The 96480-nt window shown below is 44.7% G+C and carries 82 protein-coding genes and 1 pseudogene (1 of these 83 cut by a window edge); 56 read left to right on the forward strand and 27 right to left on the reverse strand.

Going from position 1 to position 96480, the window contains the following annotated elements; translation table 11 throughout:
* Window positions 1-143, reverse strand: partial view of a FliM/FliN family flagellar motor switch protein gene (locus R7Q11_RS04090; protein WP_005375039.1) — the 5' end (the start) only. It extends 676 nt beyond the left edge of the window; 143 of the gene's 819 nt are visible here — the first part of the coding sequence; its start codon is at window positions 141-143; the stop codon falls past the left edge of the window.
* Window positions 144-522: 379 nt separating this feature from the next.
* Between R7Q11_RS04090 and R7Q11_RS04095 the strand changes: the two genes are divergently transcribed.
* The 8 genes from R7Q11_RS04095 to fliJ are packed head-to-tail and all read left to right on the forward strand — an operon-like array spanning window position 523 to window position 8546.
* Window positions 523-1542, forward strand: coding sequence for an OmpA family protein (locus R7Q11_RS04095; RefSeq protein ID WP_033906697.1), 1020 nt, complete (start codon window positions 523-525; stop codon window positions 1540-1542).
* Entirely contained in the window at window positions 1542-2873 is a 1332-nt protein-coding gene (locus R7Q11_RS04100) for a sigma-54 interaction domain-containing protein (RefSeq protein WP_017820535.1), read from the forward strand. The genes R7Q11_RS04095 and R7Q11_RS04100 overlap by 1 nt, the downstream gene beginning before the upstream one ends.
* Window positions 2874-2888: 15 nt before the next feature.
* Entirely contained in the window at window positions 2889-3245 is a 357-nt protein-coding gene (gene fliE, locus R7Q11_RS04105) for a flagellar hook-basal body complex protein FliE (RefSeq protein WP_005375045.1), read from the forward strand.
* Window positions 3246-3248: 3 nt separating this feature from the next.
* Complete coding sequence (fliF, locus tag R7Q11_RS04110) at window positions 3249-5000, forward strand: flagellar basal-body MS-ring/collar protein FliF (protein ID WP_005384024.1); 1752 nt, start codon at window positions 3249-3251, stop codon at window positions 4998-5000.
* Window positions 4969-5982 (forward strand): flagellar motor switch protein FliG, encoded by a 1014-nt coding sequence (locus R7Q11_RS04115; protein WP_005375048.1) that lies wholly within the window; start codon window positions 4969-4971, stop codon window positions 5980-5982. Before fliF ends, R7Q11_RS04115 begins: the two co-directional genes overlap by 32 nt.
* Window positions 5983-5986: 4 nt before the next feature.
* A complete protein-coding gene (gene fliH / locus R7Q11_RS04120; RefSeq protein ID WP_005375050.1) occupies window positions 5987-6742 on the forward strand; it encodes a flagellar assembly protein FliH in 756 nt (251 codons plus the stop codon).
* Window positions 6735-8081, forward strand: a complete 1347-nt coding sequence (gene fliI / locus R7Q11_RS04125) for a flagellar protein export ATPase FliI (RefSeq protein ID WP_005375057.1) — start codon at window positions 6735-6737, stop codon at window positions 8079-8081. The genes fliH and fliI overlap by 8 nt, the downstream gene beginning before the upstream one ends.
* 24 nt (window positions 8082-8105) lie before the next feature.
* On the forward strand, window positions 8106-8546 hold the full coding sequence (fliJ, locus tag R7Q11_RS04130; RefSeq protein WP_005384016.1) for a flagellar export protein FliJ: 441 nt from the start codon (window positions 8106-8108) through the stop codon (window positions 8544-8546).
* Between the two features lie 16 nt (window positions 8547-8562).
* On the opposite strand, the gene R7Q11_RS04135 is transcribed toward fliJ, so the two are convergent.
* Window positions 8563-9621: a S1 family peptidase gene (locus tag R7Q11_RS04135; RefSeq protein WP_017634716.1), complete on the reverse strand. Its 1059-nt coding sequence runs from the start codon at window positions 9619-9621 to the stop codon at window positions 8563-8565.
* Window positions 9622-9694: 73 nt separating this feature from the next.
* Entirely contained in the window at window positions 9695-10588 is an 894-nt protein-coding gene (locus R7Q11_RS04140) for a LysR substrate-binding domain-containing protein (RefSeq protein WP_033906699.1), read from the reverse strand.
* A 128-nt stretch (window positions 10589-10716) separates the two neighbouring features.
* Here R7Q11_RS04140 and R7Q11_RS04145 point away from each other — a divergent pair, with 128 nt between their 5' ends.
* The 6 genes from R7Q11_RS04145 (at window position 10717) to R7Q11_RS04170 (ending at window position 16001) form a co-directional block, all read left to right on the forward strand.
* Window positions 10717-11640, forward strand: a complete 924-nt coding sequence (locus R7Q11_RS04145) for a DMT family transporter (RefSeq protein WP_033906700.1) — start codon at window positions 10717-10719, stop codon at window positions 11638-11640.
* A gap of 99 nt (window positions 11641-11739) precedes the next feature.
* Window positions 11740-12186, forward strand: a complete 447-nt coding sequence (locus R7Q11_RS04150; protein ID WP_005375065.1) for an SRPBCC family protein — start codon at window positions 11740-11742, stop codon at window positions 12184-12186.
* A gap of 83 nt (window positions 12187-12269) precedes the next feature.
* Window positions 12270-13022 carry a phosphatase gene (locus R7Q11_RS04155; protein WP_225466241.1) on the forward strand — a complete coding sequence of 251 codons (753 nt, stop codon included), beginning with the start codon at window positions 12270-12272 and terminating at the stop codon, window positions 13020-13022.
* Window positions 13023-13178: 156 nt separating this feature from the next.
* On the forward strand, window positions 13179-13568 hold the full coding sequence (locus R7Q11_RS04160; protein WP_021035869.1) for a cytochrome b562: 390 nt from the start codon (window positions 13179-13181) through the stop codon (window positions 13566-13568).
* Between the two features lie 218 nt (window positions 13569-13786).
* Entirely contained in the window at window positions 13787-14146 is a 360-nt protein-coding gene (locus R7Q11_RS04165) for a hypothetical protein (RefSeq protein ID WP_080276971.1), read from the forward strand.
* Between the two features lie 415 nt (window positions 14147-14561).
* Window positions 14562-16001, forward strand: a complete 1440-nt coding sequence (locus R7Q11_RS04170) for a PepSY-associated TM helix domain-containing protein (RefSeq protein ID WP_225466213.1) — start codon at window positions 14562-14564, stop codon at window positions 15999-16001.
* Between the two features lie 51 nt (window positions 16002-16052).
* Here R7Q11_RS04170 and R7Q11_RS04175 read toward each other — a convergent pair whose 3' ends face one another.
* From R7Q11_RS04175 to R7Q11_RS04185, 3 genes are all read right to left on the reverse strand, one after another.
* A complete protein-coding gene (locus tag R7Q11_RS04175) occupies window positions 16053-16436 on the reverse strand; it encodes a VOC family protein (RefSeq protein ID WP_225466214.1) in 384 nt (127 codons plus the stop codon).
* 30 nt (window positions 16437-16466) lie between these two features.
* Entirely contained in the window at window positions 16467-17396 is a 930-nt protein-coding gene (locus R7Q11_RS04180; protein WP_042601221.1) for a LysR family transcriptional regulator, read from the reverse strand.
* 77 nt (window positions 17397-17473) lie between these two features.
* Window positions 17474-17947, reverse strand: a complete 474-nt coding sequence (locus tag R7Q11_RS04185; protein ID WP_225466215.1) for a hypothetical protein — start codon at window positions 17945-17947, stop codon at window positions 17474-17476.
* 288 nt (window positions 17948-18235) lie between these two features.
* On the opposite strand from R7Q11_RS04185, the gene R7Q11_RS04190 reads away from it, so the two are divergent.
* The 4 genes from R7Q11_RS04190 (at window position 18236) to R7Q11_RS04205 (ending at window position 21992) form a co-directional block, all read left to right on the forward strand.
* The gene (locus R7Q11_RS04190) at window positions 18236-18919 is read left to right on the forward strand and encodes a spondin domain-containing protein (protein ID WP_225466216.1); all 684 of its coding nucleotides are present in this window, start codon (window positions 18236-18238) and stop codon (window positions 18917-18919) included.
* A 9-nt stretch (window positions 18920-18928) separates the two neighbouring features.
* Entirely contained in the window at window positions 18929-19624 is a 696-nt protein-coding gene (locus R7Q11_RS04195) for a spondin domain-containing protein (RefSeq protein ID WP_005383999.1), read from the forward strand.
* Window positions 19625-19770: 146 nt separating this feature from the next.
* Entirely contained in the window at window positions 19771-20502 is a 732-nt protein-coding gene (locus R7Q11_RS04200; protein WP_054574909.1) for a response regulator transcription factor, read from the forward strand.
* 116 nt (window positions 20503-20618) lie between these two features.
* Complete coding sequence (locus R7Q11_RS04205) at window positions 20619-21992, forward strand: sensor histidine kinase (RefSeq protein WP_225466217.1); 1374 nt, start codon at window positions 20619-20621, stop codon at window positions 21990-21992.
* A 27-nt stretch (window positions 21993-22019) separates the two neighbouring features.
* On the opposite strand, the gene R7Q11_RS04210 is transcribed toward R7Q11_RS04205, so the two are convergent.
* Window positions 22020-22535 (reverse strand): superoxide dismutase family protein, encoded by a 516-nt coding sequence (locus R7Q11_RS04210; protein ID WP_104976434.1) that lies wholly within the window; start codon window positions 22533-22535, stop codon window positions 22020-22022.
* 541 nt (window positions 22536-23076) lie between these two features.
* On the opposite strand from R7Q11_RS04210, the gene R7Q11_RS04215 reads away from it, so the two are divergent.
* From R7Q11_RS04215 to R7Q11_RS04265, 11 genes are all read left to right on the forward strand, one after another.
* Window positions 23077-24486: an aminotransferase class V-fold PLP-dependent enzyme gene (locus tag R7Q11_RS04215; RefSeq protein WP_005375092.1), complete on the forward strand. Its 1410-nt coding sequence runs from the start codon at window positions 23077-23079 to the stop codon at window positions 24484-24486.
* A 62-nt stretch (window positions 24487-24548) separates the two neighbouring features.
* Window positions 24549-25481 (forward strand): transporter substrate-binding domain-containing protein, encoded by a 933-nt coding sequence (locus tag R7Q11_RS04220; protein WP_225466218.1) that lies wholly within the window; start codon window positions 24549-24551, stop codon window positions 25479-25481.
* Window positions 25478-27808 (forward strand): putative bifunctional diguanylate cyclase/phosphodiesterase, encoded by a 2331-nt coding sequence (locus R7Q11_RS04225; RefSeq protein WP_005375094.1) that lies wholly within the window; start codon window positions 25478-25480, stop codon window positions 27806-27808. Before R7Q11_RS04220 ends, R7Q11_RS04225 begins: the two co-directional genes overlap by 4 nt.
* A 212-nt stretch (window positions 27809-28020) precedes the next feature.
* On the forward strand, window positions 28021-29214 hold the full coding sequence (locus tag R7Q11_RS04230) for a glycine C-acetyltransferase (protein ID WP_005375095.1): 1194 nt from the start codon (window positions 28021-28023) through the stop codon (window positions 29212-29214).
* A gap of 44 nt (window positions 29215-29258) precedes the next feature.
* On the forward strand, window positions 29259-30290 hold the full coding sequence (tdh, locus tag R7Q11_RS04235) for an L-threonine 3-dehydrogenase (protein ID WP_005383983.1): 1032 nt from the start codon (window positions 29259-29261) through the stop codon (window positions 30288-30290).
* A 388-nt stretch (window positions 30291-30678) separates the two neighbouring features.
* Complete coding sequence (locus R7Q11_RS04240) at window positions 30679-31224, forward strand: spore coat U domain-containing protein (protein ID WP_005375099.1); 546 nt, start codon at window positions 30679-30681, stop codon at window positions 31222-31224.
* A 39-nt stretch (window positions 31225-31263) separates the two neighbouring features.
* On the forward strand, window positions 31264-31761 hold the full coding sequence (locus tag R7Q11_RS04245) for a spore coat U domain-containing protein (protein WP_033906710.1): 498 nt from the start codon (window positions 31264-31266) through the stop codon (window positions 31759-31761).
* A 20-nt stretch (window positions 31762-31781) separates the two neighbouring features.
* The gene (locus R7Q11_RS04250) at window positions 31782-32537 is read left to right on the forward strand and encodes a molecular chaperone (protein ID WP_025768578.1); all 756 of its coding nucleotides are present in this window, start codon (window positions 31782-31784) and stop codon (window positions 32535-32537) included.
* The gene (locus tag R7Q11_RS04255) at window positions 32537-34963 is read left to right on the forward strand and encodes a fimbria/pilus outer membrane usher protein (RefSeq protein ID WP_373920830.1); all 2427 of its coding nucleotides are present in this window, start codon (window positions 32537-32539) and stop codon (window positions 34961-34963) included. The genes R7Q11_RS04250 and R7Q11_RS04255 overlap by 1 nt, the downstream gene beginning before the upstream one ends.
* Complete coding sequence (locus tag R7Q11_RS04260) at window positions 34960-35928, forward strand: spore coat U domain-containing protein (protein ID WP_225466219.1); 969 nt, start codon at window positions 34960-34962, stop codon at window positions 35926-35928. The genes R7Q11_RS04255 and R7Q11_RS04260 overlap by 4 nt, the downstream gene beginning before the upstream one ends.
* A 141-nt stretch (window positions 35929-36069) precedes the next feature.
* Window positions 36070-36789 carry a carbonic anhydrase gene (locus R7Q11_RS04265; protein ID WP_042521660.1) on the forward strand — a complete coding sequence of 240 codons (720 nt, stop codon included), beginning with the start codon at window positions 36070-36072 and terminating at the stop codon, window positions 36787-36789.
* 72 nt (window positions 36790-36861) lie between these two features.
* Here the strand turns inward: R7Q11_RS04265 and R7Q11_RS04270 are convergent, their stop codons facing one another.
* Window positions 36862-37965 (reverse strand): mechanosensitive ion channel family protein, encoded by a 1104-nt coding sequence (locus R7Q11_RS04270; protein WP_225466220.1) that lies wholly within the window; start codon window positions 37963-37965, stop codon window positions 36862-36864.
* Between the two features lie 301 nt (window positions 37966-38266).
* Between R7Q11_RS04270 and R7Q11_RS04275 the strand changes: the two genes are divergently transcribed.
* Window positions 38267-38614, forward strand: coding sequence for a helix-turn-helix domain-containing protein (locus R7Q11_RS04275; RefSeq protein ID WP_005375109.1), 348 nt, complete (start codon window positions 38267-38269; stop codon window positions 38612-38614).
* Window positions 38615-38704: 90 nt separating this feature from the next.
* Here R7Q11_RS04275 and lldD read toward each other — a convergent pair whose 3' ends face one another.
* Together lldD and R7Q11_RS04285 are read right to left on the reverse strand one after the other, a co-directional pair.
* Window positions 38705-39844 (reverse strand): FMN-dependent L-lactate dehydrogenase LldD, encoded by a 1140-nt coding sequence (lldD, locus tag R7Q11_RS04280; RefSeq protein ID WP_158155471.1) that lies wholly within the window; start codon window positions 39842-39844, stop codon window positions 38705-38707.
* Window positions 39845-40159: 315 nt separating this feature from the next.
* Window positions 40160-41851, reverse strand: coding sequence for an L-lactate permease (locus tag R7Q11_RS04285; protein ID WP_005375111.1), 1692 nt, complete (start codon window positions 41849-41851; stop codon window positions 40160-40162).
* Between the two features lie 162 nt (window positions 41852-42013).
* On the opposite strand from R7Q11_RS04285, the gene R7Q11_RS04290 reads away from it, so the two are divergent.
* Together R7Q11_RS04290 and R7Q11_RS04295 are read left to right on the forward strand one after the other, a co-directional pair.
* Complete coding sequence (locus R7Q11_RS04290; protein ID WP_005375112.1) at window positions 42014-42913, forward strand: LysR family transcriptional regulator; 900 nt, start codon at window positions 42014-42016, stop codon at window positions 42911-42913.
* A gap of 120 nt (window positions 42914-43033) precedes the next feature.
* The gene (locus R7Q11_RS04295) at window positions 43034-45067 is read left to right on the forward strand and encodes a prolyl oligopeptidase family serine peptidase (RefSeq protein WP_115386801.1); all 2034 of its coding nucleotides are present in this window, start codon (window positions 43034-43036) and stop codon (window positions 45065-45067) included.
* A 242-nt stretch (window positions 45068-45309) separates the two neighbouring features.
* Here the strand turns inward: R7Q11_RS04295 and R7Q11_RS04300 are convergent, their stop codons facing one another.
* Both R7Q11_RS04300 and R7Q11_RS04305 read right to left on the reverse strand, forming a co-directional pair.
* Entirely contained in the window at window positions 45310-46941 is a 1632-nt protein-coding gene (locus tag R7Q11_RS04300; protein WP_205461260.1) for an ABC transporter ATP-binding protein, read from the reverse strand.
* Window positions 46942-47026: 85 nt separating this feature from the next.
* On the reverse strand, window positions 47027-47524 hold the full coding sequence (locus R7Q11_RS04305) for a hypothetical protein (RefSeq protein ID WP_017635485.1): 498 nt from the start codon (window positions 47522-47524) through the stop codon (window positions 47027-47029).
* 187 nt (window positions 47525-47711) lie between these two features.
* Here R7Q11_RS04305 and R7Q11_RS04310 point away from each other — a divergent pair, with 187 nt between their 5' ends.
* From R7Q11_RS04310 to R7Q11_RS04320, 3 genes are all read left to right on the forward strand, one after another.
* Window positions 47712-50072, forward strand: coding sequence for a Lon protease family protein (locus tag R7Q11_RS04310; protein ID WP_005375118.1), 2361 nt, complete (start codon window positions 47712-47714; stop codon window positions 50070-50072).
* 293 nt (window positions 50073-50365) lie between these two features.
* Window positions 50366-51994 (forward strand): methyl-accepting chemotaxis protein, encoded by a 1629-nt coding sequence (locus R7Q11_RS04315; RefSeq protein ID WP_042521649.1) that lies wholly within the window; start codon window positions 50366-50368, stop codon window positions 51992-51994.
* A 396-nt stretch (window positions 51995-52390) separates the two neighbouring features.
* The gene (locus tag R7Q11_RS04320; protein ID WP_042521647.1) at window positions 52391-53371 is read left to right on the forward strand and encodes a porin; all 981 of its coding nucleotides are present in this window, start codon (window positions 52391-52393) and stop codon (window positions 53369-53371) included.
* Window positions 53372-53495: 124 nt separating this feature from the next.
* Here the strand turns inward: R7Q11_RS04320 and R7Q11_RS04325 are convergent, their stop codons facing one another.
* Window positions 53496-54242 (reverse strand): flagellar brake protein, encoded by a 747-nt coding sequence (locus R7Q11_RS04325; RefSeq protein WP_042521645.1) that lies wholly within the window; start codon window positions 54240-54242, stop codon window positions 53496-53498.
* Between the two features lie 127 nt (window positions 54243-54369).
* Here R7Q11_RS04325 and R7Q11_RS04330 point away from each other — a divergent pair, with 127 nt between their 5' ends.
* Both R7Q11_RS04330 and R7Q11_RS04335 read left to right on the forward strand, forming a co-directional pair.
* Entirely contained in the window at window positions 54370-54645 is a 276-nt protein-coding gene (locus tag R7Q11_RS04330) for a GNAT family N-acetyltransferase (protein WP_017635482.1), read from the forward strand.
* Complete coding sequence (locus R7Q11_RS04335) at window positions 54642-55619, forward strand: ecdysteroid 22-kinase family protein (RefSeq protein ID WP_225466242.1); 978 nt, start codon at window positions 54642-54644, stop codon at window positions 55617-55619. Before R7Q11_RS04330 ends, R7Q11_RS04335 begins: the two co-directional genes overlap by 4 nt.
* Before the next feature lie 46 nt (window positions 55620-55665).
* Here the strand turns inward: R7Q11_RS04335 and R7Q11_RS04340 are convergent, their stop codons facing one another.
* On the reverse strand, window positions 55666-56166 hold the full coding sequence (locus R7Q11_RS04340; RefSeq protein WP_005375126.1) for a GNAT family N-acetyltransferase: 501 nt from the start codon (window positions 56164-56166) through the stop codon (window positions 55666-55668).
* A gap of 395 nt (window positions 56167-56561) precedes the next feature.
* Here R7Q11_RS04340 and napG point away from each other — a divergent pair, with 395 nt between their 5' ends.
* From napG to R7Q11_RS04360, 4 genes are all read left to right on the forward strand, one after another.
* Window positions 56562-57332: a ferredoxin-type protein NapG gene (gene napG, locus R7Q11_RS04345; RefSeq protein ID WP_064369633.1), complete on the forward strand. Its 771-nt coding sequence runs from the start codon at window positions 56562-56564 to the stop codon at window positions 57330-57332.
* A complete protein-coding gene (gene napH / locus R7Q11_RS04350; RefSeq protein ID WP_064369634.1) occupies window positions 57332-58186 on the forward strand; it encodes a quinol dehydrogenase ferredoxin subunit NapH in 855 nt (284 codons plus the stop codon). Before napG ends, napH begins: the two co-directional genes overlap by 1 nt.
* A gap of 199 nt (window positions 58187-58385) precedes the next feature.
* Window positions 58386-59567 (forward strand): MFS transporter, encoded by a 1182-nt coding sequence (locus tag R7Q11_RS04355; protein ID WP_005375129.1) that lies wholly within the window; start codon window positions 58386-58388, stop codon window positions 59565-59567.
* A 206-nt stretch (window positions 59568-59773) separates the two neighbouring features.
* Window positions 59774-60055, forward strand: coding sequence for a YrhK family protein (locus tag R7Q11_RS04360; protein WP_025768568.1), 282 nt, complete (start codon window positions 59774-59776; stop codon window positions 60053-60055).
* A gap of 122 nt (window positions 60056-60177) precedes the next feature.
* Here R7Q11_RS04360 and R7Q11_RS04365 read toward each other — a convergent pair whose 3' ends face one another.
* From R7Q11_RS04365 to deoD, 9 genes are all read right to left on the reverse strand, one after another.
* Window positions 60178-61017, reverse strand: coding sequence for an energy-coupling factor transporter transmembrane component T family protein (locus R7Q11_RS04365; protein WP_064369635.1), 840 nt, complete (start codon window positions 61015-61017; stop codon window positions 60178-60180).
* On the reverse strand, window positions 61014-62753 hold the full coding sequence (locus R7Q11_RS04370) for an ABC transporter ATP-binding protein (RefSeq protein WP_064369636.1): 1740 nt from the start codon (window positions 62751-62753) through the stop codon (window positions 61014-61016). The genes R7Q11_RS04365 and R7Q11_RS04370 overlap by 4 nt, the downstream gene beginning before the upstream one ends.
* 6 nt (window positions 62754-62759) lie before the next feature.
* A complete protein-coding gene (locus R7Q11_RS04375; protein ID WP_005375133.1) occupies window positions 62760-63308 on the reverse strand; it encodes an ECF-type riboflavin transporter substrate-binding protein in 549 nt (182 codons plus the stop codon).
* A 335-nt stretch (window positions 63309-63643) separates the two neighbouring features.
* A complete protein-coding gene (locus R7Q11_RS04380) occupies window positions 63644-64774 on the reverse strand; it encodes an HlyD family secretion protein (RefSeq protein WP_064369637.1) in 1131 nt (376 codons plus the stop codon).
* A complete protein-coding gene (locus R7Q11_RS04385) occupies window positions 64774-65154 on the reverse strand; it encodes a DUF3302 domain-containing protein (RefSeq protein WP_005375135.1) in 381 nt (126 codons plus the stop codon). Before R7Q11_RS04385 ends, R7Q11_RS04380 begins: the two co-directional genes overlap by 1 nt.
* 244 nt (window positions 65155-65398) lie before the next feature.
* Window positions 65399-66982 carry a GGDEF domain-containing protein gene (locus R7Q11_RS04390; protein WP_005375136.1) on the reverse strand — a complete coding sequence of 528 codons (1584 nt, stop codon included), beginning with the start codon at window positions 66980-66982 and terminating at the stop codon, window positions 65399-65401.
* The gene (locus R7Q11_RS04395) at window positions 66966-68450 is read right to left on the reverse strand and encodes a hypothetical protein (RefSeq protein ID WP_005375137.1); all 1485 of its coding nucleotides are present in this window, start codon (window positions 68448-68450) and stop codon (window positions 66966-66968) included. The genes R7Q11_RS04390 and R7Q11_RS04395 overlap by 17 nt, the downstream gene beginning before the upstream one ends.
* A gap of 166 nt (window positions 68451-68616) precedes the next feature.
* Window positions 68617-70086, reverse strand: coding sequence for a hypothetical protein (locus R7Q11_RS04400; RefSeq protein WP_005383936.1), 1470 nt, complete (start codon window positions 70084-70086; stop codon window positions 68617-68619).
* 70 nt (window positions 70087-70156) lie between these two features.
* On the reverse strand, window positions 70157-70867 hold the full coding sequence (gene deoD, locus R7Q11_RS04405; RefSeq protein WP_005375140.1) for a purine-nucleoside phosphorylase: 711 nt from the start codon (window positions 70865-70867) through the stop codon (window positions 70157-70159).
* A 398-nt stretch (window positions 70868-71265) separates the two neighbouring features.
* On the opposite strand from deoD, the gene R7Q11_RS04410 reads away from it, so the two are divergent.
* From R7Q11_RS04410 to R7Q11_RS04425, 4 genes are read left to right on the forward strand one after another with little or no spacing between them, the layout of a single operon-like run.
* A complete protein-coding gene (locus tag R7Q11_RS04410; protein WP_005375141.1) occupies window positions 71266-72216 on the forward strand; it encodes a YbgA family protein in 951 nt (316 codons plus the stop codon).
* A complete protein-coding gene (locus R7Q11_RS04415; protein WP_064369639.1) occupies window positions 72206-73006 on the forward strand; it encodes a MerR family transcriptional regulator in 801 nt (266 codons plus the stop codon). The genes R7Q11_RS04410 and R7Q11_RS04415 overlap by 11 nt, the downstream gene beginning before the upstream one ends.
* Window positions 73007-73028: 22 nt before the next feature.
* Complete coding sequence (gene phrB, locus R7Q11_RS04420) at window positions 73029-74444, forward strand: deoxyribodipyrimidine photo-lyase (protein WP_064369640.1); 1416 nt, start codon at window positions 73029-73031, stop codon at window positions 74442-74444.
* 6 nt (window positions 74445-74450) lie between these two features.
* Window positions 74451-75377, forward strand: coding sequence for a L,D-transpeptidase family protein (locus R7Q11_RS04425; RefSeq protein ID WP_025768560.1), 927 nt, complete (start codon window positions 74451-74453; stop codon window positions 75375-75377).
* A 26-nt stretch (window positions 75378-75403) separates the two neighbouring features.
* Here R7Q11_RS04425 and R7Q11_RS04430 read toward each other — a convergent pair whose 3' ends face one another.
* The gene (locus R7Q11_RS04430) at window positions 75404-75658 is read right to left on the reverse strand and encodes an Lpp/OprI family alanine-zipper lipoprotein (RefSeq protein ID WP_005375145.1); all 255 of its coding nucleotides are present in this window, start codon (window positions 75656-75658) and stop codon (window positions 75404-75406) included.
* 550 nt (window positions 75659-76208) lie between these two features.
* Here R7Q11_RS04430 and R7Q11_RS04435 point away from each other — a divergent pair.
* The 6 genes from R7Q11_RS04435 to R7Q11_RS04460 all read left to right on the forward strand — a co-directional run bounded on the left by R7Q11_RS04435 (window position 76209) and on the right by R7Q11_RS04460 (window position 86311).
* Window positions 76209-77552: a DEAD/DEAH box helicase gene (locus tag R7Q11_RS04435; protein WP_005383932.1), complete on the forward strand. Its 1344-nt coding sequence runs from the start codon at window positions 76209-76211 to the stop codon at window positions 77550-77552.
* A gap of 324 nt (window positions 77553-77876) precedes the next feature.
* Complete coding sequence (locus tag R7Q11_RS04440) at window positions 77877-79874, forward strand: prolyl oligopeptidase family serine peptidase (RefSeq protein WP_225466221.1); 1998 nt, start codon at window positions 77877-77879, stop codon at window positions 79872-79874.
* Window positions 79875-82016 (forward strand): TonB-dependent hemoglobin/transferrin/lactoferrin family receptor, encoded by a 2142-nt coding sequence (locus R7Q11_RS04445; protein ID WP_176311319.1) that lies wholly within the window; start codon window positions 79875-79877, stop codon window positions 82014-82016.
* A 9-nt stretch (window positions 82017-82025) separates the two neighbouring features.
* The gene (locus tag R7Q11_RS04450; protein WP_225466222.1) at window positions 82026-84278 is read left to right on the forward strand and encodes a proprotein convertase P-domain-containing protein; all 2253 of its coding nucleotides are present in this window, start codon (window positions 82026-82028) and stop codon (window positions 84276-84278) included.
* Window positions 84279-84303: 25 nt separating this feature from the next.
* Complete coding sequence (locus R7Q11_RS04455; protein ID WP_176311317.1) at window positions 84304-85737, forward strand: DUF1566 domain-containing protein; 1434 nt, start codon at window positions 84304-84306, stop codon at window positions 85735-85737.
* Between the two features lies 1 nt (window position 85738).
* Window positions 85739-86311, forward strand: a complete 573-nt coding sequence (locus R7Q11_RS04460) for a DUF1566 domain-containing protein (RefSeq protein ID WP_042521625.1) — start codon at window positions 85739-85741, stop codon at window positions 86309-86311.
* Between the two features lie 101 nt (window positions 86312-86412).
* On the opposite strand, the gene R7Q11_RS04465 is transcribed toward R7Q11_RS04460, so the two are convergent.
* A complete protein-coding gene (locus tag R7Q11_RS04465; RefSeq protein WP_042521623.1) occupies window positions 86413-88056 on the reverse strand; it encodes a methyl-accepting chemotaxis protein in 1644 nt (547 codons plus the stop codon).
* Between the two features lie 330 nt (window positions 88057-88386).
* Here R7Q11_RS04465 and R7Q11_RS04470 point away from each other — a divergent pair, with 330 nt between their 5' ends.
* The 5 genes from R7Q11_RS04470 to R7Q11_RS04490 all read left to right on the forward strand — a co-directional run bounded on the left by R7Q11_RS04470 (window position 88387) and on the right by R7Q11_RS04490 (window position 94388).
* Entirely contained in the window at window positions 88387-89208 is an 822-nt protein-coding gene (locus tag R7Q11_RS04470; protein ID WP_005375153.1) for a phosphate ABC transporter substrate-binding protein, read from the forward strand.
* A 100-nt stretch (window positions 89209-89308) separates the two neighbouring features.
* Window positions 89309-90241 (forward strand): phosphate ABC transporter permease subunit PstC, encoded by a 933-nt coding sequence (gene pstC, locus R7Q11_RS04475; protein ID WP_005375154.1) that lies wholly within the window; start codon window positions 89309-89311, stop codon window positions 90239-90241.
* 22 nt (window positions 90242-90263) lie between these two features.
* Window positions 90264-91127 carry a phosphate ABC transporter permease PstA gene (pstA, locus tag R7Q11_RS04480; RefSeq protein ID WP_005383923.1) on the forward strand — a complete coding sequence of 288 codons (864 nt, stop codon included), beginning with the start codon at window positions 90264-90266 and terminating at the stop codon, window positions 91125-91127.
* Between the two features lie 60 nt (window positions 91128-91187).
* Window positions 91188-91937, forward strand: a complete 750-nt coding sequence (gene pstB / locus R7Q11_RS04485) for a phosphate ABC transporter ATP-binding protein PstB (RefSeq protein ID WP_005375156.1) — start codon at window positions 91188-91190, stop codon at window positions 91935-91937.
* Window positions 91938-92264: 327 nt separating this feature from the next.
* The gene (locus R7Q11_RS04490; protein WP_025768552.1) at window positions 92265-94388 is read left to right on the forward strand and encodes a GGDEF domain-containing protein; all 2124 of its coding nucleotides are present in this window, start codon (window positions 92265-92267) and stop codon (window positions 94386-94388) included.
* Window positions 94389-94517: 129 nt separating this feature from the next.
* Here the strand turns inward: R7Q11_RS04490 and R7Q11_RS04495 are convergent, their stop codons facing one another.
* Together R7Q11_RS04495 and R7Q11_RS04500 are read right to left on the reverse strand one after the other, a co-directional pair.
* Entirely contained in the window at window positions 94518-96164 is a 1647-nt protein-coding gene (locus R7Q11_RS04495; RefSeq protein WP_225466223.1) for a BatD family protein, read from the reverse strand.
* A gap of 4 nt (window positions 96165-96168) precedes the next feature.
* Window positions 96169-96480, reverse strand: a pseudogene (locus R7Q11_RS04500) (hypothetical protein); the annotation flags it as partial.

The raw sequence follows: 96480 nt of genomic DNA on the forward strand, positions 1-96480 counted from the left end.
TTTTGTAATTCAGTCGTAAGGTTTGAGCAAGATTCTGAAATTAAATTATCGAGCTTCTCACGAATGATATGAATAGGTTTGCCTAATAATTCTACATCAAGTAGTTGACTATCAGAAATAGGCTCGCTAACTCTATTTTCCATTTATATTTTACCGTGCGTTAACAATCGAAAGTGTTTTAACTTAATGGCGTGTAGTCTACACAGAAATTTTAATGATCTTTTAGCTCCAAACTCTAAGATTGTGACTTTAGTTCACATGTTGCTTTGTTCATATAGTCATAATCTTTTAATGAAATTTAAAAAGAGTTAGTTTTCTTTATAAATCGATTAATAAATAAAATAACAATGTTGAGCGTTTTAGTTGTTATAGATTTTTTAAATTGCCTTTATGGCGTAACAACAACTTCAAATAAATAAATTATAAGATACTGTTTTTTATGCTTAAAGCTTCCGTTGGAGGCTAAGCGTGCTCTCTTGAGCGTTTTGTAACCAATTTTAATATTCAGAATAGGTAATTAAAATGATTAGCTATGCCAGTTCTCTCGGCTTGGTGGCATATTTAATTAAACGGTTTAAGTCATGGGAATGTAAGATATACATGAATCATGTCCGTTTGATAATTTGTAACACAATTATTGTTATCAGTTTTATTTTTTCAAAAGTGTCATATTCAGAAGAAGTCTTAACAATCCCTATGGACCTCTCTAAATGGACATATGAGGGAAATAAATTCAAATGCAACTTGTTGCAATCAAATAAAGACTATGGGAAGTTTTATTTCCTAGCGGAACCTAATAATAAATTCTATTTTATTTCCGATATAGAATATGAAAACAATAAATGGAAAACGATTGCTTTAACAACTCAAAATGCTCCTTGGGGTGATGAGCTTTATAGAAAAGAATTTGGTTCCCTTGAATTTACTAAGCCGTCTCAGCGTTTCATCTTTAATAAAGGCGCTGAAGAATTCATGGATTCAATTGCTTCGGGTAGTTGGGTGACGCTGTCACTTAAAGGAAGTAATGCTTCCTCTGTTTCAGAGATTGTGATTCCTACTCTTCAAATTCAAAACGCATTGAAATCATTTAATGCGTGTCGCGCGCGATTGCCTAAATTGTCTTTTTCAGAGGCAAGGGATATGGCGCTCTCATTTGAGTTTGGTCAGAAGACGTTAAGTCGTGGACAGAAAGCAACACTAGAAGCGCTGTATAGCTATGTATCTGTGGATGATCGAGTGACCAAAATCCTCATCGACGGTCACACCGATAACGTTGGTTCAAGTTTAACGAACCTTTCTGTGTCACGTACTCGAGCAGAGCAAGTCACCAACGCTTTGATTGAGCTTGGGGTCGACGAGTCGATGATCGAAACACGAGCTCATGGTTCGCGTTACCCAATTGCCAGCAATAACTCGGTTAATGGCCAAGCAAAAAACCGACGTGTCACCCTGCGTTTAGTGAGGGACAACGAGTATACGGCTACGAAACACTACCCAGATCTACAATCACAAAATCAACAAACGAAAGTTAAGGTTCAATGATGACGAAAACGAAAATTTTGTTGGTTGAGCCAAATGAAGCTCTTGCTCAACCAGTATTGGATGTGTTGCAAAATGCAGGTTACACCGCGAAACACACTCGTACTGGTCGAGGCGCTTTGCTTGAAGAGCGAGCAGAAATCACTTTAGTGAGCTCTACGCTGCCGGATATGTGTGTTCGTGAGTTTGTCGCGTGTCACCAAAAGCAGCGAAATTCGGGTGTTGTTATTGCGATTGTCGATCAAGAACAAGGCATCTTGGCTGCTGAGACGATGAAAGCGGGCGCTACTGATTATCTATTACGCCCATTTGAATCTAATCAGTTGGTTAATCTGCTTAAACGTGTTGAAGCGTTAGGTAAGCCAATGGCCAACATTGTTGCGGAGTCTTGGAGAAGCAAACAAGTTCTGCAATTGGCGCATCGTGCAGCATGTACTAACGCGAGTGTGCTTATTACAGGTGAATCGGGAACGGGTAAAGAAGTGCTGGCGCGATATGTGCATGAGCACTCTCCGCGTATCAATGGTCCATTTGTGGCGGTTAACTGCGCCGCCATTCCAGAGTCAATGTTAGAGGCTGTGCTATTCGGTCATGTAAAAGGCGCGTTCACCGGAGCGACAAATTCTCAAAGCGGTAAGTTTGAAGAAGCAAATGGCGGGACGATTCTGCTTGACGAGATTGGTGAAATGTCACCTGCGGTTCAAGCGAAATTGTTACGCGTCCTTCAAGAGCGTGAAGTAGAACGTGTTGGTAGCCATAAAGCCGTTCAGCTCGATATTCGTGTTATTGCGGCAACCAACAAAGACTTACGTGAGGAAGTTCAAAAAGGCACGTTCCGTGAAGATCTTTATTATCGATTAGATGTGCTGCCTCTGCACTGGCCGCCTTTGCGTGAAAGAAAAGAGGACATTCTACCAATTAGCCAATTCTTTATTGAAAAGTATCAAGATAGCAGCCGCTGTCACCTATCCCAAGATGCGATTAGTGCGCTGAGTCAGTATCACTGGCCGGGCAATATTCGTGAGTTGGAAAATGTCATTCAACGCGCTTTGGTCATGCGTCATGGTGATTACATTACAGCCCATGACCTGATGCTGCCTATTGAGCTTGTCGCGTCAGTTCCTACAGCAGAGCCAACTGCAAGTTTTGGTCATGTAGAAGCGAAGAAGCAAGCTGAATATCAGTTTATTTTGGAAAAGTTACGTCAGTTTGGTGGAAACCGAACGAAAACCGCAAACGCGCTTGGAGTCTCTACTCGAGCGCTACGCTACAAGCTCGCAGCAATGCGAGAACATGGTATTGATTTACAGTCGGCACTAGGCTCGGCTGCCTAATAGGAGAAAAAATAGATGGCAAGTCAACCTACTCATGCGGTCTCGGCAGAGCAACTTATGTTGTCAAAAATGCAGGCGATGCAGGCACAAGTGCAGCCGCCAGAGTTTATCGTGAGTGCAAATCCTTTAGATCAACAATCACTAAACGCACCTTTATCGTTCTCACAAGCGATGACAAATGTGTTGGATACAGTGAATCAACATCAATCAGTGGCTAGTCAAAAAATGACGGCCGTAGAAACAGGAAAAAGTGATGACCTAGTTGGTGCAATGGTCGCGAGCCAAAAAGCCAGCTTGTCCTTTAATGCTTTGATGCAAGTGCGCAACAAAGTCGTGACCTCATTTGAAGATATTATGAAGATGCCGGTGTAATTCATGTCAGAACTAACCCCCCAAGTCGCCGGAAACACAGCTATGGCTACCGGCACAGCACAGACATTTTCTACTGCCAACGGCATGGACGATGTGACAACGAAGCTGAAGCAAATCTGGTCTAGCAGTCAGAGAAACTTAGTGCTATCTGCGGTGTTAGCTGCGATTGTTGCAGCGATTATTGTGGTTGCACTATGGAGTTCCTCGCAGAGCTTTCGTCCGCTCTATAGCCAGCAAGAGCGTTTTGATATCGGCGAAATTGTGTCGGTATTAGAAAGCGAAGGCGTAAGCTACCGCATGCAAGAGCAAAATGGACAAGTTCTTGTACCAGAAGGTGAGGTTGCGAAGGTGCGCATGTTGCTTGCATCAAAAGGTGTTAAAGCTAAGCTGCCGACAGGTTTGGATTCGCTCAAGGAAGATAGCTCTCTTGGTACGAGCCAATTTATGGAAACAGCGCGTTATCGTCATGGTTTAGAAGGTGAGTTAGTACGTACTATCATGTCTTTGAACTCAGTAGCGAACGCGCGTGTTCATTTAGCAATACCTCGTCAAACTCTATTCGTCCGCCAAAACAGTGAGAATCCTTCAGCATCTGTCATGCTTGAGCTCAAACCTGGTGAAGACTTAAAGCCTGAACAAGTTGAAGCGATCATTAACCTAGTGGTCGGCAGTGTCACGGCAATGAAGCCAGAATTTGTTTCTGTCATTGACCAGTATGGCCGTCTTCTTAGTGCGGATGTCGCTTCTGCGGAAGCCGGCAAAGTAAACGCGAAATATCTTGAATACCAGAAGAGTGTTGAAAAACAGATCATCCAACGCGCAGCAGACATGCTTACGCCGATTGTGGGGCCGAGTAACTTCCGCGTACAAGTCGCTGCCGATCTGGACTTTAGCCAAGTTGAAGAAACACAAGAAATTTTGGATAACGCGCCGGTTGTGCGTAATGAGCACACCATTCATAACAACTCGGTTGATCAAATTGCGTTGGGTGTTCCAGGTTCTCTAAGTAACCAACCGCCAGTGACAGGATCTGGTGAAGTGGAAACGAACGACAGCCAAAACACGAATGCGCGATCTGAAGTGAATCGTCAATATGCTGTAGGTAGTAGTGTTCGTCGTACTCAATACCAACAAGGCCAAATAGAAAAGCTTAGTGTCTCGGTTCTGTTGAACTCCAAAGCTTCGCCAGATGGTGTTGCGTGGAGTGAAGCCGATAAAGAGCAAATCTCAAACATGATCATGGATGCTGTTGGTATCTCTGCCACACGAGGTGACAGCTTAAGTTTAATGAGTTTCAACTTCACCCCAATCGAAATTGATGCTCCTCCTGCACTGCCGTGGTGGCAAGACCCTACAGTACAGCAGCCAATACGCTACGTTATTGGTGGCTTGTTAGGCTTGGCGATGATCTTCTTCGTACTGCGTCCATTAATCATGCACCTGACTGGCGTTGATAAACCTGTGCCTGAGCTAAATTTTGCTGAGCCTCAGGAAGAACCTGACTACGAAAACTTGCAAACGCGTGAAGAACGCGAGCATGAAGAAGTACTTGATCGCCGCCTATCTGAAAAAGGCATCTCAGCCTCTTCAGGTTTAGATGTAAACAGCGACATGCTACCACCAGCAGGTTCGCCATTAGAAATTCAATTGAAACACCTACAGCTTATTGCTAATGAAGAGCCAGAGCGCGTAGCCGAAATACTGAAACAATGGGTAAACATCAATGAACACAGTTCTATCAAAGCAGACGCTTAGTTATGTTGAACAAACCGCGCTCGTGCTATTAGGCATGGGCGAGGATGCCGCAGCGAAGGTTTTGCAACACTTTAGCCGTGATGAAACCCAGCGTGTGACTCGTGCAATGGCGAAGTTAAATGGCATTAAGAGCGATTCTGCTCGTGGTGTTATTCAAACTTTCTTTGAAGATTTCCGTGAGCACAGCGGTATTCGAGGAGCCTCTAAGGAATACCTATCTAATACATTGCGCAAAGCGTTGGGTAACGATTTGGCAAAAGGGTTATTAAATACCTTATATGGCGATGAAATTCGCAACAATATGCAGCGCTTACAGTGGGTGGAAGCAGAAACTCTCGCTCGTTTCATTGTGAATGAGCACCCACAAATGCAAGCAATTTTTCTAGCGTATTTGCCAGCGGACAGCTCTTCAGCGGTATTGAAGCACTTGCCACAAGATTACCATGACGAAATATTGTTCCGTATTGCTCAATTGCAAGATATCGATCATCAAGTTGCCGTTGATTTGCATGAACTCGTTGAGCGTTGCATCGAAAAAGTATCCGCAAGTCAAAGCACGCCGTTATCAGGTGTTAAGCAAGCAGCAGATATCATTAACCGCTTTGAAGGTGACCGTGGTTCATTGATGGAAATGCTGAAGTTGCATGATGAAGATGTTGTTAATGCAATCGAAGAAAACATGTTCGACTTTATGGTTCTTGGCCGACAACGCGAAGAAACTATGGACATGTTGGTGCAGCAAATCCCGCTAGAGTTGTGGGCAGTTGCGCTAAAAGGTTCCGATATTACCTTACAACAAGCTATTAAGCGTTCAATGCCGCAACGTATGGTGAAAGCGCTAGAAGATGACATGGACGCACGCGGCGCTGTTGCGTTAAGTCGAGTTCAAAAAGCACGTCAAGACATCATGCAAATGGTACGTGAGCTGGATGAATCTGGTGAAGTTCAGCTGCTTCTCTATGAAGAGCCAACGGTGGAGTAAGGTCATGCTAGAGACAAAATCAAGTACTATGCGATTGCCTCCGAGCGGGTATCGTTTACACCGTTTTCCGCCTTTAGCGCAACCTAAGACTATCGAAGACGAATTCGGGCTAGATAACCAAGGCTGGCAAGAACCTCAAATAGATATCCAACAGCAACTTGAAGAAGGTTTTCAACAAGGTTTGCAACAAGGACATGAGGAAGGTTTACGCCAAGGTATCGAACAGGGCAAGCAACAAGGTCTGTTGGAAGGTCAAAAAGAAGGTTTCCAAAAAGGCTTTGTTTCCGGTGAGCAGTCTGGAAAGCAAGGCTTTTTGGAGGCGGCGAAGCCTGTCAATGAACTTTTTCACGCCCTTTCTCGTTGGCAAGATGAAAAAGAACAGCAACAACGCCATATGATTTGTGAACTGGTACAAAAGGTTGCTCAGCAAGTGATTCGTGCTGAGCTCACTTTAATGCCTCAGCAGATCCTAGCTTTGGTGGACGAGACATTGTCTGCCATGCCTGGTAAAGCGGAAACAGTAACTGTGCATTTAAATCCGCAAGATTTAGAGCGCATTACTCACATCAATGCTGATTTGCCGCAATCTTGGAAACTGGTCCCTAATACGGAGCTTCCTATTGGTGGCTGTCAGTTAGTGACTGATGACGCAGAAGCGGATGCGAGCTGCGACTCTCGTTTGGAAGCCTGTATGGACAATGTAAAGCAACACCTTTTGGATGAAGTCAGTATTCCACAGGTAGAGTCTGAGCATGAGTAATACCCTAAGCCATGAACTATTAAGTGAGCGTTTGAGCGAAGCCTTGGCTTCGCTCGATTCAATCCCTGTTGCTCGCGTAACAGGGCGATTGATAAAAGTAAACGGCTTAATGTTACAAGCCGTAGGGTGTCGGTTTAAGCTTGAGCAGCGTTGTCTCGTAGAAACCGCGGAAGGCGATATGATCGAAGCGCAAGTTGTGGGCTTTGAACACACTATTGCTTACCTCATGCCTATCCGCCGTTTAGGCGGTCTGTTTGCAGGTGCAAAAGTCATCCCTCTTGATGGTGACAGTACCGTGCAGCTAAGCTCTCAGTGGTTAGGACGCGTACTGAATGGTTTAGGTGAGCCGTTAGATGATGGGGCTCCGCTTAAGGGGGGAGATCGAGTTTCACTTGAACCAAAACCGATTAACCCACTGAAGCGACGCCCAGTTGATACACCACTCAACGTAGGCGTGCGAGCGATTAATGGACTATTGACGGTAGGCAAAGGCCAACGTATTGGTTTGATGGCTGGCAGTGGCGTCGGTAAAAGTGTGTTAATGGGGATGATCACCAAAAACACGGAGGCCGATGTAATTGTGGTCGGGCTTATTGGTGAGCGAGGCAGAGAAGTACGTGAGTTCATCGAGAGAAACTTAACCCCAGAAGCGCGCAAGAAAGCGATCATTATCGCGGCTCCTGCTGATGAATCCCCGCTAATGAGGTTAAGAGCGACACTACTTTGTCATCGCGTTTCAGAGTATTTCCGAGACCAAGGCAAAGACGTTCTACTTCTGATGGACTCTCTAACCCGATACGCCATGGCACAGCGCGAAATCGCTCTTTCGCTCGGTGAGCCTCCAGCTTCTCGTGGTTATCCGCCCTCAGTCTTCAGCGTATTACCTCAACTCCTAGAGCGAGCGGGTAACAGTGAAAATCAACATGGTAGCTTAACGGCAATTTATACCGTATTGGCAGAAGGGGACGACCAACAAGATCCTGTCGTGGATTCCGCGCGCGCCATCTTAGATGGGCATGTCGTTTTATCGCGTCAACTGGCTGAGCAAGGGCATTATCCCGCGATAGATATCAACGCGTCTATTAGCCGTTGTATGAATACTTGTACGCAGGACGCACACAGCACGATTGCGAATAACTTCCGTCAAATGTACTCCAACTACCTTCAGGTTAAAGAGTTACTGCCATTAGGGGGTTATCAACCAGGACAAGATCCTGAGTTAGATCAATCTGTTGCTATGTATCCAAATTTGCGTGCATATCTACAACAAGCTGCCAACGAGTCTGTAGATTACCCAACCAGTTTGACCGAGCTCGCGCAGCTTTTTCAAAGTGCTTAATCAAATGGGAGTGACAAGGCTGAAATGAAATCCAAGTTAAAAGCCGTAGGCAAGTTACAGCAAATGGAAGAAAAACAGCGTGACCGTGTGGGTCAACAACTTGATGCCATGCGTCAGCGTCACTCCCATCTTTCAATGCAATTGGAACAGTTGTCGGCGTTGAAAGGCCACGCTGGACAATCAACCCGAACCGGCCCGACGCTGACGAGCGCGGCTTTGATGAACTTTAATCGTGTTGACCAAATGCTACAAAGAATGCTTCGTCACCACGAGCAAGAGCAAGCCGTTATGCAAGCGGAATGTGCATCTGTACAGAAAACGCTAGAACACAAGCACGCACGCGTTCAAGGGTTAGAAAAAGTGCTTGAACGTTGGCGTACTAAGCAGAACTATGAAAAAGCGAAAAAAGAGCAAAAGATGATTGAAGACATCATTAACTCTCGCGTTAAGCGCAAGATATTATGATGTCTTGTTGACGCTACTAGGAGCGCGAATAATTTCTGCGGTGTCTTAGCCAACCAAACCAGCCTCCAAGCATGATCAACCCTGATCCGAGAGCACCGCCGCCACTGCTGCCGTTGTTACCAAAGCCAGATGTGTTGGTATCGACAGGCTCAAAGCCAGAGTCCCCTTCGCTATGATAATCTTCCGAACTTGCTAAGAGGGCGTTATAACTGGTTTTTACACCTGAGCTGGTTTGGGTCTCAATCCATGTTGCATAGTTCAAAATCTCGGTAAACACACTTGGAATCGCAGCGGATTCGCAAACTGAAGAACCGTAGCTCACAATGCCAATTTGCTGATACATGCCATTATTGTCTTGATAGGTGAGAGGACCGCCTGAGTCACCACGACAGATGCCAGTGTAGCTTCGTTCAGGAAATCCATTCGCACATAAACTTTCCTGAGCGTTAAACCCTGTTACCAACGAAACGCATTGGGTGTCGGTAAGGGGTTTTACTTCTGCCCAGCGTAAATAGTTAGGGGGGCTTTCATCATTGGTTGAGGTCTGACCTAAACCGAATATCTGATAAACTGACTTGCTGCTGTAGTCTCCAAAGTCTTGCGGTAAAGTGATGGATTGGACGTTATCGGTGATAGGTCTAGTCAATTCAAGGACAGCGATGTCATTAATCCATAAATCGCTAGGCACATAATCAGGATGAATCGTGATAGAGCGAACATCTTTGAATTCTTCAACAAACACGTCATTCATCGTAGGGTTTTTGACTAACACTCGTAGGTCGTTGATTGTCCAGCCGTCAGTAAAAACGCTTGGTTCTACGCAGTGGGCCGCAGTTAAAATGAAGCGGTCGTTTACAATGGTTCCCCCACAAATATTGGCAAACTGATTCGCGCCAGTTTTATGTAGAATAAGACGTGCAAAAAAAGGAAGTTGGTTTTGGGTAGCCTGCTGACCCCCAATAATTGCCGTGGAGATCCCTTGTTCTGAAAGGCGGTTATCATTTTCTACTTCAGCGGTCGTACTCAAAGATACTGCAAAACAGAGTGCGCTTAGCCATATTTGATACTGCTTCATAAACCATCCTTGGATGAAAAGTGCTCTTCTAACTTTATACTAGTTTTTCAGTGAATGTGCTTAACAAAAGTTTCTAATAGTTGAATGATTGTTGTAGCCAAGATCGCAACAGATGAAACGATTCAAGCTTTAGCTTGTGTGGCGGGCATACAAAGTAAAGCTGTTGATGAGGATTAATGACGGGTTCACCCAGCTCGATTAGCTGACCATATTTGATGTCATCCTTCACAAACAAGCGATGAGTGACCAATAACCCCAAACGACGAGTTGTGGCCTGGACGGCTTGTATCGACATGTTAAAAGTGATTGGTTTTTTATTTTTAGGTCGCTGGATACCCGTCGCGTCCAGCCACACGTTCCAGTCATTTTTTCTTCGTTCGTTAGTAACTTCAATGATGGGATACTGCTTTAAGAGTTGAGTGATGTTTGAGTCCTTTGTCTTCGCTATCAATTCAGGACTGCACACCAAAACCAGTTCATCTTCACTGAGCTTTTCGCAGTAGTAATCCTGCCATTCTTCGGGATTTCCATGCACCAAAGCCGCGTCGATACCTTCTTGTTCTAAATTGAATCTGCCAGACAGGTTTGATAAACGAACGTCTAATTGAGGAGCAAACCCTTGTAAATCTGACATTCGAGGAATCCACCAGTGAAGAGCCAATGAATTCACCATATTGAGCGTAACACGTTGCAAATTCTGATCTTGGATGAGTGCTTCCGTTGCATCGACAATTTGCTCTAAAGCGGGTGCCACCTTTCTGTAATACTTTTTACCGTCCGCGTTGAGTTGAACTTGTCTGCCTATGCGATCAAATAGAGGCTTGTTGACTTGACTCTCCAGCGATTTAATTGCCTGACTTACGGCTGAGTGGCTCACACTTAATATCTGTGCTGCTTCTGTCATGCTGCCAGACTCAGCTACTGCAACAAATGCGTAGATGGACTTTAAGGGGACTAGTTTCCGCATAATTTAAAAACCGTAGCTGGTGATAGATAAGTTAAACTGTAAGTTTTTCTTACATCAATGGTTAATATTACTCGCTATTTACTATAAGTGATGTCTTTTAAAATGCTCCATATATTAAGGAGTATTGAATGAATGCTGTAAATAAATCTATCCTTTTCATGTTAATGTCTACGTTAAGCTTATCTGTTACTGGACTGTTAGCAAAGCAGTTGTCAGGCGAACTTTCCGTCACACTATTTAGCTTCTTACGTTTTTTGGTGCCTGCGCTTATCTTGCTTATCTTACTTCGTGTGAAAAACCTTACCTTTCCTAAAGCGGGCACGCTAAAGCCTATTTTATTGCGTGCTCTTTGTATCGGTTTGTCACAACTTTGCTTTATCGCGTCATTACAAACGTTAACGCTCGTTGAGGGGGTCGTTTTGTTTGCTACTGGCCCATTATTTATTCCCTTGGTTGAAAAGCTGTTCATGAGGGGGCGCATTCGTGTTTCAACATTGGCGGCTTTAGCAATGGCGTTCACTGGTGTGGTTATGTTGGCGGGCGGCGGAAGTGAGATCACATGGCGAGCGGATTTATTGCTCGGCTTGGCTGGTGGACTCTTCAATTCTGGTTCTCAGCTTACGTTATATAAAGTGAGTAAAACAAATATGTCGCCGCTAGAAATCAACTTTTGGGCGTTTGGTTTTGCTGCCGTATTTCTGTTGCCGCTAACTTTGTTTAACGACTTCGACGTGTTACTTAATATGAGTGTTATGGCGCCTGAGATTTCTTCAAATACGCTGTGGATCGGTATGATGTCTCTGATGATCATTAACACCCAAGTTTTTCGCTCCAAAGCATATAAACTGGCAAGCAGTGGCTCTCAACTTGCACCACTCATTTTTACTAACTTATTGTTCACTGCGGTTTGGCAGAGCCTGTTTTTTGAAGACCGAATGAGTCAAAGTCAAATTGTTGGGATGAGTTTAATAGTGCTCGCAATCATACTGAACACATGTTGGGTTCGCTTTAAGGCGCATCGCAGTGGCGGTTTACAAGCGAGAACTTCTTAGTCTGTCGGAAAATGAAGGGGGCAGGTAGATAAATTGGTCGTGTGGTTTGATTTTTCCTGAGTATGGGCTAGCGTCAAGAAAGGTTCAGGGAGAGAAATCATGCTTACGCTAAATTATTACGTCGAAATTTCGGCGACACCGCAACGAGTGTGGGAAGTGCTAACCGATGTTGAGTTGTATAAACGTTGGGCGCAAGCCTTTTCACCGCAGTCTCAATTTGAAGGAGCTTGGGAAGAAGGAGGTGGCATCACTTTTTTTGATCCAGATATGGGCGGGACAAGGGCGATCATAGATACGGTGCTACCCCTTCAAAAACTTGAATTTCATCATGTTGCCATTTTTAATCCGGATAATCGTCAACAACTCGATGCTGACCTAGCATCTAGGTGGATCGGATCGCGAGAGATCTACCAGATCGATACCAACAACGATCGTTTACTACTCAATGTTACCATTCATACTCACAATGACTTTGTTTCCATGTTTAATCACGGATGGGAAAAAGCCTTACCCTTGATAAAAGCCATTAGTGAAGAGCAAGCTTAGGGTTCTTGCCTATCTTGGGCTGACGATGCGTTGCCTGAAGGTATACAATAGCACGCAAGATAGCGCACCTTAGAGAGTGGATGATGGAATTTAAAGTTGATACCCATACACATACGTACGCAAGTGGTCACGCGTACAGTACCTTGATTGAAAATGCAAAGTTGGCAAAAGAGAACGGGCTGGATATGTTCTGCACGACCGATCACGCAGAATCAATGCCGGGTGCGCCTCATTACTGGTTCTTCTCTAACCAGAAAATTCTGCCTCGCTTTCTTGAAGGCGTTGCGATTATTCGCGGCGTTGAATCTAACATTATGAATACCGAAGGCGACATTGATATTCCACTGAGTGTGGACCGCAACTTAGATTGGGTGATTGCGAGTTTTCATGAACCCGTTTTTCGTCCTGCAAACAAGCAAACTCACACGGAAGCACTTGTTAATGTCATTCAGAGTGGTCGTATTGATGCGCTCGGTCATCTTGGTAATCCAAATTTCGACTTTGATTTTCAGACCGTTTTAGCGTGCGCGAAAGAGCACAATGTCGCGATTGAAATTAATAACACCACGCTGAAAGGCAACAGCCGAGTAGGCAGCGTAGACCGTTGCCACGAGATTGCACAAATCGGGAAAGATCTCGGTGTTTTCTTCACCACGGGCAGTGACGCGCACTTCTGTCACGATGTTGGTAATCTGGATTTGGTTGGAGAGTTAATGGACAAAGTGGGTATTGATTGCAAGAAAGTGATTACTCACACCGCTCAGCAGTTTTTGTCTTTCTTAGCTTTGAGAGGCCGTAAACCAATTGCAGAATATGACAGCATTCTCAACGCATAAACTTGATTACATTTAAGGTATGCACCCGACGCCAGATTGCTTTACACTGCGACCCGGAAATACTCAACTAAGCTAGTTTTTCGCCTTTTATGGCGTAGGTTATTTGGGTGAATAAAGCCGACACAGAATTCGGCACTATAAATGGAGAAGTGAAAAATGTTACGTCCTTTAGTCCTAGGGTGTGCGATTGCGTTTGGCTCAACATACGCAATGGCAGAAGCGGTTGATTTAAAACAAAACATGAAACAGATGAAGATGGAATTCAAACAGGCGGCAGAAGCATCTGATGTCGAAACCATGAAATCTGCGATTGATAGCTTGCAAGCGATTGTTGAACAATCTAAGCGTGGTAATTACCCACCAGAGAAGTTTGATACTTACTTAGAAGGCTTTAACAAGCTGACGGTAACGCTAGATAAGATTGAAGCGGATCTTGATGCGGGCAAGCTACAAGAAGCAAAAGCTCAACTGCGTGAAATCGATAGTCTTCGTGAAGAGTACCACGACAAGCGCAATCCAAGCATTTGGAGCAAGTTGTTTGGCTAATTATCTACTGAGCGGAGCATTTGCTCGTGGCAGTGGATTACGCGTTATCTCTAAGTAATGAATGAACACATTATCAGCCTGCCATTTCGGCGGGCTTTTTTGCGACTGTCAATCGATGCATTCAAGAAAACCTGTGAGGTAGCAAGCACTTATTGATCCTGTTTTTGAGCTATCACTCAAAATTGGTTACGCTGTGTGAAATTTGTTAAGTCACCGTTATGCGTAGATTAATTCCTTTTTACCGCTCGATGTTATTTGCTAGTGCTCTCAGTTGGGTGCTAGTGACACTGATGCCTGTTATCAATGCTCATGGTAACAGCATGGGTGTGTGGGCGACGCTATGTACGCTTAACGGATTTGAGTTGGTCCAAATAGAAGAGGGCGACAATTCGGTCAGCCACAAAGGCAAGCCTTGTCCGTTTAGCCACTTCTCGACTTTTCATCACGATACACTTCCAACGACACCGATACTTTCAAGACAGAGCTTGGTGACTTCTGACAGCTACGCTTATTTGGCTCTAAGTGTGCGATTTGAAACACCAGTTCCTCGAGCGCCGCCAGTTTCCCTTTTCTCATAACAAAAACAATTACACGATACCCAAGTAACCTCGAGATGCTTGGTTCAGCGAGAATGACTTGGTTTGTAGACGCGGCGGCGATTTAAAGGTCTAGTGGGTCTAAATCAAGATATCGACAACAAAGTATACAAGCCAAGGCAACTCGCCCTTCGGGAGCGTGTTATTGCTCCGATTGCTGCTTCAAACAACTTGGAAAGAGTTGTCTATTACACAGCGTTGTTTTCTTTGCACTCGAATCAATGACAACGCTCTGAATCCAGCATCTTGAAGTCACTTGGGTATATAGTCAGCAACACTGCCACTTCGAGCAGTGGTACTCCCAAATCTAAGTCAATTAGCGCCGCATACAAATGTGTATGTGCAGGATGCGTTTGACTGAATTTGGGTGTTCAACAATGAAAAAAGGAAAATACACATGTTGAGAAACTCGGCAAAGCCTCAACTCAAGGAAGCCTCACGCGCAAAATCCATCTACTTTATGACGTGGCGATGGCACTTTTACGCAGGTTTGTTCGTCATTCCATTTATGCTCATGCTTTCCCTCACGGGGTTGGTGATGTTGTTTGATGATGAAATCGAACTGGCTCGATACGAAGCGACATTACAAGTTTCACCACAAGAGCACATGATTCCTGTCTCTGCACAATTGGAAACCGTAAAGCAGGCGTATCCCGATTTTAATGTCACTCAATTTGTACATGCTAAAACGGCCGATATCGCCAACCGATTCTCGATTCAAAACCAAGAAGGCAGCTCGCTGATTGTTGCAGTAAATCCTTACACAGGAGACGTACAAGGCACCATTAATCGTGGTGATAGCATCTATGAACTGATGAACAGCATTCACGGCACGTTGCTCATCGGCGACCTAGGCGACCGTTTAATTGAAATCGCCGCAAGTCTGGGGATTTTGCTGTTGGTGTCTGGTTTGTACCTTTGGTTACCGAGAGACAACGCCAGCCGCGCCGGCTTTTTGAAAATTCGCCTTAACAATGGCCCTCGAATTTTGATGCGTGACCTGCATGCGAATTTAGGTGGTGTGCTTTCGATTGTTCTGTTGTTCTTTTTGATTTCAGGTTTGTCTTGGGCAGGGATCTGGGGGGCGAAAATGGTGCAAGCTTGGAATACCTTCCCAACCTATTACACATGGGGTGAAAAACCGGAATCCACACTGACACACAAAGATCTTAACCATGGTGCATCAGAAGAGATGCCATGGAACTTAGAGCTTGCTGCTGTGCCAGAGTCGAAAGATAAGCCCGCTCATGATCATGCCAATATGAAGGAAGAGATGGCATACGCAGGCAACCATGATGCGCTCTCCATTGATGATATCATCCTCAAGGCTGAAATGATGGGCTTCACTGGCTATAAGCTGTTTTTGCCACGCTCTGAGACGGGCGTTTACACCGTTGCAGCTAACTCTATGGGCGGCGATATTTCCGACCCAAGACAAGATCGCACCAGCCACTTTGACCAATATTCCGGTCGCTTGTTGGTGGACGTCACGTGGCAAGATTACAGTTTGTTTGCCAAGTTAATGGCGGCAGGTGTGTCATTGCATCAAGGTGATGTCAGTGTGCTTAACAAAGTGCTCAACGTGGTGTTCTGTTTGGCGTTCATCTTAATCTCAATCACAGGTGTGGTGATGTGGTGGATTCGTAGACCAAGTCGCAGTGCTGCATTGGGCGCGCCACCTAAGTTTCAGCAAGGCGGTATTTGGAAGCTTGGTTTAGTAACGTTGGTAGTATTGTGTCTGGCGTTCCCGATGGGCGGTTTGGCTATTGTTACGGTTCTAGCTCTGGATTGGTTGTTGTTTAACCGCGTCGAGAAGCTGAAAACGGCGTTGAATTAGTAACAGACAAAGAGTGGAATAGTAGAAGAGCCAGCGAAGTTCTGGCTCTTTTTATTTCTGATAAATTTCCAGCGGTAAGCCATCTGGATCTTGGAAGAAGGTAAAGGCTTTACCTGTGAATTCGTCAATACGAATTGGCTCAACTTCAACGTCATTCGATTCTAGGTAGGCTTTCACTTGTTCAACATCATCAACCAAAAATGCGAGATGCCTTAACCCTTGTGCTTCAGGAAAGCTCGGTCTCTCTGGTGCGCCCGGAAAGCTAAACAGTTCAACTTGGCTGCCGTCAGGTAAAGCGAGGTCAAGCTTGTAGGAGTCTCTGGCTTCGCGATAGTTTTCAGCAATGACTTTCAATCCCAACACTTCAGTGTAAAAGCGTTTTGACCTTGGGTAGTGGCTGCAAATGATCGCGACGTGATGAATAGCCTTAAACATGGTTAGCCTCTTCAAACATGGCTCGTATCCTCAAGCATGGTTAGTGTCCTCGGAGACTAAATGCTCCTTAACGAAGTCGATAAACACGCGCAGACGAGCAGGCATGTATTTGGTTTGTGCATACTGCATCGCGATAGCGCCGTGGTAGTTACTCTTTATCATCCAATCCGGCAGAACCTCCACCACTTCCCCTTGCTCTAACGCGTCTTTGATCACGAAGTCATGGAAGATCCCAATTCCCAAGCCAGACTTAACCCCGTTCAAGCGCATTTGAGAATGGTTGACGGCGTAGCGTCCACTTACTGCAATCGAGTGGAACGCTTCCTCTTTAAAGAACGACCAGATGTTGTCTTTGTCGTTCTCGGCAAGGTAAATGCAGTCGTGCTGCTCAAGCTCAGTGGGATGCTCAGGCATACCGTGTTTGGTGAGGTAATCTGGAGAGGCACACAAAACAAGGTTAGTCTTGCTGATCTCTTTGAGTACCAGATTCTCATCGGGTTTGTCGGTGAGCTTGAATGCGACATCAATTCCTTGGCGGAACAGATCGATCTCACCATCTGCTGCACGCAGCTTAAGTTGTATGTTTGGATAACGTTCTAGGAATGGCAACACAAACGGTTGAAGCACCGAATTAAGAAATGCTTCAGGGGCTGCTACTGTGAGTGCGCCTGTTGGCTCAGCATGATCTTCCGCAGATAGCTCAACGGCTTGCTGCGCGGCATTCACCATTGCGATGCTTTGGTCGTAAACCTTTTGCCCAGCTTGAGTGATGATCAACTTACGAGTCGTGCGCTCAAACAATTTGACCGAGAGGGCTTGCTCTAATCGTGTGATCAACTTACTTAAAGCCGATGGCGTCACGCCGAGTTGTTTGGCTGCAGCGGTAAAACTGCCTTCGTTTACCACTAAGATAAACGAAGCAAGATCAGGAAGTAGGGCAATGAGTTTTGGATTAACCATAGTTGTTCAGTTCTGCGCAGCGGAATAACGATATTGTCTGGTACGGTTTCACGAGGTTCAAGTGTCACCGTCTCGCTTTAACGATATTTTGCCAAAAATGCATTGAGTGCAGGCAAGCCAGATTCACCAGCATGGTGTTGCTGCCAACAGTGATAAATGGCCGCTTCGTGGTCTGCAATCAACTCGATAGCTTCTCGCTCAGCGATTGAATACTGTTGTGAAGCGTTCACTTCTTCATGCCACTCTCGATATTTGACCTCATAAGGTTCTACCCACTTCAGAAGAGTCGCCACCAACTCTTGCCATGGTAAACCAATCCACTTGGTTGCATCTGCCAAGCCTTTATCAAACATCTCTTGGTGTCGGCTTTCGATATCCATGCCATTTGTCAGCAGTACAGGTTTGAGCTTTTCTGCGGTGAGTTCTTCCACTTCAATCAAGGTTTTCCACAGTGTTTGTTGTTCACTTTGGGTGTAATGGCTCAAGTAGTGGTTGAAAAAAGCGATGCCGTAAATTTCGCCATAGTAGGCAGACAGAACGTTATGAATCATGGTGAGAATCGTGATTTAAACAGGGAATACTGCATTTTAGGAGGGGAAAGCGCGACGTGTAAATACCTGATTAAGAGTAAAAAAGTGCTGCTGACAGAATTCGAACAGAACTTGTGAGAATTTTATGAGAATTCGATGAAGTTGCTGATAGATTTGCTCGTCATTCTTAGAGGCAAGAACGCAAAACGTTCGAAACGTAATGCTTAACCTACTCAAGTCACGAACAAAGAAGTAAAGCCGTACACATGGGCTTGGGTAGTTCAACCCTCATTAAAGGATGGAATCACAATGAAAAAACGTACCCAACTCGGACTCGTCATGACTTCAGTCGCTATGGCACTAGGCTCTGCATCAGTGAATGCGGCGGAATTGGAAATCACCGTGACAAACGCAACCAAAGGCATCTACTTTACGCCACTTATTGTTGCTGCACATGGCTCTGATCTTCAAATGTTCAGAACGGGTCAAGCAGCAACGCCAGAACTAGAAGCAATGGCAGAAGGTGGTGATATCTCTGGGCTTGCTAGTGTGATTGGTAACGCTGGTGGTGCGGTGGTTGAGAACCCTGCTGGTGGCATTTTGAATCCAGGTGTTGCAACCACCTTCACCTTGGATAGTGGCGACCACGGATATCTTTCTCTGAGCGCGATGTTGCTGCCAACTAATGACGGTTTTGTCGGTCTAGATAGTTGGAAGATTCCAACGGAAGCGGGTACATACCGAGCAACGCTAAGAAGTTACGATGCTGGTACAGAAGCGAACGATGAACTTGCGTCTAGCATGCCAAACCCACCTTTCATTACCTTTGGTACTGGCGGCACAGGCGTTGAAGCAACGGTAACTAACGACAAAGTCCACGTGCATCCGGGTAACCTTGGTGATAGCGATCCAACCGGTGGCATCAGTGACCTAGACAGCAGCAGCCATCGTTGGTTAAACCCAGTTGCAACCATCATAATCGTTGTGAAGTAAGGGGGATGTATGAAATACAGAATCTTACTAGTAGCAGCTTCAGTCGGCTTGCTCGCCGGTTGTCCAAGCGATGATGATAATGATGTAGTGAAATCGTACCGCTACACCGTCAACGTTGCGAACTTGACTGCGAATCAACCTATGTCTCCGCTTGCTGTGCTCACTCACAATGGTGACTACCAATTGTTTGAAATTGGACAAGCCGCATCCGTTGAACTTGAGCACCTTGCCGAAGGCGGGAGTAACGCTGAGCTGATTGAGTTGATGAACAGCAATGACAGTGTTTACCAAGGTATTTCGGGTAATGGATTGGTGTTGCCGGGGGCATCGGACGAAGTCACCATCACGGTTGACCCTAGTCGTTACGGTTACTTGTCTGTGGCGTCTATGTTTGTGAATACCAATGATGCCTTTGTTGGCGAAACGGGGCTATCGCTCAAATCGCTCGCTGTGGGTGAAAGCTACGAAATGAGCATGAACGTTTGGGATTCTGGCACGGAACTGAATGATGAACTTGCTGCAACCATTCCGGGCCCAGCAGGTGGCGGTGAAGGTTTCAATGCCGCACGTAATGACAGCAATGACGTTGTTGCTTTCCATGCGGGTGTTGTTAGCCAAGATGACGGATTAGCAAACTCAGCACTTTCTGCGAACCATCGTTTCTTGAACCCAGGTGCGAAAGTCACCATCACTCGAGTCGAGTAACACAGGCTCCGATGACGTCTCCTTTCCAAAGCGCTTGTAGCCGAGCGCTTTATCCCTCATGGCGTCATCGGAACCTTTTTTGAAAGATTTTCTAATTTGTTCCGGTCATGTGCAAAGTGAGGATACTCGAAGGCAAGGAAAGGACCATGGAACAACAGGCAATCAATTTAGTCGCGAACATCTTGTTGGTGGAAGATGACGATGATTTGGCAGAACTGGTTCAGATGCATCTCAAGTTTCAAGGACACCAAGTGTCGCGAGCCACAAATGTCGCCGATGCTAAAGCGCAATATCAGCAACAACCCTTTGATTTATTGATCCTTGACCGAGGTTTACCAGATGGTGATGGTCTAGATATCTGCCATTATTTGCGTCAGCAACAAGATTGGAGCCCTGTGCTCATGCTGACAGCCAGAGACGGTGAAATGGACAAGGTTGACGGTTTAGAAGCGGGCGTTGATGACTACATCACTAAGCCATTTAGCGTATTAGAATTTCAAGCACGAGTGCGAAATGTGCTACGCAGAGTCAGTCAAACCGTAGAAGCCAAAGTAGCAAATGAAGTCCTCAATGATGCGATGGATTTTGGTCCGCTGAGAATCATTCCGGAGTTGCACCAAGTATCCCTAAACGACAAAGACGTCACGCTCACCGCGACAGAGTTTACTTTGCTGCAGTTTCTCGCGACTCGTCCGGGCAGAGTCTACAGTAAAGATGAATTGCTCGATCACGTTTGGAACACCAGTCATTCTGGTTATCACCACACGGTGTGTAGCACCATAAATCGTTTACGCAGCAAGTTGTCGTTGTCTGATTCTGATCATCACTTCATCCAAACCGTGTGGGGTGTTGGATATAAGTTTCAACCAAGACACTAATGCAAGAAAGTAAGTCAAAACATCAAGCCAAGACAGTAAGTCGGCAGTTGTTTCCACCGTCATTTTTCAATCATCACGGATGTTTCAAAAACACCGCTGTTTAAGGAGGCGATAGGATGAGCTTCAAATCTCGCTTAGTGGTATTTACTAGCTTGTGGTTCTGCCTCGCGGCGGTGGTGATTGCACTGACTTACAATTGGCAAAAAGAAACCATTGAGTTACGCACTAAGCAAAGCCTGCATAAAGAGCTAGCTAGCCATATGCGTGATGATAATCCGCTGATGATCGGGACGGATTACAACCCCAAAGCGCTTAAGTCGATCTTTCATACGCTCATGCTGATCGGCCCTGATTTTGAAATCTACTTCCTCGATAGCCAAGGCAATATCACCACCCATGCAGCACCGGAAGGGGCGGAGATCATGGGGAAGGTGGATCTCGATCCCATAAAGCAATTTTTAAATGACCAGCCTTTTCCTATTTTGGGTGAAGACCCACGTAATCGTGGTGAACATAAAGTTTTTTCTGTTGCGGCGATAGAGGAATTAGGCTCTACGGTCGGTTATCTCTACGTGGTGATTGGCAGTACCCGACATGACGCCATTGCCAATGCTCAAGTCGATACTCCTTACATCGCGCTGGCAGGATTGGTCTTAGTGTCCATTTTAGGCTTTGCTCTTGGAGCTTATGTGCTGGTCAAACGTAGCCTATTGAACCCGATTGAGCGTGTGACCAAGCAACTTCAACAGCAAGCTGAACATGATTTCCGCCTGCAACCTGATTTTACTCACCAAGTGCCAGAGCTTGTGCCGATTGCGCACTCTTATCAGATGATGGCGAAGCACATTCAGCAGCAGTTTTTACAGTTGGAGTATCAATCGTCTCATCGTCGTCAAAGCTTGTTGCAGCTTAGTCATGATTTAAAAACGCCGTTATCGAGCGTGCTGGGCTATTTGGAAACGTGGCGTTTGCAACATCCGGAATCTGATCCTTTGATTGACGTCGCTTTCCGAAATTGTGAGAAGCTTTCAACTCAATTGCATTCTTTGTTAGACGCTGCGCGCAAAGAAGCTCCAATGCCAAACTACGAGTACCGCCCCGTGGATTTGGGAGCGTTGATGGCAGAATGTGCTGAAACGATGCAGAGCCAGTTTTCTCGTAAAGAAGTGGTGTTGAAAGTGGATATCGATAGTGAAATCCAAACCGTGGGTGACAAGGGGCTATTGGAGCGATTGGTATTGAACCTGCTTGAAAATGCATTGCGCCACAGCCCAATCGGTTCAGAAGTGCATTGCCAAGCGCATTTGAGTGAAGATAAGTCGCGTATCCACTTTACCTTCGTCAATCACATCGAGGAAGAAGCGGAGGGCGGTTCTTTGGGGATCGGGACGAAGATTGTCCAATCGATCTTAATGCTTCACCACAGCTACCTTGAGACCAATGCAACATCCTCTCAATATCAACAGAAGTTCACACTTCTCGCAATCTAAAGAGAAGTGTGAGACATAAGTTAATGTTTATTCAATAACACCACATACGACGCGAGCGCCGCCACCACCTAGCTTACTTGGGTGATCGGAGTGATTGTCACCACCTGCATGGATCATTAACGCTCGACCTTTTAAATCTGATAATTTTAGGCGAGGCGCGACAACGGGCTGATTGGCATTGCCGTCCATGTCCACATAGAGTGGAGGCAAGTCGCCTAAATGATTGTCATCGGTCCAAGGATAGCCATGCTTCCCTGTGTTGTTAGGATCATAATGGCCACCTGCTGCGCCGCCTAATACGGTTTTGTCATCCTTTTCTATGCTATCGCAAGATGGATTAGTGTGAACATGGAAACCGTGCACACCTGCTGACAAACCTGATAATTGAGGCGTAAAAACAACGCCATAATCACTTTGTGAAATCTCAATGGTACCCGCACTCTCATTGGTGTTGAGAGCAGTCATTTCTACCGTTTTCGCTAGCACGTTAGGGGCGGCGACAAGAGCGGATGCAACTGAAATGCATAGCAATCCTTTTAACATGGGACCTCCTTCTTTTAGGGTGTACGCTCAAGCACATATTAGTGAAAACCTGTTGTACTTATGTCTGTTGAGCGGTGAGTTTATGTAATAGAGTGATGTGTATCACTTTATGGTCTTAAACTGATATCTCGATCCGAAATCAGCTTTCTTTTATTTAGTCTTAACATGTTGAGATCGTTAAGATATAAAAAGAATAGACGCCAATCTTAAAATAGCCTGAATATTTTTAAATTAACGCAAAGTTAAATTTTTAATGACTTTATAACAAAGCTCATAATTGTTTTATAAAGAATTTGGTGGAATTGTCCGCAATAAAGAATAATCAAATTAACGAATATATTAATGTGAACATTGTTGTTTATAGATTTGTGGTCAAACTGTTGCTTATATCATCAAATAAGATAAAAAATTGGAACTAAAGTCACTTAATGGCAGAGGAAAAAATTAAACTCTGATTGTAATGGGTAATAATGTTTTAGTAACAGATAGTTACGCACTTAAAATTAATAATATGGCTAATTTCCGACAAGGATTGAAAAAGATGAAAGACAAGGAATCTATTCAGACTAATAGCAGCCGCCGTAATTTTCTGAAAGGCGCAACAGGAGCTGTTGTTGCTGGTGTGAGTGCTTCCGCTTTCTCAGGCGTAGCTCAAGCACGAGAACAGAAAATTGATTGGAGCAGCCGCGGGCTAGGTAGAAAACACGATAAGCGCTTCTGGCGTAAAGTGCGAAGACAGTTCGTTTTGGACAAACGAACCACTTACATGAACATTGGTACAACAGGTTCAATGCCAAAACATGTTCTTGAAGATTACGAGCATAACAACAAGCTAGTGGCTAAATATCCTTGGGATATGAAAGGCAAATTTGGCTCTTGGCCTTATGTTTCAGAGATGGTTAAAGACGTCGCACCAGGTTTTGGTGCTAACCCAGAAGAGATCATTCTCAGCCGCAACACTACTGATGGCTTATGCTCGATCATTAATGGCTTACACTTTGAACCAGGTGATGTGATTCTAACGACACACCATGAACATATTGCTGCAACATCACCTATGAACGTAGCGAAACATCGTTTTGGTGTGGATGTGGTAGAAATTCAACTACCAGTATTTACTGGTACCGAAAACGTTTCTGAGCAAGATTACATTCAAGCGTTCCGAGACGCGCTTGATGCGAATCAAAACGTTCGCCTAATTGTTTTCTCTCATATCACATACAAAACAGGAACCGCGCTACCAGCAAAAGCCATTTGTGCTTTAGCAAAAGAGTATGGTGTACCTACTCTTGTTGATGGCGCGCATACGGTCGGTATGTTTGACCTTGATTTCCACGATATGGATTGTGATTTCTATGCAGGATCTGGTCATAAGTGGCAGTGTGGTCCGGGTGCGACAGGTATTCTGTATGTTCGTGATAACGGTAACCGTTTGAATGAGTATTGGAGTGACCGAGAGAACCCGTTATGGTTGATCAACTCCTCACTTTCTCATGCTGATTACCTAGGTAAACAGCTGCAAATGCAATACATTGGTAACGATAACTATCCCGCGAAACAAGCACTAGTTGATAGTTGCAAAATGTGGGATGAGATTGGTCGAGACCGTATCGAAGAGCGAGTTGTAAGCCTTGGTAGTTTATGTAAAACCTTGCTTCAAGAGTACTTACCACAAGCCAAAATGTATTCACCAAACGTGGAAGGCTTAACCAGTGGCTTAACGACGGTTAACCCGTTCTCCGATGTAACTAATGAAGAGATACTGACGGAATTCCGAGATCGTTTACGTGAAGAGTATGGTTACATCATCCGTACGACTAGCTTTAAGCTGCATAAGGATGATGACTTTGATACTTACGCGCTGCGTATCTCTACGCATTTGTTCCATGACGAACAAGATGTGGAAGGGCTCGTAGTGGCGATGACGAATTTGTATTACTCGTCGTTCTAACATCGTTGTTTATCACTCAAGCGCCCATTATTGGGCGCTTTGTGAAAGGTAAGGATATTATTATGTCAGTCATAACATTCAAAAGAACTTTAGCGACGGTGGCGCTCATGGTTACCTCTGTTGCGTCGTCTGCCGCTTGGTCAGACGATTTACAACAAATCCGTGAACGCGGTGTACTGCGTCACATTGGTGTCCCGTACGCTAACTTTGTCTCCTATATTGAACAAGGTGAAGTGGAAACTTTGACTGGCTTGGATGTAGAGATAATAAAAGGTTTTGCCAAGTCGTTAGGTGTTCAGTACCAGTATGTTCCAGCACAGTGGAGCGACGTGGTTGGTAAGTTGACAGGGCAAAATGTGCAATATCACAACAAGCAGGCTGTTGTCGGAGAAAGTGTTCCAATTGAAGGCGATTTGATCGCAAATGGCGTTACTATTCTTGATTGGCGCTCTGAGGTTGTCGATTTTTCACAAGATTATTTTCCTTCAGGTGTATGGTTGGTTTCCAGATCCGACTCTAGTCTGAACCCGATTAAACCAAGTGGGTCGGTCGATGAAGATGTTAAAAACGTCAAGCAGCTGATCGATGGTCGCGAAGTGTTAGCTTTAGAACATTCTTGCTTGGATCCTAACCTTTATGACTTATATGACACAGGTGCAAAAGTTATATTACCTGATGGGGCGCGTCTCCTTAATGAGATGGTTCCAGCGATAATGAAAAATGATGCGGAAAGCACATTATTAGATGTTGCGGATACGCTAATTGCCCTCGAAAAATGGCCGGGTGAAATAAAAGTCATTGGCCCTATATCTGAAAATCAAAAAATGGCTGTTGCATTCCGTAAAAATTCCCCTGAATTACGCAAAGCATTTGATCGTTATTTAGACTCGATAAAAAAAGACGGTTCATACGAAAAACTAGTAAAAAAATACTATCCATCTATTTACTACTTTTATAACGATTACTTTATAGAAGATAAAAAGAAAGTCCGATGAATAAGGCCGTTAAAAAATTTTCCAGTAAAAGATTTATTACAATAAGCGCAATATTAGTTTCAATTTACTTAGCTATGCTTATTACTGTGACTAGCGTAGGTCAAAATAAGTTAAAAGAATCTCAATACAGAGAACTAGATTTAAAAGTTAAAAGTTATGCAAGCACACTCGATAATTTATTTACCATAGCGAGTGAAGATGTTGATAATCTAGCTACAGATAAAACAATACAAACATTCTTTGGTAATTTAGCTTCTGGAATGTCAATGGAGTATGGGTTAGGTGCCAGTTTAATTAATTTAAAGCGTCGCTTCGATGAGAAGATAGACAGTAAGCTAATTAATAGCAGCCAAATCTATAAAAAGCTCACGCTGGTCGGCAGTGATGGAGTCACCATTGTCACCACAGGCTCCGAAAACCTTGCCGAGCATAAGATGGACATACAAACCTTAATGACTCAACACGGGCATCCCGAAGAGGTTTGCGCGACGCGATACAATGATGACGTTCGCATTCAAGTCATTAAGCAAGTTAAGTTCTCCGGAAAGCCTGTTGCCTTTTTAATTGCCGATCTTAATAAGAATATTGTTATTGACCAACTTACTAACCAAGAACACGAAGATAGTTATAGCCGAATGGTGCTAAAAATAAAAGACGTGGAAATGGTTGTATGGGATACCATAAATAAAACACCTTCTCACAATAAGGATGAGAATTATTTCGTTTCTGAGGCTGTAGACGGAAAAATTTACTTTGAAGTGCCTGTGGATAAACATCACTTCAAATTGATGGCGTGGTTCGAGCCTTTGAGTGAACGAGATATATTTACATCACGGCTCTTTATTATTGGTTTGAGTATTCTGGCCGTTATGATCGTCATTGCTTTATGTTATGCATTCATCACGAACAATAATAGGATTGAATTGAAAATTAAGCTTGAGGAAGAAAAAAAGCGTAAAGATATTCTTTCTCAACAGAATAAAAAATTAACGAACGAAATTGAACGTCGAAAAGCGTCTGAAAAAGAACTCGCCTTCCAAGCTAAATATGACACATTAACTAATTTGCCTAATCGTAGTTATGGTTCCGAGCGATTGGCTTTGGAGTTAATTAGGGCATCGCGTAGTGGGTCTAAAGTTTTGGTGATGTTCATCGACTTAGACCACTTCAAGCAGATTAACGATTCAATGGGACACTTTGTTGGGGATGAAATCCTTAAACTCAGTGCTCAGCGACTGTATCAAGTCGCGAGAAAAACAGACTTATTGGCGAGAATTGGTGGGGATGAGTTTTTACTCGTCATCCCTGATTTGCCTGATAATGATACTGCAAAGCGAGTTGCTTCAAGTGTGCTTTCGGCGTTTAACGATCCGTTTGTTTGGAACAACCATGAATTCTTCTTGAGTAGCAGCGTCGGAATGTCTGTGTTCCCGGATGACGGAGACAACGCTGAGCAGCTTCTTGCATGTGCAGATATGGCAATGTATCGGGCGAAACAAGATGGGCGTGATGGCTTTTGTTTTTATAACCATAATATGAACCAAGACTTGCAACGCTACTTAGATTTGGAAAATCGTCTGAGAAGTGCGATCTCCAATCAGTTGTTAGAGCTGTATTATCAGCCAATTATTGAGCTGAGTAGTGGTAAAATCGTAGGGGCAGAAGCGCTAATGCGTTGGAATGATGACAAGTACGGATTCGTAAACCCTGAAGAGTTTATCTCTATTGCAGAGAAAAATGGTTTAATTCATCAAATTGGTGAGTTTGCTATTCAACAAGCGTGTCGACAAGCGGCACAATGGCAGAGTCTGACTCCGTTGTTTGTTTCTGTAAACTTTTCTAGTGTTCAATTTAGGTACTGCGAGCGCTTACTTACGTTTATTAAACACAGCCTTGAGGAGTCTGGTCTTCCGTCAGATAAGTTCGATATTGAAGTGACAGAAAGTCTCCTCTTCAATCACGATTCTGAGCTATTAGACATGCTTAATAACTTACGAGCGTTAGGCACCAAACTTACTATTGATGATTTTGGTACTGGTTATTCTGCGCTGAGTTACTTGCAGAAGTTTCCGTTCGACCGCTTAAAAATTGATCGTAGCTTTATGCAAAATATGTTCGAGAACGACTCAGACCGCGAGCTTGTCAACGTAATCATAGCAATGGCGAAAGCGCTGGATCTTAAGATCGTCGCAGAAGGCATCGAAGAACAGCGTCATGTGGATTACCTGAAAAACCTAAACTGTGAGTTCGGACAAGGTTTCCACTATAGCCGACCATTACCTGCTAAGGACTTTGAAGCACTTTTGGCTAAGCCTACCTGGCTATAATTCCTTTTATAACAACCTCATAGAAAAGCATTAATTGAATTTGTGCCTAGGATTCATTAATGCTTTTCCACCTTAAGGTATAATCCTTCCTCCTTCCTTGAATTACACTACAATTAATTGATGAGTGATAGCCCGTGACGCCCGTCACATAAAGGCTAAGCCTAATTCTAAACGAGTAAATACTCGCCAAAATAACTAGGAAGGAATTTCAAATGTCTTCTGCATTCTACCAACAGATTCAGCAGCAAATCGAAGAAGTAAAGGCGGAAGGCCTTTACAAATCAGAGCGTGTCATTACGTCTCAACAGCAAGCGGCTGTTAAAATCTCTACTGGTGAAGAAGTACTAAACTTCTGTGCGAACAACTACCTTGGTCTTGCTAACCACCCGGCACTTATCGAAGCGGGTAAAGCAGGCATGGACGAGCACGGCTTTGGTATGGCTTCAGTACGTTTTATCTGTGGTACGCAAGACATCCACAAAGAGCTTGAGCAGAAGCTTTCTAAGTTCCTAGGTAAAGAAGATACGATTCTTTACACATCATGTTTCGACGCAAACGCGGGCCTATTTGAAACTATTCTAGGCAAAGAAGACGCAATCATCTCTGACGCTTTAAACCACGCGTCAATCATTGACGGTGTTCGTCTATGTAAAGCAATGCGTTTCCGCTACTCAAACAACAACATGGAAGAGCTAGAACAACAACTGATCGCTGCGAAAGAAGCAGGTGCTCGCCACATTCTTATCGTAACGGACGGTGTGTTCTCAATGGACGGCGTAGTAGCAAACCTTCCGGCTATCTGTGACCTAGCAGAGAAGTACGGCGCGTTGACTATGGTTGATGACTCTCACGCTGTTGGCTTCATGGGCAAAACAGGTGCAGGTACGCACGAGCACCACAACGTGGTTGACCGTATCGACATCATCACTGGTACGCTAGGCAAAGCAATGGGCGGCGCTTCAGGCGGTTACACATCTGGTAAAGCGGAAGTGATTGACTGGCTACGTCAGCGTTCTCGTCCATACCTATTCTCTAACTCTGTTGCACCAGCAATCGTAAGCGCTTCTATCCGCGTTCTAGATCTACTAGAAGAGAGCGGTGACCTACGTGATCGTCTATGGGAAAACGCAGCACACTTCCGTACTCGTATGGAAGACGCTGGTTTCACAATGGGTGGTGCTGACCACGCAATCATCCCAATCATGCTTGGCGACGCAAAAGTAGCAGCAGAATTTGCAGAGCGTGCGCTGGAGAAAGGCATCTACGTAATCGGCTTCTCATTCCCTGTAGTACCAAAAGGTCAAGCACGTATCCGTACTCAAATGTCTGCGGCGCACTCTCGCGAGCAACTAGACCGTGCAATCGACGCGTTCATCCAAGTTGGTAAGGACATGGGTCTTATTTAAGATTCTAGGCCTTAGACAATAGGGCCTTTAATTAAGGTTACATTATGAAAATTAAAGCATTATCAAAGCTAAAGCCTGAAGAAGGCATCTGGATGACTGAGGTTGATAAACCTGAAGTTGGCCATAACGACATTCTGATCAAAATTAAGAAAACCGCTATCTGTGGTACAGACGTACACATCTACAACTGGGACGAATGGTCACAAAAGACAATTCCAGTGCCTATGGTTGTCGGTCACGAATACGTGGGTGAAGTGGTTGCGATTGGTCAGGAAGTTCGTGGCTTTGAAATCGGTGACCGCGTATCTGGCGAAGGTCACATCACGTGTGGTCATTGTCGTAACTGTCGTGGCGGCCGTACTCACCTATGTCGTAACACGATTGGTGTGGGCGTTAACCGCGAAGGTGCATTCGCAGAATACCTAGTGATCCCAGCGTTCAATGCGTTCAAGATCCCTGAAGGCATCTCTGACGATCTAGCGTCTATCTTTGACCCGTTTGGTAACGCAGTACACACAGCACTTTCTTTCGACCTAGTAGGCGAAGACGTGCTTATCACAGGTGCTGGCCCAATCGGTATCATGGCAGCGGCAGTAGCAAAGCACGTTGGTGCTCGCCACGTAGTGATCACAGACGTGAACGAATACCGTCTAGAACTTGCTCGTAAGATGGGTGTAACACGCGCAGTAAACGTGGCTGAAGAGAAGCTAGAAGACGTAATGGCTGAGCTAGGCATGACAGAAGGCTTCGACGTTGGTCTAGAAATGTCTGGTAACCCAGCAGCATTCAACTCAATGCTAACCACAATGAACCACGGTGGTCGCATTGCACTACTAGGTATTCCACCGTCAGACATGGGTATCGACTGGAACCAAGTTATCTTCAAAGGCTTGGTGATCAAAGGTATCTACGGTCGCGAAATGTTCGAAACTTGGTACAAGATGGCTTCACTGATCCAATCTGGTCTGGATCTATCGCCAATCATCACGCACCACTACAAGATTGATGACTTCCAAGAAGGCTTCGATGTAATGCGCAGCGGTATGTCAGGCAAAGTTATTCTTGATTGGGAATAACTTATTCAAGTAAGAAATGCGCTCCTTTTTGGGGCGCATTTTTGTTTCATGAAGATTTTTGTTTCGGGAAGAAATGGTCGCCAATCTTTTCTAAACTTCTCGTATCGTTCTGCTACTTTTTTAGATTTTTTCCACTCAACTTCACCCTACCTTCTAACTCATTGTCGATTCTATATTTGGAACAAGATAATAACCATTTGTTTTTGGTGGTTATTATTTAGCATTACATGCTTAAAAATCGTCACTTTTAAGTTTAATATTTTTATTTGCTGTTCGTCTTTATCCTTATCCTGCTTCTTTTTATTGTTTTACATTTTATATGCATTTGGTTTGTCATAATTGAGCTATAACTAATAAAAAGGTTACCGATATACAGTGGAATGTAAAAATGGAGCTTTATATGAAAAGATTTTATCTGATGATGCCTCTGCTCTTAACCTCATTTAGTTGGCAAGCGAGTGGAGCGTCAGTGAGCGGTACGATTGATGTTTCAATTAACCTTGTACAAGGTTGTGTGATTAATGGAAATAATGCGGTAGATGCAGCTTCTGGCGTTGGCTTTGGCTCACTCGCCTTTGGAGACGTGCCTGCAATCTTCAGTGAACAAGATGGTGTGGTAAATGGTGGTAGTGCGACGGGTATTGAAGTGCTTTGTAGTAACGGTGTGACACCGACGTTTACATTGGGCACCGGATTGTATGATGCAAGTGCGACCGTTGGTACCTATGCGATGTCAAATGGCGCGCAATTTATTGATTATACGTTGTTTACCGACTCAGACCGAAGCACACAAATTATACAAGGCGGGACGGTAGCTCTGTCTGAATTTACTAGTGCAACATCGCAAACTATTGAGCTTTTTGCGAAAGCTTACGGTACGAGCAGCATTGCCGGTACATACTCCGATACCATCAGTGTGACGCTAAGCTGGTAAAACGTGACGCTGGTTGTTAGGGGCTTTTCACTTGTCGCGATGAGTTTGTGCTCTTTAACTGTGCTGGCTGATGCGACACAAACTTTTCAGGTGTCTGCCACCGTAGATACAGGTTGTTTGATTAACGGCGTAGTACAAGAAGAAAGCGCAACCCAAGCCGGGCAAATAGGCACGTTAGATTTTGGTGAGCATTCTTCAGTTTACGCGACGGAAGTACAAGGCAGCATCACTTACAGTTCATCACTCACATTAAGTTGTACTCCGGGTATTACGATGAATGTTTCCGTAAATGGCGGGATGAATGCATCGGACGGTGTACGTAAGCTAAAGCACAGTGAAGAAGCGACAACGGTAGATTACTTTTTGTTTCAGGATCTAAATTATACGCAGGTGCTTGATATTGACACGCAATATTCCGTCGATACCGACCAAGACCCAGATAATATTCAGTTTCCTATCTGGGCAAAGGCGACAATAAATGGGAATGAAATGGCTGGAATTTATATGGATACGCTTACGCTGACATTAGAGTGGTAAGTGAACTTTGGAGGGGTGAAATGGAATTCATACTCAAAAAACTATTATTAATAACCTTCCTTTTTGTTTTTTTCTCAAATGCCAATGCTAACTCATTATTAATTTGGCCGATTTACCCCAAAATATCAGAGGAGAGTAATGCAACATCACTTTGGATGGTAAATAAAGGCAGTGTTGATTCTTATTTACAGGTGAGAATTTTTAAGTGGGAACAAAACGAAGGAGAAGATAGTTATTCAAGTCAAAGCCAGTTAATTGCAACCCCTCCGTTTGTCAAAATTGAACCAGGTGAAAAGCAGTTAATCCGCATCATCAACCAAGATGAGGCCTCTGCGGGTAAGGAGTATGCATACCGAGTGATCATAGATGAATTACCGCCAACTCAAAACCCTCAAACAGAATTGACGGAAAATGAACTCGCTGTAAAAGTCCGAATGCGTTACTCGATACCTTTGTTTATTTACGGGAAAGGGCTGACTGATACTCAAAAACCAAACCGTGACAGTGAATTATGGGGTGATTTACAGGCACAGTTTATTAAGAAAAATAATCAGCGTTTTGTTCACATTAAAAATTCAGGAAAACACCATGTTCGCTTAGTGAATTTACAGTTGAATCTACCAAATAAAGATCCTGTCGTTATTTCCGATGGACTAGCTGGCTATATTCTTCCTGAACAGTATAAGGTTTGGTCTATTCCCCATAGTAATGTCAGACCCTTGAGTTTGAGCGCGAATATTGGAGGTAAACGTTACCAAATACCATTGAAGCAATAATGAATAGATTTAATACAATGAATGCTTTCTTTTGGTTGGTATTACTTAGCGTAACGTGGAGCAGTATTGGTCTTTGTGCAAATTCAGCAAACCACTTCTCTGAGCTACCGAGTCCTGAAAATTTCTCATTAGAAAAGTTTGAGAATATTAGCCTCAATCTGGAGTTGGTGATCAATCAAAGAGCAACCGGGCTTGTTGCGAAAGTTGAGCGAGTTGGCGATCAGTTCTTTTTGCTCCGGGAGGACCTCATTTCAGTTGGGGTTACCGCCAAGTCGTTGCCTGGAACTGAAGAGAGACTTGAGGTTACGTCTATCCCAGGAGTTAACGTGCGTTACTTGCAATCGTCATTGCAACTTACAATTGACGTACCGCCTAATTGGTTACCGATGCAGAGCTTATCAGCGCAGGATATGGGGCGATTTTCCCCGGCTCAGTTTGGGCGTGGTGGCCTGCTTAACTACAACGTATTTGGTGTGTACGAGAACGAAAGCCGACAAAAGGAGGTTTCTATAAATCATGAAGTCAGAGCCTTTTCTGAGTTTGGCGTTTTTTCTACTACCGGGATATTTAAATCTAACTTTCATCGCGATGTTCAGTCCCAGCAAAGCAGCCAGTACACTCGTTTTGATACGAGTTACGAGTACGTCAATCAAGAGAAGCGAATTCGTATGGAGGTAGGGGACTATATTGTTCGCCCTTTATCTTGGAGCCAACCAGTAAGACTGGCGGGTATTCAGTTGTCGCATGATTTCTCTATGCGTCCGGATGTCGTGACGACGCCGTTACCTGCATTTTACGGTGAGGTCACAGCGCCCACTACGTTAGATTTGTTTATCAATGGCTTTAAAACTGACTCAATGAATGTTGGGCCCGGTCCTTTCATTATTAACGATATTCCAATGCTCTCTGGTGCTGGGGAAGCAACGGTAATTGCAACGGATGCTCAAGGTAAGCAAACGGTCATGACCAGCCCATTTTTTCTCTCTTCCGATCTACTGAAGACCGGATTTACATCTTACAGTGCGAGTATTGGTGCGATCAGAGAAAATTTCGGTAATGCATCTAACGACTATGGAGACGGTGGCGTGGTTACCGCTCTGCGTCATGGCATGACTGACTGGTTAACATTAGAAGCTCAAGCCGAAGCAAAAGACGACCTGATCGTTGCGGGGCTGGGCTTTGTCACCAATGCTTTCAACTTGGGTACGGTGGATGCCTCGTTTCGTGTGAGTAATTTTCAGGATCAATCTACCTCATATGCGCTAGGTTATAGTTATCAGTCTCGGTTGTTTAGCTTCGCTGCTCGAACTCAAGTAGAACAAGCCGACTTTTATACCTTATCTCATTTACCAAATTACGAAATGCTCGATGAAGGCAAGGACGCTTCACTCGCGTCGCGCCATCTATCACAAATCAATATGGGAGTCCGTTTGGGAGATTGGGGCTCACTTTCTGGTGGGTACTTTGATATTCAACAATCCGACTCAGATTCACGTACCCTAAATCTTACTTATAGCTACGCTCTGCCTTTTAATATCAATATGTCCCTTTCTTACAACCATAGTATTGGTGGTCAGAGTGTTACGCTGGCGCAATTCTCTCTACCTTTCAGTTCTTTGGGGGGAAGTTCGGGGTTAACGCTGAAAAGAGAGGATGATGGCGATGTTAGAGGGCGAGTGGGTTACAGCCGCCTTGCGCCAATACGAGGTGGGTGGGGCGTCAATTTAGCGCATGATATTAACGAGGACCCAGAAAACCGTAAACAGGCCGATTTGACCTACCGTGCGTCATGGGCGCAGTTCAGAGCGGGGTTAAATGGCACCAGTGGCGACTATGATTATTTTGCGGAAATGGCAGGTTCAGTCTCTACGTTGGATGGAGAAATATTCCCAGCGAATGAAGTGTATGACAGCTTTGCGGTAGTGAGCACCAGTGGTTTTGAAGGTATTCCGGTTAAATATGAGAATCAAATTGTCGGAGTGACAGACGATGAAGGTTACTTACTTGTTCCTTGGGCTACGGCGTATTACACCGCCAAATATGAAATCGATCCACTTAATTTACCAGCCAATGCTGCGTTTTCTGAGACAGAGCAGTTTGCTTCGATACATTCGGGCTACGGCTACCTGTTAGAGTTCCCAATAGAGCTACAAATTGCACTGAGCATGACGGTGGTAGACGAAAATCATTTGTTCCTTCCGATTGGTACATATGGCCGCTCAGAAACGGGCTTAACAAGCCAAATTGGTTGGGATGGTTTTACGTACTTTGAAGGCGTTGACCTAGGCCGCTATATTCAGTTTTATCCTCAAGGACAGTCGCCATGTAAAGTGTTTATTGAGGGGTTGTATCAGCGTGACAGTCAAAAAATACAAACATTGCCTGAGCAGGTTTGTATCAAAGCCGAAGAAGAGACCGCACTATGATTTTGCGCAGCTGGTTTGCTAGCCTACTTCTCTTTTTCTCGTGCTCGACAATGGCTTGTCAGCTCACGGCGGCAACACCTTTAATCTTGTTTGGCAATGTTTCTTCGTTTACTGTTTCAAGCTCTCAGCAGCAAAGCTCAGCTCAGCCTCATGCGGGGATTACGTGTGACTTTTCTACACTTGTGTCTTTGTTAAGTGGCGACTACGTATCAGCAACGTTTAACAGTATAAATAATGGTTTGCTATTAAATGAGGATGATCCGAGTTCGGAGCTCAGCTATCAGATTTTTGGCGATCCAGGTCTTTCACAAGAGTATGTATTCGGCCAAACTTACAATTTTTTTGAAATCGGGTTACTCTATTTACTCGGGTTGTTTGGCACTCAAGCTGAGTTTCCGCTTTATGCTCGGACGGGAGTGGGTAGTAATCTTTCCGCTGGGACTTATAAAGACCAAATCACCGTATCCTGGATTTGGGATTACTGTAAGGGTATCGGGGTTCTAGGGGTATGCATTGGCCGCGCCAATGGCAGCGCTCAAAGCGTGATTACGGTTGAGTTAGAAGTGACCCCTGATTGTATGATCACGGCGCCAGATATTGACTTTGGTTCGTCCCCATTAGTGGCCGGTTTTGAACCAGTCAGTCAGGTTATATCGTTAACTTGTACCAAGAATAGTTCCTTCTCCATTGGCTTGAATGACGGCCTAAATGCGTCCGGCGGTCAGCGGCGAATGATTTCTAGTGGTCACTATTTGGAGTATGAAATCTATAAGTCATCAACGATGGAGCGCTGGGGAGGCACCAGTTCTGAACGTCGTGAACACGGTGACGTCGATACTGGCGGCTCCATTCCGGATGGTATCACTCCACAGAATTATAATTATCGCGCGCAGATACTAACCAGCCAAACGACCCCTCCTGCAGGTACTTACACCGATTCAATAATCGTTGACGTTCAATTTTGAGCATCATGTCAATTACATCATTAGAGGCTTCTATTCCAAAAATTTTTTGTAATCATAGTTTTCACTCTGTCACTGCTTAATTTTGTGAGATTAGTATGGCTTTATTCTCACGGAATTTAACTTTCAGAAATAAGGAAAATGATGAAGAAGTCACTAACAACATTAGGTTTGGCACTGGTATTTACAGGAACAGCTTATGCAGCAAGCTGGGGCTACGAGGGAAACCATGGGCCAGCTCATTGGGGTGAGTTTGCATCTGAGTGCGCAAAAGGTCAAAACCAGAGCCCAATCAACATTGAATCGGCGACCGAAGCGAAGCTAGAAAAATTGAATTTCGACTACGAAGGTAAGGCAATTTCACTGCTGAACAACGGTCACACTTTACAGACTGGTTTAGAAGGTAAAAACACACTCACCATTGATGGTAAAGAGTTTACGTTGAAACAGTTCCACTTCCATACGCCATCTGAAAACCATGTGGACGGTAAAGAATACCCTCTAGAAGCACACTTTGTGCATGCCGACAAAGTAGGTCATCTAGCTGTTGTCGCGGTGTTCTTTAAACTGGGTGACGCGAACCCAGATCTAGCTAAGATGCTAGCTAACATTCCAACTAAAGATCAAGATGTTACCATCAAGGTTCCATTTGATGCTGATGCCCTTATCCCAAGTGATAAAGACTACTACCGCTTTAACGGCTCACTAACGACACCGCCATGCTCTGAAGGTGTACGTTGGTTCGTGATGAAAGAAGCACAAACTATTTCTCCTGAGCAGATAAAATCTTTTTCGGAAGTAATGGGGAAAAACAATCGCCCAATCCAACCGCTGAATGCACGTATGGTGTTAACGCAACAATAACCACTTCATGCGAAGAAAAATAAAAAGCCCGCTTAAACATAGCGGGCTTGGTTATTTGGGTATTGGTGAAAACTAGAAGCCGTGATCTTCTTGCTCTTCCGCTTTTACCATTTGTATAGGATCAAGCTTAAGCGTCTGAGTAGGGAACGCGATATCTGCATCGTGTTCTTTAATGATGTTGATTACCTTAAGCAGTATGTCCTGCTTAACCTCATGGTATCTCACCCAATTCACGGTTTTAGTAAAGGTATAGATAAAGAAGTGCAATGATGATGGACCGAATGTATCGAAGTTGACGATAAGTGTTTGGCGTGCATCAATGTCTTTGTGATTTTTCAGCATTTCTTTTACCGCGGTGATAATTTGCGGCATTTTTTCAGCATCGTCGTAACGAAGTCCAATTTTTTCGTAGATACGTCGGTTCAGCATGCGAGATGGGTTTTCTACGACAATGCTGCTAAACACTGAGTTTGGCACATACAGTGGACGCTTATCGAAAGTTCGGATAATGGTCATACGCCAGCCAATGCGTTCTACCGTCCCCTCTATTTGTCGGTCTGGAGAACGGATCCAATCGCCAACTTTAAATGGACGATCGAAGTAGATCATAAGACCTCCAAAAAAGTTAGACAGCAAATCCTTCGCCGCTAAACCGACGATCAAACCACCAACACCACCGAAGGTAAGTAGGCCCGATAGTGACAGACCAAATGCCTGCATTACGGTTAGAATTCCGACGGTAATAAAGAACAGGCGCGCGACCTTAGCTATCGCTTGTACTGTTGTTTCATCTCGGTTCTTTTGTTCGAGAACATGCTCTTCAACATTGGTAATGAGCCGCATAACGGTCCATACGAAGATGCTGATGATTAAAATCAGTTTCAGCGTACTTAACCAGTTTATTTTATCGTTGAGCTCGCTCTCTAATATGATGCCGATAGAGACGGTTGCTGGCCAACACCAAATGAGTGTACTGACTGGCGCTTTTAGCGCATCAAGCAACATGTCATCCCAGTGGAAGGGCGTTTTCTCTACGAGCGCAGCGAGGCGAGAGCGGATCAGCCGCCAAGTTATCCAAGCTATAAAGCTAGCGAGCGTAATGAAAAGGACGCTTCCACTCCAATTTTGATGAGACGTTTCAATGTAGCTTTGTAATTCGGTAAACCACAGTGGCATATGTAACTTATTTCTAGTGAACCATGGAAGGAAAGGTAGCAGATATTACTCCTTCACCCCAGTGATTTCCTTTAAATCATTTACTTATGTCTAAACCGTCCGAGATGGACTTTTCCTTCCGATGACAAGAGAGTCACCTCAATGTTCTGTTGAGCGACCGCCTCATGCATGTTCAGAGGTACGCTACCAATGATTGAGGGTTGATATTTGGACGATCAATTATAACTTCTCTGACTTATCGCTAACATTTATCTTAAGTAAGTGTGAGAGTGTATTGGCTCTTGAATTAGCGGAGGCAGATATGGAATTTACAGAGCTGGATCGAAACGCGCTCTACGACATCTGGATGTCACAAAAAGCCAAAATGCACATCACTCAAATGGAAATGGCTAAGCGCCTTGGTTTGAGTCTACACGAGTTTTCTGGCTTGTTACGTGGTAATTCTCCACTGACGCTAGGTTTTGTAAAACAGCTATGCGAGCAGCTACATGTACGTCCTGGTCAGGTGATTCCGTCTTTGACGGAGCGTGATCTATCTGCATCTGGTACCGTTTATTTACAAAATCGTGTGACGGTGGATGGTGATATCAGTAACGTGTTTATCGACGGAAACCAAGTCGTGATCGAGTACGTTCACCAAGTTAGCTAGCTTGCTCGTCAAATTATCGGGTTGAAGAGCAATAAAAAACGAGCCACTGTTGGCTCGTTTTTTCGTTTCTGTTTTGCTCGCTCGCAAAGATTATGGGATTTTCACTAGCGAATCGCGTGAAAGATCCGCGATAGACTTAGCTCCAGTCAGCGTCATTGCTACACGCATTTCTTTATCGTACAGATCCAGTAGATTTTCAACGCCTGCTCCGCCTTGTGCTGCCAATGCGTACACAAATGAACGGCCAAGAAGCGTACAGTCTGCACCAAGTGCGAGCATACGAACGACATCAAGACCAGTACGAATACCAGAGTCTACGAAGATCTTAAGATCACCTTTTACCGCATCCGCAATGCTTGGTAGTGCTTTAGCACTTGAAAGTACGCCATCTAACTGACGGCCACCATGGTTAGATACCACAATGCCATCTGCGCCGAAACGTACCGCATCTTTCGCGTCTTCTTCATCTAGAATGCCTTTGATAACCATTGGACCATCCCAAAAATCACGAATCCACTCAAGATCTTTCCAGGAGATAGAAGGATCGAAGTTTGCGCCTAACCAGCCGATGTAATCTTCTAGCTTTGTTGGTTCGCCACGATAAGTTGAGATGTTACCTAAGTCGTGCGGTTTACCAAGTAGACCCACATCCAGCGCCCAGCTTGGGTGGCGCATCGCCTGGAATACACGACGCATGGCCGCGTTAGGGCCACTCATACCTGAGTGCATGTCACGGTAACGTGCGCCAGGAACTGGCATATCAACGGTAAACACCAGCGTTGTTACGCCTGCTGCTTTTGCACGCTCAAGTACGTTTTTCATAAAGCCACGATCTTTAAGCACGTAAAGCTGGAACCACATTGGACGTTCAATTGAAGGTGCGACTTCTTCAATCGGACAAACCGAAACAGTTGACATAGTAAATGGGATGCCTTTTTTCTCGGCTGCTTTTGCTGCTTGCACCTCGCCTCGGCGCGCGTACATACCAGTTAGACCAACAGGAGCTAGCGCGATTGGCATTGCCAGTTTCTCACCGAAGATCTCGGTTTCGAGGCTCAAATCTGTCATATCGCGTAGGACGCGTTGGCGAAGAGCGACATCACCTAAATCGTCAGTATTACGCTTCAGCGTGCGTTCGTCGTAAGAGCCGCCATCAATATAATGGAATAGAAACGGGGGAAGCTTGGCTTTCGCGGCAGCGCGGTAGTCAGTAGAAGCTGAGATAATCATAATGGTGTCCTAGCGGTTATTCTAAGCAAAGTTGTGGAGCAATTTGCTCTTTCGTTGAGTCTTCATCGCAAAGCAGTGAAGACATCAAAATGAGTATAGTTACCTATGGTTCACTTACGTTTGAACCGATGATGTTGGTAACCCATTTACATAATTGGTTGAAAAATTTTATTAAATCACTCAATCAGTTATGCAAACTGGAAAGGATGACACAGCTGTCGGGGGAATTGATGTAGCAAGCTAAATCAACATGTCGGGGTAGTAGTGCAGACAGCTGTGTCAAATTAGGCAGGGCTGTAAACCCTGCGTTTCGCGTTACTTCATTAAGACATCTGTCATTTGGAAGCCATAAATCAGAACCAATCCAATAATGCCTGTCATTACAATGTAGTAGAACGTAGGGATAATCGTTTTACGCAATGTTGCGCCTTCTCGACCAAGCAAGCCTACCGTGGCTGATGCGGCAACAACGTTGTGAATCGCAATCATGTTACCTGCGGCAGCACCGACGGCCTGGAGTGATACAACAATCACACTCGAAATAGACAACGTTTGTGCCACTTCGAATTGGAACTGGCTGAACATCATATTTGATACCGTGTTTGAGCCAGCGATGAACGCACCCAGTGCACCAACGGTGGCACTCAGCGCTGGGAACGCAGAACCAACAAGGTCAGAGGCGAAGTTTGCGGTTGTGACGGGCATACTTGCTAGGTCAGCACCGTTGATGCCTGAGTTGATAAAGATACGAACCATCGGAATGGTAAATACCAAGACAAAACCCGCCCCAATCAGTGTTTTGCTTGACTCGCCAAACGCTTCACGCAATGGCTTTACACTACCGCTTTGTAACATTGCAGCAAGTAGTGCGACAAACACCAGAATGCCACCAGGAAGGTATAACGGCTGAATCGCAGCGCTAACGCCAGTCTCACCAAGAATGTTGCTGAACGACAAACTTACGCTTTGTACAAAGCCTTTCAGCTCAGGGCTTACGCGGCTTGCGACGAGAATAACTGCCAGCATTACATATGGAACCCAAGCTTTTACGATGCTCATTGGCTTGCCCGGATTGTCGTTTAGATCGACTTTTAGCGAGCCTAACCACTCTGCAGGCCACTTGTCTTCGCTTTCGAAATCCCACTTAGTCTTTGGTACTAAGAAGCCTTTTTTCGCTGCGGTAACAACGATAGACAGACCAACCAAACCACCGATAAGTGAAGGGAACTCTGCACCTAAGAAAACACCGGTTAACGCGTATGGAACGGTAAAAGAGACACCAGCGAATAGTGCAAATGGTAGAATATCCAGACCTTCACTCCAGCTTCTGTTCTTGCCGAAGAAACGTGTTAACATCATCGCCATTAATACTGGGATCATCGTACCTACGACTGCGTGAATGACAGCAACGTGCGCTGTGATATCTTGCAGGTACATTTCCCACGTTGCACCTTGTGCGGCCAACGACTCACTGATGTTATGGGTGTCTAAACCTTTGTTTACACCTACGATGATAGGCGTGCCTACCGCGCCGAATGAAACAGGCGTTGACTGAATCATCATGCCCATAAGGACAGCGGCTAGCGCAGGAAAGCCGATTGCAACCAGTAGTGGTGCAGCGATTGCTGCCGGGGTACCGAACCCAGATGCGCCTTCAATGAACGAGCCAAAGCACCAAGCAATGATGATGGCTTGTACACGGCGGTCAGCCGAAATATCGGTAAATCCATTACGGATTGTGGTGATCGCTCCAGTGTGTTTTAAAGTGTTGAGCAAGAAGATGGCACCAAACACGATCCATAGAACAGAGACAGTAATGCCCAGTCCTTGGAATACGGAGGCCAGTACGCGATTGGCTGACATATCCCAAAACATTAGTGCGATAGCGACGGTTAAACCGAACGCAACAGGCATGGCTTTTTTAGCAGGCCAGTTGAGACCAACCAATAAGATGGCGGCAACAACAATTGGCGAAAATGCCACTAGGGCAAGTAGGGTTTCACTCATTTGTACATCCTTCGTACGCTGACTTCTCGAACGGTGTCAATCCGCTGTAGAGGTGACTTTTTGTTGTAATGGTTTTGTTAATTTGGCGTGAATTTACTCCTTTATTTTTTGTTGATATAGGGAAATAATGAAAATAATTAATTCCAAAAGTGACATAATGGTATGAGAGCAGACGACTTAATCCTATTTTCTCAAGTAATCGAACTTGGCAGCTTTAGTAAGGTTGCAGAGGCAAATAACCTTACAAATTCGGTAGTTAGCAAAAGAATGGCGAGGTTGGAGGAAGAAATAGGGGCTCAGCTATTATATCGAACAACGCGCAAATTAACCTTGACCGAGGCAGGTAAGGTGTTACTCCACAGTGCTAAAAATGTGAAGCAGGCCACTCAGGAGGCTATGGATGCTGTTGCAGGCTTTGGAGAGAATGTGAGCGGTCATATAAAAATGTCCGTGCCGTGTATCTCTGGAGATTTGATACTTGCTGATGCTGTTGCCGAATTTTGTAACCTTCATCCGGGTCTGACCGTGGACATGTCATTGGATAATCGCTTTGTCGATTTAGTGGCTGATGGTTACGATTTAGTCATTCGAACTGGCTACTTAGCCGACTCTAGTTTGATCGCACGACATATTCTCGATTCCCAATGGGTGGTATGCGCGTCACCTTCTTATATTGCGAAAAATGGGAAACCGATCGAGCCGATTGATCTCACCACGCACAATTGTCTGCAATACGCTTACCAAACCACAGGTGCAACGGATTGGGAGTTTAAAGGAGAAGATGGCAATTACATCGTCAAAGTATCGGGCTGCTTTTCTACTGATAACGCGACCGCATTACGTAAAGCCGCTCTGGGCGGCCATGGTATTGCTTACGTCCCGCGCTGTTTGGTGTATCACGATATTCGTAATGGTCAACTGGTGGATATTTTTCCTGAATTAGTAGGTAAAAAGTTGGGTATCTACGCGGTGTATCCGTTTACTCGTCAACCACCGAACAAAGTGAAGCTGCTTATTGAGCACATTCGTGACCGATACTTAACGATATCTCATTATTTCTAGGTTCTTCATAGATTTAAAACAATGTCGTTGAAATCAAAATAGGGTGCTCTAAGGTAATCACCGCAATAAAACGATTGAAGATAAACAACTTAATAAAAACAACGGAGTAACACGGACGTTATGCATTACCCAAAAACACGTAAAGATTCTGTCGTGGACACTTATTTTGGTCACGACATTACCGACCCTTATCGCTGGTTAGAAGATGATCGCAGTGAAGAAACCGCTCAATGGGTTTCGGGTCAAAATTCGGTCACCTTCGATTTCCTTGGTCAGATACCGTACCGCCAACAAATCCGTGACTTAGTGGCGAAGAGTCAAAACTACGAAAAATATTCCCAGCCATTTGTTCGTGGTGACTACACCTACTTCTACAAAAACGACGGTTTGCAAAACCAAAGCGTATTGTATCGACGTAAAGGCGAGGGAGAAGCCGAGGTTTTCCTTGATCCAAATACTTTCTCCGAAGAGGGCACGACCTCTCTTGGCGAAGTCAGCTTCTCTAAAGACTACCGTTTGGTCGCGTATTCCATCTCGGAAGGGGGCAGTGATTGGCGTAAGATCTTTGTCATTGATACGGAAACCAAAGAACAGCTAGAGCCTGAGATTGTTGATGCGAAGTTTACGTCGATTTCTTGGCTGGGCAGCAAAGGCTTCTATTACTCAAGCTACGATAAGCCGCAAGGCAGCGAGTTGTCTGCTCGAACTGAGCATCACAAGCTTTATTATCATGAACTTGGTACACCTCAATCTGAAGATAAAGTGATTTTCGGTGAGTTGGATACGCAAGTTCATCGTTATGTGTCTGGTACGACGACGACAGATGATCGCTTCCTCATTATCTCTGGCGCAGAATCTACATCGGGTAATCGTCTGTTTTATATTGATTTACAGTCTGAGTTACAGGCAATTGTGACGCTGCGCGAGACAACGCAAGGAGACACCTACTTAATTGATAGCCAAGACGCAACCTTGCTGCTTTACACCAACCTAGACGCGCCGAATGGCAAAGTTGTCAGCTACAACACTCAGACAGAACAATGGGCTGACGTGATTGCTGAACAAGAACAGCCGTTAGAAATCAGCAAAGGTGGCGGTTATCTGTTTGCGACTTATATGGTAGATGTGCTTTCTAAAGTGCAGCAGTTTAACTACCAAGGTGAGTGGATTCGAGATGTACAATTGCCGGGAGAAGGCACGGCTTATGGTCTGGCGGGTAAAAAAGAAGAAACCACACTTTATTACACATTCACTAACTACGTGACGCCTCCGACGATTTTCTCATTTGATGTCGAATCTGGTGAATCGACACTGTTTCAGGAATCAAAGGCACCGTTCGATCGTAATGAGTATGAATCAAAACAGGTGTTTTACACCTCAAAAGACGGCACGCAAGTTCCGATGATCATCTCATACAAGAAGGGCATTGCACTTGATGGTAGAGCACCAACCATGTTGTATGGTTACGGCGGTTTTAACATCAGCCTTACTCCAATGTTTTCTGGCAATGTAGCCAACTGGCTAGAGTTGGGGGGTATATACGCTGTCGCCAACATGCGAGGCGGCGGTGAATACGGTAAAGCCTGGCACAACGCAGGCACTCAGCAGCAAAAGCAAAACGTGTTTGATGACTTTATTGCGGCGGCGGAATACCTGATTGAAAACGACTACACTAGCTCGGATCGCCTAGCGATTCGCGGTGGTTCTAATGGTGGTTTGTTAGTTGGAGCGTGTATGACGCAACGCCCTGAACTATTCAAAGTCGCGCTGCCTGCGGTTGGCGTGCTTGATATGCTGCGTTATCACACGTTTACTTCTGGAGAAGGCTGGAAGTATGACTATGGCACGTCGGAGCAAAGTGAAGCGATGTTCCAATACTTGCTTGGTTACTCTCCTGTTCACAATGTAAAAGAAGGCGTGCAATATCCTGCTACCTTGGTGACAACTGCTGATCACGACGACCGAGTTGTGCCAGCACATTCGTACAAATTTATTGCGGAGCTGCAAGACAAACAGCAAGGCGCTAATCCAGTATTGATACGCATTGATGTTAATGCCGGTCATGGTGCAGGAATGCCGCTGAGTAAGCAAATTGACCTCACCACAGACGTGTATGCATTTACGTTACATAATATGGGTATTGAGTCGATTTAATGCCCTAGTTGTTAGAAACTTCTGAGAATAAAAAAATGCCGCGACAGTGTCGCGGCATTTTTCATGGTTGGGGGAACTCAATTCATACTGTTTGCCAGTATTTGAGGCAGGTTGACTAAGTCTGACCCTTGAACCAACCAGTCTCGGCGGCCAAACCGAAAGGCAGCTACGCCATTCTTAAGACAAGATGAATTTATCACCTTTTCTTAATCCTAGTTTATGAATATGAAACTGTGATGAACCTAAGCCGCATTGTGCTGATTTTCACTGTTTTCAAGATCAAATGAGGCATCTATCAGTTTTTTCGTGTAGTCATTTTTAGGGTTTTGGAAAATCTTTTCGGCCGTACCTTGTTCCATGACCTCGCCCTTTTGCATGACTAGAACACGATCAGAGAGTGCTTTAACTACTGATAGATCGTGGCTAATAAACAAGTAGCCAATATTGTGTTTTTTCTGCAAATCTTTCAGAAGGTCAATCACTGTCAGTTGCACCGAGCGGTCTAATGCAGAGGTTGGCTCATCAAGCAGAATAAACGAAGGTTCAAGGATCAGTGCTCGCGCGATAGCAATACGCTGACGCTGGCCTCCTGAAAACTCGTGCGGATAACGGTTGATGGACGCGGGATCTAAGCGGACCTCACGGAGCACGTCGCGTGCTTTCTGCATACGTTCTTTTTTACTCAACATTGGTTGGTGGACAGTTAATCCTTCTGTGATGATCTCGCCGATAGTCATACGAGGAGAAAGCGAACCATAAGGGTCTTGGAATACCATCTGAACGTCTTTTTTCAGCTCAAAACGTTCTTTGTTTGTCAGCAAGGCCATATCTTGGCCTTTATATTCTATTTTGCCAGTTGAGGGCAGTAGACCTATCAAAGCTCGGCCGAGTGTAGACTTACCTGAACCGGACTCCCCAACGATCCCGAGGGTCTCTCCTTGTTTAAGCTCAAGAGAAATGCCTTTTACCGCTTCGAAGTACTCATTCTTGCTCGCAATAAAATGCGACTTTACCAAGAATTTGACTCGTATATCGTCGGCCTTTAAAAGCTGTGTAGCACTTTCGCTAATAGGCTCCTTACTGCCTTTAGGAATCGAGTTGATTAGCATACGTGTGTATTCGTGCTTTGGGTCCTCGAAGAGTGTTTGCGTTTCGCCTTCTTCGACGACTTCTCCTTTACACATCACAATGACACGGTCTGCAAAGTGTTTTACGACGCCTAAGTCATGAGTAATAAATAGGATTGCCATGCCCATCTGAGTCTGAATTTCTTTAATCAGGTGCAACACTTCTGCTTGAACCGTGACATCCAACGCTGTTGTAGGTTCGTCGGCGATCAAAATATCGGGCTCGTTAATCAGTGCCATCGCAATCATGATGCGTTGCAATTGACCACCAGAAAATTCGTGTGGGTACTTGTTGTACGCTTTTTCTGGGTTTGGCATATGAACCAATTCAAACAGCTCTAACACCTTTGCTTTTGCTGTTCGTCTGTCGACCGGGCGGTGACACATGATGGCCTCAGCGACTTGGATACCCACCCGCATGTACGGGTTTAGTGAGGTCATCGGCTCTTGAAAAATCATGCCAATGCGATCACCGCGAATACTTTGCATTTCACGCTCTGTTTTATCCAAGATGGAGCTACCCTCAAACATGATGGATGAGCTTTCATGAAAAATAGCGTTGTCTGGCAGTAGTTTCATCAGTGCATTGGTTGATACTGACTTGCCAGAGCCAGATTCGCCAACGATGGACAGCGTCTCGCCTGCTTTTAAATCGAAGCTAACATTCTTTACTGCATCGACGATCCCATCGTTTGTCGTAAAGCTGACTGATAGGTTGTTCACCGAAAGAATGGTTTTAGAAGACATCACAGATCCTTGTGGTTGATAAAGCAAATGATACTCAAGCAATGGACAGTACAAACCTAGCTGGCCTCAATGCTTGAGCTTTAGATTAATTATACAGGTGAGAAGGCGAAGCTTTTGCCGAACTCATTGCTTGCAAATGTAAGAACTGCTCATGCGCGCGCGTTACGTGCTCGAGTTCTATCATCCATTGAGCATTACGTTGGGCAGAGCAAAATGCCGCCATGTGAGCTAACAAGTCTTCGCTCTGTTGACCAAGTAGGTGACCTACGCGCTCAATTAGTTCATGGCTCTCTAGCTGCAAAAATTGAAATAGCGCGTAAGTTTGATTGAGTATTGAGAACGCATCATGTTGTAAGCCGAGTTTGTTGAGAATCTCTGATTGCGTCACGCTGGCATCTCTAAGCCCCGTAATGAGACATACAAACTGGCAAGGTTTAGTTTGTGCATTTTCTAGCGCTAAATGAATGTGGTTGGGTAGATTGTTGAGCACGTCGTCATATAAACGATGAGCTTCTGGCCAATGGCCTTGTTCCATCAGTTGCTCCGCTTTTAAGTAGCGCATCCAGCATTGCTCAATATTCATATCCATCTCCACAACATTTGATTTGTTTAGATATTAAATGAAATTGATTATCAATTGCAAGTGCGTGTTAATATCACTTATGTGTTCATAAAATGTCCAATCAATCTAGGGTGGAAGGTAAATCACTTAAAATTAAGCAAATAATCTCTACACTCAAATAACGAAAATAAGAAAAAAGGAAGTGGATATGGCAATACTAAGATTGGAAGCTAAGCAGCTATATTCTGTAGCAGATCTAGAGAATATGCCATGTAAGTCGACCAAGGAGTTACCTCCAATTGATGAAATCGTGGGCCAAGAGCGCGCGCAAAAAGCGGTCGAGTTTGCGATGTCCATCAAAGAGAAAGGGTATAACATCTACGCCATTGGTCAGAATGGGCTAGGTAAACGCACCATGATCTTGCGCTATCTGAATCGTCACCAGCACGATGCAGCAGCCCTGTTTGATTGGTGTTACGTTGCGAACTTTGAGGATACCCGTACACCAAAGGTATTAAAGTTGCCTTGTGGTATCGGAAATAAGCTACGTGTTGATATTGAAGCTTTAATGGGCAAATTATTGAATGCTTTACCCCTAGCATTCGACAATGAAATGTACTTTAGCCGCGCTGAGCGATTAAAAAATCAATTGGCAGCTAAGCAACAAAACGAGCTGGATCGTATTAGTCGAGAGGCAAAAGAAAAGGGCATCAGCCTAACACTGACTACGCAGGGGGATTATCAGTTTGTCGCCATGAACGGTGATGAGCTTCATACGGAAGAGTCTTTTGATGTACTAAGCAAAAAAGAACAAGAGCAATTCAGCGATGCTATTGATGAACTCGAAGTGCGATTGCGCTCGATGGTTCGTGAGCTTACGGAGTGGGAAGAGACATACAGCGATAAAATCAAAAAGCTCAATGATGAAGTGACGCTTGATGTGATTACTCACTTCATCAAAAAACTCAAAGTGGATTACGCGCAATATTCCGAAATCAAAACCTACTTAACTGAGCTGCAAAAAGATATTGTTGAAAACGCAGATATCTTCCTTGACCAAAGTGGCGAGCAAGGCGAAATTGCGACGGCATCCTTGGATAAAAAATTGCCACGTCGTTATAAAGTGAACGTCTTGGTAAGCCGTAAAAGCAGCGAATTTCCTATCGTTGTTGAAGAAAATCCCAACTATCATTCACTCTTCGGGTCGATTGAGACTGCCACTTTCAAGGGAACGGTGTTTACCGACTTCTCGCTGATTCGTGCAGGGAGCTTGCATAAGGCGAATGGCGGCGTTCTATTAATGGATGCTCAGAAAGTACTTGAACAGCCTTACGTTTGGGATGGTTTGAAGCGCGCATTGCGTGCTCGTCAATTGAGTTTTACGTCTCTAGAAAAAGAAGTCACATTGACGGGGGCGGTATCACTCGATCCTGAACCGATTCCGCTTGATATCAAAATTATCTTATTTGGTGATTACCGAACTTACCAATTACTCCAACATTACGATCCAGAGTTCAGCGAGTTGTTCCGCGTGACGGCAGATTTCGAAGACGAAATGAAACGTACGCCGGAGTCTGAGCTGCATTACGCGCGCTTTATCTCTAGCGTGGTGCATGACAATAATATGCTGCATTGCGATCGCAAAGCCATTGCTCGAATCATCGAATACAGCTCACGTTTGTCTGGCGACCAATCCAAGCTATCTCTACATTCGGCTAATATCGCCAACTTGCTTCGAGAGTCGAACTACGTGGCTCGTCAAGCTAACTCTAACATGATCCGTATTGGGCATGTTGAAGAGGCGCTCAATAACCAAGAAATGCGAGTAAGCCGATTACGCGATAACGTAATGGAAACCTTTATTAACGGCACAACGCTGATTCGCACCGAAGGAGAAGCCGTAGGCCAAGTGAACGCACTTTCGGTATTGAGCACTAGTGACTACATGTTTGGTGCACCGAATCGCATCACAGCGACGACGTGTTACGGTGATGGGGATGTTATCGATATCGAGCGAAGCGTGGATTTGGGAGGCAGTATTCACTCTAAGGGCGTAATGATTTTGTCTGCCTACTTATCTTCCGTATTTGGTAAAACGGCACGAGTGCCATTAACGACAACCATTACCTTTGAGCAATCTTACGGTGGTGTTGATGGTGATAGTGCCAGCATGGCTGAGTTATGTGCGGTTGTGTCTGCTTTTTCAAAGCAACCAAATCGACAAGACATTGCGATAACAGGGTCGATGAATCAATTTGGTCAAGCTCAGCCTATTGGTGGCGTAAACGAAAAGATCGAAGGATTTTATGATGTGTGTGTAATTAAAGGTCGTCATGACGGGCAGGGGGTCATTATTCCGCGCTCTAATGTTCACAATCTAATGCTTCGTTCCGACATCGTGAAAGCAGTCGAAAAAGGCGAGTTTAATATTTGGGCGATTGACCATGTTACTGAAGCTATCGAATTGTTTACGGGGAAAGTTGCTGGTGAGCCAACTGATGAAGGTTCTTATCCAATCGATACCATTTTTGGCCTTGCTCAAGCTAAGCTCAATTCGTTGAGAAAATAGGCTGAAACCGTCCTAAATGTGAATGTATCTCATCATAAGTGATCATAATTTATCATAACGACAATATCCCGACGCCACTGTCGGGATATTGTCAATAACAGATTGAAAATGGAGAGTTTTTGTACTAGACAAAAGTGTGATCGACCTCTAATATTCGCCACTTGTTTATTCGTCTGGGATTTATCCCGTCGCAAGGAAGCATAGATATTCAAACTGCCGAAAAGTAACGTTGTTATAGGCACTGCTCGAGTTTGTTTGGATATAGACATCACGCATACAACTGAGGCCCTGTCATGCAGTTATCACTGAAAAATTTGTCAGTACGAACGCAAATTTTGGTTCCGGTATTATTTACCGCGATTGTTTTGTTTATTGCTCTTTGGATTACTAAAAACAATCTTCAAGCAGAGCAAGATGTTATTGCTTCCAACCAAGAATCTTTGGTTTTTCACAAAGACACATTGGCGAGTATTGACGATCAAATTTACCCTCTGCGCATAAGCGCGGTTTACGCTATTTACGATGCTTCTCGTCGTGAGAATTTTCTAACCGAATTGAAAGAAGGCTTAAAGCAAGTTGATGCCGATTTAAGCGCAATTGAAGCCCGAAACCTATTCCGTGACGATGCCGTTAAAGTTCGCCAAGCAATTGAATCCTATGTGCGATATTCAGAGCGCTCAGTTGATTTCTTCAACCAATACGATCAAGGTTTGAAATCGGATAGCGAGTACCGTGCATTTGTCAAAGAGTATCGCAATGTTGGCCGAGAAATGGTCCAACAAATTAACACGCTATCAAAGCATGTAAACGAGCAAGCTGAACAATCTACTATCAGAAGTCATCAGCAAAATGAACGTGTGCAAAATAACGCTATGTTGACGGTTTTAGCGGTATTTGCTTTCTCATTGATAGGCGCTTGGTTCCTATCTGGCATGATTGTTACACCAATCCAAAAGCTGCAAGAAGTGATGCGTCAGTTAGCAATGGGTAATCTATCAGTACGTGCAGATGTCGATGGGGACAATGAGATCTCTAAGCTGAGCAAAGATGTAAACCAAACCGCAGAGCAGTTATACAACACTGTGGACCAGTTAACCCGTATTAGTGAGGAAGTTGCATCTGCATCGACCGAATTGGCTGCGGTAATGACGCAAGCGGAAGCGAACGCTCAACAAGAGTTGGCGGAGATCGAGCAAGTTGCATCTGCGGTTAACGAGCTTGCAAGCACTGCGAATAATGTGAGTGATAACGCGACCTCTGCTGACGCAACTGCGCGTGAAGCTGATGGACTTGCTCAATCAGGTTTGGCTATCTTCCAAGAAAGTGCGGAAGCAAGTGCGCAAATGTCTCAAGCATTGAACGATGCAGCGCAAGTTGTTTTGCGTCTAAAAGAGCAATCTGTACAGATCAACGATGTTATTGAAGTGATTCGCGGCGTATCTGAGCAGACCAACTTGCTAGCATTGAATGCTGCGATTGAAGCGGCGCGAGCTGGTGAATCTGGTCGTGGTTTTGCGGTAGTAGCTGATGAAGTACGCATGCTAGCGGCGCGTACTCAAGACTCGACACAAGAGATCCAAACGATCATTGAAGAGCTTCAAGCGCAGTCTGGGCTGGCGAATGACAGTATGCAAGTCAGCCTTGATATGCTTAGCCGCAACAACGAGCTGACGCAACAAGCGAATGAAGCGTTGGTTGGAATTACCGAGTCGGTCGCCAACATCAACGATTCAAACACGCAAGTAGCAACCGCAGCCGAAGAGCAGTCTCAAGTTACTCAAGATATCAATCGCAACGTGGTTAACATGTCGGAGCTTGTAAACCAAAATGTAGCGGGCATCAGCCAGAGTGCAAGTGCGAGTACTGAGCTTTCATTACTTGCAGAGAAGCAGAAAGAGCAATTAAGTTTCTTTAAGCTTTAATTCATCATCTACTTATCAAATCTCTAAATCCCTGAGTGAATGCTCAGGGATTTTTTTGTTTGTAATAATCGGATTTATTATCAATAAGTCTATCTAAAACAGTTAGTTAACAAGATTTTTTGCGGGCGATGTCACGTTTTGTGATATTGTTTTTACATTTTTTTCGTCAATTTTTTTTTGACGCGAACATTTTTTTTAACTCAACCGATAACTTGATGGTTGAGAGGTATTCATATCGCCATTTTAAGTGGTGTTTTCTTCTATAAGCGCTGTTTATTCAACACGTTGCGTGAAAAATAACAGCTGCTACTATGCCGCCAGTTTTCTCGTTGGTACAGAAAAGTCCTGTTTTTCTGGTGAGAAAACACATATAAAACAATGATATGGAAAATAACAATGAAATTAAAAACTTTAGCTGTAGCAGTGGCGCTAATGGCATCAGGATCTCAAGTTGTCGCTTCAGAACTATACAACCAAGATGGCACTTCTCTTGAGATGGGCGGCCGCGCTGAAGCGCGTCTTTCTATGATGGATGGTAAGGCAGAAGACCGTACTCGCATCCGTCTTAACTTCCTAGGCAAACAGGAAATCAATGAAAACCTATACGGCGTTGGTTTTTGGGAAGGTGAGTTTGTAACTGAAACTTATGATGTATTTGATTCTAAAGGTAACAAAGTTGGTGAGACAGACAGTCTTGAAACTCGTTACGCTTATGCGGGGCTGGGTGGCAAATACGGTGAAGTAACTTACGGTAAAAACGACGGCGCACTAGTGGTTCTTACTGACTTTACTGATATTATGGCTTACCACGGTAACACAGCAGCACTTAAACTGCCTGTTTCTGACCGTACAGATAACATGCTGTCTTACAAAGGCCAATTCGAGCAACTAGCTGTACGCGCTAGCTACCGTTTTGCTGATCGCACAACAGATGCACAAGGCTTTACAGACAACGAGGAAGATGGCTTCTCTCTATCTGGTGTTTACGCGTTTGCTAACACTGGTTTTGAACTAGGTGCTGGTTACGCAGATCAAAACGACAGCGATGAGTTCATGCTGGTAGCTGCATACTCTGTAGGTGACTTCTACTTCGCTGGTAACTACACTGGCGCGGATATGGATGTTGCAGGTAAGACTTTTGATTACAAAGGCTACGAACTAGCCGCTGCTTACACTATGGGTCAAACTGTATTCACTTCTACGTTCAACAAAGGTGAACTAGAAGACGCAGATACTGTAGAAAACCTAGCTGTTGATGTAACTTACTACTTCAAGCCTAACTTCCGTGGCTACGCATCATACAACTTCGATCTAATGGATAACGAAGGCGCTGATGAAAAAGATGAGCTAGCGCTAGGTCTACGTTACGACTTCTAAGTCATGACTCTTATCTAAGATACTGCCTTATTCTTAGTAAATAAAAACCCCTTACTGAAAAGTAAGGGGTTTCTTGTTTTCTAGCACTTCAAAGCTTCTTGATAAGCGATAGGGGTTATCAAATCTATCTTTTTAGTGTGAGCTTAGTACCATCAAATTTGAGGTGACTGAGGAGGTTTTTAGCGTTGTTTTTACCAACCTCATCAAACTCCATTCCGTAGCGAGCATAGTGCGTTGATTTTTGTAAATTACAAATACGACCTCGCAATGGCGCTAGCATACGACTCTCTCCGGGCATCGTTAGATCCAATGAAACGTGGTCACCAACCTGAAGTGGCCGGCTCATTGGTGATGTTACAAAACGACAGCCACTACGAGATAAATCTCTTATTTCGCATTCAGTTCGATAGGCTTCTAAACAAACGCGCGCTCTCAAATTTACTTCGTAACGCACTTCTTTGCGAAGCTGAAAGACCTGCATAGTGTTGGGTAGGTCTAGCACCAAAATTGGGTACGGATCGCCTAGTCGATGCTGTAATTGGGCCCGAAATGGGATAACGGCCCCTTCACCTCGATGAGAGTAGGCTTTTACATTGATCCAAAAGCCTTCTTGAAAATAGAACTTCAAGTCTTCATCGGAGATGTTCGGAACCTCTATCAATGCAGTATTATTTGAGTGACAGCCAACAAATGTGCTGGTTGTAATAAACTTTGTACCAACGGGGGTGGTGACGTTTAAGCTCACTTCACTGCCATGTTCGACCATTGCCATTGCATCGGTGCTATTTAATGTACTTGCCTGACGTTCTGGTGCCTTCTTGCTTTGCAGAGGTAGCTTGCCGTCTCTGGCAATTGGGCTCATATTTCTCATTATAATTGTCGTACCTGATGTAAGAAGGTAATCGCGTGAGGCGAAGCAGCACTCTCGCATGGTATCGATTTTATTCAGTGATATAGTTTGATTCAATCAATCTGTAACAAAAATTAGAGAGCAAGATATGCATAAAGTAACTCATGAGACCACGAATAGTACATTCTGGGTTGATTTAGAGCAGGGTTATAAAGCCAAGGTGATTTATCAGCTTAAGGGTAATGTCATGCACATTACATCAACGGTTGTTCCTGAAGCACTGCGAGGTAAGGGGTACGGAAAAGTGATGATGGAAGCGGTGTTGCCAGAAATTGAGTCACTCGGTTATCAAATCAAACCAGTTTGCCCATATGTTATTCACTATATGGAGAAGAACCAAACGTGGTCACATCTGCTCGCATGATGAGTAACAACCACCAACGCTACCAAACTATTGGCCAGGAACTCAATCTCGGTAATTACCGCTCTGTAGAAGTCATACAATCGCTATGGGGAGGCTATGGGGAGTTAGTCCGAGTTACTTATTCTACTGGTTCGGTGATCATTAAGCATGTAAAACTCCCTAAGCCTTCAGAGCATCCTAGAGGCTGGAATACGGACCGTTCTCATCAAAGAAAGTTGCACTCTTATCAGGTGGAACTAAATTGGTATGAGTATTTTTCCGGAGGGGTGGATACTCGCTGCCGAGTACCACAAGGTCTAAAAACGTTCCAATCGGAGAATGAATGGCTCATTGTGATGGAAGATCTCGCCGAGGTGGGCTTTCCAAAAGTCATCACAGATGCACAGCTAGACCATCTACAAGCCTGCCTCACTTGGTTGGCGAACTTTCATGCGCGATACATCGATGTTCGTTCTGATAAGTTGTGGCATACCGGTACATACTGGCACTTAGCAACCAGACCCGACGAGCTTGAAGCACTGCAAGACACTGAGCTACAAAATGCGGCTCAATTGATTGATCAAACGCTTTCGCAAGCTAAGTTTAAAACACTAGTACACGGTGATGCCAAATTGGCGAACTTCTGTTTTGATGAAGAAGAATCAAGCGTTGCTGCGGTTGACTTTCAATACGTTGGATGTGGGTGTGCAATGAAAGATGTGGCACTGTTTATGAGTAGCACCGTTAAGCCAGAACGTTGTGCAGAGATGGAAGTTTGGGTTTTGGATACGTATTTTGCTCAGTTGCAACACGCGCTAATGGTCTATCAACCGAATCTTGACCCTAATGAAGTCGAGCGTGAATGGCGTCCTTTGTTTGCTGTGGCTTGGGCAGACTTTCAGCGATTTGTGAAAGGTTGGAGTCCCGACCACTGGAAGATCAATCCCTACACAGAAGCATTGACTCGCAGAGCGTTGGCTTACTTACGAAAGTGAGTCGAAGTTTAAAAAGAAAAGCCTCCAATTAGTAGGAGGCTTTGTTTTATCTTTGGCCTGGTCTGATGCGCGCCATGTAATAGGTATTGATGAATTCACCATCACGGAAGGAACCGTCAATCGCTTCACCCTCAATTTGAAATCCATGCTTTTTATAAAGCCCAATGGCGGCGTCGTTATCGGCATTGACCTCTATCTGAATTCTTCTCACATTTAACCAGTTATCTGCTAGTTCAGTGACTGTTTCTATCAATTTGCTACCAATACCGAGTCCGTGGAAACTATCATGTACTCCAATGCCAAACGATGCCGTGTGCATCGTTCTTGGACGTAGAGAGTGGTGAAAGCCAATATTACCGACGACTTTACCATCAATTTCAGCGACATAGCTATAAACACCATCAGGTATGTTTGACAATCTTTCCACCCACATCGTGAGCGAAGGCTTTGGGAGTTGCAGGGTTTCACGTTGTGCTTTTGGTTGTGAATAGATTTCTACGAGTGCCGCTGCGTCTTCGACGGTCGTTGGACGTACGATAATTTCCATGCCTCTCTCCTTCGCTTTTTAGTTTTAATTTTTAATCTAACCACAGTTTTCTTATTTGGATAGTGTTTTTTTATGTTTAATGGATAAATACCTTTTAAATTAGCTTGTTATGATGTCTTTTTTTGAATTTTTAGTAGTGATTTATCATCGAATTGAGCGAATAGATTGCAAAGGTGTTGAATTATTGTACTGAGAATGGCGCGTACTGCAGAGTATCGTGGTGAATTTCATGTCGCAGTAAATAAACGCATTTAGTCAAACTGTGACGACGGCACTGTGCGTCAGTTGACTTGAATCAATAGAGGATGGAGTTACCTCCTATGAGGTATAGGGAAACGACACGTTTAGGGCTATTTATGCTTAACTTGATAAGGGAGTTTTGTTGAGGAAATAGCATGAAATCCTCTCAGTCTAAAATATCGCAAAGTCGGCGCCGATTTTTGCGTGATACAGCTCGGACTGCGGCTGGTGTTGGCGCAGCTGCGTGTGTATTGGGCTTACAATCGCTACAAAGCCAAGCTCGAGAAACCAAAGGTGTGCCTATTCGTCCGCCAGGTGCATTGCCGGAAGGCGATTTCGAATCAGCTTGTATTCGATGTGGCTTGTGTGTTCAGGCATGTCCTTACGATACCTTGAAACTTGCGACATTACTTTCACCCGTCGCGACTGGCTCACCTTACTTTACTGCACGCGATATTCCCTGCGAAATGTGCGAAGACATTCCTTGTGTTGTCGCTTGTCCGAGTGGGGCGCTGGATCCGAAACTAACCGATATTGATGATGCTCGAATGGGTACAGCGGTTCTTATTGACCATGAAACTTGCCTTAACTGGCAAGGGTTACGATGCGACGTTTGTTATCGCATTTGTCCGCTGATTGATGAAGCCATCACGTTAGAGATGGTTCACAACGACCGAACCGGCTATCACGCCAAACTTATCCCTACAGTGAATTCCGAAGTGTGTACCGGATGTGGTAAGTGTGAACAAGCGTGCGTGTTGGATGTCGCTGCTATTAAAGTTGTCCCGACGGATTTGGCGAAAGGCAAAGTGGGCAGCCACTACAATTTTGGTTGGAAAGAGATCGACAAACCACTCGAAAATATCCTCCCTAGTGAGACGCCTGTGCCGGAAGGTGCGCTTGAATCGCTAAAAGGAGGTAAGTAATGGCAAAGAATTTAGCTCAAAATGCTGGCAAAGAAGCGCTTGAAAAGCTTGGTTGGTGGCGCGCGCATCGGTTTTTGATTTTACGTCGGCTATGTCAGTTCACCATCATTGCGCTATTTATGGCTGGGCCGACGCTGGGAATTCTAACTGGTAATCTGTCATCAAGTATGTTGCTCGATACCGTGCCGTTAAGTGACCCGTTAATTGTGCTTCAAGCTTTGGCGACAGGGCATGTTCCGGAGTTTAATGCGTTGTTAGGCGTAGTGATTGTCGTGGTGTTTTACGCGATTTTGGCGCCGCGCGCATTTTGTGCTTGGGTGTGCCCGTTGAACATCGTGACAGACTTGGCGGCGTGGTCGCGTCGAAAGCTCAACATTAAAGCGAGCTATCGTTGGTCTCCCGTGATTCGTTATTGGCTGATCCCTGTTTTGATGTTGGGCAGTGCGCTGTCTGGCGCAATTCTTTGGACATGGTTAGATCCAGTGGCGGCACTGCATCGCGGGTTGGTGTTTGGTATGGGCGCAGGTTGGGTGTTGATCGCCCTAGTGTTCGTGTTGGATTTACTCTTGGTTGAGCATGGATGGTGTGGGCACTTATGTCCACTGGGGGCTACCTATGGCGTGATAGGCCGAAAAAGCCTGTTGCGCGTTACTGCTGTTCGCCGCGAAGATTGCACCAAATGCATGGATTGCTTTTACGTTTGCCCAGAACCAGAAGTGCTTCGGCAGCCTTTGAAAGAGGGAGATCGTCGAGTTATGGATCAAAACTGCATTAGCTGTGGTCGTTGTTTGGATGTATGTCCAGAACATGTGTTTGAATTTAAAAATCGCCTATCAGTAAAAGTCATTGATTAAGCCACTGAGCACATTTACTCATGATTTATTTCTCTTGATACTTGAACATCGCGCTTCACCAAGGAGTTAAGTGCGATGTTTGTCTTCATAACAATATCCCTCAGCCATATCTGCTTGCTCTGGGCTGAAAATAATAATGATATTGCGAATTTGTTACATTTAAAGCTATGATGATGCCTTCATATTTAAAGGAAACATCATGACTACCTCATCGCACGGCTGGAGAACGCCGCAAAATTTCCTCCTGTTAATTTCCATTATCGTGCCCATTGCTTTTTCTACCTGGATGGCGTTGTTGAACAACTTTGTTATCGAGAAAGCAAACTTTGATGGTGCCGACATAGGCTTATTGCAAAGTGTGCGTGAAATTCCGGGTTTTTTGGCCTTTACCGCCGTGTTTGTATTGCTGTTTATCCGAGAGCAACGCTTTATGCTCGTTTCTTTGGCGATGCTTACGCTTGGTACGGCATTAACAGGTTATTTTCCCACTTTGTACGGTCTACTTTTTACAACCTTGTTAATGTCCACCGGCTTCCATTACTTTGAAACACTCAAGCAGTCTTTGTCTTTACAATGGCTATCTAAAGAAGAAGCGCCAGAAATGCTGGGTAAGTTTATTTCTGTTGGAGCTTTGGCTTCTCTGTTTACCTACGGCGCCATTTGGGTTTCGCTCGAACAGCTCAAACTTGATTTTAAAACGGTCTATTTAATGGCTGGTGGTTTAGGTTTTGTGCTCATTTTGGTGATGGCATTTGCCTTCCCACAATTTAAGACAAAAGTGCCTCAGAACAAGAAGCTCATCCTGCGTAAACGTTACTGGTTATACTATGCGCTTACGTTTATGAGTGGAGCACGCCGTCAAATTTTTACGGTGTTCGCTGGTTTCTTGATGGTAGAAAAGTTTGGTTACTCCGCCGCAGATATTACGTTGCTGTTCCTGATTAACTATGTCTTTAACTTCTTGTTTGCGAAGCGAATAGGCCGTTTTATCGGCGTTGTTGGTGAGCGCAAAGCGTTGATGTTTGAATACGTCGGTTTGATCTTCGTGTTCGTCGGGTACGGTTTGGTGCAAACGGCAGAGTGGGCGGCAGCATTGTATGTTGTCGATCATTTATTTTTCGCGTTAGCGCTTGCGATTAAAACCTACTTCCAGAAAATTGCCGATCCTGCCGATATGGCGTCGACCGCGGGCGTTGCGTTTACGATTAACCATATTGCGGCGGTTGTAATACCTGTTACGTTTGGTGTGATTTGGCTGGTTTCACCTGCTAGCGTATTTTACATCGGCGCTGGCATGGCAGCAGTGAGCTTGCTGTTGTCACTCAATATTCCAGCGAAGCCGGAAGAAGGCAACGAAACTCGCTTGTTGAAGTGGAGTTAAGTTGGCACTCACTATCTAATCATTAAAGCGAATACCTGTAATTAGACTCGCTGAAAAGGGTGCTTATGCGCCCTTTTCTTTTGATCGCAAATAGATAATCCCCCCAATGGTTGTCAATGCATGCTACGTCCGTTAGGGTTTAGAACTAAGTATTTCGAAATAACTTGGGCATAACTGACGCGAAATAATAAGAGGGGAGCTATACAGTGCAGATACATGGCAGAGAGTTGGATTTAGATCTAGGAAGCCGTCACATCGTTATTCAGCGCCGCTATGAGGCGTTAGGTGCTGCAAACGACCTACTCATTGCTATTTGGTTTTTAATTGGTAGTTTTTTCTTTTTGAATGATTCGTTGATTGAAAGTGGTACTTGGCTTTTCATCGTGGGCAGTGCGCAGTTGATCATTAAGCCCCTGATAAAACTGATGAGTTTAGTTCATGTTGGTCGTTTGAATAAGCAACTTTCTGGCACATCAGCGAGCCGCTGAAATTACCGCTTCTTTTGAATACTTGCAAGCAAGAAGCCAGCAGGCAAGTTATCGAGGGGAAAGACGGAAGATAACGTGGTCACAACACTAACCACGTTATGTTCAGTTTGAAGCTTAAGAATTTAGAACGGATACCAGAACAGTTGTGTGTCGATAACACGCTTGCTGATCGCCGCAATCACTATCACCGCAATCCCAGCCATGCAGATCATATCGGCTTTGGTCAGTGGTTTTAAGCTGTACCAAGTGCGAGAGGAGTGGCGGCCAAAACCACGTAGCGTCATCGCGTTTGAGATTTGATCGGCTCGGTCTAAACTAGAGAAAATCAGAGGTCCAAGAATCTTCGCGACGTTCTTCAAACGAGTGAACAACGGAGCCTTCTTGCTCAGTTCTACTCCGCGTGCTTGTTGCGCGTGCATGATGTTAACAAAGTCCTTTTTCACTTCCGGCAAGTAGCGCAGCGTTAAGCTTACGGCATAGGCGATTTTGTAAGGCACACCTAAACGGTTCAAGCTGGCTGAAAACTCTGTCGGATGAGTGGTAAATACAAACACCAACGCGATTGGGAACATGCTGAAGTACTTCAACGTCACTGTTACTAGGTAAAACAATGTCTCTTGAGTGAGCGAGTAATTACCGGGTAACGAGAGTAAAACCGTTGATGAGCCCATGAACTCAGTACCTTGTTGCGGCGCTAACGCGAACATAAACAGGGCATTGATCAGTAATACCGTGCCTGTACCGAATAACAGCGGTTTGTAGACATGAAAGGGCACTTTGGTCATTTTCAATAAGCCTAAACCAAGCACGATCAACAGCGCGATGATTCGCAAGTCAAATGTGGTCAATACCACCGTTACCCAAGCAATGAAAAGCAAGAACTTAGTAATGCCATTCAACTTATGAAGTGGTGATTGGGTATCGATGTAGTTGATACCAAACTTCATCTTATTGTCTTTCATGCCACCGCTTTCTCTAGTTGGTTTACGTCGTCGCTTTTTTGTTGGCGGTGCGCTTTTTCTGCATTGATAAAATGCTGCATAAAGCCATTGGTGTCTTCGATGCCAACTTTCGTAGCCAACTCAAACAGACTTGTTGTGGTGAGGTTTGCTTGGTCTAGTAGCTCTGGACTGCTGAATACCTGCGTCATTGGTGCATCCGCGACTAATTTACTGTCTGCAATCACGATAGAGCGCGTGGTGTATTCCAGCACTAAATGCATGTCATGAGAGATGATCATCACGGTTACGCCCAACTCGCGATTGAGCTTTTCGATGAAACTCAGCATAGACGTGTAATTTCGATAGTCCTGACCTGCCGTCGGTTCATCAAGGATCAGAAGCTCTGGTTCCAAGACCAAAAAAGACGCAATGGTTACGCGCTTTTTCTGGCCATAACTCAATGCTTCGATTGGCCAGTGACGGTATTTGCTCAAACCGCACAGCTCTAGGACTTCAAGTACTTTAGCTTCTATTTGTTTCTCTTCAACGCCACGATTACGGAGGCCGAAGGCCACTTCGTCGAAAATCATGTGATGGGAAATCATGTGATTCGGGTTTTGCATCACCACACCCACTTTCTGGCTACGCTCGAAGATGGTCAGTTCGTTAAGATCTTGACCATTCATGCTCATTGAGCCGCTATCCGCTTCAATAACGCCCATAATCAGTTTGGTGATGGTCGATTTACCCGATCCATTTTTGCCAAGTACAGAGACAAACTCGCCACGCTTGATGTCAAAACTCACGTCTTCTAACGCGTTTTTCTCACCGTCGTAAGAATAGGTGAGGCCACGGACTTCAAGCAAAGTCTCGGCTGGCGTTTTAGGTGGTTGTGCTGTTGAACCATCAAACCATGCTTGCATTGCTGGTTTATATAGCTCCAATGGTAATGTAGTTAAGCTAGAAGGTTTTGCATCGCCCTCAATCGCGCAGCCTGCTTCTTTCAGTGCTGAAATATAAAGCGGTTCGCGGATGCCGTAATCTTCTAGCAGAGGCGACGCTAAAATTTCATCTGGCGTTGTATCGGCAATGATTTTGCCGTTTTCCATCAAGATAATACGGTCAACTGAGCAATGCAGAACGTCTTCAAGACGATGCTCAATGATTACGATGGTTTTGCCCGTTTCGCGGTGTAGATCATCGATGATCTCGATGGTTTTTTTACCCGTTTTAGGGTCAAGCGCAGCTAGTGGTTCATCAAACAAAAGGATATCGACGTCATCGACGAGAATGCCCGCCAAAGAAACACGCTGTTTCTGCCCGCCAGATAAATCGTGGGGAGAGCGATCTAACATCTGTTCCAAGTCGACCATTTTGGCCGTGGCTTTGACCAATGGGTACATGTCGATATTTGAAGTTAGCTGGTTTTCCAGCGCAAATGCAATGTCTTCGCCAATGCTCAAACCGACAAATTGGCTGTCCGTATCTTGCAGTACGGTGCCAACTTGCTCAGTGTATTGGTGCATGTCGAAAGGGGCGGTGTCTTGACCATTGATGGTCAATGTTCCACTGGTTTCCCCTTTGATTGCGTGTGGGATCAGTCCGTTAAGACATTGCCCAAGGGTAGATTTACCACTACCACTTGGACCGATAATGACGATTTTCTCTCCTTTCTCTATCCTTAGATTGATATTTTTTAGCGTCGGTTTGTCCAGCGACTCATATCTAAAAGAGAAGTTAGAAAATTCGATTGTCATTCGACATTAAGCCTCTGTTAAGTTACGGCTTTGCTTGTTACGTTTAGCGACAGATTTAAGAATGAAGAAGCCAACAATAGCAATAAGAATGGTGTTACCGATCGCGATAATAGAAAGCTGGGTAAACACTTTAGTGAACGGTTCTGCGTATAAAATCGTGTCGAGGAATGCAGAGCAACCGTAACCAAATACGTTGCCTAATAGCGCAAGTACTACGAATAACGCGAAGTCTTTCATATTGAAATCACCTTTCTCCAAACGGTAGCGCGTTAGAGAAGGGAATAGACCGATAATCAAACCAACAATACCTGAACCAAGTACCCAAGTGAGCCATACGCCCCAACCTGCAAATAGGTCAGTAACCCAGTGACCAATAAAACCAACCAAGAAGCCAACAAGTGGTCCAAATAGTACTGAGAACAATGCTAATACTGCCATTGCTGGTTTTAGCGTTGTGTTTGCAAACACAGGGATGCCAAACATAGGTAAGCCGCCGATACCGTAAAGAGCAGCACCGATTGCAATAACCACAACAGTTTTAGCGGAAAGATTCATAGATAACCTCAGTTCAATAGTCGATTTTAAAGAACGTTTAATTGTTTTGTCGGAAAGCGTTAGTTATTTGATTGTGTAACATATATTCAAAACAACCAAGCTGCTTATTGTTTGCTCTATTTTTCTTCAGGAAATGTGTGATTTGATTCACGCATCCCTTTGACTGGCTTTGGTTTTAGCAAGCATTAAAAATAAGGCGCGCATTATACAGAATATTAATAAAAGTGGGAATGCTATCTATCTGGATGGCTAGAATGAATCAGGGGCTGATCGTCAGCCCCTGATTACACTGTTTGATGTTATTTTTACCGATAAATGAATGCGCTATATGTTCATTAATGGTCGAGGTATAAATAGTTCTGCCAGCTCTTCATACGAATAAGAACTTTGCGCATCACTGATACGTGAGTAAAGCTGTCTGAATAAACTGCAACTTCAACCGCAGTACCCATTGGTAGGTGGTATCCACTCAAGTCGTCGGTAATTTTCAGCTTCGCAAAAACACGTCCGCTCGTGCGCAAGGCATCAGTCCCAAGCAGAGCGCCTCGCGCTTGAATTTGGCTTTCACCAATGGCTGGAATCACGTCAATGACTTCGCCACGGAACACTTTGCCCGGAATTGCGCGGAACATAAATTCTGCTTCAAAGCCTGGCTTCAAGCGTTGTAATGAGTTCTGTCTGAATGCCGCGGTGTACGTAATGTCTTCGGTATGTACGAAGGTCATTGCCGGGGCAAGTGGCAACGGCACAGCCATAACACCAGGACGCAAAGCCAATTGCGTAACGTAACCATCGGTTGGCGCACGAACGACGGTTTGCTCTAGGTTAAACTCTGCTTTACGCAGCTCGGCAAGAAGTTGCGCGACTTGGGTATTTTCGCCTCCGATTTCAGAGTCCAGAGCGATTTGCGCTTGTTCTTGTTGCAAAATCGCAACGTCTAACATGGCTTCTGCCGCTTTATACGCTTGGCGTCGAGTATCCAAATCTTGTTCAGTAAACGCGCCACGATCAAAGCCCCTTTGATATCGGCTGAATTCCCTTTGTGCTCTATCTCTGTCCGCTTGCGCTTTCAATACAGCAGCTTCTGCCTCTCTTAGATCCGACTCTAAGCCCAACGCACCTTGGCTTGCTTCTTTGACTTTCGCTTCCAGGCGAGCAACTTCTGCTTCAAAAGGCACAGGATCGATTTTGAAAAGAATATCGCCCGTTTTGAGCGGTTGGTTGGCCTGGACTGGCACTTCCACCACGCGGCCACGCACGCCAGAGACGATAGGCGTAGTCGGGAACACTTGGTTACCCAATTGAGTAAATGGGTGGTTGTAGTTCATAAGCAGCACGAGTGTGCCCACTAACACTACGCCGCCAAGTACGGCGGTTGGAACGGTCCATTTGTTTAGAGGAATATTGAAAATTTTAAAAATGGCAATACAAAGAGCTGCGTAAGTCAGAATCAGCAATAAGTCCATTATTCGTCCTCTTTACTTTGTTCAGGCAAAGGCTTTTGCTGAATCTTTTGTTGTTTCAACATCGATACTTCGTTTTTGAGTTCGTTGACTTCATCGATGAGTTCTTCAAGGCGGTGATGAATGTCGTGTGTTTCTTGTTCTAGTTGTTTAAAACCCCAGCCGCGTTCCTTGCGCCATAATGTTGCCCAGATCCATAAAAATGGCCACAGCGCATGCAAAGTGAAAAGGCTGACCCAGCCAGCGTAGTGAATTGCGTCTTGGTGCGGGTGCTCTCTCTCTTTGGCGATTTCATATGGAATATCATGAATGACAATGATTCCGTAAAAGATCACTAAAGCAACGAAGATGAGTAACCCAAGTGCAAAATAGTCTAGAAACATCTTACCTACCTGTGCTTATTGCGAAATGGAAAATCTACGTAAATTAACAATTTAAGTATTTGTCTTAACTACAGATGAATCAAGCGGTTTTTATGTAGGAATTATGTTTATGCGATGTAAGTATCCACTGATGTTTATTGGCAGTTAAGGTGTTGCTGAGTACTTATTTAAACAAACAGTGAAGTGATATAGGAAGGATAAGTAACAAGTATAACAAAGCCCCAGATGTCAACCGGGGCATGGTTTAAAGTTCGGTACAGACTTGGTTTCTGCCGTTGGCTTTGGCGCGATAAAGAGCTTTGTCTGCACGATAAAAAGTTCGCTGAGTATTCTCGCCTTCTCGATGCAAGGTAATCCCTATGGATACGGTCAGCCCCCGTTCACCAAGAATATCGTCCCAACCATATTGATAAATCCGTTCACGATAATTCTCGGCATGCATTTCTGCGCGTTCCAGTTGGGTATTCTCAAGGATCACGAGGAACTCTTCACCACCAAATCGTACGCACGATGCGCCTTTAAATCTGAAGTAGGACGCCAGTTCCTGTGACACACTTTTGATCGCTTTGTCGCCCACCAAGTGGCTTAGTTCGTCATTGATGGATTTGAAGTGATCGATATCGATGACCATCAATGCAAATGCAGTATCGTGCAGAAGTAGATCTTTTAGTTTAACTTCTAACCAGCGTCTGTTGTGTAAAGACGTAAGTGGATCGGTAAAGACGTCCTGCTGTAGCTGAGCAACAGTATTTTTATGCTGCTTGGTGGTTTCTTTTAGTTCTTTGTTTTCTAGCTCTGACAAAATGAGTTTGAGTTGTAACTCAAAGCGTGAAAGTCGGCGTAGTTGAGCAGACCCTAACTCACCGATCGGAATATGTTTTACAAGATCAGATTCGATTCTATGCGCTTTTTTTTCACAATTTAATGCTTCTTGATACAACCCTTGAGAGGCGTAAACTTGACTCATCGCGTTATAAAAATGCTGAGTAACGATAGGAGATAGCTGCTTTTGAATCCTTTTACTGATGGAGTCCAACGTTAAATTAGCTAAAGAGGTGTGCCCTACACCGTTTAGACAATACGCAGTCTCAATTTTGACCATCGTAGATAACCAGTATGTCGTGGCACTACCCGTTGTATACTGAACATTCGAAATAGCCAGCAACGCACTGGGGTAGTCTTCTTGCAGACGATGTAATTTGGCTCGGTAGAGGTGAATTTGTGCGGCGAGGTTTTTATCACTGACGAGAATGCTCAGTTCTTCACATTCACTCAATAGCTCTTTGGCGTCTGCGGTACGGTTCAAGCTGATATAACAGGCAAGCATGTACAGCTTGTAACGAAGGCGTAGGGATCGACTGCCAATAGCGTGATCGATAGCATCTATTTTTTGATAATAACGTAATGCACGTTGGTGATCCCCATAGGCATCGCACAAATTACCCATTCCAATAATGGCCAATACGTACTCATCAATATAGCCGTACTCGACGGCGATATTGGTTGAAGCAACATACTCGGTTAATGCCGCATTGTAGTCACCTACTTCAACTAAACGCTCACTCAAGCTTGCTTTCACAGAAAGAATATCTTCTACATCCTCTGGTAAAACAAGCAACTCAAGCGCTTGTTTCAATTCACTAATGCTGTCGTTGAGCTGTTTGATCTCTCTTCGATACTCGGCGCTAATGATATAGCAATGCGCTTTCTCTCGGTTTGTTGACGCAATATGTAACCCTATGTGTTCCCATAGCGTAATCGCTTCTTCACCTGAAACGGAAGAAGGATCGATACCTGCGTCAGTCACCTTGCTAAGCAGTTGTTCCATTCTTCATTACCTCAATATAACTTTCTTCGAGCTGTTCTAACGTGAATGGGAAGGTCAGGATATCTTGCAAATACAGTATCGGTTTAGGGCCTTTGATTCCGCGTCGCTTCCATGGATAGATGTCTAACATCGCTTGGACAGTGCGGTAGACCTCTTCTGCTGCTTGACCTTTTTCTGCAATTAACATTGCTAGCCTGTTACTGGAAATTCTCGAGATGAGGTCGCTGGAGGTTGTCAATGCATGAACGAGCTCGGTACAAACATCGAGAACTTCGGGGTTTGAATGCTGAATCATAATGATGGCGTGGTTAGAGCGTTTGAGCTCCGTTTTAAACAAAACTAACTGTTCCCACCAGTAGGTCTCAGAAACGACATTAGAGAACTGTTTTTCAGGGTCGTATTCGTGTTGAGAGCGAATATGATTGATCAGCTTACGTGCTCGCTGCTCTAGTTGGCGTTTAGAGCCTCTTGCTTTATCCATGCTGATTCGGTGAGTTTGTTCTTTGAGCATTTTGAGTGCGTGCTTACGGTATTTCTTGAACGCGTTAAACGCAGACTCAAAGTCTCCTTGTTCTTCAGCGACTCGTGATTGTTGGAAGCAAATTTGGCTGAGTAGCTCACCGTGGTCGAAACTGAGTGCAGACTCTTCTGCTGCAAGTAGCAACTTGGCAGCGCTGTCTGTATTTTGGCGCAAAAGCTCAAGTCTTGCTCGGCTAATAAAAGAGTGTGCTTTCATCCAAACGAGATCATGCTCAATGGCGAGCTGGTGGGCTTTTTGGGTGGCTTCTTCGGCCGCATCAAGGCGTTCTAGTCCAAGCAGTGCTAACCCTTTAAAGTCCCAGATCTCGGCTTGCCACGTACTGTCATCATGATCTTTTAATACTTCGGTTGCTCCATCCAGTACCGTAAGCATCTCGACAAACTTATTTAGTAAGTAATAGTCCCAAGCTAATAGGATGCGCGCTTTGCCTTCTAACCAAGCAATACGAACATTGTTTGCCACTTTAACGGCTAACTCATGAGTTGAAGCGGCAAGTTGGTGTTCATTAGTGATGCGCCATACATTACCAAGCCCAATTAGAGATTCGATTTGAATTTCAACATCATCAACAAGAGCAGATTGTTCGAGCGCATTAATCCAATATTGTTGCGCGGAATAATACTTTGCTTGGCCCCAATATTGGAGTGCAAAAAGATGGAGAATTTCCGGGAGATGATCGTCGGTTTCAAGCTGTGTTTGTTTGCTGTAAGCGTCTTTGACGAGTTTTAAGCCTTGTCGGTAATCCATTAGGCACCAACAGCATTGCGCCATGATGAGTAAGGCTTTGATCTCTCCGTCCACAAATAAAATTTGTTCCGCGCGGATACGATATTGCTGCGCAATATTAAAGGTATGTTTAGGGGCCGATTTTATTTGGCCTTTAAGCTTAGTGAGATCATCTTCTAGCTGAATTTGGTTTTTATCCAACGTTCACATCCATGACTATCGAACTGGAAATCACACCTAATATTAAGTGGTTAGATGCATGTTTCTTTACCAAAGCGATGCGGATAACGTTTTGGTAAACGATCAGGGGCCGTAATGTATACCGTTACAACCCCTAATTACTACATCTAAATTACCAATAGAATAGCTACGATAGGAGCTGTTTGATTGTCAAAGGTGCATCAGAGACTTCTAACCTTTGTGCAGCGGTAAGACCTTGTTTATCCTGATAGCACAAATTATGCCAAGCTCTGAATATATCTAAAAGAGGTAAAATACCAGCAGGTCGTAATTTGCGACGTGGCTCGTTAATGAAGCTTTCGAAAAGAATCTGAAAGCGGTTTTGATAAAACTTCACATGACGAGTTGTCGCAACGTTAAACCATTTTTCAGGCTCATTTTGATCGCCAGCGAGGTAGCAAATGCCTTTGTGGTTTTCGTTTTGACTAGAGATTGCCCAACGATCGCGCCACCAACTCATATAGGCGATATCGACTTTGCCAAAGGGAGTGCTCATGTCCCAACTAGCGTCCTCTTCTACGTACATCAAGTCGACACTTTTCTCTTTAATACGAGGTAAACAAACGCTCAGTGCAGCTGAACGTAGTAGGGGATCTTGAGGCATGTATAGAGATACACGTTTGTTTGGGCAGCACATATCAAGTACGTGCAAATAGTGTGCATACGAGGTGTATGGCGGACGGACTAATGCCCCTTTTGAAGGGTAATGAAATACAGATAGATTACCAAGAGGGTCTTCTACGTTACCGCGAGCCAAAATTGTTTGGTATTTTTGGTCAATTCGCTCTCTGAGGTGATGAGAAGGTTCCGCAAGCGGCTCACTTGCTTCCGCTACGTACTCCTGGGAAACAAAACGAGACACCTCATCGTAAGGATTATGATCGAGCGTTGCGATTGGCTCTTCATCAGCGGAATAATTGACGTGCTGGCAAAGAATATAGCCAGAATGCGCTTCGCCAGAAACAATCCAATACACACCATTATTGCTGTTCGGTTGCAATGCAATATAGTTTGAGGCCAATTCATAATGCGTTGCGTGGTTTACCCAGCGCGCATCAATGGTTGCCAGCTTGCGGCGGCAGCGGCTAGCTATATGGTCAACATGATCGTAAAAGGTTTTTGGGTTAATACTAAGCTTGCGGCAGATTTCTCGTACGGAATATCCCGTAAACAATAAACCCATCAAGTTCTCTTGAAATTGAAGCTTCTTGTTGGCACCAGACCACTTGTCGACAAAGGTACTTTGACACACTTTACAGCGGTAACGTTGGCGATCGCCACTGTAACCGAAAGCGTGATAGAGGTGTTTGTGAGTGTGGACAGAAAGTCCAAAGTTGTCGCAATCATCATTACGGCAAGCAGGCAACCCGTCACTGTGGACGTGCCGCAGGCGATGAAGTTCGTTCACGACATCGCGATTATTAAGTAAGGGGGGGAAAGCTCCACATTCACGGCATACCATCGCCGGACGCTTAGGGTTCGCATGTTGCAGAACGTAACGCTTTGCATCACTCAATCCAAAGTTGTCACACGCCAATGTTTTACAAAAGTTGAGTTGTAACCCATCTGCGTCTTTTGGCAGTTCGCCGTTAGACACAATCGCCCCCTCGGGATAATTCGGGCAGCCAGCATAACTCTGGCTGCAAATTATTACTTACTATTTGTTCTTAGATGTTGATTGCAGTTTCTAGTGCAACTTTCATCATGTCGTTGAACGACTTCTGACGCTCTTCTGAGCTTAGTTTTTCACCACGGATGATGTGGTCAGAAACTGTCAGGATAGTCAGTGCTTTCGCGCCTAGGTCAGCTGCTACGCCGTAGATACCAGCCGCTTCCATGTCTACACCTAGGATGCCTAGTTTTTCCATCTTCTCGAAGATGTCTGCTTCTGGTGTGTAGAACAGGTCTGCAGAGAATACGTTACCTACTTTTACAGGCACTTCCTGAGCGCGCGCTTGGTTAACTGCTTCTTCTAGAAGACCGTAATCAGCGATTGCTGCGAAATCGTGGTTGTTGAAACGGATACGGTTAACTTTAGAGTCTGTAGAAGCACCCATACCGATAACAACGTCCATTAGTTTCACGTCGTCACGTACTGCACCACAGCTACCTACACGGATAACGTTTTTCACGCCGTATTCAGCGATTAGCTCGTGTACGTAGATACAGCAAGACGGGATACCCATGCCGTGGCCCATTACAGAAACTTTTTTGCCTTTGTAAGTGCCAGTAAAGCCGAACATGTTGCGAACGTCACAAACTTGTTTCACATCTTCTAGGAACGTTTCAGCGATGTATTTAGCGCGCAACGGGTCGCCTGGCATTAGAACTGTTTCAGCGAAATCACCTGGTTGTGCGTTAATGTGTGGGGTTGCCATAAGTGCTCTCCAAAGTTTTGTTTTGATAAAACGCCTCTATTATAGAACGCTATTACCAATTCTGTTGAACTTGTTCGTTTTCGTTGAGGCAATAATATCGGGACGTACAGTAGCCCCTTGAGAGCTTAGTCACAAAAACCACGCATTTAGAAACTGCAACTACTATTGATAACCAAATCTGTTGAAATCAAAAGAGCAATCGATTTGCTTTTGAGCAGTTTGTCGATTGCGCGCACAAATTCTTTGTTTTTGGGCCAAACTTTTTTCTGACAGCTGGTTGATCGAAATACTTTCGAGTGAAGTAAAACGATTAAATTGTACAACTTATTTTCTTGTACAATCTGGAAAGGCTTGCTATAAGTTATACAACAAAACTTTTTGTATAGGGGTGCGTCATCATGGAATCTTCAATCAAAGTAGGTATCAGTTCGTGTGTTTTGGGTGAACGAGTGCGTTTTGACTCTGGTCATAAGGTGAGCAACTTTGTGACTAAAGAGCTCAGCCCGTATTTTGACTTTGTTTCGGTATGCCCTGAAGTCGGCGTAGGTATGCCAGTACCCCGTCCAACAATTCGTCTTGTTTCTAATGAAGAGCGTGTTGCATTGGTTGAAACCAAAAATCCAGAAAATGATCATACCGACAATATGCTCACTTACTCGGCCAATAAAGTAGATGAACTTCAAAGCGAGCAGCTTTGTGGTTACATCGTTTGTGCCAAGTCACCAACTTGTGGCATGGAGCGAGTCAAGGTTTACAGCAAGAACAGTGCTGCGAAAGAAGGTGTTGGCTTGTATACACAAACATTGATGCAAAAAATGCCTTGGTTGCCTGTTGAAGAGGATGGCAGACTTAACGACCCTGTATTGAAAGAAAATTTTATTACTCGAGTATTTTGTCTAAATGACTTTTACGACTCGATGGATGGTGAGCCTACTCGTGGCAAAATCATCGACTTTCATTCGCGCTACAAACTGACGTTAATGGCACACCACCCAGAGTCATACCGCTCCCTTGGCCGCTTAGTCGCTGATGTCGCTAATTATGAAATTGAAGACTTTTACCAAGAGTATCGTTTAGGACTGATGAAGGCGTTAACGAATCGGGCTAGCCGCAAAAATAACACAAATGTGTTGATGCATTTACAAGGGTACTTCAAACGCTCACTAACTAAAGAAGAAAAAGAAGAGTTAGCGACAGTGATTCACGACTACCGTATCGGAATGCTGCCTCTGCTAGCACCACTTACATTGATTAAGCATTACTTAAATACTTACCCAGACGAATATTTAGCAAAACAGAAGTTTTTAGAACCGTATCCGCAGGAGATGAGATTACGCTATGGTTTGTAGTTCAGAAGAAAAACTATACGCGATCCGAGATGTCGCAGAAATCACGGGTGTAAAACCAGTTACGCTGAGAGCTTGGCAACGAAGATACAACTTGATCCAACCTCAGCGAACTGAAAAAGGACACAGACTCTATCGCCAGCAAGATCTCGATACGATTCGCGAAGTCCAGAGTTGGCTCGCGAAGGGGATTTCGATTGGTAAAGTGAAGGGGCTGCTAGGAAAAAGCGCCGATGTCGAAGTCAAAAACGAGGTTCGCACACTCGAAGAAGTTGAAAACATGCTGCTTGCGCTGTCTACCCTGAATCGAGGAAAAGCAGAGAGTTTACTTGCCTCTGTTCTTAAAGAGTACCCACTAAAACTCGTTATTGATCAGTTCATTAGCCCAGTATTTGATGCGCTAGATATGGTAAAAGGATCGCTGCGATCTTTGCAGGTGGGGTTATTTCAGACTTGTTTGATCACTCGACTTGCCCTTGTTATCGATTCTGAAAACAAAGCAGCTTCCAAAGGAAAGTGTCTGCTCATTAGCTTTGAACAAAACAGAGAGGCCGAGAGTTGGATTCAAGCAGCGAAGCTTTGTGAACAAGGGTATCACACGACTTTGATCGATAAGGTTGATGATGTTTCTGGTCTACTAGATCACGAGGTCGTTGAAAATGGTTCGTTTATCTACCTTTTCTCCAATAAAGCACTAGCTGCTAAACAAGTAGCGTCCATCAAAATGCTTCACGCACAGCTAGGTGATCGGATGGGGTGCTCTGAAGTGATAGAGAAATTACACCTAACTTAGTAGACAAAAGATAGGAGCTACCATGATTTTAGTATGGTTTCGACGTGACTTACGTACGTTAGACCACACGGCACTCAAAGCGGCATTGGATTCAGGTCAGCCTGTCGTCGCTTGCTTTATCGCGACGCCAGAGCAGTGGCGGGAGCATCACATGGCGCCGATGCAGGCAGACCTCATTGCTCGTCGCTTAGCTTGTCTTAACGAGGAGCTTGAAAGCCTTAATATTCCCTTTTTGTACAAAGAGGTACCGTCGTTTTCCGATTGTACAGATGTGATTAGTGGGTGGGCGGAAACACTTGAAGCCACGTCTGTCATGGCAAACATTCACTATGAGGTGAACGAACGAGAGCTCGATACACAAGTAAGTGAAGCGTTAGCTTCTCACGATATCGAATTTGAACTGTTTCATGACAAATGTGTGCACGCGCCAACGACGGTTCTTAATAAGCAAGGCGAATGTTTTAAGGTGTTTACGCCATTCAAGCGTGCTTGGTTAACGCAGTTCCATATGCCGACGGTAGTAAAACCTCACGAGCAAGCGCCACTCAATAAAAAGGTACTCGAACAATTAGAGTCGGCTCGATTTAATTCAAGCTTCACATTTAGCTATGCTCGAGAATCCAGTGAAGACTGGCTGGCTTCGACTAATGATATTTTGATGCAGCTTAGGGAATTTGCACGGGAGCGCAGTGACGCGTATCAAAGCGAGCGAGACTTTCCAGCTATTGATGGCACTAGCCAACTGTCTCCATACCTTGCGATTGGCGCGCTATCACCAAGGCAGTGTATTGCTCGTTTGTATGCTGAAAATCAACAAAATGACCTTACAGAAGGGAAAGCAACTTGGTTAAGTGAGATCATTTGGCGTGAGTTTTATCAGCACCTATTGGTTTTCGAACCAAAACTCGTCAAAGGCAAAGGATTTATCGATTGGGAGGATAAAATCCAGTGGTCCTATGATGAGAAAGCCTTTGAGCGATGGAAGACAGGAACAACAGGATACCCAATCGTTGATGCAGCAATGCGTCAGCTCAATCAAACAGGTTGGATGCACAATCGATTACGTATGATTGTCGCGAGCTTTCTTACCAAGGACTTACATATTGATTGGCGATGGGGAGAAGCGTACTTCATGAGTAAGCTGGTGGACGGCGATTTTGCAGCGAACAATGGTGGCTGGCAATGGTCTGCTTCTACGGGCTGTGACGGGCAGCCATACTTTCGTATTTTCAACCCGATAAGCCAAGGCGAAAAGTTCGATGCTAATGGTGAATTTGTGCGCCATTGGGTACCAGAAATCAAAAGTGTACCGAACAAATACATCCATAAACCTTGGACTTGGGAGGGCTTTTCTTTACTGGAATATCACAAGCCGATGGTTGATCACAAGACAGAAAGAGAGATAACCTTACAGCTCTTTAAAAGTGCCAAGGAATAGAGTGAAATGCTTAGCAAAAAGCGATCAATGAGTTTCGCAAAACGTACCCTGCTATCTGTGTCGTTATCTTTAGTGAGTGGTCTATCATTCGCTAAGATGTACGAATTACCAGAGGATGGAAGCCGTTTAATTGGTCGCCTTGAAAACCACGTCGTTCAAGAAGGCGAAACCATGGCAAATATCGCTAAGCTCTACGATGTGGGTATGCTAGGTTTAATGGCCGCAAACAAAGGCGTGGATCCCTTCTTACCAGAAGAGGGGCATGTTCTTACTATTCCGACACAGCTAATCCTCCCAGACGTACCTTATAAAGGTATCGTTATTAATCTTGCCGAGCTGCGCTTATATTACTTTCCGAAAGGAGAGGATATTGTTCATGTATTTCCTGTCGGAATTGGCCGAATAGGGCGCGATACCCCAGTAATGACAACGCGTATCAGCCAAAAACGACCGAACCCTACATGGACTCCTCCAGCCTCTATTCGTGCCGAGTACAAAGCAAAGGGCATTGATCTACCAGCCGTTGTTCCTGCGGGGCCTGATAATCCACTTGGTATGTTTGCATTGCGTTTAGCTTACGGGAATGGCGAATACCTAATTCATGGTACCAACAAGGACTTTGGGATTGGTATGCGAGTCAGCGCGGGTTGTATTCGTATGGACCCAAGTGACATTGAGTGGTTATTTGACAAGGTTCGTAACGGCGAAGACGTTAATATCATTAACCAGCCTATCAAAATGACACTTGAGCCTGACAGAAGTGTGTTCTTAGAAGCACATGAGCCTTTGACTCGTAGTAATGGCGAGAAAGATGAACTGAAAGTGCCGAAAGAGTTAAAGTGGTGGTTGGATGAATTCGGTATGAAAAACGTGAAGGCTAAAGCAGCAATCGCTGCACAGAATGGGGTTCCTATCGAAATAACCGCGCCTTAACGGGCGTTAAGACGCGGTATTAAATCTTACTTAGTGTAAGACTGAGCGATGTTATCGATACGCTCGTTAGCACGCTCAGCTTCTTCTTGAGCAGCCATTGCTGCTGCGCCTGATTTTTGAACGTCAGATTGAAGAGCTTGTACGTCTTGGCTTAGTTGGCTAACTTGGTTGCTTAGTTCGTCTAATTTTGCTGCATTTGCTGTAGCTGCGTCATCAGAAGAAGCACAACCGGCTAGTAGAAGTACTGAAGTTGCTGCAGCTGCGATCAACGTTTTGTTCATATAAGAACTCCTTGCTTATAGTGAAAGTCTCGCTACTAACTATTATTTTATACAGTAGCGAGGTTAAATGTGGTTACATTTTATCAGTACATGATGTAGCAAAAGTCAAAAAAACCCAAGAATTTCATGGAGTACCTGACGTCAACTTTTACCTGAACTTAACAAAGTTTAACTACCTATCCTTTATTTCGTTCTCACAACAGTTTTCATAGCAGGTGTATTTGCCACGTTCCTGATATCAATAATTTAGACGATATTGACACAAATGAAAGTTTATTGGCCCAAATAACTGCTATTTAAGTCGTTTTGTTGATGGATAGAAGGCATATTTGAACGGCTTTTCTCTAAACTTCCTGTCCAGCTGCTCATCAAAAAGGCTAGTCTTTACTCTGAACTGAGCCACAAATGATGTTTTACCGTTACCACAGGGAATTAGTTTGTGTGATCTCTATCTATACTCCTATGATTTGCGGTATTATACCGAGCTTTATTTTTTTGCTGCGTTAGAGCGGAAACGACACTACAGAGCGCTCAGACGCTGACTGATTTATTGGAGAATACTTTGCAATTTAAAGATCTAGGCCTAGACAACCGATTGTTGAAGAACCTAAAACACTACGATTTTAAAAAAGCGACTGACATTCAGCAGCAGGCGATTCCTGTTGCGATTGCAGGCAAGGATCTATTGGCATCTTCGAAAACAGGTTCGGGCAAGACTTTGGCGTTTGTATTGCCAATGCTTCATAAGTCTTTAAAGACAAAATCGTTTTCTGCGAAAGACCCGCGCGCGGTAATCCTTGCTCCTACTCGTGAGCTAGCGAAACAAGTATATGGTGAGCTTCGTTCTATGCTAGCTGGCCTATCTTATGAAGCAGCACTGATTTTGGGTGGTGAGAACTTTAACGATCAAGTAAAAGCTCTGCGTCGTTACCCGAAATTTATCGTGGCGACACCAGGACGTTTGGCTGATCACTTAGATCATCGTTCGCTTTATCTGGATGGTTTGGAAACGCTGATTCTTGACGAAGCAGACCGCATGTTGGATTTGGGTTTTGCACCAGAGCTTCGTCGCATTCATAAAGCAGCCAAGCATCGTCGTCGTCAAACGTTGATGTTCTCTGCGACATTAGATCATGCAGACGTCAATGAAATCGCGGCTGAAATGCTCAATGCGCCAAAGCGAATTGCTATCGGCGTTTCTAACGAAGAGCATAAAGATATCACGCAAAAATTTTACTTGTGTGATCACCTAGATCATAAAGAGGCAATTTTAGATCGTGTTCTTTCTGAGGCTGAATACCGTCAAGTTATTATCTTTACGGCAACGCGTGATGATACTGAGCGACTAACAGAAAAGCTGAACGAAAAGAAACTGAAGGCTGTAGCACTAAGTGGTAACTTGAACCAGACTCAACGTAACACCATTATGAGTCAGTTTGAGCGCGCAGTGTTTAAGATCCTTGTAACGACTGATGTTGCTTCCCGCGGTTTGGATATTGCAACTGTGACACACGTCATCAACTTCGATATGCCAAAGCATACCGAAGAATACGTACACCGAGTTGGTCGTACTGGTCGTGCTGGAAACAAAGGGGATGCAATCTCTCTTGTTGGTCCAAAAGACTGGGATAGCTTTAAACGTGTAGAAGCATACCTACAACAAGATCTTGAGTTTTCAGTGTTCGAAGATTTGAAAGGTAAGTTTAAAGGCCTTAAGCCACCTAAACCAGATTTTCGCAATAAGAAAGCGACCGCAAAGAAAGCTCGCCCTCAAGCGAAAAAGTCGGCGAAAAAACCAGCTAAGCGTGACAAGAGCTTCTACAAAAACGTATCTGTGGGTGATGATGTCTTCATCCCTAAGAAAAAACCAGCGGCACCGAGCTCTGAAGAGTAAAAGCTGCTGTAGTTTCCCATTGATTTTAGTTCTTAAAAATCCGAGTGTTCGCACTCGGATTTTTTATGTCTGTCGCTAGGTGAAATAGCGCCTTTCCATACTCACTCGTTTGTCAGCTTTTATATTTGTCTGGTTGTATATAAACAGCATAGAACGCTAATTTAGGAAGTTATTAAGTTTTATTACCTCGGTCAAAGCAAACGTTTTTCCTCACACACTAGATAAAAATCTCACATGATTATGAAAATGATAATTGATCTCATTTTTATTTAAGGGCAGAATACGCGCCATTGTATTAATCCTATAAATGAATTCGCTCTCTATATGAAATTTACTCATGTTTTTTTAGGGCTCATAATTACCTCTAGTTCTGGCTTTGCTGCTGATGATTTCAACTGGCTTCGAGATGATGCTCGTAAAGATGAGCGAGTTCTTACCTACCTAACAGAACAAAACCACAAAACTGAACAGCACCAAAAAAGTTATCAGACGTTGACAAAAAACTTACTCACGCAGTGGGATACCATGGTGGCAGACAAAGGTGATAAGCCATGGTCGATCATGAGTGGAAGAGAGTGGACGCTAACGCGTCGCGATGGTCGTTACTTACTATTATCCCGTGCGAGTCAACATGCACCAGAAAACGTGGTGTTCGATTTCGATAAACGACAATCTGCGCATCAGTACTACCAACTTGGTCAATGGCAAGTGAATGGTGACACATTACTTTTCACGGAAGATATCGACGGCAGCGAACAATATCGCGCCGTGGTTGTTGATTTACTCTCCGGTCAATCTACGGAACTGGTGACGCACGTCGATAGTGGCGTATTGTTGTCACCTAACGGGAAAGTGGCATTCCTTGTTGCAAAAGAAAAGCGTACCCAGCGACCTCATCAGATCTTACGTATCTCCACTGAATCTTTGGCAAAAACAGTCCTATGGAATGAACCCAAGTCAGATTGGTTACTTTCTTTCTATCGTGCGGCAGATAGCCGTTATGCTGTGCTGCAAAGCAACAACGAGTCAACAACAGAGCAGAAGCTTGTCGACCTAGAAACGGGCACTGTCTCAGATTCATTGCGAAAGCCTGAAGTGGGTGTGGAATATTACGCGGATGTGGCGAAAGGTTACATTTATCTGAAAAGCAACCTTGAAGGAAAGTTCGCCCTTTACCAAGTCGAACTCGCACCGCTTGGCGCAACATGGCAACGCTTCACCAATCCTCGTGAGCCGCTTGAACAGTTCTACCTTTATGATGCAGGAGTTGTGGCACTTAGCAAGCCAAACAATGTGTCGACTTTGACGGTGTATTCTTACCAAGGTCAGGAAAAAGTGATACTGCCATTGGAACACGATGGTAATGTCGCTTGGCTAAGCACGTTGGGCGATTTTGAATCAAACAAGATTCGTATCCGAAGCATGTCGATGACTACGCCTCCTCAGTGGGAAGAGTTCGATGTAAAAACGCTGAATAAATCCTTGTACTCTCAAGATGCTTACCAAGACTTTGATAGTCAGCGTTATGTATCCCAACGTATTTTTATTAAGCACGACGGCGTTTCTGTCCCGGTCTCTTTGGCGTATCGCAAAGACAAATTGCACCCACAATCTCCTGTGATGATTTACGGTTACGGCGCGTATGGTTTTACGATGAAACCGTACTTTATGCCTCAGGTTATCAGTTTACTCGACCAAGGTGTGATTTACGCTATCGCCCATGTCCGTGGCGGTGGGTACTTTGGCGATGAATGGCACGAGCAAGGCCGTGGTGTGCGAAAAGCCAATTCTATTGGTGATTTTGTCGCGGCCGCGAAGGCGCTGCAAACATTCGAACGTGGCAATAGAGAGGTTTTCGCCATCGGTTCTAGTGCTGGTGGCACGTTGGTGGCCGGAGCGGTTAATCAAGATCCTAAATTGTTTTCAGGTGCCGTACTTAAAGTGCCTTTTGTTGATGTGGTTGCAAGTATGTCGGATACCTCACTTCCGCTTACCACACAGCAGTATGGCGAATGGGGTAACCCAACCAAACCTGAACAATTGGCGTTAATGAAGGCGTACGATCCGATTCTCAATATCCATAAAGACGCTTACCCACCCATGTTGGTTCAAGTCGGTTTAATCGATCAGCGCGTGCCATATTGGGAAGGCGCAAAGTATCTCGCTAAAGTTTCAGCGTTAAGTGAGCGCAACGGGCCGTACTTGTTGCAAACTGATTTTAATTCGGGCCACCAAATGGACCCACGACAAGCGCAAGAACAACAAGCAAAAGAATACGCATTTCTACTATCACTCATTAAAACATCTAAAGCGGAGCAGTAAATGAAGCTTACCCCAGTGTCAGCGGCAGTACTTTCGGTACTTGCTGCCAGTCAAGTGCACGCCGAATCTAAGGTTTTCTCAATGGAAGAGGTGGTGGTAACCGCCAATAAAATCGATCAGCCATTGTCAAAAGTGGCAGGTAGTGTCGCGGTTATCACAAACGAGCAAATCGAAGAAAGAGGCGAGACCGAGCTATATGACGTGCTGCGTAACGAGCCTGGTGTAAGCGTGACGGGCGGTGCTGGACGTCCGCAAAACATTACCATCCGTGGTATGACGGGTAACCGCATTATGATCGTTCGTGATGGCATTCGTTCTGCGGATGGCTTCGGTGCGAATGACATTAATGATGCAGTTGGGCGAGATACTTTTGATTTATCCAATTTTGAATCGCTGCAAATCATTAAAGGGGCAAGTTCTTCGGTGCATGGCTCTGGCGCGATCGGCGGTGTGGTGATTTTAGAATCCAGTCAGCCGGGTGATTTCTTAAAAGACAAAGACTTCTACACCGATGTTTCCGGTACTTACACCGATATCAGCAACAAGTACAAAGGCACGAGTAATCTAGCTTTCCGTTCCGGTGATACAGAGAGTTTGTTTAACGTTTCATTCTGGCAAGGACAAGAGACACGTAACTTTGATGAAGAGTTGTATAACCGCGACCTCGATGGTTACAGCGGTGCTTATACGATCAACCACTTTTTCAATGAAGAGGTGATGTTGAAAGCCAAAGCGGAACTCTACACCCAGAACCAAGAGCGTTTGGAGGGTTCACCGTCCATTCAACCTGATGGAATTTGGCATATTGAAGACTTTGCTGAGGATGAAACCACGGAAGAGTACAGCGCTTATATTGGTGCAGAGGTGACTCCGATTAATCCAACTTGGTTCGAAGAGTTGGATACCAAAGTTTACTGGCGTCACACCGAAGTGGTGGAAGACACCAACCGTTTAATGCGCCAAGTGGATCACAATAGTTTGATCACCAAGCGTCGCGAGCTAGAACACAAAACCTTCATTGACGAAACAATTGGCTTCCGTGGCGATTTCACCAATACGATTTATGCAGCAAATGCTGAGCACCAATTGGCTTACGGTGTTGAGCTTTCTACAGACTATTACGAACGCACAGATAGCGACTCCAAGATTGATTGGAACGGAGTAACACCTTCGACCAAACAACCTTTCGCTCCTGCTCGTGCTTATAACATTGGCTTATATGTCCGAGACATGGTGGAACTGGATAAATGGACCATCACAGGTGGCCTACGCTTTGATGCGCACCGTCTCACGCCAGACGGTGCGGGTGAAGTGGGCGGCTTCCCATTAAAAGACATGGATAGCTCAGAGGTATCTCCAAGTCTGTCGGTTTCTCGTGAAGTATTTGCCAACAACATTGCTTATGTATCTTATAACCATGGTTACCGTGCTCCGGAATACGATAAAGCGTATGGCTTCGTAAGCCACGACTTTGTGCCGCTCACGCCGTTTGTCATTGCACCAAACATGGATCTAGAAGCTGAAACTTCCGACTCATTTGAAATCGGTAACAAGTTCGATAACGGTCGTGCGTATGTCTATGCGTCTTTGTTCTACAACAAGTTTGAAAACTTCATCGACGTTGTGACCACGGGCTTTGACTCAAGCAATGGTAATTACATTAAACAATACCAAAACCTCGATGGTGTCGAGACGTATGGCGCAGAGCTTTCTGCGGGTTACGCGCTCACCAAACAATGGGACATCAGCACTAAGTTTGGCTACGTAGATGGCAAAGACGCGGAAGGTGAATACGTTCGAAGCATTACGCCATTCGAAGGTAACGCTCAACTGAAATACGCCGACCAAGACTTCAATGCTTACGTGGCTTGGAACTGGGCCGCGGCAATGGATCGCGTTCCTAAATGCCAGACCACACTTGGTCTAGCGACAGAGTGTGCGCAGACAAGCGCGTGGAATACGTTTGATCTTGGCGCAACTTACTACGTTTCCAAAGACCTTCGTGTTAGCGCAAATATCGTCAACCTGTTCGACAAAGAGTACATCCGATACCAAGACGTAGCGGGTATCGCTGAGGAAAGTAAGCGTTACTCAACTGAGCCTGGGCGCTACTTCACGCTAAATGCAAAATACGAATTCTAGGACGAAATCATGAAGCTAAAACCATTGGCGTTTTCGCTGCTTATTGCTTGTACCCCTGCGGCGCAGGCTGCAGAGTGGGATTATCCCGCAACGGACTCTGCGGTAACGAATGAAGCGCAAGCGAAAACTTATCTAGACAGCCACTACTCAGAAGCTGGCGAGTTTAAGTTCCGTTACAAAACCCAGTCTCAGCTTGGTGAGCATTACAATTTTGATGTTTGGGTAAACGGTGAATATCAAGCACAGCGCACCCTCGTAGTAACAACCGATAAAAATCATCACGTTGTGCGAGTGTTTAAGAGCCTTGAAGATACGATCATTCGCAACGGTAAACCAACGGTTGCAATGGAATTGGAATCACCTCGCCAACTGCAAGCACAAGAGCCACCTGCTTTGAGCTCTGGAAGTCTGGTTAATGTTGAGGTTTCTTTATTCAACCCAGATCTTCGCACCATGCAACAGCAAGCGGCACCAGAATCGACGTGGTCAGCACTGTCCGATTACCCTCAGCCGATCGAGTACGTCACCAAGTCGATTGAGGTTTTAAAGTCCGGCGGTAAGTTCTACCTCTCTAACCCAAGATTAAAGCAAGTGGATGCGACGGGTTTATTTGCAGCCCCAGCACCTGGTGAAGCGCCTGTACTCGATACGTTGGACTTCCTCAGCGCAGAAGGGGTTCAAGCATTTGACAGTGTTGATGAGATGCAAAGCACCGAGTTTGGTGACAATGCGTTCCCACAGTTGATGGCTTTTTATCATCTTGATAGCTCGATCCAATATCTGACAAGCCTGACTTACGACTTGTTTGACGAACCGCTTCGTTTTGATGCTCGCGGTTTATCAAAAGATAACTCTACTTACTATTACGGCCCGAAAGCTCTCATGCTGGGTGTCGGTGGTGTTTCTCCGGATGCAGTCGATGCTGATGTCGTGATACATGAGCTTGGACATGGCATTCATTACCAAATCGTACCGGATTGGGCGTACGGTCACACTGGTGCTATCGCAGAAGGTTTTGCTGATTACTGGGCGGGCAGCGCGAGCTACCGCATTCAATATTTGGATGCTTCGCGTCGTGGTCAAGAATTCGAGTTAGACACGGTGTTCAACTGGGACGGTGTGTTCGGAACACGCAAAACAACTCGTAGCTTATGGAACCAAAGAGCGCGTTACTTCGAGGGCTCAGAATATCCGGCGCACGTTAGTGTGGGCGGTGAACTAGGTGACGAGCTATGGTCAACGCCACTGTTTCAAGCGCTTAAAGCATCGGTTGAACGATACGGTGATGATACCGATAACGTGTTCCGCGAGTTTGATGCCATTGTACTTGAAGGCATGTACGGCATTGGTCGTGGCGTGAAAATGCATGATCTTGCGGAATCGACCGTGTTCGCCGCAAACACCTTGTTCCCAAATAAAGATTACGCCCAATTCCTGACGGACAGCTTCAACAGACACAACTTACTTAAAGCGCCTCTTCGCGTTCGCTATGACGCTCGATACATCGCACAAGGTCAAGACGTTGGTTTGAGCCTGAGCCAAACTGGCCGTGAAGCGAGCATCAAAGGGCAATGGCAGCTAAACAACGCATCTGTTTTCGACTTTGATGAAACGCTTTCTGACTCGACCTCAATGAAGGTGGCGTTACCAAGCGGTCTAAAATGTGGCACGCAATTCGATTCCTCTATTTCATTGGATTATCAATTTTCTGAAGGCCTAAAGACTCACCAGTGGAGTGAAAAGGTGATGCTGGTTAATGGTACGCCAGAGCTCGATATCCAGCCTCAACCAGTGAACTCCGCTTTGCCGGAACAGGGCGACAGGCTGTTCTCTCAGACGCTATCGGACAAGTCACGCACGATTGATGATTCGTTTGCGGTTTACCTGAACATCGAACATGACTCACTGCAGGATCTGCAAGTGACGCTTGTGTCTCCACAAGGCAAATCGGTCGTGCTACTTAGCCATCAATCAAGCAATACCAAAGGATTTAAAGGTTACTTCACCGCTCAGTATGACGAGGAGTTACAAGCACTTGTCGGTCAACCGAGTTGGGGTACTTGGCGTCTCGAAGTGTCTGACCGCGTATCAGGGAACTCTGGGGGGTTGAAAGAGTGGGGTGTGAGTCACTTTGCTCAGTATCAGTGTAGTGCTGATACCACTAAAGAAAGCAGTGGCGGTGGTTCAGGTGGCAGTGGTTCGCCTTGGACCTTGTTAGGACTTTTCCTGCTTTCAATGGTGAGAGTGATTCGCTCTCGTTAATTAAAATCAAAAGAAGATAAAATCTATGAAGTTTCAATATTCTTTCGTTGCTATGTCACTAGCCCTTGCTGGCTGTGGCGGAGGTTCTGGTGGTGACACGTCGGCACCGACCTATGATGTAGCTGGCACCATCGTTTCTGCAGGTACACTTCTTGATACGCCAGTATGTATCGATTTAAACCAAAACTACGTTTGTGATTCCACTGAACCGAGTGCTAAAACGGATAATGCCGGTAAATTTAGCCTGACTTCAAGCGACAAAAACGTACTAACCAGCACCATTCTTGCTCAAGTTGATCAAGGTTCAAACCAAACGTTGCGTCTTGCGGCTCCGGGTCAAAATTTAGCAACGGGTAACACGGTCAATGGTGTAACAACGTTGCTCGCGGGTCTTGTAATTGACGGTAAAACCGTTGCTCAAGCTGAAGAGATTGTGAAAGCGCAACTCGCCGATGCCGGCGTTTCTCTTTCTGGTACGGTGATGTCTAACGCAGAAGCTAGCGAGCTAGACAAGCTAGAGCAAAACACGGTTGTGCTATTAGCTGCGATGCAACCAAAGCAAATGATCAAAGGCGTAGCGCTGCTTGCTCAAAGTCTTAGCTTCCAAGGTAAATCGTTGGCCTCTGATCTTCTGTCTGAAGCGGAAGTAAGTGCATTTGCTGAAGAAATTGTAGCGGTTGCTGAACAAACGGTTGGTAGTAACGATACGGGCGCCGTTCTTTATTTTGCTGAAGGAGCAGCAGACGTTGCTGAGGTTCAAGCGTCTTACCCTGGTCAAGATGCAGAATACGGCTTCGACAAAGAGGACAAGCAAACGTCGACAGGCGCTGGCTTTAAGTTCGTTAAGCTAGATTCACAAGGTGCAGCTTTAGCTGCAGATGCGACTGAGTGGGCTTGTACTATGGACGAACGTACTGGTCTTGTTTGGGAAAACAAGAGTGCGGATGCGAGCTCGGTTCAATTTAAAGATCGCCTATTTGCGTTTGAGTCTGAAACATTTAAGCCGTATTACGAAGATCTTGAAGTCGTTGGTTGTGTGGATGCTGCTGATGGCATCTGTTCAACAAGCCAATATGTTGAACATATAAACAAGCAATCACTATGTGGCATTAGTGACTGGCGCCTACCAACATACCAAGAGTTCTACGATGTTCTCGACTTAGGTGAGACAGAGAAAGACGCCGACGGCAATGTCTATGGTATGACGACAGCTTACTTCCCTCAACAGGGTAAAGGCAGCCCAGATGCTAATTCAGGTGCTATTTGGCTAAGTGATTTCACATTTAATAATTACTCTCCTGCTAACTACGAAGGTGCACTTCAATTTGCAGTGATTGCAGCGAAGGGCGCTGACCGTGGCCACGTAAGCTTTGTTGAAATTTATTCTGACAAAGTAGAGCGTGACACAGGCACGTCATTCCAATTCCCAATCCGTCTAGTAGCAGTAAAGGGCCAATAAGATGAAGAAATTAATAACTGTACTATCTCTTGCTTTGGCTTCTCAAACTGTAATGGCTGCACAAGAGTGTTCTACTGACTTTGCTAAAACGGCACCTAACACGCGTTATACATATTCTGAGAGCGGTACCGTAACTGACCTGAAAACAGGTCTAACATGGATGCGTTGCCCTGTTGGTTCAACGTGGAATACGGCAAACGACGCTTGTGATGGCGCTGCGACTAAGATGTCATGGCAGTTAGCGCTATCAACCGCTGAGCAAATCCGCAATGAATCAGGTAATCATGCTTTATATGATTTCGCTGGCAAAAAGAATTGGCGCATACCAAACATTAAGGAGTTAGTCGCGTTGACAGAACGTGCTTGCCATAGCCCTGCGATGAACGGCACTGCATTCGCAAGTGGCTACACGCTAGAGGTGGGTGACTATGCTGGTTACATCTGGAGTAACACACCAAACGGTGATGGCTCAAACGTTATGGTGTTTGATTCATTTAATGGTGAGGTTTACAACTGGAACCCACTAGAGTCAACGAACATTTCCTCTGTTCTGCTGGTTACTGACGAGGAGTAATCACCCCGTTGGATTTTCACGAATCCAGATGTTAATAAGCTCCGCCAGTGCGGAGCTTTTTCTTTTCTAACCTTTGGAACTTATCGTGTTGAGCAGAGTATTTAAACTTGGAACTGCTTAAGCTGATGTTTTTGGTTTTCCGCTAAGCCAGACAGTTCTTGCGCTGCCGCGGCTGATTGAGTGATCCCAGTGACGTTCTGGCTCACTAGTTCATAGATGTTCGTTAAGTTGTTGTTGATATCAGCCGTGACCTGTTTCTGCTCTTCTGATGCGGTCGCAACTTGAGTGTTGATTGAGTTCAGATCGGCGATAGCATTACTGATATTAGCAAGTGATTGGCTAACTTCTTGTATCAGAGCTTGGTTGTCTGACAACATGGCTAAGCTGGAATGCATACTTTCATTTGCGTGACCAGATTGTTGCTGTAGCTCTTCTATAATGGTTTGGATCTCTTTGGTGGACTCCTGAGTTCGCGCTGCCAGCATACGTACTTCATCGGCCACTACCGCAAAGCCTCTGCCACTTTCGCCCGCTCGTGCAGCTTCAATCGCTGCATTCAGTGCAAGTAGATTCGTTTGCTCAGAAATACCTTCAATCACTTCGATCACGCGACCAATGTGTTCTGATTGATCTTTTAGCGAAGTCACGACGGCAGCGGCTTCGTTAAGTTGTTCCGCCATCTTTTCACTTGCGCGAGTACTTTCCCCAAACATGCTTATACTTTGTGAGGTTAACGTACGTGCTTGATTTGATGCACTATCGGCTTCTTGTGCATTGGTCGATACTTCAGCTGCGGTCGACTCTAGCTGATTGATCGCCGAGGCTACTTGCTCAACTTCTTGCTTTTCTTGATCCGAGTTGACGCTGCTTTGAGTCATAACAGTTGCTAACTCGGTTGATGCTGATGCCACATCTTCACTAATGCGAACCAATGCGCTTACAGTTTCACGCAGTTTTTCTATGGTCTGGTTTACATCCCGAGCCAACTGAGACACTTCGTTTTTCCCGATGGCTTCGGCCTTAACTAGTAGGTTTCCCTTCGCGACTTCCTGCATCGTTACTTGAAGGTTACGAATCGGCGCAACGATGTAGCTGGCGAGTACCCAACTAATAAGTGAAGCGGCACTCAAGATCACCGCAAGCGAGACGGCGCTGTAAGTTAGCGTGGTTGAATGTTGTTCGCCATTCGTTTCGACTTCATCGGTGACGATTTGATTCAATTGTTTAGATAGTTTGTCGATGGCGTTGATCATCGCTTCGCCAGCTAATCGATACTCAGCCATTGCAGATTCGTACTTTTGATTGAAATCAGAGGTGGTGTAATCAGAAGAGTGTTTAGTGGTGAGCAGAGGTGTCATGGTAACGCGAGTGAAATCAACATAGTGATTCATGGCTTTACGCATAGCATTGACTTCATTTTGAACGCCAGGGAGATTGTCGATGGAGTTAAGAAAATCGCGGTTTTTGTTTTGTCGCTCAGAAAGCTCTTGGTTGAGAGACTGAACATCTTCGGCTCTAAATAGACTATAAATGGCTTTGATGCGCATGGCGTAAGTGTTGTCTACGATGCCGCTAAGTTCCTCTTTGTGAATGATTAGCTTATGGGTGGAAGCCGAAACCTTATTGAATGCTTGATCGAGTTTACCGATTCCGACACTCAGTCCAATGATGAGTAATATAACTGTGAATAGAACAGGCAGAAAAACCTGAAGTTTAATAGAAAGCGTACTAAGAAATTGACGCATGAGATTGACCCTCTATCGGTTTGATTATTATCTTTTTTATAAATAAGCATTTCGATTTTAATTGTTACATTTGCCAAATCAATGAGTTACTCATATCTAATTGTTATGAAATGTACCAAAATCGATGGGGTTATCATCTTGAACATGAGGCAACTTATAAAAACGTTACGTTCAAATTGAGAGAGGGATAAGTCGCGGAATTAATAGTTAGAAATGACAACGTGTCATAGAGGGTTCAACTAAGTGAAACACAACTGTCATATTCAAATTCTAAAGTGAGCACCGTTCAAGTGAAACACAACGGCAATAAAGCCACTTAAGGAAATTGTGATGAAAAAGACAGTAATCGGTGCAATCGCACTTCTAGGCGCAATGGCAGTGACTCCTGTTTCTGCTAAAGAAACTATCTCTGCAGTGGGTTCTAGCAGCGTAACTCCACTGATGGAAGTTTTCTCTGAAACGTACATGAAGAAGAACCCTAACGTATTTATCGAAGTTCAAGGTCCTGGTTCTTCAGCTGGTGTAAAAGCAGCGAAAAATGGTTCAGCAGACCTTGGTATGTCTTCTCGTAATCTAAAAGACTCTGAAAAAGAATCAACACTAATCGAAGAAGTGGTTGCTCGTGATGGTATCGCAGTGGTTGTTAACCCACAAAACAAACTGCCAGGTCTAACAGCCGAGCAAGTGACTGCAATCTACAAAGGCGAAGTATCAAACTGGAAAGAAGTCGGTGGTGCAGACAAGCCAATCGTAGCCATTACTCGTGACACAGCTTCTGGTACTCGTGGCGCATTTGAAGACATCATGTCTCTAAAAATGAAGATTTCTGGTAAGAAGGTATCAGCTATCTCTCAACGTGCTCAAGTTGCAAACGGTAACGGCGCACTGAAAACAATGGTTGCATCTAACCCATACGCAATCGGCTACATTTCTCTTGGTACTGTAGACAACACTGTTAATGCGCTAGCAATCGACGGCGTTGATGCAACGGTAGCTAACGTTAAAAACGGTTCTTACAAAGTAGCGCGTCCATTCCTTGTTCTTTACAAAGAAGGCAAGCCATCAACAGAAACGCAAAAATTCCTAGACTGGATGCTAACTGACGAAGCGCAAGCGCTAGTTGACCAAAAAGGTTACATCTCAGTTAACTAATCCCATCGGGACTCTAAAGTTTGCTCAGCCCAACGTTTCGGGCTGAGCCTTTTCTATCCATTGTGTTCAACGGCATTGCCCAGAACCGTGAGATTTTTAAATGACCATCGCAACAAATAGTGAAAAGCTTATGAATACTGACGCTAGAGCTATCAGCAAGTCAGGCCTACGCGAGAAGCGTCGTGTAGACTGGAAAGAGCGCATCTTCCACGGCTTGTTCCTAACGAGTGCCGTAATCGGCATTGTTTCATTGGCCGTTATTGCATACTTCATCGTTCGAGAGAGTATTCCGGCATTCCAAGAAGCAGGCGTATCGGGCATTGTCTTAGGACAAAACTGGTTACCACCTGCGCTTTACGGTGTCGCCACCATGATTGTGGCATCTATCGTATCGACGGCTGGTGCTGTCATTGTTGGGGTTCCAATTGGTGTTCTGACCGCCATTTTTATCGCTGAAATCGCACCAAAGCGATTAGCAGACATCATCCGTCCAGCGGTTGAGCTGCTAGCCGGTATTCCTTCAGTGGTCTACGGTTTCTTCGGTCTGGTTATTATCGTTCCATTGATTCAGAAGGTATTTGATGTACCTGCAGGTAATACTATCCTTGCCGGTATCATTGTTCTTGGTGTGATGATTCTACCAACGGTAATTACGGTATCTGAAACGTCTATCCGCGCTGTCCCTCGTACTTATAAAGAAGGTTCTTTGGCACTGGGCGCATCGAAAATCTACACCATCTTTAAGTTGCTCGTTCCAGCGGCTCGCTCAGGCATCATGACAGGTGTGATACTGGGTATCGGTCGTGCGTTGGGTGAGACCATGGCGATTATCATGGTTATGGGTAACGCGCCGGCAATGCCAGAAGGCATCCTTGATTCGGCTCGTACACTAACTGCAAACATCGCTATTGAAATGTCTTACGCAAGTGGTGTTCACGCGAACGCACTTTACGCTACAGGTGTAGTACTTCTGGTCTTCATCATGTCGTTGAACGCTGTACTACTGTACCTAAACCGAGAAAAAGCGAAGTAATCGCTCGTTAAAGGTGACTTTTATGGATCGCGCAAAACTGAAAAAAGCACGCCAGTTCAAAGATAATGTCTTTAACGCATTTGTCTGGATCTCGGCAGCACTAACGGTAGGTTTTTTGTTCTGGATTATCTGGTACATCCTATCAAACGGTCTACAACACGTAGATTGGAACTTCATTACTGATAACTATACGCGCACAGGTGAAGAGCACGGTATCTTCCCAATGATTGTGGCGACCATTTACATGGTTATCGCTTCTATCGCAGTGGCAGCGCCACTCGGTATCATGACGGCAATCTACTTGACCGAATACGCGAAAGTGGGCAGTCGTTTGGTGAAAATCATCCGATTCTGTACCGAGTCATTGGCGGGTATCCCGTCGATCATTTTCGGCCTGTTTGGTATGACTTTCTTCGTGGCGATTCTTGGCCTTGGCTTCTCGATTCTATCGGGTGCATTGACGCTAAGTATCCTAATCCTGCCAGTGATCATCCGTACAACGGAAGAAGCGCTGATGGCAGTGCCACAAACTTACCGTGAAGGCTCTTATGGCCTCGGTGCTTCTAAGATTTACACTATCTGGCGTTTGATTCTTCCAAGCGCAATGCCAGGTATCTTAACCTCGGTCATTCTAAGTATTGGTCGTGTCATTGGTGAGTCTGCTCCAGTATTCCTGACAGCAGGTATGGTTGCACGTATTCCGGATTCTTTATTGGATTCAGGTCGTACGCTAACCGTTCACCTATACAAACTGACTACCGAACTGTTTACCGTTGAAGAATGGAATCAGGCTTACGGTACGGCAACAGTGCTTATCGTAGTTGTTCTCTTGATCAACATGGTAACGAAACTGATTGCTAGACGTTTTAACACCGCAACTTACTAACAACACTAATTAAGAACGCACGTTAAAAGACACGAATTCAAGAATTAAGAGATTAAGACAATGAACAAATTTGATATTGAAAACCTAGACCTATTCTACGGTGACAACCAAGCACTGAAATCGATCAACTTACCAATTCCAGTTCGCCAAGTAACTGCACTTATCGGCCCGTCAGGTTGCGGAAAATCAACGCTTCTACGCTGTTTGAACCGAATGAATGATCTAATCGAAGGCGTGAAAATTACAGGTAAATTGGCGATGGACGGCGAAGATATTTACGGCAACATTGATGTTGCTGACCTTCGCATCAAAGTCGGCATGGTATTCCAAAAGCCAAACCCATTCCCGATGAGCATTTACGAGAACGTGGCTTACGGCTTACGTGCTCAAGGTATCAAAGACAAAAAGACAATTGATGAAGTGGTAGAGCGTTCGCTGCGCGGTGCTGCACTTTGGGATGAGGTGAAAGATCGCCTTAAATCACACGCATTCGGTCTTTCTGGTGGTCAGCAGCAACGTTTATGTATTGCACGTACAATCGCGATGGAGCCGGATGTGATTCTGATGGATGAGCCAACGTCGGCACTTGACCCAATTGCGACACACAAAATCGAAGAACTGATGGAAGAGCTAAAGAAGAACTACACCATCGTTATCGTGACTCACTCAATGCAACAGGCGCGTCGTATCTCTGACCGCACTGCGTTTTTCCTAATGGGTGAACTGGTTGAGCACAACGATACGCAAGTGATCTTTAGCAACCCTCAAGACGACCGTACTCAAGGCTACGTAAATGGTGATTTCGGTTAATCCACCGTATTTACAAGCATAACTAAATAACTATAAGCGATGGTAACTTTGCCCCTCTTGATGAGGGGCCTTTTTCTTTTTAAGTCGTAGGCTTAAAACATCTACCAACACAAAAATCTTGTAAATGAGTACAACTTTCCTCCCCAGTTTATAAAGCATGTAACTTATGTGAAACATGGCTTTAAAAGTGCTGAAGAGCTCTCGAATGTAACACTAAGTCTGATAATTTTGCGAATGACTTAACAGCTCAAATTTGAACGTATTGATTGCATATCATGGCCTAAGTAGTTTTTTATCGAGGATAAAAAAGTAGATTAGGTTGGTAGGGTGAGTTTAAGAAGTTTTACAAGAAAAGTGTCTTCAACGAGGGACCATCGGTTGCTAGCGGAGGCAATCTTTGATCATTTAGAGAGTCTGTTCTCCCCTCAAGCCCTCGCTATTTTTGAAGATCCTTCAATTAACCCTCGTCATTCGATGAGCTTCTCTCGCGGAGAGCTTTACCCAACCCAAAACTATCCTGAGACATTCTGGGAGTGGGCAAGTCAGTTTGACACCTCTGAAAGCATCATACCTCTGGCGATCAACACTTGTAACTGGAATCACACCCGAGATTTAGGCGGTGATAGTTACATCATGATGCTCGACAACACGCCTATCAAACGTACCTACCTACTGATTCAATCTGTACATGCTCGCACGGCACATAATATCTATGAAGAAAGTTACGACGCAATGCAACTCGCAGCGGCGCGTTGGCAATGTATTCGTGCTGAAAAAAATGCCTCGAAAGAGATCAGGCACAGAGATATTCGTGAAGCGCAATATGTTGATGAGATTAGCCAACGCGAGCGCTTTATCGAAAATATGAAGTTAGTTCAGCAAGTTGCACTCGAAATCTCTAATCCTGATTCTTTAAAGGACTTGTACTACAAAGCCGTCGAAGCGTTACGTGAACGACTTGGGTTTGATCGCTCTACACTGATGCTTCTCGATATGAAAAAGCGCAGCTTCAGTGGTACATACGGCACGGATGAGTCAGGAATTACGATTGATGAATTTCACACACAATACGATTTACACCAACTTAGCGAGGAGTATATCACCGCGTTATCTAGCCTTGAGAGCAACTTAGTGATTGTAGAAGACGCGCCAATATACACAGCAGGCAAGGTCATCGGGCAGGGCTGGAATGCGATGTTGATTTTACGCGATGGCAATGAACCGTTTGGGTGGTTCGCGCTAGATAACTTTATTCATCGTAAGCCGATAACGGCATATCAAAAACAGATGTTGGACTCGTTTGGTTCACTCTTCTCTCAAATTTACATTCGTAAGCGCCAAGAACAAAACGTACGCATGTTGCATTCAAGCATGGTTGAGTTATCACGTTGCACTACTGTCAGTGGAGTATGCAAATCGGCCGTCACTTTCGCCATTAAAAATCTTGGTATTGATCGAATGGCGGTGTTTTTAACTGATGAAAATTGCTCTTACATGCAAGGAACGTGGGGTACCGATATTCAAGGTAATGTGGTGGATGAATCTTACTTCTTTGGCGAAACCCAAGATTTCTCTCTTATAAATCTGGCTCGCTCAATGCCAAACGAAGTCGCATTTGAAGAATCAGTGCCTATTTATCATGACTGTAATATTGTTGGCTTTGGTTGGGCTGCGATGACGGTATTGACTTCAAATAGCAGTGGTCCTATCGCCTTTATCGCTGTTGATAATTTGCTGACACGTGCGCCGTTAACTTCTCAGTTACGTGAAGTGATTCGTATGTTCGCGTCCAGCTTAGCTGAAGTATTGCAACGTACTCAAGCTCAAGAGGCGATTCGCGAATTAAACGAAAACTTAGAGCTGGAGGTTCAGAACCGAACAAAAGAGTTGGAGGAAGCCAATCGACAGCTTGAGGTACTTTCTAAGCTCGATCCTTTGACGCGTCTTGGTAATCGCCGCATGTTAGAACATGTGATGCAAAAATATTGTGCCCTAGAGTGTGAAGACGACATGTCGTTTGGCCTGATCCTGATTGATATTGACCATTTTGGCTTATTCAATAATCACTATGGTCATCTCGAAGGCGATATCGCATTGATGCGAATTGGCTATATCTTGGATCATCATACCAAAGGTGAAGATGAAGTTTTTTGCCGTATCGGAGGTGAGGAGTTTGCATTGCTCATGATTGGTTCTGAGCAAGAGGAGGTTCGACTGAGAGCAGAGTGCATTCGTCAGTGCATCGAGGGCGAGGGGATAAAGCATCGACATAACCCAGAAGGGGAGTTACTCACCGTTTCAGTCGGTTACTCCTGTTATAAAGCGAAAGGCAAAGACTTTAATTTCGACCATTTATATCAGTTGTCGGATAAGGCACTCTATCAAGCGAAGAATCATGGGCGAAATTGTGTAAGGCGATACGAATACGAGCCCCAAGTGTTTGTTGAGTGAGTGATGTTCATAAGAGCAACTTGATAGGGAAGGGGGCGGCGGTTGGTGCTCTAGATAAAACCGCTAAAGCAAATTTGGCCGGATAAGAGAATGGGCAGCTCATGAGAGCTGCCATTGTTATCTAGTTATTTATAGCTTTTCGAGCTGGTGGTCGGTTTTTGTTACGTTTGCTTTGCCAAGGTTTTGAATTTTCGCTAGCAGCGAATCAGGGTTCCAAGGTTGTTGGTTAGCACTAAAATACGCTTGATTCATGGCATTAAGCTCTTGCTTAATTGCTTGTACGTCGCCAGGGTTTAGCCTGTCTTGATGAGTGGTTAAATACTCATTTACAGAGCGTTCAATTTTCGCAGCATCGCCCTCTTCGATGACTTTTTTTAGCGCGTCGATGCAAAGTGGTTGTTCAGCATTTGAAACCGTTCCACTCGCTGTTATTGACCGCTTTTTCCATGCCCAAATAGCGATTCCCAATGTCATTATCCAAAGCCCTAAGAAAACAAAGGTTAATGTTCGCCAGAGACTGTTTACATCGCCGCTTGATTCAGGACTAGGGGCTGACACTAAAGGCGCTGAAAGAGGCGATTCCGGCAACGTGATTAGCCCAGTGTCATTTTTCTCTACGTCTAATGTTAGCTCTGGTAACGTTGTTTTCTTCGCTTCATCATTTTGACTGTCCCACCAGTTCAAGTCGTATCCTGGTAAGGTATATTTCCCGGCCTCTGTAGGAATAATGACTTGCTTCACCGTCATGGTAACGGTGCCATCTCTCGCGCTATCGAACTTAGGTTGTTCGGGATACACGCGCAGTGAACTCGGGTAACTAATATTGACTCGTGGCAGATATTCGGCTTGTGTACCGCGAGCCTTAACTTGAATGGTTCGAGTGAGTGAAGAGCCTTGTTTTACTGTGTTGATCGCGTTAGTCGACAGTAGATTACCTTGATCGTCTTGCCAGCTCTGTGTCATTTCTAACGCTGAAGCAGGAAGCCATTCACCTTTAAATTCGCTCGGAATCGGTTTGACCGTGATTGGCATGCGTTCCGCTTTGGTGTTGATAGGCATTATTTTGGTTGAGCCCGTCAAGCTGTCGCCATAAATATAAGAACCGGTCAGTTTAGGACCTATCAAGGTATAAGTGCCTGGTTGATTGGCCGTTAAGCGAAACGACTGCTCTATGATCGCTACTTCTAACCCATTTAAGATCTTCTGTCTTTGTTGTAAGCCACCCAGTGCCTCAAGCTTCATGCCTTTAATCTGCGGAGGTACTATTTGCGGGTTATCTAGGCGTCGAGTGTCCGCTTTAATTAGAAGTTGTATACGTAATGTTGCAGATTGCTGAGGGTAGAGCGTACTGTTGTCGACCGTAATATTGAAGCTAAATAGATCATCAAGATTGGGGTCTGTTTGGCTCGCGTTGACACGCAGTTTGATCGGCTCCGTTCTCATACCATCAGCGGAAAAACTTGGAATAGTCAGAACACCTTCTTTCATTGGTGCAATTGAGATACTCCACTCGGTACGCACTGATTTTCTTCCGTTAATGTTATTGCTAGAGCGGCCATAACGAGGTTGACCCAAGAAGAAGTCTTTCTCTAGAACACTGAAGTCGATTGAGTCTGAGCTGAGCTCAGTATCTGAAATGATTCTGAGGTTAATCACTTCATTCTTGGCTACTTGTGTTTTATTCACACTAGCTTGAAGTGTCTGTGCCATCACCGAGAAACTGGATATTAGGCTGGCCACAAAAATAAAGACCAGTTTTACGCCTTTGTTCATCACAGGCTTACCACTCCTTTTGAGATTGTTGTGGAGGTTGTTTTTGTTGCGCTTGAAGTTGCATTTGCGCACGGATCAAAAAGCTTGGGTCGCGAGCACTTTCTACTGCTTCTAGTCGACGGAACTCAGGATCATCCTGATGCATTTTTTCGGGATGCGCTTTAGCCTGTATTGGTTCACCTTGATCCTTCACTTGCTTGTCATCTCGTTGCGGTTGATGTTGTTCCGTTTTTTGTTTTTCTTTTTTATTTTCAGAATCTTGCTGATTTTGTGACTGTTGTCCTTGCGCTTCTTTCCCTTCGTTTTGAGACTTTTGTTG

It is taken from the genome of Vibrio sp. 970 (assembly GCF_033339075.1).

Coding starts and splice junctions, on each gene's coding strand:
- R7Q11_RS04095 (WP_033906697.1), top strand. CDS start 523: ATGATTAGCTATGCCAGTTCTCTCGGCTTGGTGGCATATTTAATTAAA.
- R7Q11_RS04100 (WP_017820535.1), top strand. CDS start 1,542: ATGACGAAAACGAAAATTTTGTTGGTTGAGCCAAATGAAGCTCTTGCT.
- fliE (WP_005375045.1), top strand. CDS start 2,889: ATGGCAAGTCAACCTACTCATGCGGTCTCGGCAGAGCAACTTATGTTG.
- fliF (WP_005384024.1), top strand. CDS start 3,249: ATGTCAGAACTAACCCCCCAAGTCGCCGGAAACACAGCTATGGCTACC.
- R7Q11_RS04115 (WP_005375048.1), top strand. CDS start 4,969: ATGAACACAGTTCTATCAAAGCAGACGCTTAGTTATGTTGAACAAACC.
- fliH (WP_005375050.1), top strand. CDS start 5,987: ATGCTAGAGACAAAATCAAGTACTATGCGATTGCCTCCGAGCGGGTAT.
- fliI (WP_005375057.1), top strand. CDS start 6,735: ATGAGTAATACCCTAAGCCATGAACTATTAAGTGAGCGTTTGAGCGAA.
- fliJ (WP_005384016.1), top strand. CDS start 8,106: ATGAAATCCAAGTTAAAAGCCGTAGGCAAGTTACAGCAAATGGAAGAA.
- R7Q11_RS04135 (WP_017634716.1), bottom strand. CDS start 9,621: ATGAAGCAGTATCAAATATGGCTAAGCGCACTCTGTTTTGCAGTATCT.
- R7Q11_RS04140 (WP_033906699.1), bottom strand. CDS start 10,588: ATGCGGAAACTAGTCCCCTTAAAGTCCATCTACGCATTTGTTGCAGTA.
- R7Q11_RS04145 (WP_033906700.1), top strand. CDS start 10,717: ATGAATGCTGTAAATAAATCTATCCTTTTCATGTTAATGTCTACGTTA.
- R7Q11_RS04150 (WP_005375065.1), top strand. CDS start 11,740: ATGCTTACGCTAAATTATTACGTCGAAATTTCGGCGACACCGCAACGA.
- R7Q11_RS04155 (WP_225466241.1), top strand. CDS start 12,270: ATGGAATTTAAAGTTGATACCCATACACATACGTACGCAAGTGGTCAC.
- R7Q11_RS04160 (WP_021035869.1), top strand. CDS start 13,179: ATGTTACGTCCTTTAGTCCTAGGGTGTGCGATTGCGTTTGGCTCAACA.
- R7Q11_RS04165 (WP_080276971.1), top strand. CDS start 13,787: ATGCGTAGATTAATTCCTTTTTACCGCTCGATGTTATTTGCTAGTGCT.
- R7Q11_RS04170 (WP_225466213.1), top strand. CDS start 14,562: ATGTTGAGAAACTCGGCAAAGCCTCAACTCAAGGAAGCCTCACGCGCA.
- R7Q11_RS04175 (WP_225466214.1), bottom strand. CDS start 16,436: ATGTTTAAGGCTATTCATCACGTCGCGATCATTTGCAGCCACTACCCA.
- R7Q11_RS04180 (WP_042601221.1), bottom strand. CDS start 17,396: ATGGTTAATCCAAAACTCATTGCCCTACTTCCTGATCTTGCTTCGTTT.
- R7Q11_RS04185 (WP_225466215.1), bottom strand. CDS start 17,947: ATGATTCATAACGTTCTGTCTGCCTACTATGGCGAAATTTACGGCATC.
- R7Q11_RS04190 (WP_225466216.1), top strand. CDS start 18,236: ATGAAAAAACGTACCCAACTCGGACTCGTCATGACTTCAGTCGCTATG.
- R7Q11_RS04195 (WP_005383999.1), top strand. CDS start 18,929: ATGAAATACAGAATCTTACTAGTAGCAGCTTCAGTCGGCTTGCTCGCC.
- R7Q11_RS04200 (WP_054574909.1), top strand. CDS start 19,771: ATGGAACAACAGGCAATCAATTTAGTCGCGAACATCTTGTTGGTGGAA.
- R7Q11_RS04205 (WP_225466217.1), top strand. CDS start 20,619: ATGAGCTTCAAATCTCGCTTAGTGGTATTTACTAGCTTGTGGTTCTGC.
- R7Q11_RS04210 (WP_104976434.1), bottom strand. CDS start 22,535: ATGTTAAAAGGATTGCTATGCATTTCAGTTGCATCCGCTCTTGTCGCC.
- R7Q11_RS04215 (WP_005375092.1), top strand. CDS start 23,077: ATGAAAGACAAGGAATCTATTCAGACTAATAGCAGCCGCCGTAATTTT.
- R7Q11_RS04220 (WP_225466218.1), top strand. CDS start 24,549: ATGTCAGTCATAACATTCAAAAGAACTTTAGCGACGGTGGCGCTCATG.
- R7Q11_RS04225 (WP_005375094.1), top strand. CDS start 25,478: ATGAATAAGGCCGTTAAAAAATTTTCCAGTAAAAGATTTATTACAATA.
- R7Q11_RS04230 (WP_005375095.1), top strand. CDS start 28,021: ATGTCTTCTGCATTCTACCAACAGATTCAGCAGCAAATCGAAGAAGTA.
- tdh (WP_005383983.1), top strand. CDS start 29,259: ATGAAAATTAAAGCATTATCAAAGCTAAAGCCTGAAGAAGGCATCTGG.
- R7Q11_RS04240 (WP_005375099.1), top strand. CDS start 30,679: ATGGAGCTTTATATGAAAAGATTTTATCTGATGATGCCTCTGCTCTTA.
- R7Q11_RS04245 (WP_033906710.1), top strand. CDS start 31,264: ATGAGTTTGTGCTCTTTAACTGTGCTGGCTGATGCGACACAAACTTTT.
- R7Q11_RS04250 (WP_025768578.1), top strand. CDS start 31,782: ATGGAATTCATACTCAAAAAACTATTATTAATAACCTTCCTTTTTGTT.
- R7Q11_RS04255 (WP_373920830.1), top strand. CDS start 32,537: ATGAATAGATTTAATACAATGAATGCTTTCTTTTGGTTGGTATTACTT.
- R7Q11_RS04260 (WP_225466219.1), top strand. CDS start 34,960: ATGATTTTGCGCAGCTGGTTTGCTAGCCTACTTCTCTTTTTCTCGTGC.
- R7Q11_RS04265 (WP_042521660.1), top strand. CDS start 36,070: ATGAAGAAGTCACTAACAACATTAGGTTTGGCACTGGTATTTACAGGA.
- R7Q11_RS04270 (WP_225466220.1), bottom strand. CDS start 37,965: ATGCCACTGTGGTTTACCGAATTACAAAGCTACATTGAAACGTCTCAT.
- R7Q11_RS04275 (WP_005375109.1), top strand. CDS start 38,267: ATGGAATTTACAGAGCTGGATCGAAACGCGCTCTACGACATCTGGATG.
- lldD (WP_158155471.1), bottom strand. CDS start 39,844: ATGATTATCTCAGCTTCTACTGACTACCGCGCTGCCGCGAAAGCCAAG.
- R7Q11_RS04285 (WP_005375111.1), bottom strand. CDS start 41,851: ATGAGTGAAACCCTACTTGCCCTAGTGGCATTTTCGCCAATTGTTGTT.
- R7Q11_RS04290 (WP_005375112.1), top strand. CDS start 42,014: ATGAGAGCAGACGACTTAATCCTATTTTCTCAAGTAATCGAACTTGGC.
- R7Q11_RS04295 (WP_115386801.1), top strand. CDS start 43,034: ATGCATTACCCAAAAACACGTAAAGATTCTGTCGTGGACACTTATTTT.
- R7Q11_RS04300 (WP_205461260.1), bottom strand. CDS start 46,941: ATGTCTTCTAAAACCATTCTTTCGGTGAACAACCTATCAGTCAGCTTT.
- R7Q11_RS04305 (WP_017635485.1), bottom strand. CDS start 47,524: ATGAATATTGAGCAATGCTGGATGCGCTACTTAAAAGCGGAGCAACTG.
- R7Q11_RS04310 (WP_005375118.1), top strand. CDS start 47,712: ATGGCAATACTAAGATTGGAAGCTAAGCAGCTATATTCTGTAGCAGAT.
- R7Q11_RS04315 (WP_042521649.1), top strand. CDS start 50,366: ATGCAGTTATCACTGAAAAATTTGTCAGTACGAACGCAAATTTTGGTT.
- R7Q11_RS04320 (WP_042521647.1), top strand. CDS start 52,391: ATGAAATTAAAAACTTTAGCTGTAGCAGTGGCGCTAATGGCATCAGGA.
- R7Q11_RS04325 (WP_042521645.1), bottom strand. CDS start 54,242: ATGAGAAATATGAGCCCAATTGCCAGAGACGGCAAGCTACCTCTGCAA.
- R7Q11_RS04330 (WP_017635482.1), top strand. CDS start 54,370: ATGCATAAAGTAACTCATGAGACCACGAATAGTACATTCTGGGTTGAT.
- R7Q11_RS04335 (WP_225466242.1), top strand. CDS start 54,642: ATGATGAGTAACAACCACCAACGCTACCAAACTATTGGCCAGGAACTC.
- R7Q11_RS04340 (WP_005375126.1), bottom strand. CDS start 56,166: ATGGAAATTATCGTACGTCCAACGACCGTCGAAGACGCAGCGGCACTC.
- napG (WP_064369633.1), top strand. CDS start 56,562: ATGAAATCCTCTCAGTCTAAAATATCGCAAAGTCGGCGCCGATTTTTG.
- napH (WP_064369634.1), top strand. CDS start 57,332: ATGGCAAAGAATTTAGCTCAAAATGCTGGCAAAGAAGCGCTTGAAAAG.
- R7Q11_RS04355 (WP_005375129.1), top strand. CDS start 58,386: ATGACTACCTCATCGCACGGCTGGAGAACGCCGCAAAATTTCCTCCTG.
- R7Q11_RS04365 (WP_064369635.1), bottom strand. CDS start 61,017: ATGAAAGACAATAAGATGAAGTTTGGTATCAACTACATCGATACCCAA.
- R7Q11_RS04370 (WP_064369636.1), bottom strand. CDS start 62,753: ATGACAATCGAATTTTCTAACTTCTCTTTTAGATATGAGTCGCTGGAC.
- R7Q11_RS04375 (WP_005375133.1), bottom strand. CDS start 63,308: ATGAATCTTTCCGCTAAAACTGTTGTGGTTATTGCAATCGGTGCTGCT.
- R7Q11_RS04380 (WP_064369637.1), bottom strand. CDS start 64,774: ATGGACTTATTGCTGATTCTGACTTACGCAGCTCTTTGTATTGCCATT.
- R7Q11_RS04385 (WP_005375135.1), bottom strand. CDS start 65,154: ATGTTTCTAGACTATTTTGCACTTGGGTTACTCATCTTCGTTGCTTTA.
- R7Q11_RS04390 (WP_005375136.1), bottom strand. CDS start 66,982: ATGGAACAACTGCTTAGCAAGGTGACTGACGCAGGTATCGATCCTTCT.
- deoD (WP_005375140.1), bottom strand. CDS start 70,867: ATGGCAACCCCACACATTAACGCACAACCAGGTGATTTCGCTGAAACA.
- R7Q11_RS04410 (WP_005375141.1), top strand. CDS start 71,266: ATGGAATCTTCAATCAAAGTAGGTATCAGTTCGTGTGTTTTGGGTGAA.
- R7Q11_RS04415 (WP_064369639.1), top strand. CDS start 72,206: ATGGTTTGTAGTTCAGAAGAAAAACTATACGCGATCCGAGATGTCGCA.
- phrB (WP_064369640.1), top strand. CDS start 73,029: ATGATTTTAGTATGGTTTCGACGTGACTTACGTACGTTAGACCACACG.
- R7Q11_RS04425 (WP_025768560.1), top strand. CDS start 74,451: ATGCTTAGCAAAAAGCGATCAATGAGTTTCGCAAAACGTACCCTGCTA.
- R7Q11_RS04430 (WP_005375145.1), bottom strand. CDS start 75,658: ATGAACAAAACGTTGATCGCAGCTGCAGCAACTTCAGTACTTCTACTA.
- R7Q11_RS04440 (WP_225466221.1), top strand. CDS start 77,877: ATGAAATTTACTCATGTTTTTTTAGGGCTCATAATTACCTCTAGTTCT.
- R7Q11_RS04445 (WP_176311319.1), top strand. CDS start 79,875: ATGAAGCTTACCCCAGTGTCAGCGGCAGTACTTTCGGTACTTGCTGCC.
- R7Q11_RS04450 (WP_225466222.1), top strand. CDS start 82,026: ATGAAGCTAAAACCATTGGCGTTTTCGCTGCTTATTGCTTGTACCCCT.
- R7Q11_RS04455 (WP_176311317.1), top strand. CDS start 84,304: ATGAAGTTTCAATATTCTTTCGTTGCTATGTCACTAGCCCTTGCTGGC.
- R7Q11_RS04460 (WP_042521625.1), top strand. CDS start 85,739: ATGAAGAAATTAATAACTGTACTATCTCTTGCTTTGGCTTCTCAAACT.
- R7Q11_RS04465 (WP_042521623.1), bottom strand. CDS start 88,056: ATGCGTCAATTTCTTAGTACGCTTTCTATTAAACTTCAGGTTTTTCTG.
- R7Q11_RS04470 (WP_005375153.1), top strand. CDS start 88,387: ATGAAAAAGACAGTAATCGGTGCAATCGCACTTCTAGGCGCAATGGCA.
- pstC (WP_005375154.1), top strand. CDS start 89,309: ATGACCATCGCAACAAATAGTGAAAAGCTTATGAATACTGACGCTAGA.
- pstA (WP_005383923.1), top strand. CDS start 90,264: ATGGATCGCGCAAAACTGAAAAAAGCACGCCAGTTCAAAGATAATGTC.
- pstB (WP_005375156.1), top strand. CDS start 91,188: ATGAACAAATTTGATATTGAAAACCTAGACCTATTCTACGGTGACAAC.